Origin of the sequence: Nonomuraea sp. NPDC047529 (assembly GCF_040642995.1) — a bacterium.
In the GTDB taxonomy this organism is placed as follows: domain Bacteria; phylum Actinomycetota; class Actinomycetes; order Streptosporangiales; family Streptosporangiaceae; genus Nonomuraea.
This window is the reverse complement of the sequence record NZ_JBEYTJ010000023.1, coordinates 55,814-168,557: the sequence shown is the minus strand read 5'-3', so window position 1 is coordinate 168,557 and position 112,744 is coordinate 55,814. Positions and strand designations below refer to the sequence as shown.

Sequence of the window (112,744 nt, the reverse complement as noted above, 5' to 3'; positions counted from 1 at the left end):
CTCGTCTGTACGGATGGTTTGTACGGGCCTATGCCAGGCCCAGCCGCATGACCGGACGCGTCGGCGACCGGCGTCCGGTCTCCTTGAAGCCGGCGTCCTCGAAGAGCGAGAGCCAGCCGTGGTAGAGCTCACTGGCCTGGAGGCTCCTGCCGGAGTCCGTGGGGTATCCCTCGACCGCCCGCGCCCCCTGCTCGGCCGCGTACGAGACCGCGCCGGCCAGCAGGGCGGCGGTGACCCCCTGGCCGCGTCCGGCGCGGGTCACGTAGAAGCAGGTCACCGACCACACACCGGTCTCCTCCGGGTCGGCGGGCTTGGTGACGGGCGAGCGGACGAGCCGTACGTGCTCCTCACGCGGCCCCACGGCGCACCAGCCGACAGGTGTGCCCTCCAGGTAGGCCAGGACCCCCGGAGCCGCCCCAGGGCCCTCCACGAGCCCCTGGAGGCGGTCACGGCGCTCACCGGCCTCCATGGCCCGGAATTGCGCCCCGGCCACCCTGAACCACATGCACCAGCAGTCGGCGCAGGCACCACGCGGCCCGAAGACGGTGAGCACGTCCGCCCACGAGGTCGCCGGGCGGACATCGAGATCACGCATAGCTCACAACTCCCCAGAACTTGCATCAGCGTAGTCCGTTTGCCGGTGTCGAGGCGCTGACCTCTGGGTATTGTTGCCCCACGTGAGTACGCCGCGATTCCTCGACCTGCCGCCCGGTGTGACGCCGCAGAAGCTCGAAACGCCCCAGGGTGCGTTCGCGGCTCTGGAGGCGCTTCCGGTCAGCGGAGTGGTCGAGCGCTGGCCCGCCCTCCTGGTCCCCGGCCTGACCGGCAGCAAGGAGGACTTCATCGCGGTCCTGATGACCCTGGCGCAGTCCGGCCGCCGGGTGGTGGCCGTCGACCTGCGCGGCCAGTACGAGACCCCGGGCCCCGACGACCCCGCCGCCTACACCTGCGCCGCCCTGGGGGCCGACGTCGACCTGCTCGCCCAGGCCCTCGGCGGCGGCGACCCCGTCCACCTGGTGGGCCACTCCTTCGGCGGACTGGTCGCGCGCGAGGCCGTGATCGACGGGCGCACCCGGTTCGCCTCGTTCACGCTGATGAGCTCCGGCCCCGCGGCCATCGAGGGCAGGCGGGCGCGCAACGGCCGGGAGATCATGGAGGAGATCCCGTCCCAGGGGCTCGAACACCTCTGGCACCACCGGATGGAGCCCGAGGCGCTGGCCGCCGACGTCTCCGACGAGATCATGGCGTTCCTGCGCAAGCGGCTGCTGACCAACTCCCCCACGGGCCTGGCCCAGATGGCCGAGCAGGTCCTGCACATGCACGACCGCACCGACGAGCTGCGTCAGATCGAGATCCCCACCCTGGTCCTCTACGGCGAGCACGACGACGGCTGGTCGCCCGAGACCCAGTCGGAGACGGCCGCCCGGCTCGGCGCCGAGTGCGTGGTCGTACCCGGCGCGGTCCACTCCCCAGCCGTCGAGGCGCCGGAGACGACGGCCGCGGCGCTGGTCAGGTTCTGGAACGCGGCCGAGAAGCACTATTTGGACACAAGGTCCAATGTGATGTAATCATGCACCTGCTATGACGGACGAACTCGTCGTCCAGGCGCCTCGGAGCGCGACCTGGCAGGTGCATCTCGACCGCTCGATGTGGGTGGGCGGCGTACGCGGCCTCATGTTGCAGGCGTTGCATCCCCTGGCCATGCTCGGCGTCTGGCAGAACTCCAACTTCCAGGACGACCCGTTCGGCCGCCTGCGGCGCACCGCCGACTTCGTGGGCCGGGTGACGTTCGGCAGCCCGGCGGAGGCCGACGAGATCGGCCGGCGGGTGCGCGGCATCCACAGGGCGCTGCGCATCACCGATCCGCTTACCGGGCGCACGCACCGGGTCGACGATCCCGAGCTGCTGCTGTGGGTCCACTGCGCGGAGGTGTCGTCGTACCTGGAGGTGGCCAGGCGCGGCGGGCTCGGGCTGAACGAGCGGCAGGCCGACCGCTACCTGCGCGAGCAGCGCAGGAGCGCCTCCTACGTCGGGCTGCACCCGGAGGACGTCCCCGGCTCGTGCGCCGAGATGGACGCCTACTTCAAGCAGGTCCGGCCCGCCCTGCGGGTCACCGAGGAGGCGGCGGCGACCGTGCGGTTCCTGCTGTGGCCCCGGCTGCCGAAGGAGCTGCGCAGGTTGTCGCCGGGCAAACCGGCCTACTTCCCCTTCGGCGCGCTCTGCTACTACACGCTCCCCGAATGGGCCCGCCGCATGTACGGCGTCCTGCCCGAGGTGCCCCCGGCGGCGGTCAACGCGGCGCTGAGGGCCTTCCGGCTGGGCATGAACGCGCTGCCCGAGCCGGTGCACGACCGGGCGTTCATGCCGTCCACGCGGGCGATGCTGGCGGGCGCGCGGGCCCGGCTCGGCGCGGCCGGCTACGACGTGAGCAAGGGGCTCAAAGGCCTGACCGACCCCCGCCGCTGGCCGGCGACGGGGACGGACGTTCCCGGGGGTCAGTCGGCGAGGCCGTCCCAGGGATTGCGGTCGGATCCGGCGGTCTGACCCTCGGGGCAGTGGCGGCGGAAGTCGCACCACGAGCAGAGCGGGCCAGGGCTGGGCGCGAACACCGTGTCGAGGTCGGCGGGAACCCGGGCCGGGCCGACGACGGGACGCTCTCCCGCCCCCCGCCCGGCCGCCGAGGCGGGCCGCTTGGCCGAGGTGGGGGCGCCCATGACGGCGCGGTAGCGGTCGTCGGCGGTGGCGGCCTCGACCCCGATCTCCTCGGCGCGGCGCAGGTGCCGGCCCAGCGACTCGTCGGTGTGGCGCCACTCGACGACCTCGCCGGTGGGCAGGTGGTGCAGCTCGACCGCCCGGCACGGCGTGCGCATCATCGTGGAGGCCGCGATCGCGTACGTGGCCAGGGCGAGGGACGAGCGGGCGTCGTCCTGGGTCAGCGGACGGCGGCCGGTCTTGTAGTCGACCACGACCAGCTCGTCGCCGCGCCGGTCGAGCCGGTCGATGCGCCCGGACAGCGCGATCACCTTGGTACGGGTGGCGACCGTGCGCTCGACGCCGACCGGATCGTCGGCCGGATCTAAGGTCGTGACATATCCGGACACGAGGTCGCGGGCCCGGCTCAGCCACTCCCCCGACTGCTCGGCGTCCCTGAAGCCCTCGGTGATCCACCCGTTCGTGAGCAGGACGGCGGCCGTCAGCGGCGTGCGCCGCTCGTACGGCTCACGCCACCACGCCGCCAGCGCGTTGTGCACGCTGGCGCCGACGCTGTTGTGCGCCCAGGCGGGCCCCTTGGAGGGCTGCGGCCGGTCCAGGTAGGTGAACCGGTAGCGGCGGCGGCAGTCGAGCCAGGTGTTCAACCGCGACGGCGTGCACGCGTAGAGCCGCCGCGGCATCCCGTCCAGCGGAAGCTGGTCGTACACCTATTCGTCGCCGGGGCCGAGCTTGATGCCGGAGATCCTGGTGCCGTCGGTCAGCGGGCCCTCGTCTTCGCGGGGGGCGGCCGGGTCGCGGGTCAGCGAGCCCGACACCCAGTCGTCGAAGTGCGGCTCAAGGTCGCCGACGGTGACCTCGTCGCCGTGGTTGGCCAGCACCCGCGTGTCGGCCGGGAGCGTGAACAGCCGGCCGCCGATCGAGGTGAGCTGGTCGGCCAGCGCCGGGTATTCGCCGCCGAGCTTGCCCGGCCCGTCGGCCTGCAGGGCCTTGCCGGTGAAGACAGCCCCGAGCGCCTCGCAGTAGAGCGAGATGCCGCCGGGCGAGACCCCGGGCGTCTCCATGACGTCGAGCTGGACGTCGGCGACGCCGAAGACGCCGTCGTCCTCCATGTCGATGTCGGGCCAGGTCTCCCGCCAGGTCTCCCGCCACAGCGGCTTGTCCTTGGGGTGCAGGGCGACGACCGCCTCGTCTCTGCTGGCCACCTCGATGGCCGCGCCGACGTGGTCGGGCAGGCCCGCGGTGCAGATGACGGCCAGCACCTCACGCTCGCCCACCTGCTCGAGGATCTTCTCGGCGTCACGCGCCGCGTCGATGACGATGACTTCGTCGTCGTCACCGATGATCCAGGTGTTGTTCTCGACCTTGTGCTCGGTGCCGTCGATGTCGACGACGCCCTCGGTCACCACTCGCTCGATACGCGCTGTCACGCTTCCGAACTTTAGCCCGTCTGCATGAGAGCGCGAATCGCGTTGATGATGAGTTGCACCGCGAGCGCCGAGAGCAGCAGGCCGGCGATCCTGGTGACCAGCTCCACGCCGTTCTCCTTGATGACCCGGATGATGCTGACCGAGAAGCGCATGAACAGCCACAGCAGGATGTGCACGGCCGCGATGGCCAGCATCAGCGCGGCCAGCCCGTCGGCGCGTCCCTCGGCCTGCTGGGCGAAGACGATGGTCGCCACGATCGCGCCGGGCCCGGCCAGCAGCGGCGTGCCGAGCGGGACCAGGGCCACGTTCACGTTCGAGCGCACGGTGTCGGTACGCGGCTCGGCCGCGCCGCGCAGCAGTTCCAGGGCCACCAGCAGGAGCAGCAGCCCGCCCGCGATCTGCATGGCGGGCACCTCGACGTGCAGGTACGACAGGATGGCCCGTCCGAACACCGCGAACACCACCACCAGGCAGAACGCCGTCACCGCGGCCTGCCAGGCGATGCGCCTGCGCTCGGCGGGGGTGCGGCCGAAGGTGTAGGCGAGGAAGAGCGGGATGACGCCCGGCGGGTCCATGATCACGAACATCGTCACGAACGCCTCGACGAAGAACCTGACCCCGGACACCGCTCCCCCAACCGGCCGCCCGGGGGAGGCGATCCTTGTGCTCAGCCCTGCACTCAGCCCTGCGCTCGACTCTGTGCTCCAGACCGTGCTCAGCCCTGCACTGCGCCCGCTCAGTCTTCCAGCCGCGGCGAGAAGCCGCCGAACGGCACCTCGAAGTCGCGGTCGCGGGCGTCCTGGAGGGACAGCTCGGCCATCGCGATCATGCAGCCGGCCTCGGCGGGCCAGGCGATGGTCCACAACCAGTTGCCGAGTGCCTCACCGGCGTAGACGGCGCGGTCGTCGATGCCGCCCAGGCACCACATCGCCGTGGGATGCCCCATCACCTCGATCTTGGCGTTGGGCGGCCCGGAGTCGAACCCCTCACCGGGGTCGGGCCCGTCGAGCCCCGCGAACGTCGCGCCGAGCCCCACGCCCGGCTCCTCGGCGATGACCAGCAGGTCGGCCGGCCCCTCGATCGGCGAGGGCCCGCTGAGCGCGACGACGCTGGCCCGCGAGCCGGTACGTTCGTCGCCGGCCTCACCGAACCCGGTCACCGTCCAGCCGGGCGGCAATGGCCAGGGCAGCCACACGGGCACCACCGAGCGTTTCCGCATGGCCTCCAGCGATTCGCCCGTAGGCGCTCTCGGAGGCTGGTACGGCAGGACATCGCCGTGTGTGTCGCAATGGAACACACCGGACAGGCCGCTCGACCCGTGAAGCGGGCCGAAGCACCTTGGACAGGTAGGAGCCGCTCTCACAGCTACCCACGGTGCTTCCTCCGGCACGGCCGCGTCAAGACCGGCATCTGTTATCCCGTCGTAATCTTGGCCATGTGCGCGTAAATTGTGTCGGCGCGATCATTTTCGACGCCTCTGACCGGCTTCTTCTCGTCCGGCGCGGCCGTCCGCCGGGCAAGGGCCTGTGGTCGCTGCCCGGCGGGCGGCTGGAGCCCGGCGAGACCGACGCGGAGGGCGTGCGCCGCGAGGTCATGGAGGAGACCGGGCTGCGTGTCGCGGTGGGCCGCCTGGCGGGCGCGGTGGAGCGTCCCGGGCCGGGCGGCGTCACGTACGTGATCCGCGACTACCTGGCCACCTCGGACGGCGGCGTGCCCGTCGCCGGTGACGACGCCGCCGACGTGCGGTGGTGCGCCCCCGGTGAGCTGGCGCTGCTCCCGCTCACCGAAGGGCTGCTCGGCTGCCTGACCGACTGGGACGTGCTCACCGGTCCACGGTGAGGCTGGAGGTCCACAGGATCAGGTGGTCGGTGTCGTACGTCGTGGACCTGCCGAGCGCCACCACCTCCGTGCCGCTGACCGCCACCGCCGTCAGGGCCTGCATGCCGGGGCCGGCGAGCCGGTCCCTGGTCAGGGACATGCGGTTCCACGACAGGCCGTCCTGGGACACCCAGGCCGCGCTGTCGCCCTCACCAGGCGTGCCGTGCCAGCCGACCGCCACCAGGCCCTGGTCGGCCGCGGCCAGGTCGTGCACCGCCGCCGCCTGGTCGGCGGGCAGCCACGCCGTCGTCCAGCTCTCGCCGTCGTCGTCGGACACGGCGGAGAAGGCGCGGCGTGAGCCGTTCGTCACGGCCGTACCGATGGCGACGAGCTTGTCGTGGTACGTCGTGACCTGCCGCAGCCCGGCCGACGTGGCGTCCGGCGGGGTGAGGCGCTTGCGGGCGGTCCAGTTCACGCCGTCGTCGGAGAACCAGACCACGCTGCTCTCCCGGTCGCCGGATCCGGATCCGCCGACCGCGACGTACCCGCCCTGGGTCGCGATCACGTCGTGGACGCGTACGCCCGAGCCGCCCTGGGGCAGCTTCTTGGACCGGGTGAACTTGCGCAGGTCGGGCGTGAACCACATGGCGGCGGCCGCCGAGCCCGCCTGGTCGTGGGACTCGCCGGCCAGCACGTAGCCCTTCTTGCCCGCCGCGACGGCGTGGGTGTCCAGGTAGGGCTGGTCGCGGTCGCGGGCCAGGTCGCCGGAGACCGGCACGCGCCGCCAGGTCTCGCCGTCCTCGGAGGTGACGAGCAGGGGATCGGTGACGGCCAGGTTCGTCTGGGTGCTGCCGGCCGCCAGCCAGCCGCGCCCGCCGTGGGCGACGTCCTCCAGGATCTGCCTGCCGGGGCCGCCGAGGCTCATCGACTTCCAGCGCTGCCAGTTCCTGATCGTCCACAGGCCGGCGTCGCCCGAGGCGGAGCCGACCGCGACGTACCGGCCGCCGTCGGCGGCCAGCCTGGTGGTCTCGCGCGAGACCCTGGTCAGCCCCTCCACCTGGCCGAGCTGGACGCGGGAGGCGGCGCCGCGCGGCGGCGCGGTCATCAGCACGAGCTGGTTGTCGACGTCGGAGGCGGCCTGGTCGCCGCCGGCGAACAGGGTGCCGCCGTCGGAGATCGTGAACCCGCGCAGCGTGGCGCCCGACAGGTCGCCGAGGTCGGCCCGCTTGGCCCAGCCGCGCCCGTCGGCGCTGGTCAGGACCGAGTACTTGCCCAAGGTGGCCTGGTAGATCGCGGCCACGCCGGACCGGTAGGAGACCAGCGACTCCACCCCCGGGCTCTCACCGCTCAGGCCGCCGATGGAACCGCACTGCGACCACTGGGCGCCGGTGGGCGAGCAGTAGACGCGGACGTCGCCGTCGACCGTACGCTGCCTGGTCGGCACCAGGACGAACCGCTCGGGCAGCACGGCCACCGTGCCCGTACGCGGCTCGGCCTCGGGGAGCTGGAAGCCGGTCGCCTGCCACCGGCCGCCGCCGTCGGAGGAGCGCAGCACCCGCGAGCCGCCCCCGTCGGCCGGGCGGCCGACGGCCACGACCGTGTCGCCCTTGGCGACGACCGCCCTGAGCTCCTGGACGTCCAGCCCCCTGGTCTCCACACGCTCCCAGGACCGGCCGTCGGACGAGCGCCAGGCCGCCGGGCCGGGGCCGCCCTCGCCCGCCGTGGCGCCGACGGCGACGAAGCCCGAGGCCGTCCTGGCGATGTCGTGGACCTGGTCGCCGGGCCGGAACGCGGCCATGCCGGCCGGGTCGACGGTCGTCCAGCTGAAGCCGTCGGTGCTGGTCCACAGGCCGCGCTCGCCGGACGGGCCGTCGCCGCCGCTGGCCAGCCACCGTCCGTCGCCGCCGACCACGCGCTGGACGGTGGGCGTGGAGGCGCCGCTCACCTGGCCGAGCTGCCAGTGCCGGCCCGCGTCGGGCGAGAACAGGAAGAGCGGGCGCGGGGTCGGGCTGGTGGTGTCGCTGCCGACCGCGACCACCGCGCGGCCGACGGAGACCAGGTCGTTGAGCTTCTGGTCGGTGCCGACGCCGGCGGCGGGGACGGTGAAGAGGTCGTCCCCCGAACGGCCGGTGCCGGCCTCCAGGCGCAGCCCTGTGGGGTCGGTGTCGCTCCAGCGCCATACGAGCACCCCGGCGGCCACCAGGAGCGCCAGGGCCATGGTGAGGGCGATCGGGGCCGCTCTGCTGCCCCGGTGCACGGGGCTGGACCTGCGTACGGCGGCGGGGGCAGGGCCTCTGTGGTGCCTGCCGCCGGCCCCGCCGGGACGCGGCGGGCCGGTGGCGACCAGCAGGTCGGGTCTGGTGGGACGCCCGCCGGGAGGGCGGCCGACCCGCCTGACCTCGGGATCGTCCTGCCCGGCCACGTCGGATGCGGGCTCGGGGACCTCGGACTGCGGAGCTGGCTCTTCCGCAGGGGGTTCGGGGGCCTCGTCGGCGGGGAGCGGCAGGTGGTACGGCGGCTCGCGGTGGGGTCTGACGGGGGCGGCGCTCTCCCCCGGCTCCTCGGCGGCCGGCTCCTCGGCGGGCGGGGACGGCGGCTCGGCGGGCGGCTCGGCGGGCGGCTCCTGGCGCGGCGGGCCGCCGGCGACCAGCTTGTCCGGGCGGTTGACCACGCGCCTGGGACGGCGGCGCGGCTCGACCTCGGGCTCGGCCGTCGGCGAGCTGTAGGGCCTGCGCCCCTTGGGCGGCTCCTGCGGGGATTCCTCCGGGATCGGGGACGCGAACGGCGGCATGCCCCAAGGGGAGGTCAAGGGTAAGCCCCGGGCCCGATCGTCGGTGGGACCGGGCGGGGAGTGGCGGATCCTGGGCTCCTCGGCAGAGGGGGGCTCCGAGGCGTCCTCAGGACGCGGGTCGTCGTCGTCCGGCGGTCGCCGTGGCGGATCGCTGGGGCCGGAGGCCACGCGCCGCACCTCCTAGTCGAACTCGTCGTACAGGTGGAACCCGTCTAATCGGACCTGGTCAACCGGGTTGCGCGGGAGAAACGGTGAGTGGACGGGCCGTTTGTGGCGGACCGTTCCACAAATCCCGTCCCACCTTATGCGCCTATTTTCTACCCAGTCCCACCAAAACGATCACCTCCGTGACACCCTCGCCTGGCCCACAGGAACCAGACCAGCATGCTTGAGCCGGATTGGCGAGACCTCTCTAGCGAGATTTCCCGCACTTCTCGCCTGATTTATCCAGAAATAGCACTGACTGACCGCTTTTTGGATATATACAACACACCAATCGCATACACCCCGAGCTGCACCACCGTTCCCGACAACGCCTGCCACGGGATCGCCGTCTTGCCCTGGTCCAGCGCGTCCTGGAGGCTGCCAGAGGCCGCGCTGAGCCCGAAGGCCAACATGTTGTTGATCACGTGCAGGGCGATCGGCGCCTCCAGCCCCCCGGTCCGTACGGCCAGCCAGCCCATCACCGCCCCGAAGGCGAACACGTCGAGCAGCCCCACCCACGAATAGCCGTGCAAGGACGCGAACAACAACGACCCGAGAACGATCGCCCACACCGGATTCCGCACGTGCACCCCGACCGCCTGGACGAACCAGCCGCGGAAGATGTACTCCTCGGTCGCCGCCTGGAACGGCACCAGCAACACGATCACCACGAGGGCGGGCAGGAACCGCTCCCAGCCGACCCAGCCGAACAGGTCGGAGTACTCCTCGCCGGACAACGACAGGGCCGTGACCTGCGCGATCTGCCCCAGCACCAGGGCGAGCACGGCCAGGCCGAGACAGCGCAGCAGCCACGACCAGCGCAGCCGTCCCGCGACCGACGACAACGTGCCCGGCCGGCGGCGCTGGACGAGCGCGGCCGTACCGAAGACGAGGGGCAGCACGGCCGCGATCGACAGCAGCACCATGACCAGCCCGAACACCGGATCGCCGAAGATCTGCCCGGGGTCGGTCGGCACGGGCAGGCCGAGGATCCACTCGATCGCCTTGCCCACGAGCAGCACGCCGGTGCCGATGACGAAGAACCCGAGGCCGACGACGATCGTGCCGACGACGGCCCGCCACGGCTCGTTCGCCGGAGTGCGGGCGAGATGGTCGTAACGCGCACCCTGCGGCGTCGGCAGGAACCAGGACCGCTGGTGCGGCACGGGCGGCTGCGCATAAGGATAGACGGGCGGCCCAGGCGGCTGACTGCCATATGGCGAATTCGGTCCAGGGTTCTCCTGCATCCATACATTCTGTCTGCCGGGTGAGCATAAGTTCACAGACGGCTCACCCCTTTGGGCGGATGCTCGGATTCGTACGGCATTCCGACCCTGGGAGCAGTCCATGTCAAGGCTGGGACCTTTCATCACCCTGGCGGCGGGCGCAGTCCTCGCCGCGGGGCTGGGTGTCGCCAGCATCACCGCGACACCGGCGCCCGACACCGCAGCCGCCGCCGCGCCGACCCCGCCCCCGCCCCCGTCCCTCAGCTCGTCCCCGACTTCGTCGCCGTCGCCCTCGCGGACGGAGGCCGAGAAGATCCCCAAGGCCGACTACGGCGGGTACGTCAAAGGCAACGGCGGCCTGATAGCGATCTCCGTCCGCGACGGCACGGCCGTCGGCTACTTCTGCGACGGCAAGGCCGAAGCCTGGTTCAAGGGCGGCGAGGCCGGCGGCAGGGTCGTGCTGAAGGGTCCGGGCACGGCTCGCGTGACGGCCACGCTCGGCGGCGGACGGGCCAGGGGCAGCCTGACCGTCGGCGGCTCCAGGTGGAGCTTCAACGCGCCCGCGGTGGTCCGGCCGTCCGGGCTGTACCGGGCGACCGCGCAGGTCAGAGGTGCCAGGCTGCGGGCCGGCTGGATCCGCGTCCCGCGTCCGGGCGGCGGCTACGACCAGGTCGGCGCCGCCTTCGTGGGCCAGGACCAGGTGCGGATCCCCCCGCTGGACGCCGGGCGGCCGACCACCCCCGTGACCGTCGCCGGCGCCACGGTCCGTCCGCAGGACGTCGACGACTTCATCGAGGAGATGCAATGACCGCCATCCAGCAGCCGTCGCACCGGACGGCCACCGTGCTCCTGGTCCCGCTGCTGGCCGGCGGCCTGGTGGCGGTGGCGCTCGGCGTCTACGGCCGGGCGCACACGCCCACCGGGTTCGCGGTCGGCCCGGCCGGGTTCTCCGGCGCGCTGCCGATGAAGGCGTGGCTGACGACGGGGGCGTTCGCGCTGGCGGTCGTCCAGGTGGTCTCGGCGCTGTCGATGTGGGGCAGGCTCGGCGTCGAGATCCCGGCCGGCGTCCACCGCTGGTCGGGGCGGCTCGCGTTCCTCCTGACGATCCCCGTCGCCTTCCACTGCCTGTACGCCCTGGGCCTCCAGTACGACGTGCCGCGCGTGCTGGCCCACTCGCTGCTCGGCTGCTTCTTCTACGGCCTGTTCACGGCGAAGATGCTGGCGCTGCCCAGGCGCGGCGCACCGGGCTGGACGCTGCCCGTGCTCGGCGGCCTGGCGTTCACGGCGCTGACCGGGCTCTGGCTGACCTCGTCGTTCTGGTTCTTCACGGCGGTCGGCGTCAAGGTGTGAACGACTTCGTCCTGCTCAGACCGGCCGCACGGCCCTTGGCGGCCACGACGAGCGCCATCTTGCGGGACGCCTCGTCGATCATCTCGTCGCCCAGCATGACCGCGCCGCGCCGCTCCACGGTGGTGTAGTGCTCGTACGCCTCCAGGATCAGCTCGGCGTGGTCGTAGTCCTCCTGGCTGGGTGAGAACACCTCGTTGGCCGCCTCCACCTGCAAGGGGTGCAGCACCCACTTGCCGTCGAACCCGAGGGCGGCGGCCCGGCGGGCGACCCTCCGGTAGCCCTCGACGTCCTTGATCTGGAGGTAGGGGCCGTCGATCACCTGGAGGTCGTGCATCCTGGCGGCCATCAGCAGGCGCATGAGGATGTAGTGGTAGGCGTCGCCCTCGTCGTAGCCGGGCGGCTGCTCGCCGACCACGAGGGTGCGCATGTTGATCGAGGCCATGAAGTCGGCCGGCCCGAACACCAGGGCCTCCAGCCTTCTGGACGACCCGGCGATGGCGTCGACGTTGACCAGGCCCCGGGCGTTCTCGATCTGGGCCTCGATGCCGATGCGGCCGACCTCGTAGCCCATCGACCGCTCGATCTGGGTCAGCAGGGTGTCGAGCCAGACGACCTCGGTCGGGTCCTGGACCTTGGGCAGGATCAGGCAGTCGAGGAACTCCCCCGCGCCCTCCACGACCTCAATGACGTCCCGGTACGTCCACATCGTGGTGAGGTCGTTGACCCTGACCACGCGGGTCTTGCCGGTCCAGTCGCCCTCGCGCAGCGCGGTCACGACGTTCTTGCGGGCCTCGTCCTTGGCCAGGGGCGCGACGGAGTCCTCAAGGTCGAGGAAGACCTCGTCGGCGGGCAGGGTCTGGGCCTTCTCCAGGAAGCGGGGGTTGCTGCCCGGCACGGAGAGCACGGAACGACGTGAGCGCATGCGCCCACGCTAACGGCTGCGGGGACGCCTCCGGCAGGCGTCCCCCGTCTATGGGGACGATCAGCTGTTCCAGTAGCGCTGCTCGCGCCACGGGTCGCCGTAGTTGTGATAGCCGGCCCGTTCCCAGAAGCCGGGCCGGTCGCGGTCGAGCAGGCGCAGGCCCTTCACCCACTTGGCGGACTTCCAGAAGTACAGGTGCGGGACCAGCAGGCGGGCCGGGCCGCCGTGCTCGGCGGGCAGCGGGTCGCCGTCGAAGGTGTGGGCGATCCACGCCTTTCCGTCGCGCAGGTCCGCCAGCGGCAGGTTGGTGGTGTAGCCGCCGTGGCAGTACGCCTCCGCGAATTCCGCCCCGGTGTCCACGTCGTCGAGCAGGACGTCGAGCGACACGCCCTGCCAGTCGGTGTCGAACTTCGACCAGCCGGTGACGCAGTGGATGTCGGTGTGCGGGGCGCTCTGGGGCAGGTCCAGCAACTCGTCCCAGGTCCAGGTGCGTTCCCGGCCGGCCTCGGTGACCAGGGTGAACGTCCAGTCCGCGGTGTCGAGGCGGGGCGTCGGGCCCGCCGACAGGACGGGGAAGCCGGTCGTGAGGTACTGGCCGGGCGGCAGCCGGTCGTCGTGCCCGCCACGCCCCTTGAAGCCCTTGGAGACGACGGCCACGGTCACCGCCCTCCCTGCACGGACGTCTCCAGCATGCTCAGGCCCGGCATCGCGGCCATCATCCGGCCCGGCGCCTCCACCAGGGTCATGAGCACGTTGTCGCAGTTCGGGCAGCGCAGCACGGTGCCGGGGGCGGGGCCGTACACGGTGGCCTCCCCCAGCGGGCCGTTCATGCCGCACTGCGCGCAGACGCCCTGGGCCGCCGTCATGTCCCGGCCGAAGAACTGGGCCAGCAGGCCTGCCGCCGCGTTGCCGTCCACGGGTTGTTGCATGGTGTCTCTCCTAGCCGTACCGCTCGGTGCGGACGTCGGTGGGCGGGTAGCCCAGGGCGGTGAGGATCTCGGCGACGTGCTCGACGAACGCGGTCGGGCCGCAGACGTAGGCCAGCGGCTCGTGGGCGGGCGGCCAGGCCAGCCGGGCCAGTTGCGAGCGGTCCACGCGGCCCACGGGCTCGGGCCAGTCCGTCGGGGCCGAGCGGGTGTAGACGAAGCTCACCTCGCCGTCGGCGGACTCCAGCTCGTCGCGGTAGATCACCTGGCCGGGGTCGCGCACGGAGTAGATCAGCCGTACCGGGGTGCCGTCGCCCAGCCGGGCGCGGTGACGCAGCATCGAGCGCAGCGGCACCACGCCGGACCCGCCCGCGACCAGCAGCAGCGGCCGCCGGTCCGGCGCCGGCTCCCACACGAAGTAGCCGCCGATCGGGCCGCGCACCTCCACCTGGTCGCCGGCCTCGGCCACGTCCACCAGGTACGGCGACACCTCGCCGCCCGCCACCCTGGCCACGGTGAGCGCGGGCCGCTCGCCGGGCGCGCCGGCCAGCGAGTACGCCCGGGTCGCCTGGTAGCCGTCGTCGGCCGTCAGCCGCACGTCCACGTGCTGACCGGCGCGGTGTCCCGGCCAGCCGGGCACGTCGAGCAGCAGCGTACGCGTCTGGTCGGTCTCCGGGACGACCTCGGCGATCGTGGCCGGCTGCCAGGTCAGTCGTCGTAGTACCGCTGTTCCCGCCATGGGTCCCCGAAGTTGTGATAGCCGGACCGCTCCCAGAAGCCGGGGCGGTCCTCGTCCATGAGCCACAGCTCGTGGATCCACTTGGCGCTCTTCCACAGGTAGTGGGCGGGCACCAGCATCCGTACCGGGCCGCCGTGCTCGGGCGGGATCGGCGCGCCCTCGTAGGCGTAGACCAGCCACGCCTTGCCGTCCACGATCTCCTCGACCGGCAGGTTGGTCGCGTAGCCGCCGTAGCTGACGGCCAGCGCGTACCCCGCCGCCCGGTCGGCCCCGGTCAGCAGCCGGTCGAGGGACACGCCCGTCCAGGTGGTGTCGAGCTTGCTCCAGTGGGTGACGCAGTGGATGTCCACGGTGAACTGCTCGGCGGGCAGCGACAGCAGGTCCGTCCACGTCCAGGTGGGCTCGCCCGCGCCGCCCCTGACGGTGAACGACCACCGCTCGGTCCGGATGTGCTGCGTCGCCCCCGCCGTGAGCACCGGGAACCCCTCCGCCAGATACTGCCCCGGCGGCACCCGCCCGGCCAGCTCCGGCCGCGGCCGCCGGAAGTGTTTTCCGGCGAAGCCGCGCGAGACGATCCCCATGAATATGGTTCTTCCCGTCCCGGCGTCCACCGGAGACCATGAAAAGGCAGCGAGCATGCCAAGGGTCGACTACGGAAGGCGCCGATCGCACTGTCAGCACAGAAGGGCGGACTCGTGAAGAATGCCGCGTCCGCAACTCTGTTCAGGCTAAGGTTGCGCCATGGCCCTGCTGCGCATGGCGGTCGAGAACTATCGTTGCTTCAAGGAGCGGCAGGAAATCGACCTCGCTCCCATCACGGTGGTACTTGGCAAAAACAATTCCGGCAAAAGCGCGATAACACGTCTCCCACTCCTGCTTCAGACCGGAATTCACACCACCTCGTCTCTCCCTCTTGACCTTGACGCCCTCGGCGACGATCCGCCCGACTATCTGGACCTGGTCCATGGCCGTAATGTGCACCGCGCTCTACGTCTGGAGTTCGTGGCCGGTGGGGCGAAGAGGTCGGTCGAGGTGAAGGCGAAGATCCAGAACATAGCGGAGCGGCAGATCCAGTTCGTCAGCGAACTGGACGTCGTCGACGGACGCCATCACCTGCGGTTGGAGTGGCTCGCCAGCGACCCTGGCCAGTCCTACGTGATGACCCTGGACAACGAGCCGTCGGTGGAGGTGGCGGTGGAATGGCGTGGCCTCGTCCCGGTCCTGACAAGTGCCCCCGACCCGAACCGTCCCTCAGGACACTGGTTCAACGACCTCAGGTACGACGTTCCTCGGTGTTTCGACGGCATCCGGTATCTGAGCGCCTACAGGCAGCGTCCCTCCCGGTTGACGCGCCTGCCGTCACGACACGCCGACGATGTCGGCTCAGCGGGTGAGCACGCGGCCGGCATGCTGGTGAACGACCACGTTCGCGGCGACCGCGTACTCCTTGATCAGGTCAATCGTCTGATCGGGGACAACCTGGAGGGCTGGCGGCTGGAGATCGAGCCACAGGGGCGCCTCTACTCGATCAATCTCCGCTCCCTGGCCACTCCGGATCTCAGTGTCAATCTTCTCGACTCAGGCACCGGGGTCGCACAGGTCTTGCCGCTGCTCGTACAGCGGGCGTACGAGATGGTCCATAAGGAAGCAGGCCAGCGGCGGACTCTTCATGTGATCGAGGAGCCCGAACTCCACCTGCACCCAGCCTTCCACGCACTCCTGGCGGACCTTTTCATCGCGGGCGCCCGGCAGGGCACGGGCGGTCTTCTCATCGAGACCCACAGCGAGACCATGTTGCTCAGGCTGCGTCGCCGCATCGCGGAAGGACAGATATCGCCACGCGACGTGGCGGTGTACTTCGTGCACCACGGGGCGGGGTCCTCTAGGGTGCGGCGCATTGAGATCGATGACTTCGGCAATCTGGACTATTGGCCTGCGGGAGTCTTCTCCGAGGATTTCGAGGAGACGAAGAAGCTGGCCGAGGCGCAATTCACCCGCGGGAACAATGAAGATTGAGCTGACCAGCGAGGCGTTCACGGACGAGGCCTTCGAGCTGATCATCGAGCTGATGCGGTATTTCATCGAGAGCCGCCATGACTGGGTGGTCGCGCCGGAGCAGCTCGGCCACGTCAATGCCTATTTCCGGCAGTACGCGCCGAAGAAGGCCCAGGCATACGCGCTCATGGCAGAGAAGGGCATGGTCAGCCAGGCCTGGGCCGGCAGTACGGCCAGCCCCTCCCGAACCGTGCGCATCAGCGGTGAGAGTCTTTCCGATCACGTTTCGGACCTCGGTAGACCGGCACGGTTCGTCGTGGAGAACCAAGAGGGTGACAGGGCGTTCATTCTGGCCCTCGCCTACGTCTTCGGCACCGATGAGATCGTCAAGGCTTGGACGAAGAACTGGTTGGAGTTCGTCCAAGGGGGCGGCAGCGGCGAGGTGCCCAAGGTCGTCAAGACCGAAGGCGAAGCCTTTCGCCGCGTCAAGCGCGTGGCTTTCCTGCTGGACAGCGACCGGTTGACGCCCGAAGAGCCTTCCAGGCATCAGGGCGCGCTGGCGAGGCTGGCCGAGTTAGGGGTGACGGGGCACATTCTGCGCTTCCGCGAGGCCGAGAACTACCTGCCCAACGGAGTCTTAGCCGCTGTTCGCGCCTCCCAGCCGGAACTCACAGCCAAGATCGACTGCTTGAAGGCCCTGTCCGTCGAGCAGCGAGGATACTTCGACTTCAAGAACGGCTTCTGGGACCGAAGGCTGGAATGTGCGCGTGTGCCCGAGGTTCAGGCGGAACTCTTCCACTCACTGCCCGACCGCGTGCGGGTGGGCCTGCGACACGGCTTCGGCGAAGGACTTACGCTGATCCTCGAGCAGGAGGCCAAGGCGGGCAAGCTCAAGAGGTCTGATTTCGACGCCCTCGGCCCCGACGTGTGCGAGGAACTGCAATCGCTGCTCGCACTGGTACGGGACATCATCTAGGAACGAGACATGGTTGGCAGGCAAGACGAACACGGACTGGACGGCCCCCCGGAGTACCCGGCGGCCACCGACGAGATCGGCGTACGCCCCGACGTCAATCTGCTGGAGACCCTCCTCGACCACGTCCGCAAGGGCGAACTACGCATTCCCAAATTCCAGCGCCCCTTTGTCTGGCGGCCCGACCAGATGCTCGACCTGTTCGACAGCATCGAACGTGGCTATCCCATCGGCAGCATGTTGCTCTGGGAAACGTCGGCGGAACTGGAGAGCCTCAGCATAGTCGGCGACTTGATGATTCCTGATGTGTCACCGGGCAGGAGCGTCACGTACATCCTCGACGGCCACCAGCGCCTGTCCACGCTGTACGCGACTCTTTACAGGCATGACACGGCGTACTCGAGCGATTCGGGCGACTGGATCTGGCACGTCTATCGGGTGCTCGGTCAGGGCGACAGCCGGATCAACCGGTACGTGCATTGGAAGAAGCCGGGGCCGCCGCCGGCGAACTACCTCCCTGTTCGTTCGGTGCTCAGAACCCTTGACTTTCTCGCCTACGCTCGCGACCTGGCCAAGAGCATCGGCGACGGCGCCTATTTCGACGAGTTGATCGAGGAAGCCGAGCAGGTCGCCCAGCGCATCAAGTCGTACAAGGTGTCGGTGGTGACGCTTCTGGGTGGGAGCCTCGCTCAGGCAGTCGAGGTCTTCTCACGGGTCAACAGCAAGGGCCAGTCCATGAGCCCTGACCAAATGGTGTCGGCTCTGACCTACAAGGGGCAAGGTGAGGAGAGTCTGGCCAACAGCATCGCAGCCATCCTCGACGGCGTCGCGGCCGAAGGTTTCGGCGAGATCAACTCGACCATCGGCTTCCGTGCGCTGCTGGCCGTCGCCGGCGAGGAAGAGGTGACCGGCGCGCATTGGGATGTCCTGGCGAGGCGCATGGAAGGAAAGGTCTCGCAGGCGGTCCAGGACACCGACGTGGCGTTGTCCCGGGCGGTGGAATTTCTTCGCGGCGACATCGGGGTTCCGCTCGCTCGGCTGATTCCGTACAACAACCAGCTGATGTTGCTCACTCTCTTTTTCCATCTGCGCCCCGATCCGTCCGACGAACAGATCGAGGTGCTCATCAGGTGGTTCTGGATCACCTCGTGGGCGGGGCACTTCGCGAGCGTGAACTCGACGACCAGCAGACAGTCCATCCAGGACATGCGCGCGTTCGCCACCGGACGAAAAAGGCTCCGTGACTTCGAGGGCGGGCAGGGCATGTTCGACTTCGCCGATCAAAGGGCCCGGCCGTATCCGGAGAGATTCGACCTACGCAGTGCGCGAGTGCGCGCCTATCTCCTCTGGGAGCTGAAGGAGTTCCCTCTGCGGAAGTCCACGGACGGGCAGTCCTATCAAGTTGTGGACACGATCCGTCGCCTCGACACGGCGGCATTTCGCAGAGTCTCCGGCAAGACCGGATTGGCCAACGGCTCGAATCCGGCGAACCGTGTGATCCTCGAGGTCGACTCCGGTGTCACGGCACGGGCCTATCTTCTGAGCATGCTCGATGTGTCATCGTCCGAGCACGGCGACCTCGGCGTGTCGCAGGAGGCGTACGCACGGCTGTCGGCCGGCGAAGACGACGCCTTCATCGACCTTCGTGCGGCCGAGCTGGCCCGTCGCGAACGGTCGTTCATCGATTCCATCGGCGCCGTGCCACCGCCCGCGTTCGCGGCCGACGCCGAGATCGACACCGAATGACGGGCGTGTCGGCCCGACGGTTCCAGCCGTGAATGCCTGAACGTTTCGGGTCCGGCCCAGCAGGCTCGCGAAACTCCAAGGTCGCGGGCTGACGATGGGCCGGACCCGACCGTCAACGCATGCACTTCCGCCAGGTACGCCTGCGAGGGTTACAGTCTGAGCGTGAGCGACGACATCGCGGCCATTGAGGAGGGCGCCAAGAAGTCCGGCATCCTCTGGCTCACCCTCGACCGCCCGCGCCTGGCCTGGCACGCCTGGCACGACGGCGCCATCTACCTCGTGACCGGCGGCGGCGAGCAGGACCTGCCGGGGCTCGGCGCGCTGGACCGGGTGCGCGTGACGCTGCGCAGCAAGGACAACGGCGCGCGGCTGGTGGAGTTCGACGCGGCGGTCTCGGTGGTCGATCAGGCCGCGGCGGCCGACGCCGTGGCGGTGCTGGCCAAGGAGCGGCTCAACGCCCCCGACAGCGAGCACCTGCCCGAGCGCTGGGCCCGCGACTCCACCGTCCTGCGCCTCACCCCGGAACGCTGACCCGGGAACGCCGGGTTCAGACCTGGGCGGTGACCTCGACGGGCCGGTCCGGGGCGGGGTCGGGCTGGGCGCCCGCGGTGGCCGTCTGGGCCAGCAGCGCGCCGCCGAGCACGATCAGCCCGCCGACGATCTGGAACACCCCCAGCGTCTCGCCGACCAGCGCCCACGCGACCACCGCGCCGCCGATGACCTCCAGCGAGGCGACCGTCGCGCCCACCGCCGCCGACAGCCGCTTCACCATGTTCATGCTCAGGATGTACGCCAGCGCCGTCGCCACCAGCACCAGCCACAGGTACGCCCCCAGCACCGGCAGCGTCGTGCCGCCCTGCGGGGCGACGGAGAGGGTGAAGGCCTCCCAGGGGATGTTCCAGGGCTGCGCGAACGGGACCAGCACGACGGCCGAGCCGATCATGCCCCAGGTGACCAGGCCGAGCAGGTCGATGTCGGGGCCCATGCTGTCGCCCATCAGGAAGTACCCGGCGCAGCACGCCCCGGCCAGCAGCCCGAGGAGCAGGCCGAACGCGTCCAGCCGCATGCCCTGCCACGCCTCGACGACGATCGCCAGGCCGGCGAACGCGATCACCGCGCCCACGTACGCGGCCTTGGCCAGGCGGACCTTGCGGACGAGCCTGACCCAGGCCACCACCATCACCGGGGCCATGAACTCCAGCAGCAGCGCGATCCCCACCGGCAGCCGGGTGATCGCGACGAAGTAGAGCGACTGCACGCCCGCCACGGCCATCACGATGTACAGCCCGAGGAACGGCAGCCGGGCGCGCGGGATGCGCAGCGCCCGCGGCTTGACCACCACGAGCACCGCGACCAGCAGCAGCCCGGCGCCCGCCATCCGCGTCCAGACGGCCTCGACCGGCGCCAGCCCGGCGGTGATGAGGTACTTGGCCATCGGCCCGGAGAACGCGAAACAACACGACGACACGAATGCCAGTGCGAGCCCCGTCAGCCTCATGGTTCACCTCTACGTGCAGTAATCAGCGTTAAATGCGTTTGATACTGACATGCCAGGCAACCGGGGCGCAACGGCGTCTCACTGTTAGCCTGGCCCACGTGAAGATCTTCGTGGCCCGGCTGGCGGGGACCCCCGTCTTCGACCCCACGGGCGATCAGATCGGCCGGGTGCGCGACGTCGTGGTGGGCCTGCGCCTCACCGGGAATCCCCAGGTCCACGGGATGGTCGTCGAGGTGCAGCCGCGCCGCCGGGTGTTCCTGCCGATCACCCGCGTGCGCCGCATCGAGGCGGGCGCCGTCGTCTTCACCGGACGGCTGAACATGCGCAGGTTCGAGCAGCGCGCCACCGAGACCCTGGTCATCGGCGAGATGCTCGACCTGTCCGTGAGCGTCGGCGACGAGCCCATGACCGTCTACGACGTCGCCATGGAGGAGCCCCTGCCCTCCCGCTGGGAGATCACCAAGGTCGCGCTCTTCAAGGGCCGCCGGCGCGAGCCCAGGACGGTCGACTGGAACGAGGTGTCCGGCTTCGACACCCTGCAGAAGGACCAGGGCGCGGCCGGCCTGATCGCCGCGTTCGAGTCGCTGCGCGCCGCCGACATGGCCAGCGCCCTGCACGAGCTGCCCAGCAAGCGGCGCATCGAGATCGCCCGCGAGCTCGCCGACGACCGCCTGGCCGACGTGCTGGAGGAGCTGCCGCCCGACGACCAGATCGGCATCCTCGGCACCCTCGAACCCGAGCGGGCCGCCGACGTCCTGGAGGAGATGAGCCCCGACGACGCCGCCGACCTGCTGCACGACCTGCCCGAGGACCAGGCGGCCAGGCTGCTGGCGCTCATGGAGCCCGGCGAGGCGGCCCCGGTGCGGCGGCTGCTGACCTACGCCGACGACACCGCGGGCGGCGTGATGACCAGCGAACCGGTCATCCTGCCGCCCAACGCGACGGTGGCCGAGGCGCTGGCCCACATCCGCCAGCAGGACCTGCCGCCCGCCGTCGCCGCCCAGGTCTACGTGACCAGGCCGCCCACCGAGACGCCGACCGGCACGTACCTGGGGGTCTCGCACTTCCAGCGGCTGCTGCGCGAGCCGCCCTCGACGCTGCTCGGCCGCGTGCTCGACCCCTCGCTCGACCCGATCAGGCCCGACTTCACCCTGCGCCAGGTCCACGCCTTCCTCGCCCACTACAACCTGGTCGCCGCGCCGGTCGTGGACGAGCTGGGCAGGCTGGTCGGCGCGGTGACCGTCGACGACGTCCTCGACCACCTGCTTCCCGACGACTGGCGCGAGGGGGACCACCGTGACCATTGACCGGCTCGACCAGCCTCGGGCGCTGCGCCGATCGCTGCGCCCGCACTACGACCCCGAGGCGTTCGGCCGCCTGTCCGAGCGCATCGCCCGCTTCCTCGGCACGGCCCGGTTCATCGTCTACATGACGGTGTTCGTAGCGATCTGGGTGATCTGGAACGTCGCCGCCCCTCCGGCGCTCAAGTGGGACCCGTACCCGTTCATCTTCCTCACGCTGATGTTGTCGCTCCAGGCCAGCTACGCCGCGCCGCTCATCCTGCTCGCCCAGAACCGCCAGGACGACCGCGACCGCATCCAGTACGAGCAGGACCGCGAGTCCGCCGACCGCAACCAGGCCGAGATCGAGTACCTCACCCGCGAGATCGCCGGCCTGCGCCTGGCCCTGAACGAGGTCGCCACCCGCGACTACCTGCGCGCCGAGCTCGGCCGGCTGCTGGAGGAGCTCAACAAGCGTCAGTGACGTCGAGCCGGGCCAGCAGCGCCCGCACCTCGCCGACGTCGCCCCCGCCCAGCAGGTCGAGGAACTGGCTCTTGACCCCGCGCAGGTAGGTGGGCGTGGCCTCGGCCAGCCGCGCGGCCCCCGGCTCGGTCAGCACCGCGAACAGCCCGCGGGCGTCGTCGGAGCACGCCTCCCGGCCGACCAGCCCGTGCCGCTGCAACCGGTCGATCAGCCGGGTCAGCCCGCTGCGCGTGAGCAGGACGCGGTCGGCCAGGTCGTTCATCCGCAGCCGCCGCCCCGGCGCCTCGGCGAGCTGCGCCAGCACCTCGTACGACGCCAGAGGCAGCCCGTGGGCCACGAGCAGCTCGGCCTCCAGGCGGCGGGCGATGCGCACCTGGGCCCGCTGCAACATCCGCCAGACCGCCAGTTCCTCGGCGGTGAGCCCCTCGTCGCGCAGAAGAGTCACGCAGTAACCTTAGACGTTGTTGCACAGACATCTAACAGCCACCCAAACAGCGCGGATTAACTCAGCGGCTCCCCGGGTTCATACCATGGAGGGGCATTTTCCGCTGGCTCCCAGCGCCTGTCACACATAGACCGACTAAGGAGGGACGGCACTCCCTCGTGCCGAGACTTCGATGGCACCAACCCAGGAACAGGTGACGGCCGCCCTCGCCACCGTCATCGACCCCGAGATCCGTCGCCCGATCACGGACCTCGACATGGTCAAGAACATCGAGATCGCCCCCGACGGCGCGGTCCGGGTGGGCGTCTACCTCACCGTGTCAGGCTGTCCGATGAAGGACACCATCACCCGCGACGTGAAGACGGCGGTCGGCAAGGTCGGCGGCGTGACGGACGTCCAGATCGAGCTCGACGTCATGAGCACCGAGCAGCGCAAGACCCTCCAGACCAAGCTGAGGGGCGACCGGGGGCCGGAGAAGGAGATCCCCTTCAACCAGCCCGGCTCGCTGACCCGCGTCTTCGCCGTCGCGAGCGGCAAGGGCGGCGTGGGCAAGTCGTCGGTCACCGTCAACCTGGCCGCCGCGATGGCCTCCAGCGGCCTCAAGGTCGGCATCGTCGACGCCGACATCTACGGTCACAGCATCCCTCGCATGCTGGGCGCCGCCGAGCGGCCCACCAAGGTCGAGGACATGATCATGCCGCCGTCGGCGCATGACATCAAGGTCATCTCGGTCGGCATGTTCAAGCCCGAGGGCAACACGCCGGTCGTGTGGCGCGGGCCGATGCTCGACCGGGCGCTCCACCAGTTCCTGGCCGACGTCTACTGGGGCGACCTCGACGTCCTGCTGCTCGACCTGCCGCCGGGCACCGGCGACATCGCCATCTCGGTGGCGCAGCGGCTGCCGTCGGCGGAGATCCTGGTGGTGACCACGCCGCAGCAGGCCGCCGCCGAGGTGGCCGAGCGGGCCGGTTCCATCGCCGCCCAGACCCACCAGCAGATCGCCGGCGTCATCGAGAACATGTCGTGGCTGCCCTGCCCCCACTGCGACGAGCGGGTGGCCGTGTTCGGCGAGGGCGGCGGCCAGACCGTCGCCGACGCCCTGACCCGTACTCTGGGCGCCCGCGTCCCGCTGCTCGGCCAGGTGCCGATCGACCTGCGCCTGCGCGAGGGCGGCGACGAGGGCAAGCCGCTGGTGCTGACCGACCCCGACTCGCCCGCCGCCGCGGAGCTGCGGAAGATCGCCGCCGGTCTGAGCAAGCGCTCCTCCAGCATCAAGGGCATGCAGCTCGGCCTCTCGCCCAACCGCTCCTGACCCAGAACGCCGGCGGGCCCGCTCAGCTTTCGCTGAACGGGCCCGTCCCGCGTCTGCAGGGTGTGTCAGGTGGCCTCGGAGTCGTAGGGGGGCAACTCGCCAACGGCGAGCTCCGACGGCGGCTCAGGCGCGTCGTAGGCCCCCACACCGGCCGGCTCCAGGTCTTTGGACCGACCGTTCCAGTCGTCCTCAAGGTCGTCGAGAAGGTGCTTGCGGACGAAGTTCTTCGGGTTGAGGTCGGCGGGGTCGAAGTTCTGGAACTCCGGCCCGAGACCCGCCCTCAGGTCGTCGCGCGCGTTGTTGGCCATGCGCCGCAGGTTGCGCAGTGTCTTGCCCGCCTGCGAGGCGGCCTGCGGCAACTTGTCAGGACCGAAGACCAGGAGCGCGATGACGATCAGCGCTCCGACCTCCATCCACCCGAGTCCGAACACCGTACGCTCCTACCCGCAGTCCACAATCCTCTCCACAGACTAAGGGCTCCAGCCCGTGGCCGGACCGTCCCCCCTGGGTCATATCACTCAGGACGGGGTGGGGGCCGGCAGGTCGTCGGCGACGATGGTGAGGGTGGCGGTGCGCTCCTGGCCGGCACGCTGGTACTTGACGGTGAGCTTGGCGCCCGGCGCCTTGCTGCGGATCAGGGCGATCAGCTCGTTGCCGTCCTGCAACGCCAGCCCGTCGACCTCCAGGATGACGTCGCCCGCCTTCAGCCCGGCCTTGTCGGCGGGACCGTTGGCGTCGACCGGCTGGCGGCCCTCGGCGGGCTCGGAGGCGATGCGCACGCCCTGGCCCTTGTAGTCCTTGTCCAGCACGATCCCGATCTTCGGACGCTTGGCCTTGCCCGTGGTGATCAGTTCCTCGGCCACGCGCCGCGTCTGGTTCACCGGGATCGCGAAGCCCAGGCCGATGCTGCCGCTCTGGCTGTTCACCGAACGGCTGAGGGTGGCGATGGCCGAGTTCACCCCGACCACCTCGCCCCGGCCGTTCACCAGCGGGCCGCCGGAGTTGCCGGGGTTGATGGCGGCGTCGGTCTGGATGGCGCTGATGTAGGCGGGCTCCTCGGTGGCGGCGCCCGTCTCGTCGCCGGCGATGACCGGACGGTTGAGCGAGCTGACGATGCCCGTGGTGACCGTGCCGCTGAGGCCGAGCGGCGAGCCGATGGCGATCACCGGGTCGCCCACCACGACCTGGTCGGAGTTGCCGAGGGTGATCTCCGGCGTGCCGAAGGTCTCCTCGGGCTTGACCACGGCCAGGTCGGAGCCGGGGTCGCGGCCGACGATGCGGCCCGCGGTGGTCTTGCGGTTGTTGAACATGATCTTGATCTCGCCGCCCTTGGCGGCCATGGCGACCACGTGGTTGTTGGTCACCACGTAGCCGTTCTTGATCAGGAACCCGGAGCCGGAGGCGCCCTCGGTGTTGGCACCGTTGCCGACCTCCAGCGAGACGACGCTCGGCAGCACCCGCGCGGCCACGCCGGCCACCGAGTCGGGCGCCCTGTTGGTCGCGCCCGTCGGGGCGGGGCCGAGGCTGTAGGAGGGGTCGGTGCCGCTGCTGCCCGACCTGGTCAGCAGGTACGTTCCAAGGCTGCCGAGCACGGAGGCGACCAGGGCGATGGCCACGGCGATCGCGATCAGCGCGCCGGGGTTGAGCCCGCGCCTGGGCAGCGCGCCCGCGCCGGGCCCGGCCGGCGGCGGCGCCCATCCCGGGCCCATGCCCAGGGCCTGACGAGGCGGCGGCGGCTGGTGACCGCCGTACGCGCCCATGAAGGGTGGCGGTTGCATCGGCCGCGGCCCGGTTTCGGCCGGCCCGAAGGACGGGTTCTCGTAGACCCGCGTGCCACCGGGGCTCTCGAACCCGCGCGGCCCGCCAGGACTCTCGAAGGACGGCCCCTCGTAGGCCCGCGTGCCCCCCTCATAGGGCGGCACACCCTCGGAGCGGCCCGACGGCTCGTACGGCGGCACACTCTCGGTACGACTCGACGGCTCGTACGGCGGCACGCCCGCGCTCTCGGAACGGCCCGACGGGTCGCCCCAGGACGCGCCGAACGAGGCGGGCGGGTCCGACCGCGGCTCGGTCGGCTCGGCCTGCTCGGCCCGCTCGCCCGGCTCGTCGGCGGGCAGGAACTCCGGCCGCCCCTGTGGTTCGGGGAAGTCCGACGTCGTGCGTCCTTCGCCCGAACGCGTCTCGTCGGTCATCTACGTCTCACCACTCCTTGCTCGGCCGCCGCAATCTTCGCTCTTGCGGCATACGAGGGTCATAAAAGGCTTTGTTTGCGACAAATCCCGAACCCAGATCGTATGCCCCAAGCATCGTCGACTACGCCACCCGAGTATTCCAGGCGAGCCCCCGGTTCAGGGCGTGGCGGTGGGCGGCGCGCTGGTGGCCGGCGACTGCTGGACCCGCCAGAGCTCGACCGGCGGCGACGGGGTGTGGCTCCCCGTGCCCGAGACCGCGAAGAACGTGCCGAGCGCCACGGCGGCGGACACCACGCCCACCGCGACGTAGGCCCCGCGCCGCCTACCGCCCCGACCAGGGCCCGAGGCCCCACCGATGGCGTCCCTGCGCGGGCGGTTGTCCAGGGGCGCGATGCTGTGGGGCCCAGGAATGGGCACTCCCCCGAACGTACGGGTAGGGAAAGGGCGCTCCCTCGGCGGCAGCGGCCCACCGGGCTCCGCCATGCGCAGCAGCGACATGGTCAGATCGGCCGGCATCGCCGGGCCGTCGAGCGACCGCAGGCGCGACTTCAGCGCCCGCATCGACTCGACCTCGCGCCGGCAGTCAGCACAGAAGGTCAGGTGGGCGAGCGCGCGATCGCGCTCGGTGTGGTTCAGCTCTCCGTCCACGAGCGCGGAAACGCGCTCTCCAAGATGAGCCATATCAGACTTCCTCCCCATTGATCACGGTCGGGGGGAGTTGGGTAGTACGGGGGGCCCGATGGTCGAGCGCCTCCCGCAACTGCGCCCGGCCACGGTGAATACGGCTTCGGACCGTACCCAGCTTGACGCCGAGCGTGGCCGCGATCTCCTCGTAGGACAGACCCTCGATGTCACACAGCACGATCGCGGCCCGGAACTCGGGGGCGAGCGCGTCGAGGGCGGCTTGGATATCGGGCTCCAGGTGGGCGTCGTCGAACGCCTGCGCCGGCGACGGCTCACGGCCGCGCAGCCGCTCGGCGGCGTCGTCGGCCAGCCCCTCGAACCGGATGCGCTGCTTGCGCCGCGCCATGTCGAGGAACAGGTTCGTCGTGATCCGGTGCAGCCATCCCTCGAACGTGCCGGGGGTGTAGCTCGACAGCGACCTGAAGACCCTGACGAAGACCTCCTGCGTGAGGTCCTCGGCATCGTGGACATTGCCGGTAAGCCGGTACGCCAGCCGGTACACACGTGCGGAGTGAGTCCGCACCACTTCCTCCCATGTGGGAGGCGTCCAATCAGACGACACGGGAGTATCCGCCTGGTGGTCGCTTTCGTCCACCAGCACTCCTCTCTCTGGGACCACCGCTACCGTCATAGTGCCTGGTTTCGTCCCTTCGTGCGCACTGCCTGCCTTCCGGACCGGCAAAGCCCGTTTAAACCTGCAACGCCTTCGGACCGTCCTGAGTTCCCGTCCCGGCGTGACTCCCCTAGGCTGCGATCGGTGACCAATCGCACGAAAGCGGGGGGAGGAGGCCGATGACCAGTCCAGCGGAGGCCACTCTGGCCTATGCGGAGCAGTTCCATCACGAGGACGAGCTCCTGCACGCGGCGCGTCAGCGCGGGCTGGAGATGGGTGCGGTGCCCATCCTTCCCGGGGGCGGGGCCGCGCTCTGCTTCCTCGCCACCGTCGTCAACGCCAAGTCGGTCGTCGAGATCGGCACCGGCTGCGGCGTCTCGGGGCTGTGGCTGCTGCGCGGCATGCGTGGCGACGGCACGCTGACCAGCGTCGACGTCGAGCCCGAGCACCAGCGGCTGGCCCGGCAGGCGTTCGCGGAGGCGGGCTTCTCCGGCGGGCGGGTGCGGCTGATCTCGGGCCGGGCGCTCGACGTGCTGCCCCGGCTGTCCGACGGCGGCTACGACATGGTCTTCGCCGACGGCGCCAAGCAGGAGTACGTCGACTACCTCGCCGAGGCGGTCCGCCTGCTGCGCGTGGGCGGCGTGGTGGCCTTCGACAACGCGCTGTGGCACGACCGGGTGGCCGACCCCACGCGACGCGACCCCGACACGGTCTCGCTGCGCGAGCTCGGCAAGCTGGTGCAGGGCGACGACCGGCTGCGCTCGGTGCTGATGCCTCTGGGCGACGGCCTGCTGGCCGCCGTCAAGATCGCTCAGTAGCCCCGGGTCAGCCACTCCAGCAGCACGCGCACGCCGAACCCGGTCGCGCCCTTGGTCAGGACGCCCTCGTCGACCGTGCTGCGGCCGACCCCGGCGATGTCGAGGTGCGCCCACGGACGCTTGCCCGCGAACTCCCGCAGGAACAGCGCCGCCGTGATCGAACCCGCGCCGTAGCGGGACCCGCTCTCGACGTTGGCCAGGTCGGCGATCGACGAGTCGAGGGCCGGGGCGTAGTCGTCGATCAGCGGCATGCGCCAGAGCCGGTCGTCGCTGGCCTGCCCGGCCGCCACGAGCTGGGCGGCCAGGTCTTCGTCGGAGGCGTAGACGGCGCCGACGTTCCGGCCGAGGGCCACCGAGATGGCCCCGGTCAGGGTGGCGATGTCCACGACCGCGTCGGGGTCGAGCTCGGCGTCGGCGTAGGCCAGGGCGTCGGCCAGCACGAGCCGGCCCTCGGCGTCGGTGTTCAGCACCTCGACCGTGCGGCCGCCGTAGTGCCTGATGACGTCGCTGGGACGCTGGGCGGTGCCGGACGGCATGTTCTCGGCGGCGGCGATCAGGCCCGTCACGCGTACGGGGGCGCCCAGCCTGGCCAGCGCGGCGAGCACGGCGATCACCACCGCGCCGCCCGCCATGTCGGTCTTCTGGGTCTTCATGTTCTCGGTCGGCTTGAGCGACAGGCCGCCCGAGTCGAACGTGATGCCCTTGCCCACCAGCACGACGTGCCGCTCGGCCGGCTGCTCGGGGACGTAGGAGAGCTGGATGAGCCGGGGCGGCCGGACCGAGCCGCGCCCGACGGCCAGGATGCCGCCGAACCCCTCGGCCTGGAGCTGCTCCTCGTCCCACACCCGCACCGGCAGGCCCTGCTCGGCGGCGCGCTCGGCGAGCCAGGCGGGATGCTTGACCGAGGAGGGCATGTTGGCCAGGTCGCGGGCCAGCGCGACGGCCTCCGCCACGACCCCGGCCCGCCGGACCTGCTCCTCGTCGGCGCCGGCGAGCTCGATCGCCCGCACGCCCTTCCTGCCCTCTTTGCCGATCTTGAAGGTGTACCCGGCCAGCAGCGCGGCCTCGGCGAACGCGGCGACGTCGCCCTCGGGCGGCACCACGGTCAGTGTGTCGCGGCCCTTGACCTTGCGCGCCAGCGCGGCGCCCGCCCTGCGCAGCGCCCGCGGCGAGCCGTCGCCCACGCCGTAGAGCAGGACGCGCCCGACCCCGCCGGCCCGTGCCACCGGCACCTCGACGATCTCGCCCGCCTCTCCCTTGGCCTCGTAGTGGGCCAGCAGGCCGGCGACCGGCAGGTGCAGCTCGGCGTGCGGCTCGACCGCGGGGCGCAGGTCGGAGGCGTAGGGCACGGCCAGCAGCTCGGCACCCTCAGGGACCTCGGCGACCGCGGCGGCGGTGGTCTCGATGGGCACGGAACCCTCCAAACGTCGGCGACCCTGGCGCCGGACTTACGCCAGGGTCGGAGGATCAGGTTGTCTCGGGAGCTCTCAGCCGACGACGTTCTTCAACGCCTCGCCGAGCGCCTTTGCCTCGTCGGCGGAGATCTCCACGACGAGCCGGCCGCCACCTTCGAGAGGGACCCGCATGACTATGCCGCGCCCTTCCTTGGTGACCTCGAGCGGACCATCGCCGGTCCGCGGCTTCATCGCCGCCATGCGTGCATCCCTTCCTGCCTTGGGCTCCCGCGGCCCGCGATTTCCGACCGCCCGAGGGGGTGGTCGGCGCATTCACGTCTTCTGTGATGTCCTATTCTCCCGCATCGAGAGCCCTCATGGGTAACGATCTCCTCCCAGAATGCGTTGTCGAGGCTGGCGATGGCGTCCAAACTGGACTTCGTGCACGCTCGCGCCGCTCTCTTCGACCTGTACGGAGACCACCTGCGCTCGCGGGGCGGACAGGCGACCGTGGCCGCGCTCGTACGGCTCATGAAGCCCCTGGAAATAGCGGCTCCGGCCGTCCGGACGGCGGTCTCGCGGATGGTCCGGCAGGGCTGGCTGCGGCCGCTGCGGCTGCCTCAGGGACCCGGGTACGGCCTCACCCCGAAGTGTGTCAGGCGCCTGGACGAGGCAGCGCTGAGAATTTACCGATCAGGGACACTCGCCTGGCACGGCCGCTGGCACGTGATCGTCTTCGAGCCGGTCAGGGAGCGCCAGCGCCGCGAGCGGATCAGGGCCGACCTCACCTTCCTCGGCTACGCCTGCCTGTCGGAGACGACGTGGATCGGGCCGCGCTCCTCCATCGAGCTGGACAACCTGCTGGAGGGCGAGGGCGTGCGGGCCGACCGGTTCGACGCGGCGCTGGAGGGCGACCCGCGCGAGCTGGTGGCGCGGGCCTGGGATCTGCGGGCCATCGGCGAGGCGTACGAGCACTGGCACGCCGAAGCTGTCACGCTGATCAGCGCGCTGCCCGGGGACGCCCCTCCCGACCGGGTGTTCGCCACCAGGAGCAGACTCGTGCACGGTTGGCGTAACTTCCTGTTCCAGGACCCCGGGCTGCCGGCCGAGCTGTTGCCTCCGGGCTGGCCAGGCGAGAAGGCCCGCACGTTCTTCGAGCAGGAGGCCACCAGGCTGCTGCCCGCAGCCGCCGCGTTCGTCGACAGGGAGCTCATGTGATCCGTTACGACATGGCCGACGCCGTCGCCACCGTCACCCTCGACCGGCCGGAGTCGATGAACTCGCTCACGGCCGAGACCAAGGCCGCGCTGCTGGAGGCGGTGGGCAGGGCGGCGGCCGACCCCGAGGTCAGGGCGGTGCTGCTCACCGGCTCGGGCCGGGCCTTCTGCGCCGGCCAGGACCTGCGCGAGCACGCCGACAACCTGGCCGCCGGCCGCGGCCTGGCCGACACCGTGCGCGAGCACTACAACCCGATCGTCGAGCTGATCGCGACCATGCCCAAGCCGGTCGTGGCGGCGGTCAACGGCGTCGCGGCGGGCGCGGGCGCCGCCCTGGCCTTCGCCTGCGACCTGCGGATCGCCTCCGACAAGGCCAAGTTCGCGCTGGCGTTCGCGGGCATCGGGCTGGCCCCCGACTCCGGCGCGTCCTGGACGTTGCAGCGCCTGGTCGGCCGGGGCCGCGCGGCCGAGCTGCTGCTGCTCGGCGAGCCGATCGACGCGGCCACCGCGCTCGGCCTGGGCCTGGTCACCCGCGTGGTCCCCGCCGACGACCTGCCGAAGACCGCCCACGAGCTGGCCGTACGCCTGGCCGCCGGGCCGACCGCGGCCTACGCCGCCACCAAGCGCGCGCTGGCCCACTCCACCACGCACTCGCTGGCCGACTCCCTGGCGTTGGAGGCCGATCTCCAGGACGCGTGCGTGGCCACCCAGGACCACCAGGACGCCACCCGCGCCTTCCTGGCCAAGGAGCGGCCGGTGTTCAGGGGCCGCTGAGACTCCCCGAGAGGCACGCGGGCAGGCGGCCGGTCAGCCGGGGCGTCATGGGACGGTCTGGTGCTGCTCAGCGGGCCAGGCAGCCCTCGATGTGGTCGTTGACCAACCCGATCGCCTGCATCAGCGCGTACGCGGTGGTCGGCCCGACGAACTTGAACCCGTGCCTGCGCAGTTCCTTGGCCAGGGCCTTGGAGCCAGGGGTGATCGCGGGCACGTCGGCCATCGTCCGGGGCACCGGCGAGTCGGGGTCGGCGAAGCGCCACACCAGCTCCGAAAGGCCCTCGGGCAGGTCGAGCGCGGCCCTGGCGTTGCCGATCACGGCCTCGATCTTGGCCCGGTTGCGGACGATGCCGGGGTCGCCGAGCAGCCGTTCGACGTCGTGCTCGGTGTAGGCGGCCACCTTCACGGTGGAGAAGCCGTCGAAGGCGGCGCGGAAGTTCTCCCGTTTGCGCAGGATCGTCAGCCACGACAGGCCCGACTGGAACGCCTCCAGCGCCACACGCTCGAAGACCTCGTCGTCGCCCTTGACCGGGCGGCCCCACTCCTCGTCGTGGTAGGTGATGTACAGCGGGTCGGCCATGCCCGGCCAGGTGCAGCGGATGAGCTCGGTCACGGGCGCTCGTCCTTGTCCTCGTCCTTGCTCAGCGTGGCGGGCACGGACTTGTCGTCGTCCTGCTCGGGCTCGTCCTGCTCGGGCTCGTCCTGCTCGGGCTCGTCCTGCTCGGGCTCGTCCTGCTCGGGCTCGTCCTGCTCGGGCTCGTCCTTCTTCTCCGGGACGCGCCACTCCGGCTCCTCGGACGGGTCGCGCAGCTCCGGCTCGCCCTCCCACTCCACCGACGCGCCGCTCGACGTGACCGGGTCGCCGGACTCCGGCAGCTCCCTGGGCATGGTCGGCGCCTCCGGCTCGTGGTCGGTGCGCAGCCCGGCCCCCGGCGCGGCGTAGATCTCCTGGCGCGCGTGCAGCCGGCTGGACAGCAGCTCCGACACCCGCTGCTCCAGCACGGCGATCCTGGTGTCGCGGGCGCTGATGGCCTGGGCGGCCCGGCGCAGGGTCTCGTCGACGCTCTGCGTGTGGTAGCCGACCAGGTTGACCGGCAGTTGGAGCGCCATGAAGTCGACCGCCGTGAGCTGTCCGGCCTCGGGCAGGTCGAGCGGCGGGACGTCCGGCGGGAACTCGGTCAGCTCCCCGCCTCTGCCGAGGGAGACCAGGACCACGCAGGCCAGGATGGCGATCGCGGCGATGGCGAGTATGACCAGCACATTGGCATCGTACTCATATGGTGGAGCGCGTTCAGCGATCTACCACAAGTGTGGGTAATCGGGGCACGCTGGTCAGCCGGTGGCCTCCCCCAGCTCGGCGATGCTCGGACGGACCGGCTGGGGACGCGCTTCGAGGTGCGCGAACGCCTCCTCGACCGTGGTGGTCCAGGAGATCGCGTCGAAGACGTCGGCCCGGGTGAAGCCCTCGGCGTGCATGCCGGAGACGAGCTGCCGCAGCGGCTCGTACAGGCCCCAGGGGTCGAGGATGACCAGGGGACGGTCGTGGATGCCGAGCACCCGCGCCGTCCAGATCTCGAACAGCTCCTCCAGGGTGCCGATGCCGCCGGGCAGCACGAGGAAGGCGTCGGAGCGGGCGTCCATGACGCCCTTGCGCTCGCGCATCCCGGCGGTGACGATCAGCTCGTCGGAGTCGGTGTCGGCCACCTCGATGTCCACCAGCACCTGCGGGATCACGCCGACCGTGACCCCGCCGGCGGCACGGGCGGCGGAGGTGACCGCGCCCATGCACGAGACCGTGGCGCCGCCGCTCACCAGCGTGTGGCCACGCCTGGCGAGCTCGGCGCCCACCTCCGCGGCCAGGTCGACGTACTTCCTGTCGATGCGGAGGCTGGAGGCGCAGAAGACGCAGATGTTCACGGGCCGACAGCCTATTGCGGCTCCGCGGTCTGGGCGGCGGCGGCCTCCAGCTCCTCCTCCCGCTGGTGGGAGCGGGCCCGGTCGGAGTCGGCGATGATCCGCACGGCCTCGTCGGGGTCGTCGGTGACGGAGATCAGGTCGAGGTCCTGGGCGGCGATCTTGCCGGTGCCGAGCAGGGTGCTCTTGATCCAGTCGAGCAGGCCGCCCCAGAACTCCGAGCCCATCAGCACGACCGGGAACGAGGTGACCTTGTGGGTCTGGACCAGTGTCAGCGCCTCGAAGAGCTCGTCGAGCGTGCCGAAGCCGCCGGGCAGGGCGATGAAGCCGCGCGAGTACTTGACGAACATCGTCTTGCGCACGAAGAAGTAGCGGAACTCGATGCCGAGGTCGACGTAGTCGTTCATGCTCTGCTCGAACGGCAGCTCGATGCCGAGCCCGACCGACACCGCGCCCTCGACCTCGGAGGCGCCCCGGTTGGCCGCCTCCATGACGCCCGGCCCGCCGCCCGTGATCACCGCGTAGCCGGACTCGGCCAGCGCCCGGCCGAGCCGCCGGCCCATCTGGTATTCGGGGGTGCCCTCGGGGGTGCGGGCCGAGCCGAAGACCGTGATCGCCGCGGGCAGCTCGGCGAGCTGGCCGAACCCCTCCACGAACTCGGCCTGGATGCGCAGCACCCGCCACGGGTCCATGTGCACCCAGTCGGACGGGCCCTGCCGGTCGAGCAGCCGCTGGTCGTGGGTGGAGCTGGGGACGAGACTCCCGCGCACGACCGCCTGCCCCTGACGGCGTTCGGCTCGTTGCTTGTGTTCCATGCTGGTCACGCTAGTCCTCTCCGTACCGGCCCGCGGCGTCGTTCTCGCCTCCGGCCGCGCACCCCGAAGAGCGCACTTCGAGGATGAACGCCCAGGTCGAAGGCCAGATGAAGGCGCCGAAAAAACTTGGGAAAAGCAGGGAACCGAATTTCGACCCCCCTGCGTCTAACTGCCGAGGGTGCTGCTCGGGACTGAAAGTGGCTTTCCCCGCCAAATGGCCGGCGAGGAAAGCCACTTTCATTTGGTCAGCCAGTTCAGCAGGGCCCGCTCGCTCTCGACGATCTTCGGCAGCGACACGTACTCGCCCTGCTGGTGCGCCAGGTTGGGGTCGCCGGGACCGTAGTTCACGGCCGGGACGCCGAGCGCTGAGAAGCGGGAGACGTCCGTCCAGCCCAGTTTGGCGCGCGGCGTGCCGCCGACGGCGGCGGTGAAGGCGGCGGCCACGGGATGCGTCAGGCCCGGCCTGGCCCCGGGCGCCGCGTCGAGGAAGCTGACCCGGTAGCCCTCGAACACCTCGCGCACGTGCTGCTCGGCCTGCTCGATCGTCAGGTCGGGGGCGAAGCGGTAGTTGACCGTGACCACGCACTCGTCGGGGATGACGTTGCCCGCCACGCCGCCGCGCACCGCGACCGCGTTGAGCCCTTCGTGGTATTCCAGCCCGTCGACCATCGGCAGCCGCGCCTCGTAGGCGTTGAGCCTGGCCAGCACCGGCTCGATCCCGTGGACGGCGTTGACGCCGAACCACGACCGCGCGCTGTGGGCGCGCTTGCCGGTGACGGTGACGTCGGCGCGCAGGGTGCCCTGGCAGCCGCCCTCGATCACGCCGTCGGTCGGCTCCATCAGCACCGCGAAGTCGGCCGCCAGCCACTCGGGGTGGTCCCTGGCGACCCTGGTCAGGCCGTTGCGCTCGGCCTCGATCTCCTCGCAGTCGTAGAAGACGTACGTCACGTCGCGGTTGGGGGCCGGGACGGTGGCCGCCAGCCACAGCGCGACCGCCACGCCCGCCTTCATGTCGGAGGTGCCGCAGCCGTAGAGCAGGTCGCCCTCCACCCGGCTGGGCAGGTTGGCCGCGACCGGGACCGTGTCGAGGTGGCCCGCGATCAGCACCCGCTCGGCCCGGCCCAGGTTCGTGCGGGCGACGACGGTCTCGCCGGAGCGGTCGACCGTCAGGTGCGGCAGCGCGGTGAGCGCCTGCTCGACCGCGTCGGCCAGGGCCTTCTCGCCGCCGCTCACCGACTCGATGTCCACGATCGCGGCGGTCAGCGCGCGTACGTCCTGTGTCAGGTCCAGCATCAGGTGTTCACTCCATGTTCGCGCAGCACCTCGTTGAGTGCCGCCTTGTCGTGCCGCTGCTCGGGCTCCAGACGCTTGATCACCAGCACGCACGGCAGCCCGAACGTGCCGCCGGGGAACTCCTTCTGCCGGGTGCCGCCGACCGCCACGCACCAGTCGGGCACCCTGCCCCGGGCCAGCTCCTCGCCCGTCTGCACGTCGATCACGGGGATCGTGCCGGACAGGATCGTGCCCGCGCCGATCACCGCGCCGCGGCCCACCCGCGCGCCTTCGACGATCATCGAGCGGCTGCCGATGAACGCGTCGTCCTCCACGACGACCGGCACCGCGCCGGGCGGCTCCAGGACGCCGCCGATGCCCACTCCCCCCGACAGGTGCACGTTCTTGCCGATCTGGGCGCATGAGCCCACCGTGGCCCACGTGTCGACCATGGTCCCCGAGTCCACGTACGCGCCGATGTTCGTGAACGACGGCATCAGCACCACCCCCGGCGCCAGGTACGAGCCCCAGCGCGCGATGGCTCCCGGCACCACCCGCACCCCCTCGAAGGACGTCTTGAGCGGCACCCTGTCGTGGTGCTGGAAGTCGCCCACCTGGGAACGTGCCATGCCCAGCAGCCGGAAGCTGAGCAGGATGGCGCGCTTGGCCCGCTCGTCGACCACCACCTCGCCGCCCACCAGGCGCGCGACCCTCGCCTCGCCCTTGTCCAGCAGGTCGACGGCGCCGACCACCTCGATGCGCGCCTCCACGTCGGCCGGGGACAGCTCCGCGCGTCGTTCCCACAGCTCGTCCACCACCGGGGACATCACGTGACTCATGGCCACGGAGCTTATCCGGCCAGGTAGGTTCTTCAGGGTGCGCCTGCGCTTCTCCCGTGGAGTCCTGACCATAGCGATCATCGTCGTGATCCTCGCCGTCGGCGTCTCCGTGGGGCTCTACCTCCTGCTCAGGCGGGCCACGCCGCTGGTCCTCCCGGAGGCGTACTGCATGGTGCGCACCCCCGAGGGCGTTCTGTCCCTCGATCCGGAGCAGGCGCAGGTCTCGGCCACCATCGCCGCCGTCGCGGCCCGCCGCCGCCTGCCCGAGCGGGCCGTCGTGATCGCGTACGGCACCGCGCTGCAGGAGTCGAAGCTGCGCAACCTCAACTGGGGCGACCGCGACTCGGTGGGCGTGTTCCAGCAGCGCGAGTCGCAGGGCTGGGGGCGCAAGAAGCAGCTCATGGACCCCGTCTACGCCAGCAACAAGTTCTTCGCCGCGCTGGTCAAGGTCAAGAACTACCGCAAGCTGCCGCTGGCCGAGGCGGCCCAGGAGGTGCAGCGCTCGGCGGGCGGCTACGCGTACGCGCAGCACGAGCAGGACGCCAAGCTCCTGGCCGCCGCCTTCACCGGCCGGGTGCCCAAGGCCGTCCACTGCTGGTACCCGCCGGCCAAGAAGACGCCCGCGCCGCAGGCCAGGACGGCCGAGGCGCGCAAGCAGCTCGCCAGGGCGCTCGGCGACACGGCGATCACGACGAAGAAGCGGGGCTGGCTGGTGGCGTCCTGGTCGGTGGCGTACGCGGAGAAGTACCAGTTGCGGCGCGTCGGCTACAGCGGCGCGACCTGGGTCAACGACGTCGACGCGGACGGCTGGAAGCAGGGCGGCAAGGCCGGCGACGGGGAGGTCGAGCTGTCGTGACCTCCCGTCACTCGCGGGGACGTCAGGTGGCGCGGGTGACGATGGTGATCGAGCCCGGCGGCAGGGGCTGGGCGTAGCTGGCGCTCCAGGGGTGGCCCTGGATGCGCTCGAAGGAGAGCAGGCGGCCGTCGGAGGCGTGGTAGTCGGCGAAGTCGAGCAGGCCGCGTTCGGGGTTGCCGGTCTCGCCCTCGCCCCTGAAGGCCGCGGTGCCGCGCTGCACCGGGAAGAACTCGACGCCCTCCATGATCAGCATGCTCTTCGCCGGGACCATGCCCTGCGTGGGCACCTCGGTCCAGAGCAGCACCTCAAGATGGGACGCCTCGCCCGCGGTCTTGCCCTCGCGCACCTCGACCGAGAGCCACAGGCGGCGGCGGGCGACGTCGCGCAGCAGGTACTCGATCCACTGGTGGCCCTGCCAGGAGACGTACATCGCGCCGAGCACGCGGTAGGGGGTGCCGTGCACCTCGATCCGGTCGGCGACCTGAATGGTGCGAGGGTCGGCGTAGTCGGTGCCGGCATGCCCGGGGGCCTCGACCGGCGCCGGCAGCGGGGTCTCGACCGGGGCGACCTCGACCGGCGGCGGCGCGCTCGCCCGGCCCCTCCTGTCCTGCCGCATGGTGGCCAGGAACGCCCCCAGCAGCAACAGGACGGTGGCGATGCTCAGCCCGAGTACGACCATGGAGGTCATGCTCATCGAATAGCTCGCTCCACTCGCGGTCTGTCTCGGCAGACGCCTTTTTCAATTTGTCCGTGCGCTACGACGGGCGATCCTACTGGAGGCGGCGCACGGCCGCACTGATGCGTTCGTCGGTCGCGGTGACCGCGACGCGGATGTGCCGTTCACCAGCCGATCCGTAGAAGTCTCCCGGCGCGACCAAAATCCCGATTTCGGAAAGCTTACTCACTTGATCCCAGGCGTTCTGCCCATTCGACGCCCATAGGTACAGACCGGCGGTCGAATGGTCGATCGTCCACCCCGCCCGCTCCAGCGCGGGACGCAACGCGGCGCGCCGGGCCGCGTACAGCTCGCGCTGGCGTTCGGCGTGCGCGTCGTCGCCGAGCGCGACCGTCATCGCGTCCTGGACGGGCTTCGGCATGAGCATGCCGGCGTGCTTGCGGGTCTCCAGCAGCCGCTTGACCAGGACGGGGTCGCCCGTCACGAACCCCGCCCGGTAGCCGGCCAGGTTGGAGCGCTTGGAGAGCGAGTGGACGGCGAGCAGCCCCTCGTGGGAGCCCCCGCAGACGTCGGGATGGAGGATGGAGACCGGCCGCTCTTCCCAGCCGAGCTCGATGTAGCACTCGTCGGAGGCCACGACCGTGCCGCGCTCGCGCGCCCAGGAGACCACCTTGCGCAGGTGCTCGGCGGGCAGCACGCGCCCGGTCGGGTTGCCCGGGGAGTTGATCCACAGCAGGTCGACGTGTTCGGGGCCGACCGACAGGGTGCTGTCGGAGGCGGTGGCGGTCGCGCCGGCGAGCCGGGCGCCCACGTCGTAGGTGGGGTAGGCCAGCTCGGGGAAGACCACCCGCCGGGCGCCCAGGTAGGTGGGCAGCCAGGCGACGAACTCCTTGGAGCCGATCAGCGGGAGCACGTCCTGCTGGTCGACCGTGACGCCGTGGCGGCGACGCAGCCAGCCCGCGGCGGCCTCGCGCAGGGCCGGCGTGCCGTGGGTCAGCGGGTAGCCGGGGCTGTTCGCCGACTCGCGCAGAGCCTGCTGGACGGCCTCGGGCACCGGGTCGACGGGCGTGCCGACCGAGAGGTCGACGATGCCGTCGGAGTGCGCCAGGGCGCGTTCCTTGTACGGTTCGAGCCGGTCCCAGGGGAAGTCGGGCAGCTTGTTCACGGTTCTCCAGGGTCGCTCGTGGCCGTACACGCCTGTCGCGCACGCGGGCGCACGGGGCCCGCCCGATGTGGACGGCCCCGGCGCACGCGACTCGCTAGTGGTCCTCGCCCTGCGGCGGCAGCGCGGCCACCACCGGGTGGTCCTTCTCGATCTTGCCGACCTTCGAGGCGCCTCCGGGCGAGCCGAGGTCCTCGAAGAAGTCCACGTTCGCCTTGTAGAAGTCCTTCCACTGCTCGGGAAGGTCGTCCTCGTAGAAGATGGCCTCGACGGGGCACACAGGCTCGCACGCGCCGCAGTCCACGCACTCGTCGGGGTGGATGTAAAGCATGCGCTCGCCCTCGTAGATGCAATCGACGGGGCACTCCTCGATGCACGCCTTGTCCAGGACGTCCACGCAAGGCTGCGCGATGACGTAGGTCACCTCGAGCTCCTTTTTCTCCGCACCATGGCACCGACTCTGACCGCGGTTTGCTACGCCCTAGTATTGCCGTGCTTGCCAGCTGGCCGAAACGGAGGGTGGCAAACTCATGGCCGCACGCCTCGTCGTCGCGATCACAACTCAGGACATAGGCGCACGGATCACCACACGCAGACGGGTTCCCGGAGGCTTCCGGGACGCTGTGGGCGTACTCGAATCGTGGACCGGCGGCGTGTTGCGCGTTCGCAAGCGGGACGGCACTTTGGTGGACATCGACGAGGAATCGCTGGTCGCGGCCAAGGTCGTTCCGGTCGCGCCTCCTCGACCTCGGGCGAAGTAACGGTAAGTATTCATTGTGTGACCGTTCGTATCTGCGCCGCCGTAGCAGCCATTCTCGCCAGCGCCGGATGCGGCGCGTCAACGTCCCAGTCCACGTCCGCGGGGGCCAAGGACCTGCCGCCGCTCAACGTCCGGGCCGTCTCGCTGAAGCAGGGCTTCGGCACGATGGAACGCCTGGCCGAGGCCGCCAAGCACGAGGGCCAGCTCACCGTGATCGCCCTGCCGCACGACTGGGTGAACTACGGCGAGATCCTCGACACCTTCTCCGACAAGTACGGCATCAAGGTCAACGAGCTGGAACCGGGCGCGAGCAGCAAGCGTGAGCTCGACGCCGCCGCCCAGCTCAAGCCGGACGTGTTCGATCTCACCCTGGACATGGCCGTCTACGGGGCCGACCAGTTCGCGCCGTACAAGGTGACGGGCTGGCAGGACCTGCCCGACCACGTCAAGGACCCCAAGGGCGCCTGGTACGGCGCCTACGGCAGCTACATGTCCATCGGCTACGACCCGCGCGAGGTCAAGGCCCCGGCCTCCTTCGCCGACCTGCTCAAGCCCGGCTACCGCGTCGCGCTCGACGGCGACCCGCTGCGTTCGGCGGCGGCGTTCGGCGGCGTGATGGCCGCGTCCATGAAGGCCGGGTCCGCGCCGGACGCCCGGCAGGGGGTGGACCTGTTCGCCAAGCTCAAGCAGGCCGGGCAGCTCGTCGAACCGGCCAAGGCGAACGTGATCATCGACTGGGACCACCTCAACGCGACCCGCAGCGCCGACCACGCCGACTCCTGGGAGGTGACGATCCCGCGGGACGCGCCGTTCGGCGGGTACCACGTCCAGGCGATCAGCAAGACCGCTCCGCATCCGGCCGCCGCGCGGCTGTGGCAGGAGTTCCTGTTCTCCGACGAGGGCCAGAACCTGCTCCAGAAGGGCTACGCCCGTCCGGCGCGCGGCGAGGCCATGCTCATGAAGGGCAAGCTCGACGCCGAGCAGGCCGCCCGGCTGCCCAAGGCCGCCGGGCCTCCCGTGCTCATGACGATCCCGCAGACGGACGCGGCAAAGGCGTACCTCAAGCGGGAATGGAGCAAGAGCGTGGGATGAGTCCGTTGTGACTTGATATGTCGTAGAGGCGATCAGGCTCTAAAGTGAACGGACAGCACGGCCACGGGGGCCCGATGTCTGACGAATGTGAGCTGATCGTCTTGCGATACGACGCACCGAGCTTGGAGCGGTGGAACAGTCGCGCCTACGACAGCAGTTTCGGGTACGTCTCCACCCAGGGCGCGCCGCTGGTCGACCTGCTCGACCCGCAGCCCGGGGAGCGCGTGCTCGACCTCGGGTGCGGCACCGGGGTGCTGACCGCGCAGATCGCCTTCAGAGGTGCGGACGTCCTGGGCATCGACGGTTCCGCCGCGATGATCGAGAAGGCGCTGGCCCAGTACCCGGGGATCGACTTCATCATCGGCGACGGCCACGACTTCACCGTGGTCGACCCGTACGACGCCGTCTTCTCCAACGCGGCGCTCCACTGGATGAGCCGCGACCCCGCCACCGTGATCGCCAACGTCCGCGAGGCGCTGAAGCCGGGCGGCCGGTTCGTCGCGGAGATGGGCGGCGCGGGCAACTGCGCGGAGCTGACCGCCGCGATGCTGACCGCCTGGCGCGAGTACGGCCTACGCGAGCCCGATTTGCCCTGGTATTTCCCCACGCCCGCCGAGTACGCGCGACGGCTGGAGCAGGAGGGCTTCGTGGTCCGGCTGCTGGAGTACTTCGACCGGCCGACCCCGCTCGACGAGTGCCCCGGCGGGGCCGCCGACTGGGTGCGCATGTTCGCCTCGTCCGTGCTCGAAGGGCTGCCGCCGGAGATCGTGGAGCCCCTGCTGGGGCGGGTCAACGAGCTGGCCGCGCCCGCGCTGCGCAGGGAGACGGGCTGGATGGCCGACTACGTGCGTCTACGCTTTGCCGCTGTTCGGCGCTGATGCGTAGTGCATGATGCGTAGGGCTGTTTTGCCGGACTATGGTCTGTTCCGTGGGCGGCGAGATGTTGGCTGCGCCGCTCCGGCGGCGTGAGGGGCTGGTGAACGGAACGGGATGAACTTCTGCCTGAGCGACCTCGTTCCACCTTTGAGGTGGAGCGACGCGTCGACGATCACGCTACTGACCGGGCAACCGGATCTGCCGGACGCGTGGTGGCGAAGCCTGCCCATGCCGCTGGTGCTCACGGCCATCGGCCCGGAGTCGCTGGGCGAGCTGCTGACGGAGATCGCGCTGGAGCACTGGCCGGCCGCCGCCGTCGGTGACGTCCTGCCGGCTCTGCACGTCCTGGACCCGGACGAGGCCGACGAACCCGCCGTCGCCATCGCGCTCGACCGCGCCGGGTCGTGGACGGGGCTGCTCTCGCTGACCGGGCGGGAGCTGGTGGACCAGCCGTTCATCCAGGCTCGGCCGGTGCTCAACACGCTGTTCGGGGCGGTGCTCGTACGGCTCGCGCATCCGTACGCGGGTGGGCGGCAGGTGGAGGCGCACGTACCGGCGGGGCTGGTGGCTCCGGCCTCCGCGGAGGCGGACCTTCCCCGGACGCCCGCGCCGCACGGCGCCGAGCACCCCGCCCCGGAGCCTGCGGTCGCCGAGGCCGCGCTTCATGAGGGCTCGTTCGGCGAGGACGCGCCCGAGGAGGACGTGGCTGCCGAGGACCTGGCTGCGGAGAGGGCCGCTGACGAGGGGGCCGCTGACGAGGGTGCGGGGCGCGACGGCGAGCCGGTGCTCGACGCCGACTCCGAGCCGGTCGTCGAGGAGGGGCTTCGGCCCGAACCAGAGCCCGTGCTCGACGCCGCCGATGAGCCCGCGCCCGAGCCCGCCGCCGAGGAGGCGTCCGCGCTGGAGGCGGCGCTGGAGGCCGAGGGCGTCGGCGGCGAGCCGGCGTCCGAGCCCGAGCCGGTGGAGGCGACCGCGCCGGACGATCACGACGAACGGTCCGAGCCCGCCGACCACCCTGAGGTCCTTGAGGCTTCGGTGGAGGAGGAGCCCGCCGAGGCCGCGGAGCCCGAGGTCCCCGCCGACCACCCGGAGGTCCCTGAAGCCCTGGTGGAGGAGGAGCCGGCCCAGGCCGCGACGCCCGCCGACCACCTGGAGGTCCCTGAGTCCCTGGTGGAAGAGGAGCCCGTCGAGGTCGCGGAGCATGAGGCTCACGGCGAGGACGCCGTGGCGGACTCCCAGGGTGAGGCCGATGGGTCGGATGGGCAGGAGCTGCCCGAGCTGATCGAGGCCGCGTTCGCCGGGCTCGACGACAAGAGCTGGGCTGTGGCGCAGAACCGGGTCTTCACCGACGAGCCCTCGGCGGTCGACCAGCTCGCCAAGCTGTTCGCCGTCCCCCCGGCCGACATCTCCGCCACCGAGCAGGAGCTGCGCGTCCGCCTCGACCACTGGCTGGCCAGCGAGGAGGCCGCGCCGTACCGCGCGCACCTGGACGAGCTGCGCAGGACGCTGGGCCCGGCCGCCCCCAAGGAGCAGCTGATCGGCGCGGCCGACTGGCACGCCAGGGAGATCCGCGCGCTGGAGGTCCCGGCCTGGCAGTTCGTGCTGGCGACGCTGCCCGCGCAGCCCGCGCAGACCGCCCAGCCCCGCCCGCCGGCGGAGTTCCAGCAGCCGCACTCGGCGTTCGGCTCGATGCAGCCGCCGCCTCCGCTGCCGCCGCCCCCGCCTCCGCCCGGCCCGCCGCAGTTCCAGGCGTTCACGCCGGCCCCGCCGCCGCCCGTGGAGGCCAACGGCGGGGAGCAGAACAAGCCGTACCAGCCGCTCAAGGACGTCTCCCAGACCAGGCGCTGCTTCCGCCAGCCGGACGGACGCTGGTGGCTGCGGATCGACGTGACCGCCGAGCAGCTCGCCGGCGGCGAGTGTGCCCTCCCGACGGGCTTCGCGGCCTACCTGGGCCTGTCCCCCGGCGAGAGCAGGGCGGTCAGGAGCGCGGCAGGCGAGCTGACCATGACCTGGCACGGCAGGCCGGTGCTGGAGTCCATCGAGCGCCTGCTCGTGGACGTCGGCGCCAAGGAGGGCGGGCACCTGTTCCTCACGCTGTCGGACGAGGGCGTGCTGCGGGCCCGTCACCTGCCGGTCGCCGCCCAGAACGCCGAGAACATCACCAAGGCGCTGCGCCTGGTCGGCTACACGGCGCCGGGCGGCACCCGGGACCAGGCGGCCAGGGTGATCGCGACGAGGATCGGCCTGACCGGCCCCGTCGGGCTGCCGGACCTGCTCACCAGGCTCCGCGAACGCGGCGACCGCGACCTGCTCGCCCTCTTGGACTGACCGCCCGTGCCGCGGCTCGCGATCGGCCCTGACTTCCCAGGGGAGCTCGGCGCACTGGCTCAGCCGGTGCGCAGGGACGCCGTGGTCGCGCTGCGCCGTTTCCTGCTGAACGTGTCCGGAGCCCCGCACCCTGAGCGGGTGCGGGGCTGCCGGGACGCGAAGGTCGCGACGCTGCGCCTGGCCGACGGGCATCGCGGCGTGGTGGTCCGGCAGCGTGACGTCTACTGGCTGCTGTCCGTACGTCCCGACCCCGAGGCCTGGTCGTACGCCCAGCGGCACCGGTACGGCGTCAACCCGGTGATCGGCGTCGTCGAGGAGTGGGACGCCGAGACCCTGGAACGGGTCGAGCCCGCCTTACGCAGGTCGGCCCGCCCGTCGCGGCTGTTCGAGCAGATATGCGACGGCGACCTGCTCGCGCTCGGCATCGACGTGCACGCGCTGCCCCTGGTCAGGCTGATCTCCACCGAGGCCGACGTGGCCGCGCTCGAACCGCTGCTGCCGCCCACGCAGCACGCGCCGCTGGCCGTGCTGGCCCGGGGCGGCACGCTGTCGGAGGCGTGGCGGGAGCTGGACAACTGGCGCGCCCGGGACGAGGAGCCCGGCGCGATCGACCCCGACGACCTGCACGCGGCGCTGCTGCGCAGCCCGGACCGCGCGGTGTTCGCGGCCGACAAGGTGGAGCTCGACCGGGTGCTCGGGGCCCCGGACTGGTGCACGTTCCTGCATCCGACGCAGCACCGGCTGGCCAGGACCGGACGGTACGAGCAGCCGGTGCTGGTCGTGGGCGGCGCGGGCACCGGCAAGACGATCATCGCCCTGCACCGGGCGGCCTATCTGGCGGCGCGCGGCAGCGGGCCGGTGCTGCTGGTGACGTTCTCGCAGGGGCTGGCCGAGGAGCTGTCCGGCCGCCTGGACGTGCTGATCGACGACGAGAGCGTGCGCAAGCGCGTCGAGGTGGACAACGCCGAGCGCCTGGCCATGCGGATCGTCACCGACGCGGAGGGACGCCGTCCTCCCCTGGTCGGCCCGGGGGCCCGGTCGCTGGCCCAGCTCACCGACGAGGCGATCAGGCTGCTGTCGATCACGACCGGCGACCTGCTGGACGACGTGGAACCGGGGCGCAAGCCGTACCGGCACATCGTGGTGGACGAGGCGCAGGACATCAGCCCGGCGCAGTGGCGGCTGCTGCGGGCGGCGGCGCCGCACGCGCACGACGACCTGTTCGTGGTGGGCGACCCGCACCAGCGGGTGACCGACACGCGGGTGGCGCTCGGCGCGGTGGGCATCCCGGCCGTCCAGCACGACCTGCGCATCTCCTACCGGCTGCCGCAGGAGATCCTGTCCTACGTGGTCCGGCTGCGCGGCGGCGGCCCGGCGAACGGCCTGGTCAAGGGCGTGGCCGAGCTGTACGGCTACCGCGCCACGCACAACGGCCGGCGGCCGGTGATCCGGTCCTACGACACGCCCGAGTCCGAACTGGCCGGGCTGCGCACCACGGTCGGCGGCTGGCTGGCGGACGGCGTGCCGGAGGGCGAGATCGCCGTCGGCGCGCGCACCCCCACACTGGCCCGCGCCGCCCGCGAGGCCCTGGACGGGCTGGACGTGCGTGTGGCGACCTTCCAGCATCTCAAGGGGCTGGAGTTCGACCGGGTGGCACTCGTCGGCGTGGCGGAGGGCGTGGTGCCCGGGTCGCTGCCCGAGGAGCCCGCCGCGCGGGCCCGAGCGCTGCAACGCGAGCGGAGCATACTGTTCGTCGCCTGCACACGGGCCCGAACGATGCTCTATATCTCGCATTCCGGAAGGGGGAGCCCATTTCTGTCCCCCTGATCACATAGTCTGAACTGCGGATATCTTCCCTTTGCCGGTTGGACCTCAATGAACCTCAGCCTGAGCGACCTCGCGCCACCCCTGCGCTGGACCTCCCCTGGTCAGATCGCGCCGATCGTGGAGGAGCCCCAGCTGCCCGAGGCCTGGTGGCAGGCGATCCCCCTCGACCGCGCGTGCGCGATCGTCGGGACGCAGACCGTGGCGGGTCACCTGGCCGATCTGGCCGTGGCCTGCTGGGGGCACCTGCTGCTCGGCGACATCCTGCCGCTGCTGCGTTTCAGCGACCCCGCCGAGGCCGAGCGCACGCCGGAGTCGCTGGGCAAGGACGTGGTGCAGAAGCTGTTCAGCGGTGTGTTCGAGCGGCTGCTCGAACCCGCGCCCGCCGCCGTGCCCGCCCCGTCCAGGCCCGACAAGCCCCTGCCCGAGCTGATCGACGCGGTGTTCGCGGCCCTCGACGAGCGGCAGCGCGCCATCGCCCGCGACCGGCTCTACGCGGCGCAGCGCGCCACGCTCGACGAGCTGGCGCAGCGCTTCTCGGTCACGCGCGAGCGGATCAGGCAGATCGAGCGTGACCTGCGCGACCACGTGGAGGCGTGGCTGGGCTCGCCGGAGGCGGCGGCGCTGGTGGCGCACGTGGCGTGGCTGAGGGGCAGGCTGGGGTCCGCGGTCCCGGCCGACGACCTCGCGGCCGCCGTCCCGTGGCACCGCGGCGACCTGCGCACGCTGGGCATCCCCGCGTGGCGGTTCGTCCGTACGCTGCTGACCGGCTACGAGCAGGCCGACGGATGGCTGGTCTCCGGCGGGGCCGACGAACTGCGGGAGAAGACGCGGCAGCTCTTCGCCGACGGGCCGCGTCCGCTCGGCGAGGCGGTGTCCATGGTGGCCCAGCTCGGCGTCCGTGAAGACGTCGCCGAGCGGTGGATCCTGGCCGTGCCGCAGCTTCGCGTGCTGGGCCGGCACGTGGTGCCCTGGCCGCGCAGCATCAACGAGAAGGCCGAGGCGGTGCTGGCGGTGGCGGGCACGCCGCTGGCGCCCGAGGAGATCCAGGAACGCATCGGCGAGGACTACAGCCTGGTCGGCATCCGCAACCAGCTCACCGCCGACGAGCGCTTCCGCCGGGTGGACCGGAACAAGTACGGGCTGACCAGGTGGGGCGGCGACGAGTACCTGGGCATCAGGGAGATGATCGCCAGGGAGATCGAGCGGGCCGGCGGCGAGGCCTCGGTGAGCACGATCGTGACGAACCTGACCTCCCGCTACGACGTGAGCGAGAGCTCGGTGCGCGCCTACTCGGGCGGCCCGGGGTTCGAGCGCACGCAGCGGGGCTGGATCAGGGTGGCCGGCACGTCGCCCACCGGGGAGTCGGAGCCGTACCAGCCGCGCAAGGACGTCTCCGAGACGCGGCGCAGCTTCCGCTCCCGCGACGGCCGCTGGTGGCACCGCGTGGACGTCAACGCCGAGCACCTGCGCGGTTCGGGCTCGCCCCTGCCGACGGGGTTCGCCGCCTACCTGGGCATGGCTCCCGGCGGTTCGCTGACCGCCTCGACGCCGTCGGGCGACGTGGTGATCAGCTGGCACAACCAGCCGACCATGGGGTCGATCCGCAACGTGCTGGCCGACTTCAAGGCGAGCGAGGGCGACCACGTGTTCCTGACCGTCTCCGACGGCGGCGAGCTGCTGACCCGCTACCTGCCCGCGGCCGCCGTGGCGATGCCGCCGCTGAACCGGGCGCTCTACCTCATCGGCTACACCGCTCCGGTGCACTCGGAGATGGAGGGCCTGCGGCTGATCGGGGCCCGCATCGGCGTGCCCGACACGGCCACCCGCGAGGAGGTGCTGGCCAGGCTCCGCGAGCGCGGGGACAGGGACATCCTCGGCTTCCTCGGCGGGTGAGGGCTAGGCTCGGGTGATGTTGCGGATCCACGACACCCGGGCCAGGCAGGTCGAGGAGCTCGCGGGCGGGCGGGCGGTGCGCATGTACACGTGCGGGCCGGCGCCCGGCCGCCGCGCCCACCTGGGCGACCTGCGCACGTACGTGCTGTCCGACCTGGTCAGGAGGGTGCTGGAGCGGCGGCGTACGCGGGTCGTGGCGTGCCGCAACGTCACCGACCTCTGGCCGCTCGCCGGGGAAGGCCCTGGGCCCGACCTGGTCCGCCGGCACGAGGACGACTTCAGGAGCGACACGGCCGCGCTCAACCTCCGGCCGCCGGAGCACAGCCCGCGTTCCAGCGAGACCGTCGACGCGATGATCGAGCTGATCGTCAGGCTCGTCGAGCGGGGGCACGCGTACGCGGCGCCGGACGGCTCGGTGAACTTCGACGTACGGACGTTCCCGACGTACGGGGAGATCTCCGGCAAGCGTCTGGACGACGTCAAGCCCGGCGAGCCGTCCGGCTGGGCCCTGTGGCTACCCGCCGACGGCGACGAGGGGCGGGACGCGCCCTGGGGGCGTGGCCTCCCGGGCCCGCACGTGGAGTGCTCGGCCATGTCGCTGCGCCACCTCGGCGAACGGATCGACCTCCACCTCGGCGACGCCGGCCTGCTCTTCCCGCACCACGAGGACGTACGCGCCCAGTCGGACGCGGCGACCGGCCACGAGGTGGTGCGCCACTGGGTGCACGGCGGGAGCCTGCTGTTCGACGGGCGCGAGCCGGCCGGGTCCACGGGGAACGTGGTGCTGCTGCCGGACGTGGTGGCGGCCGGGCTCGACCCGCTGGCGGCGCGCCTGGCCTTCCTGGAGCACCACTACCGGCAGCGGCTCGACCTCACCTGGGACGTCCTGCGGGCCGCCGACCGCACGGTCCGGCGGTGGCGGGCGCGGGTGGCCGAGTGGTCGGAGTCGCCCAGCGCGCCCATGGCCTCCTCGTACGCCGAGCGCGTCGAGTCCGCCCTCGACGACGACCTGGACACCCCGGCGGCGCTGCGGATCCTGCGGGAGCTGGAGCGGGACGAGTCGGTGGCGCCCGGGTCGAAGTTCGAGACGTTCCTGCACCTGGACCAGGTGCTGGCGCTCGACCTGTCCACGGAGATCGGCAAGCCCCGGGGGCTGCCCGCCGGGGCCGGTGAGCTGCTGGAGCGGCGCGACCGCGCGCTGGAGGCGAACGACTGGGCGGCGGCCGACCTGCTGCGGGACGAGCTGGCCGAGCTGGGGGTCCGCGTCACCGACACGCCCGAGGGGCAGAGCTGGGCCCTCTGATCGGGAGCAACTCCGCCCAAGGCGCTCCGACCACCTGAAACGGCCGGAGCAGTGAGCCGGTACTGCCAGACTTGTTCCAGTTCGGCAAGATGGAGGTATCGGTGAGACCCTTTGCGTGGATGCCGTGGCCTTTGCGGTGGTTCGCCCGGGTGTTGACCGTGCTTCTCGCGCTGGCGATCGTGCTGGCCGGGGTCCTGGTGTACACCGTACGGAAATCGTTCCCCCAGCTGGACGGGACGCTGCGGTTGCCCGGTCTAACCGGCAAAGTAGAGATTTATCGCGATAAATCGGGGATTCCGCACATCTACGCCGACACTTCGGCTGACCTGTTCATGGCGCAGGGTTTCGTCCACGCCCAGGACCGGTTCTTCGAGATGGACTTCCGCCGCCACACCACCGCCGGACGCCTCTCCGAGCTGTTCGGCAAGGCCACGCTCGGCAACGACAAGGCGCTGCGGACCATGGGCTGGCGCAGGGTGGCCGAGCAGGAGCTGCCCGGCCTCGACCGGCAGACCCAGGACTTCCTGGCCGCGTACGCGAAGGGCGTGAACGCCTGGCTGGACGCCAACCCCAACGCCTCCGACCGCAGCCTCGAATACTCGGTGCTCAAGCTGCAGAACGGCGACTACCGGCCGGAGAAGTGGACCGCGGTCGACTCCGTCGCCTGGCTCAAGGCCATGGCCTGGGACCTGCGCTCCAACATGGAGGACGAGATCGACCGCGCCCTGGCGCTGACCAAGCTGCCCAAGGAGCGCGTCGACCAGCTCTACCCCGGCTACCCGTACGACCGGCACGCCCCGATCGTCGGCGAGGGCGCGCTCTCCCAGGGCCGCTACGACCAGCGGGCCGAGCCGCAGACCGGCGGCGTGCGCGCGCTCTCCCAGGCCGCCGCGACGCTGGACGCCGTGCCCAGCACGATGAGCAGCGAGGAGCGCGAGGGCATCGGGTCCAACTCCTGGGTGGTCTCCGGCCGGCACACCACCAGCGGCAAGCCGCTGCTGGCCAACGACCCGCACCTGTCGCCGCAGATGCCGTCCGTCTGGTACCAGGCCGGGCTGCACTGCAGGACGTTGTCCGCGCAGTGCCCGTACGACGTCACCGGGTTCACCTTCTCCGGCGTGCCCGGCGTGATCATCGGGCACAACGACAAGATCTCGTGGGGGTTCACGAACCTCGGTCCCGACGTGGCCGACCTCTTCCTGGAGAAGGTGGACGGCGACACGTACCTGTACAAGGGCGAGCAGGTGAAGCTGGAGACCAGACAGGAGCAGATCAAGGTGGCGGGCGGCGACCCCGTCACGATCACCGTGAAGAGCACCCGGCACGGTCCGCTGATCAACGAGGTGATGGAGGACGCCCGGCCCAGCGGCGAGGCGAACGCCGTGGCGCTCCAATGGACCGCGCTCACCCCTGGCAGGACCGTGGACGCGATCTTCGCGCTCAACAAGGCGGGCGACTGGCCCGAGTTCCGGTCGGCGGCGGCGCTGTTCGAGGTGCCGTCCCAGAACCTGATCTACGCCGACACCAGCGGCAAGATCGGCTACCAGGCGCCCGGGCGCATCCCCGTACGGGAGAAGGGCGACGGCACCTGGCCGGTGCCCGGCTGGACGGGCGAGTACGACTGGAAGGCCGAGCCCATCCCCTACGACCAGCTCCCCACGCTGGAGGACCCGGCCGACGGGTTCATCGTCACGGCCAACAACGCCGTCATCGACCCCCGCCGCTACAAGCCGCTGCTGACCAAGGACTGGTCCTACGGCTACCGCTCCCAGCGCATCCGCGAGCTCGTCGAGAACGCGATCGCGAAGGGCAAGATCGACGCCGGGACGATGTCGGACATCCAGCAGGACACCTCCAACGAGTTCGCCGAGACGCTGGTGCCCGCGCTGCTGCAGGTGGACCTGGCCGGGTCCGCCCGCCAGGCCCGCGAGCTGCTCAGGAACTGGGACCACTCCCAGGGGCTCGACTCCGCGCCCGCCGCCTACTACAACGCGGTGTGGCGGCACCTGCTCATGCTCACGTTCGACGACGACCTCCCCGAGCAGGTGTGGCCCGCCGGCGGCGACCGCTGGTACGACGTCGTCGCCAACCTCCTCACCGCCCCCGAGGACCCCTTCTGGGACGACGTGACCACCAAGAACCTCACCGAGACCCGCGACGACATGCTGCGGCAGGCGATGGCCTCGGCGTACCAGGAGCTGTCCGAGCTGTTCGGCACGGACGTCAAGTCCTGGAAGTGGGGCGATCTGCACCAGCTCGAACTGGTCAACGGCACGCTCGGCACCTCGGGCCTCGCGCCGGTGGAGGCGCTGTTCAACCGCGGCCCGTTCGCCGTCCCGGGCAACAAGGACGCGGTGAACGCGACCGGGTGGAACGTGCAGAAGGGGTACGGGGTCACCGCGGTGCCGTCGATGCGCATGGTCGTGGACCTGTCGGACCTGGACAAGTCCCGCTGGATCAACCTGACGGGCGCCTCGGGACACGCCTTCCACGACAACTACTGGGACCAGGCCGAATCCTGGGCCCGAGGCGACCTCCTCCCGATGTACTCCAAGCCCGAGTCCGTCAAGAACGCCGCCACCCACACCCTCACCCTCACCCCCTGACCCTCACCCCCTGACCCTCACCCCTGACCCACCGCGCCGGCCCCCGCCCCGGGGCCGGCGCCCATTTCCCGCCCGAGTTCCGCGAGCCGCGCCTCCCGACCGCGAGTTCCGGGCGGCGGGACCGAAACCCTGGGCCGCGCCTGAGTGTCGGCACCCCGCTCGTGCGTCCGGGGGCGCGCGTTCCGGTCGGCGCGTCCGATGTACGACCGTGGTTGTAGTCGAAGGCCAGACCGTGGTCCGACGCGCAGGCGAACCCGCCGCTGTCAGCATGGCCGCATGACTCGCCTCCGGTACTCCGATCGCCTCTGGTACTCCGTCGGGGTCTTCCTCCTGCTCGTGGGCCTGGCACACCTGGGCGTGCTCGTCGTGGCGGGCGGTCCGTGGGAGGGGGCCGTGTCGTGGCGCAAGCCGTTCACGTTCGGGGTGTCGTTCGGGTTGAGCGTGCTGACCCTGACCTGGGTGTCCCAGTGGTTACGGCTGCGCGCCCGTCCCCTCGTCCTCGGGGCGTTCGCGGTGGCCTCCACGGTCGAGGTGGCCCTGATCACCCTTCAGGCGTGGCGCGGGGTGCCGTCCCACTTCAACATGGAGACCCCCCTCGACACGGCCATCGCCCGCACGCTGGCCGCGTTCGGCGTCACGCTCATCGTCATCGCGATCACCATGACGATCGCCGCCTTCCGCCCGGCTCCGGAGGTCGCCCCGAGCACCCGGCTGGCCGTGCGGGCCGGTTTCGCCACGCTGCTGGCGTCCATGGTGTTCGGCGGTATCATGATCGCCCGTGGCGTGGTCGAGGTGGTGACGGGCAACCAGCAGCTCGCCTACACGGTGGCCACCGCGCTCAAGCCGGCCCACGCCGTGCTCATGCACGGGGTGCTCCTCCTGCCGGCCCTGTCCTGGCTGCTGTCCCGCACGCTCCCGGCCGAGGGCGCGCGGCTGAGGGCCGTACGCCTGGCCACCTGGGCGTACGTCGCGGTGGCCGCGCTGGTGTCCGGCCTGGCCGTGGCCGGGGTCGCGGTCGTGGGGCCGTCCACGGCGTCGGTGTCGTCCGCCGGCGCGATCTCGGGTCTCGCCATCGTCGCGATCGCCCTGGGCCGGCTCAGACCCGGCCTCACCCAGGAGAAACTTTGAGGACGCGGGAATGGGTCAGCCGTTATGCCGTCGCGCCCTCCGCCACCACACGGGGGCACGCGGGTATCCACCGTCGTCGAGGTCGGCCAGCCGCTCGAACACGTTGTACGACGCCTGATGCCCGCACACGACGACCGACATCAGCATGGCCAGCAGGTAGAGCGGGAGCATCGGCAGCCCGACGCAGCAGGCCCACTGGGTGGCGTGCCGTCCTTCGTGCCGGATGAGCCGGTCGTCCAGCCAGTTGTGCCTGGTCAGGACGACGTTCCCCACCGTGAACGCGCCCGCGACGGGGAAGCGGTAGCGGTAGCCGAAGGCGAGGATGAGCCCGTCGGGGCCGGGTTGGCGGGCCGCGCCGCCGACGATCGAGATCAGTAGGCCGAGCGGGGTGGCGAGGTTCAGATAGTTCACCACCCGCCGGAACCGATAGCGCCTGTTCATGCGTCTCAGTCTTGACCAATCTTGACAAGTCGGAATAATGATCTGCGTCCTGAAATCTCCCACAAGAGCAGGATTATGAGATTTTCCATCCTGGGCGCGCTGCTCGGCACCGTTGCACTGGCCGGAGCCGGCGGAGTCGCGATCACCCAGACGTCAGCCACCGATCCCCTACGATCCACCGATTCTCCCTCCGGCGCGCAGGTGGCGTTACCCGTCGCCGCGACCCCGACGGCAACACCGACGGCGACACCCACGGTCGGGGATTACACCGCCACGACGAAGGTGGTCAAGAAGAAGGGCGTCTCGTACTTGAATGTATCCGTCAAGTACGAGGGTGCGGCCCGCTTCACCGTGAAGCAGAAGGTGTGCAGGAGCAAGTCCTGCAAGAGCGCCACCGCCCAGGTCCCCGTCACCACCGGGGCCGGGGCGACCACGAAGAAGCTGGGCAAGGGCACGTACAAGGCGAGGGGCAAGCCGGCCGTCAAGGTCCAGCCGCTGCCCTGGCCGACCCGCACCGTGACGGTCTCACCGACCGCCACGGCCGCGCCGAGTGCGACGGCGACCGTGACGTCCACGGTGACCGAGCAGGCGACGGTGACCGCCACGGTCACCCAGCCCGGTCCCACCGTGACCGTGCCCGGCCCGACGGTGACCGTGCCGGGGCCGACCGAGACGGTGACGTTCACCTGTCAGCCCGCCCCGCCGACGGACACCCTCCCACCCCCCGAACCGCCGACCGCCACGCCGTCGACCTCGGTCTCGGAGACCCCGGAGATGCCGGAGGCGCAGGCCCAGGCCGCCCCACCGGCGACCGACACCCCGACCCCCACCCCGACGCCGACGCCGAGCGTCCCGACCGACAACCCGACAAACGTGCCGACCGACGTACCGACGGACGTCCCCACGGGCGCACCGACGGACATCCCGACGTGCGCGCCGCCGACGGACCTCCCCTCCGAGACCCCGACCGCGACCTCGTCGGACACCGGCTCCCCCACCGACACCCCCACGCCGCCGGAGACCCCCACCCAGTAACCGACCGACACCACGCTTCACCCCGGGCCAGGCACAAACGCCTGGCCCGGCCCCATGTCCGCCCCCGGACCGTGACCAGGAAGCCCGCCCGTGCGCCAGACCGTCGCCCTGGCAGGTCCCGCCCACGGTGGCGGACCGGTGATGACGTGCCGGGCACGGGCCACCGTCGGTGACGGCGACCTCGGTGTCAGGCGGGTACCGGTGGCGTCCGGGCCGGTGCGGTTACGGTGACGTCCGGGCCGACGACAGTGGCGGACGGTGACGGCTCCCTGGGGCGGCCCGCCTTGGCGGGGTGTGTCTCACAGATCAGGGCCGAGCGGCGCTCCGGCGGGGACGTCGCCCGCCCCTTCCTTGAGCTCGACGAAGATCGCGTGGGTCTCGGTGTCGCCGATGTTCCGCCCGGCGTGCTCCTGGGCGCCGAGCCACCGGGCCTGCCCCGCCTCCAGGGCCAGCTCGACCTGCTGCCCGCCCGAGGCCAGACGGCGGGTGAAGGACGACAACGTGATCATCACGCTGTCGGGATGGCCGTGCGGGCTGGTCGCGTCCCCAGGACGGTCCCGGTAGCGCAGGACCCGGACGCGCGCGTTCTCGAAGACCACCGTGTAGAGCTCGGGGTTCGTCGAAGTGGGATCGGCGCTCATGGACCACCTCACAGGGCGAGTCAGCTACATGGGACGACGGTACCATGATGGGCATGTCGGTACCATATGAGCAGACCGGCCGCCACCGGCAGAAGGCCCGCACCCGCGCAGCCCTGGTCGAGGCCGCCCGCCGCCTGCTGGCCGACGGCGCCGACCCCGCCGTCGAGGACGCCGCCGCCGCGGCCGGCATCTCCCGCACCACGGCCTACCGGTATTTCCCCAACCAGTACGCCCTGCTGGCCGCCGCCCACCCCCAGATCGAGCAGGCCTCCCTGCTCCCCGCGGACCCGCCCGCCGACCCCGTGGCCCGGCTGGACCTGGTGATGGCCGCCTTCACGCAGCTCACCCTCGACTGGGAACCGCAGTTGCGCACCTCGCTGCGGCTGTCCCTGCAACCTGGTGCCGCCCAGCCGCACCTGCGCGGCGGCCGCGCCATCGGCTGGATCGAGGACGCCCTGGTCCCGCTCCGCGACACCCACCCCGGCCTGGACGTCCACCGCCTGGCCGTGGCGATCCGCTCGGCCACCGGCATCGAGTCGCTGGTCTGGCTCACCGACATCGCCGGGCTCACCCACCGGCAGGCGGCCGACACCATGCGCCGGTCGGCGCGGGCCCTCCTGTCCGCCGCCCTCGACGAGCACACCCACCCTTGACGGGACAGACGCGTTGACCGCGACGCCCCGCCCCTGACCGAAGCGACCCGTCCTTGCCCGGCACGGGCCTCCGCACCACGCGGGCCGCCGCCCGTGGGATCAGGCGCCGCGGGATCACGCGGGGCCGTGGGGTCAGGCAGGTCGGGCGGGGCCGTGGGGTCAGAGGTTCTTGTAGCGGCCGTCGTGGTACAGCAGCGGAGGCCCGTCCGCCGGGGTGCCGAGAGCCGTCACCCGGCCGAGCACGATCGAGTGGTCCCCGCCGTCGTACACCGCCGTCGTGGCGACCTCCACCGTGGCCAGGGCGCCCGTGAACAGGGCCACCCCCGAGTCCCCGCGATGGTGCTCCCACCGGGACAGTTGCCCGTTCAGCGGACGGCCGCGATGGGCGAAGAAACGGGAGACGTCCTCCATGGAGGCGTGCAGCACCGACACCCCCCACACCCCGGCCTCGATCACCGCGTCGTGGAAACGGGCCACCTTCTCGGCGCAGAACAGCACGAGCAGGGGGTCGAGGGACACCGACGTGAAGGAGTTGACGGTCATCGCGTGGTCCACGCCGTCGAGCCGGGTCGTGACGATCGCGACTCCCGTGGCGAAGCGGCCGACGACCTTACGGTAGTTTCCCGGGTCCACATGCCGCTCTATGGAATGCACGACGTTACTTTATGCCTCTACGTCGGATTCTTTGGAGGTGGGTATCCCCGCAACAACCACGATCCCCCACCCGATGAGGGCGAGAACATGAACGCCACCACGAGAGCCAGCAATCCGCCATACAGGTAGACATACCCCGCGGCCCCCTGGGAGATCACCAGATCCCCGGCGCTGAGCTGGAGCGTGAACGGCATCGTGACCAGCAGCCAGCCTAGCCCGGTCGCGAACGCCGCCAGCTTCGTCCGCATGAGCCTGCCCGCCCCCAGCGGGATCAGGAACAGCGCCAGCACCCACCCGATCGCCGCCCACGGCACGGCGCCGTGCTGGTCCTGGGCGTGCGTGAACCCGCCCACGACCCCGAGCACGACACCCAGCACGAACAGCATGCCGTACGCCGCCCCGCCCAGCGCCGACTCCGTCTGGCTGCGATGCTCCATGGGCAACGAGGTTAGTGGATGCCCGCGAAGAGATCGTTCTCGCGGTTGTGCGGCTCGCCGAGCCCCCCGGCGTCGACGGGCGGTCCTGGCACCGGCCGGCCGGGCACGCCGATGGCCAGGACGAAGTGCTCCACGCCGAGCACCTCCTGCCCGATGTTGTTGGACAGGGCGTACCACGGGCCGTCCACGGTGATCTGGGTGGCGTGGGCGCGCATGGCCTCCCGCTTGTTGCCGACCCAGGGGCGGGCGTCGATCTCGGTGGTGATGTCCTCGTCGGGGCTGCCGAAGGGCACGTCGTCGACGTCCTCGACGAGGAAGCCGTTGCCCGAGTCGCGCATCGCCTCGGCCGTGCGCCGCATGACGGACCTGGGCACGGCCGTGTGGTAGAACTTCGCGATCTGCCACGGCTCGTCCTGGCGCGGGGCCGGACGGCCACCCGGGACGTAGTCGGGCTTGGCGGCCAGCTCGAAGGCGCGGCGGGCCACCCGGTGGGCCTGGATGTGGTCGGGATGGCCGTAGAAGCCGTTGGCGTCGTACGTCACCAGCACCTGCGGGCGCACCTCGCGGATGACCTTGACCAGCTCGCCGGCCGCGTCGTCGAGGTCGGCCTGCCAGAAGGCGTTCGGCCGGTCGTTGGAGGCGACGCCCATCATGCCGGAGTCGCGCCAGCGGCCCGGCGTGCCGAGGAAGCGGTGGTCCTCGACGCCGAGCGCCTGGCAGGCGGCCGCCAGCTCGCCGATCCGGTACGGCCCGAGCAGGTCGTCGCGGTCGGCCGCCAGGTGGGCGAGGTCGGCGGGAATGACCTCGCCCTCCTCTCCGAGCGTGCAGGTCACCAGCGTGACGTGGGCGCCTTCCGCGACGTATTTGGCCATGGTCGCGCCGGTGCCGATCGACTCGTCATCCGGATGGGCGTGCACGAGCAGCAGGCGTCGATCAGTCATAGTCATGAGCGTAACAATGGCTGGATACTGGCAGGATTGAGCCCATGAGTGAGAGCTTCCCGCGACTGTCGGCAAGGACCCGCCGGTTCACCCTGGGAGTGCCCAGGGGGTTCACGATCTCGCCCGACGGCGGACGAGTGGTCTTCCTGCGCACGAAATCCGGCACCGACCCGGTCACCTGCCTGTGGGAGCTCGACACCGAAACCCACGTCGAACGCCTGGTGGTCGACCCCCGTACCCTCCACGCCGACGACGAGGACCTGCCGCCGGAGGAGCGCGCGCGGCGCGAGCGCAGCCGTGAGGCCGCGGGCGGCGTGGTGGCCTACGGCCCCGACGCGGCGCTGACCAGGGCGGCCTTCGCCCTGTCCGGCGGGCTCTACGTCGTCGAGCTGGCGAGCGGCGAGAGCCGCAGGCTGGAGACGCCGGGCGCGGTCGTCGACCCCCGGCTGTCCCCCGACGGGCGGCAGGTCGCCTACGTCACCGGCGGCGCGCTGTACGTCCAGGACCTCGCCTCGGGGCGCGGCCAGGTGCTCGCCACGCCGGAGTCGCCGACCGTCACCTACGGCCTGGCCGAGTTCATCGCCGCCGAGGAGATGGACCGGATGCGCGGCTACTGGTGGTCCCCGTCGGGCGACGCGCTGCTGGTCGAGCGGGCCGACGAGGAGCCGGTCGACACCTGGTACATCGCCGACCCGGCCAACCCCTCCCGTCCGGCCGTCGCCCAGCGCTACCCGGCGGCGGGCACGCCCAACGCCCGCACCGAGCTGTTCGTGCTCGGGCTCGACGGGTCGCGGGTGGCGGTGCCGTACGAGGAGGAGTACCTGACGACGGCCGCCTGGGACGACCACGCGCTGTCGATCGTGACGATGACGCGCGACCAGAAGACGTTGCGGCTGTTCTCCGTCGACCCGGCGACCGGCCGGTCCACGCCGGTCCGCGAGGACACCGACCCGGCCTGGGTCGACATCGTGACCGGCGTGCCCGCCCACCTCGACGACGGCTCGCTGGTCTGGGTGGCCACGTCCGAGGGCGGGCACCGGCTGTTCGTCGGCGACCGCGCGGTCACGCCGCCCACCCTCCAGGTGCGGTCGGTGCTCGACGTCGACCACGACAGCGTGCTGTTCAGCGCGAGCGGCGGCGACCCGACCGACGTCCATCTGTGGACCTGGGACGGCCACTCGCTGCTGCCGGTCTCGACCCGTTCCGGGGTGTTCTCGGGGCGGATGTCCGGCGGCGTCGGTGTGCTGTCGGAGCAGAGCCTCGACGCCGAGGGCGTCTCGACCACGGTGGTGCGGCGCGACGGCATGGCGGTCCCGATCCCGTCGTACGCCGAGCGTCCCGGGCTCGACCTGCGGGTGTCGCTGGGGCGTTCGGGCCGCCGGGAGCTGGCCACGGCCGTGGTGCTGCCATCCTGGTACGAGCAGGGCTCGGGCAGGCTGCCGGTCCTGATGGACCCGTACGGCGGCCCGCACGCCCAGCGGGTGCTCAACCGGCGCGGCGCGTTCCTGGAGAGCCAGTGGTTCGCCGAGCAGGGCTTCGCCGTGATCGTGGCCGACGGCCGCGGCACGCCGGGCCGCGGTCCCGCGTTCGAGCGGGCGGTGCTGGGCGACCTGGCGACCCCGGCCCTTGAGGACCAGATCGACGCCCTGCAGGGCGTGGCCGAGCAGTACCCCGACGACCTCGACCTGTCGAGGGTGGCCATCCGCGGCTGGTCCTTCGGCGGCTTCCTGGCCGCGCTCGCCGTGCTGCGGCGTCCCGACGTGTTCCACGCGGCGGTGGCCGGCGCGCCGGTGACCGACTGGCGGCTCTACGACACCTGCTACACCGAGCGCTACCTGGGCCACCCCGACGAGCAGCCCGAGGTCTACGACAACTCCTCGCTGTTCGCCGACGCGCCCAAGCTCGAACGCCCGCTGCTGCTGGTCCACGGCCTGGCCGACGACAACGTGGTGGCCGCCCACACGCTGCGCCTGTCCTCGGCCCTGCTCGCGGCCGGTCGCCAGCACAGCGTGCTGCCGCTCTCGGGCGTGACGCACATGACGCCCCAGGAGGTCGTCGCCGAGAACCTGCTCCTGCTCCAGGTCGACTTCCTGAAGAAGGCGCTGGGCTAGGCGGCCCGGAGGGCGTCGAGCAGCCTCGACGCCCCCAGGCCGATCAGCACGACCATCCCCATGACCAGCATGAACACCCACACAGGGGCGCCGAGGTAGGCGAGCAGGCCCTGCGCGACGGCCAGGATCAGCACGCCGAGCACGGTGCCCGCGACGCCGGCGCGCTCGCCGTACGGGCTGGTGCCTCCGAGGAGGACGGCGGCGAGCGCGAACACGGTGCTGTAGAGCCCCTGGCTGCCGGGGGTCGCCGCGCCGAGGCGCAGCAGCAGCGCGATGCCGCCCGCGGCGGCGAGCATGCTCGACCCGGCGAGCCCGAGCACCGCGCCGGGCCAGCCGGCGCCCAGGTCCTTGCGCACCTCCTGCCGGGTCCACAGCAGGCCGCCGGCGATCGAGACGACCGCGAACACGGCGAACCCGAGCGGGCCGGGATAGAGCGCGGCGGTCTCCAGGGGGATCGTCCCGCCGCCGAGCAGCGCGACGACCAGGGCCTCGCACACGACGGCGGCCCCGAGCGTGACGGCCCAGGCCGGGGCGGACAACACCATCGTGAACACGCTCATGGCGACCCCCGCGAGCCCGGCGAGCACGAACGCGAGCAGCATCGCCAGCGGCAGCGGCACCCCCGCGGTCGCCGTGGACGCCACGAAGGCGCCGCTCGCGGCGGCGACCGCGCCCACGGCGAGGTTGGGCGTGCCGGTGCGCAGCGACAGGCCGAACCCCATGACGATCAGTCCGAGCTGCCCGGTCTGGGCGAGGATGTCGAGGACGAGCTCACTGCGCGTGGTGATCAGGACCAGCGCCAGGCCCAGGACGGCGAGGAGTCCGAGCACGCCTTCCCAGGCGCGCTGCCAGGTGCTCACTCCGACGATGCTGACAGCGCCGGACGATCACCGCAACCCCCCGGGCGTCGCCTGAGGGGCGGCGGGGGTGCCGTGCCAGCTCGCCCACAGGGCCGCGTACGAGCCGCCCTCGGCGACCAGCTCGTCGTGCGGGCCCAGCTCGATGATCCGGCCGTCTTCCACGACGGCCACCCGGTCGGCGTCGTGCGCGGTGTACAGCCGGTGGGCGATGGCGATCACCGTACGGCCCTCCAGGACGGCCGCCAGCGAGCGTTCCAGGTTCCGCGCGGCCCGCGGGTCGATCAGCGAGGTGGCCTCGTCGAGCACCAGCGTGTGCGGGTCGGCGAGGACCAGCCGCGCCAGGGCGAGCTGCTGGGCCTGGGCGGGCGGCACGGCCGTGCCGCCGGACCCGACCTCGGTCTCCAGCCCTTCGGGCAGGCCGTCCACCCAGTCGAGCGCGTCGACCGCGGCCAGCGCCGCGCGCACCGCCGCGTCGTCCGCGTCGGGGCGGGCGATCAGCAGGTTGTCGCGGACGGTGCCCTTGAAGACGTGGTGCTCCTGGGTGACCAGCGCGACGTGCCCGCGCAGGTCGTCGAGCGGCAGGTCGACCAGCGGCACGCCGCCCACGCTGACCTCGCCGGTACGCGGCCCGTGGATGCCGGCCAGCAGCCGTCCGAGGGTGGACTTGCCCGCCCCGGACGGGCCGACCATGGCCAGCCGCTCGCCCTGCTCGACGGTCAGCGACACGCCGTGCAGCACGTCGCGGCCCTCGCGGTAGGCGTACCGGACGTCGTCGGCCTTCAGCAGCTCGCCGGACGGGCGGGCGGCGGAGGGCTCGCGGTCGTCGGGCACGTTGGCCACGCCGAGCAGCCGGGCCATGGCCGCGCCGCCCACCTGGAGCTCGTCGATCCACATCAGGAACCGGTCGAGCGGGTCGATGAGCTGCTGGGCGTAGACGACGGCGGCGGTGACCTGCTGGAGCGTCACCCAGTCGTTGGTGTAGAACAGGCCGCCGACCAGCAGCGTCGAGACCACCGGGATCACGTAGCCCAGCTCGACGGCGGGGAACCAGATCGTCCGCAGGCCGAGGGTGTACCGCTCGGCGGCGTAGGAGCGGCCGATGTCGCCGTCGGTGCGCCGGCGACGGCGTTCCTGCAGGCCCAGCGCCTCCACGGCCCTGGCGCCCTCGACGGTCTCGGCCAGCCCTTCGGTCATGTCGGCGTACGCGGCGTTCTCGCGCAGGTAGCCGTCGCGCGCCCGCTTCAGGTACCAGCGGGTCGCGAACCAGATCAGCGGGCCGGCGACGAGCATCGGCAGCATGAGCAACGGGCTGACCAGCACCAGCGCGCCCACAGTGATCACGAAGGTGACCAGCGCGATGAGCGTCTCGGGCACGGCGTGCCGGACGGTCCTGGACAGGGAGTCGACGTCGCGGGACGTACGGGTGATCAGGTCGCCCGCGCCGGCCCGCTCGACCGTGGACAGCGGCAGGCCGAGCACCCGGTCGACGAACTCCTCGCGCAGCTCGGCCAGCACCTTCTCGCCCAGCCTGGCCGAGGCCAGCACGGCGAAGCGGATCAGCAGGCCCTGGAGGAAGAGGAACGCGCCGATGACGGCGGCCACGAGCAGCCCGTTGACCTCGCCGCCGTCCTGGACGGTCTGGACCAGGCTGCCGAGCTGCCACGGCACGACGAGCCCGGCGACGGCGGCCAGGCCGTGCAGGGCCAGCGCGACAGTGAGCTGCCGCGGGTACTTCAGCGTCAGCCTGCGCGCGTAGGCGCGTACCTGTTTCCGGTCGGCGACCGGCAGGATCTCGCGGGCCATGGTCAGCCCTCCCCTCGGGTCACGGTCGCGGCGTATTCGGGTGAGGCGTCCAGCAGGTGCCGGTGTGTGCCCTCGGCCAGCACCCGGCCGTCGGCCACGTAGATCACGTGGTCGGCCCGGTCGAGCACCAGCGGGCTGGTCGTGCAGATCATGGTGGTGCGGCCCGCGCGCGCCTTGGCCAGCCGCTCGGCGATGCGGGCCTCGCTGTGGGCGTCGACGGCGCTGGTGGGCTCGACCAGGATGAGCACCTCTGGGTCGGCGACCAGGGCCCGCGCCAGGCGCAGCCGCTGCTGCTGGCCGCCGGAGAACTCGCGGCCGGCCTCGGACACCAGGGCGTCGAGGCCGTCGGGCAGCGCCTCGACGATGTCCTCGGCGCAGGCGGCGTACAGGGCCTGGCGCACGTCGTCGTCGGAGGCGGCGTCGCGGACGTCGAGCTCGGCCCTGAGCCTGCCGGTGAACAGGCGGGCGTCGTTGCCGGCGACCAGGATGCGCGAGCGGATCTCGGCCATGGGCAGCGTGGCCAGCTCGACGGCGCCGAAGGTGACGTCGCCGGGCGCGTACCGGCCGAGCCGGTCGGCGATGGCGGCGGCCTCCTCGGGGGCGTCGGCCGCGACGGCGGTGAGCATGCCGGGCTGGAGGGTGACGCCGCTGTAGGAGTCGCGCAGCACGCCGCCGGCGCTGGTCTCGGTGCCGCCGGCGACCTCGGGCTCGATCGACAGGATGCGGATGACGCGGCGGGCCGCGACGTGGCCCTTGGTGAGCTTGTCAGCGGCCTCGGTCAAGGTGCGCAGGGGGCCGATCAGGAAGGCGGCGTAGCCGTAGAGCGCGACGAGGTCGCCGGTGCTGATCTCGCCGCCGACCGCGAACGTGGCGCCGATGCCGGTGACGACCGCGACGAGCAGGCCGGGCAGCAGGATCTGGGCGCCTTCGAGCAGCGACTCGACCCGGGCCACGCCGACCCCGGCGTGGCGCACGCGCTGGGACTCCTCGCCGTAGCGGCCGGCGAACACCTGCTCGCCGCCGATGCCGCGGAGCACCCGCAGGCCGGCCACGATGTCGGCGGCCCTGGTGGACAGGTCGCCGGTCAGCTCGCGCTGCCGCTTCTGCCGCCGGTGCAGCGGCTTGAGCAGCGGCGAGACGGCGACCGCCATGAGCGGCACGCCGAACAGCACGAGCAGCCCGAGCGGCACGGAGGTCGTGAGCAGGATCACGGTGACCGCGACGATGGCCACGACCGAGCCGGTGCCGCGCAGCAGGATGTCCATGGAGCTGCCGATGTGGGCGATGTCGGAGTTGCCGACACTGACGACCTCGCCGGTCGAGACCTTCTTGGGCAGCGTCGCCCCGAGCCTGGCGGCCTGCCGCGCGGTCACCTGGACGGTGCGGTAGGCCGCCGACAACCAGTTGAACACCGCCATCCGGTGCCGCATGATCCCGGTGAACGCCTGCAGCAGGCCCAGCCCGAGCAGGATCGACGCCCACGTCAGCAGCGCCCTCGTGTCCTTGGCCGTGACCGCGTCGATGCCCTTGCCGAGCACCGCGGGCACGAGCGCCTGCACCAGCCACCACAGGGTGGCGAAGCCGATGCCCGTCAGCAGGGCACGCGCCTGGCGCCGCGCGTTCCACCACAGGTAGCGGAGGGGGCTGCGGATGTCGGGCACGCCGGGATCGGCCTCAGGAAGGGAGCGCATAGCCTGACAAGGTTGACAAGCCATTGCCCGGCCCGGCAAACGGTTTTTCGCCAGGCTAACGCTCGGGCACGTGCCTGAAGGCGCGCACGGTGTAGAGCAGCGCGACCAGGGCGGTCAGCGCGAGCAGCAGGTAGCCGACCGTGTACGACCCGGACGCGCCGTAGACGGCCCCCATCACCAGCGGCGGGAAGTACCCGCCGAGCCCGCCGGCCGCGCCCACCAGGCCGGTCACCGTCCCCACCTTCGACGCCTCGACCAGCTTGGCCACGAGGGCGAAGACGCCGCCCGTGCCGAGGCCGAGGAAGCCGGCGATGAGCACGAAGCACGCCCCGGCGGGCACCTCGGCGGGCGGCCGGAACGACAGCGCGACCGCCATCACGACGGTCCCGGCCAGCGAGATGAGCAGCACCTTGACCGGCCCGATCCGGTCGGACAGGGTGCCGCCGGCGGGCCGGGCGGCGACGGCGGCGATCGAGAACCCGGCCGCGCGCAGCCCGGCGCCGGTCTGGGCGAAGTGGTAGACGTTCTGGAGCAGGGTGGGCAGGTAGGTCGAGAACGCCACGAAGCCGCCGAAGGTGACGGCGTACAGGAAGGCGCACTGCCAGGTGGCCCTGATCTTCGTGGCCTCGCGCATCCGGGGCAGGGCCGGGGCGGTGGCGGGCGACCAGGCGGGGGAGTCGCGGCTGCCGCCGATCATGATCACGCCCATCAGGGCGAGCACCGCGGCCATGAGCAGGTGCGTCGGGAACCGGCCGAAGTCCTCGACCAGGCGAGGGGTGAAGAACGACGACAGCGCGGTCCCGCCCATGCCGGCGCCGAACACGCCGGTGGCGAAGCCTCTGCGCGCGGGCTCGTACCAGGCGTTGACGAACGGGATGCCGATGGCGAACGACGTGCCGGGGATGCCCAGGAGGAACCCCCAGAACAGCAGCCACCCGTACGAACTGGACAGGCCCACGAGAAGGACGGGCACGATCGACACGAAGCAGATGATCGCGAACATCCGCCGCCCGCCGAGCCGGTCGGCCAGCACGCCCACGGGGATGCGGCCGAGCGAGCCGACCAGCACCGGGATCGCGACCAGCAGCGAGGTCTGTGTCGGGGAAAGGTGCAGTTGCCTGCTGTAACTGCCGGACAGGGGACCGATGAGGTTCCAGGCCCAGAACGTCACGGCGAAGGCCGCCGTGGCCAGCGCCAGGTTCCGCACCTGACCTTTACGAAGCACAGCCATATACCCTGTGTAACAGAGAGTCACTTTCTGTGATGAAGTGGGGGTATGAGTGCCGAGGATCTCCTGCTGAAGACCGGCCGGTTCCTCCGCAGATCGGCCACCAGCGGCGACCTGCGGACCCTCTACCTGAAGGGGGGCACGGAAGGCGACGCCTTCTACCGCGACCGGTGGAGCCACGACAAGGTGGTCCGCTCGACGCACGGCGTGAACTGCACGGGCTCGTGCTCGTGGAAGGTGTTCGTCAAGGACGGCATCATCACCTGGGAGACGCAGGAGACCGACTACCCCGGCGTGGGCCCCGACCGGCCCGACTACGAGCCGCGCGGCTGCCCTCGAGGGGCGGCCTTCTCCTGGTACACCTACTCGCCGACCCGGATCCGCTACCCGTACGCGCGGGGCGTGCTGGTCCAGCTCTACCTGGAGGCCAGGGAGCGGCTGGGCGACCCGGTCGCCGCCTGGGCCGAGGTCACCACCGACCCGGACAAGAGAGCGGCCTACCAGGGCGCCCGGGGCAAGGGCGGTCTCGTCCGCGTCACCTGGGACCTGGCCGTCGAGATGGTCGCGGCGGCGCACGTGCACACCATCCAGGCGTACGGGCCCGACCGGGTGGCGGGGTTCTCCCCCATCCCGGCGATGTCGATGGTCTCGCACGCCGTCGGGTCCCGGTTCGTGTCGCTGATCGGCGGCACGATGCTCTCCTTCTACGACTGGTACGCCGACCTGCCGGTGGCCTCCCCGCAGGTGTTCGGCGACCAGACCGACGTCCCGGAGTCGGCCGACTGGTGGGACGCCGCGTACCTGATGATGTGGGGCTCCAACGTCCCGGTCACCCGCACGCCGGACGCCCACTGGATGGCCGAGGCGCGCTACCGGGGCCAGAAGGTCGTGGTGGTCTCCCCCGACTACAGCGACGCGGCCAAGTTCGCCGACGAGTTCCTGAGCGTGCGTCCCGGCACGGACGGCGCCCTGGCCATGGCCATGGGGCACGTGCTGCTGAAGGAGTTCTTCGTCGACCGCCAGGTCCCCTACTTCACCGACTACGTCAAGCGCTTCACCGACCTGCCCTTCCTCGTCACGCTGCGCGAGCACGAGGACGCGTACGTGCCGGACAAGTTCCTCACGGCCAAGGACCTGGGCTCGGCGGAGGAGGCGGCCGAGTGGAAGACCGTGCTCATGGGCGGGTCCGGCGAGCCGGTGGTCCCCAACGGCTCGGTCGGCTTCCGCTGGACCGACTCCGGCGAGGGCCGCTGGAACCTCGACCTGGACACCGACCCGAAGCTCACCCTGTACGGCGGCGAGTCGGCCCAGCTCCTGCTGCCGCGCTTCGACGGCGAGGGCGCCCTGCGCAGGGGCGTACCCGTCGCCCGCGTCGCCGGACGGCTGGTGACGACGGTGTTCGACCTGCTCCTGGCCCAGTACGGCGTCCCCAGGCCCGGCCTGCCCGGCCTCTGGCCCGGCGGGTACGACGACGCGGAGCAGCCGTGCACGCCCGGCTGGCAGGAGCCGGTCACCGGCGTCCCGGCCGAGCGGGTGGTCAAGATCACCCGCGAGTTCGCCAGGACGGCCGAGACCACCCGCGGCCGATGCATGATCATCATGGGTGCGGGCGCCACGCAGTGGTTCCACGGCGACACGATCTACCGGGCGTTCCTGTCGCTGCTGCTGCTGACCGGCTGCCAGGGGCGCAACGGCGGCGGCTGGGCCCACTACGTCGGCCAGGAGAAGTGCCGCCCGCAGAGCGGCTGGGCGGTGCTGGCCGGCGCGCTCGACTGGTCGCGGCCGCCCCGGCAGGCGCCCGGCACGCCGTACTGGTACCTGCACACCGACCAGTGGCGTTACGACCGGTTCGACGCGGGCGCCCTGACCTCGCCGCTCGGGCCCGGCGCGTTCCGCGGCAGGCACACTGCCGACCTGGTGGCCGAGGCCGTGCGCAACGGCTGGATGCCCATGTCGCCCGCCTTCGACCGCAACCCGCTGGAGCTGGGCGAGCACGAGGACCCCGTGGCGTACACGCTGGAGGAGCTGCGGCAGGGCAGACTCAGGCACGCCGCCGACGACCCGGACGACCCGGCCAACTGGCCGCGGGTGCTGACCCTGTGGCGGTCGAACCTGCTCGGCTCGTCGGCCAAGGGCAACGAGTACTTCCTGCACCACCTGCTGGGCGCCACGTCCAACCTGGAGCACCCGGACGAGGAAGCGCCGAGGGGCAAGCTGGACCTGCTGCTCACGCTCGACTTCCGGATGACCTCCTCGACGATCTACTCCGACGTCGTGCTGCCCGCCGCCACCTGGTACGAGAAGTACGACCTGTCCTCCACGGACATGCACCCGTTCGTGCACGCCTTCAACCCGGCCATCTCGCCCCCCTGGGAGACCAGGACGGACTTCGCGGCCTTCCACGCCATCGCCAGGGCCTTCAGCGCGCTGGCCAAGGAGCGGCTGGGGGTGCGCAAGGACGTCGTGGTGGTCCCGTACCAGCACGACACGCCGGGCGAGACCGGGCAGCCCGGCGGGCGCGCGTCCGGCACGCCGGAGCCGACGCTGAAGGTGGTCGAGCGCGACTACGGCGCGGTCGCGGAGAAGCTGGCCGCGCTCGGCCCGCTCACCGAGGAGCTGGGCCTCCAGGTCAAGGGCGTCACGTTCACGCCGGACGAGGAGGTCGCCTGGCTCGGCCAGCGCTGCGGCCTGGTGCCGCGCGGCGTCGCCAAGGGCCGGCCGGAGCTGGACACCGACGCCAAGGCGTGCGAGACGATCCTCGCGCTGTCGGGCGTGAGCAACGGCAGGCTGGCCGCCCAGGGCTTCCGCCAGCTCGCGCGGCGCACCGGCGGCAACTTCGACGACCTCGTGGACGAGGGCCACCGCATCGTCTTCGCCGACACCCAGGCGCGGCCCACGCACGTCGCGGCCAGCCCGGAGTGGTCCGGCAAGGAGGCGCACGACCGCCGCTACTCGCCGTTCACGATCAACGTCGAGAACGGCAAGCCCTGGCACACGCTCACCGGCCGCATGCACTTCTTCCTCGACCACGACTGGATGCACGAGTACGGCGAGGCCCTGCCGATCTACCGCCCGCCGCTGGACATGGCCGAGCTCTTCGGCGAGAGCGCCACCCTGCGCTACCTGACCCCGCACTCCAAGTGGTCGATCCACTCCGAGTACCAGGACAACCTGCTCATGCTGTCGCTGTCGCGCGGCGGCCCGACCATCTGGATGTCCACCGAGGACGCGACCCGGCTCGGCATCGCCGACAACGACTGGATCGAGGCGGTCAACCGCAACGGCGTCGTCGTGGCCAGGGCCATCGTGTCCCACCGGATGCCGAAGGGCACGGTGTACATGTTCCACGCCCAGGACCGGCTGATCGACGTGCCGAAGTCGGAGGAGACCGGCCGCCGCGGCGGCATCCACAACGCGCTGACCAGGGTCCTGATCAAGCCCACGCACATGATCGGCGGCTACGCCCAGCTCTCGTACGCCTTCAACTACTTCGGCCCCACGGGCAACCAGCGGGACGAGGTCACCACCATTCGCCGCAGGTCGCAGGAGGTGCGCTACTGATGAAGATCATGGCTCAGATCGCCATGGTGATGAACCTGGACAAGTGCATCGGGTGTCACACCTGTTCCGTCACCTGCAAACAGACCTGGACCAACCGTCCCGGCGTCGAGTACGTCTGGTTCAACAACGTCGAGACCCGCCCCGGCCAGGGTTACCCCCGCCGGTACGAGGACCAGGAACGCTGGCGGGGCGGCTGGAAGCTCGACCGCAGGGGCCGGCTGACGCTCCGCGCCGGAGGACGGTTCCGCAAGCTGGCGAACATCTTCGCCAACCCGCTCATGCCCTCCATCCAGGACTACTACGAGCCCTGGACCTACGACTACGAGAACCTGACCCGCTCCCCGCTCTCCGACGACGTCCCGGTCGCGCCGCCGAGGTCGCTGATCAGCAACGAGCCCATGAAGATCCGCTGGAGCGCGAACTGGGACGACAACCTGGGCGGCGACCCGTCCCCCGACCCGGTGCTGGGGAAGCTGTCGGAGCAGGTCAGGCTGGAGTTCGAGCAGGCGTACATGTTCTACCTGCCGCGCATCTGCGAGCACTGCCTGAACCCGTCGTGCGTGGCCTCCTGCCCGTCGGGGGCCATGTACAAGCGGGCCGAGGACGGGATCGTCCTGGTGGACCAGGACAGCTGCCGGGGCTGGCGGATGTGCGTGACGGGGTGCCCGTACAAGAAGGTGTACTTCAACCACCGGACCGGCAAGGCCGAGAAGTGCACGTTCTGCTACCCGCGGGTCGAGGTGGGGCTGCCGACGGTGTGCTCGGAGACCTGCGTGGGCCGCCTGCGCTACCTCGGGGTCCTGCTGTACGACGCCGACCGGGTGAGCGAGGCCGCCTCGGTGCCGGACGAGCGCGACCTGTACGAGGCCCAGCTCGGCGTCTTCGTGGACCCCGACGACCCGGCCGTGGCCACGTCGGGGCTGCCCGCCGACTGGATCGAGGCGGCCCGCAGGTCCCCCGTGTACGACCTGATCATGAAATATCGCATAGCGCTCCCCCTGCACCCGGAGTACCGGACGCTGCCGATGGTCTGGTACGTCCCGCCGCTCTCCCCCGTCGTGGACGCCCTGGCGAACACCGGGCACGACGGCGAGGACGCCGACAACCTGTTCGCCGCCATCGAGTCGCTGCGCATCCCCGTGGAGTACCTGGCCGAGCTGTTCTCGGCGGGCGATCCCGTGCCGGTGACGGCCGCGCTGCGCCGCCTGGCCGCGATGCGCTCGTACATGCGGGGGGTCAACCTGGGCCAGGAGCCGGTCCTGCCGGACACCGGCCTGACCGAGGACGACATCAAGGCCATGTACCGCCTGCTGGCCCTGGCCAAGTACGACGAGCGGTACGTCATCCCGACCGCGTACGGCAACGTGCCCGGCGTGGTCGAGGAGGCCGGATGCAGCCTCGACTACTACGGCGGCCCCGGCATGCAGGCCCCCTTCGGGGAGGCGTCGGGCAAGCCGCTCCCGGTCTCCGTCGAGTCCTTCCACGGCCTCAAGGACCGCCAGACCAGCGACGAGATCACCCACGACCGGGTGAACCTCCTCAACTGGGACGGCCGGGGCAGGCCGGCAGGGCTCTTCCCGCCGAAAAAGGGAAAATCATGAACAAGGCCGTGATCTGGCAGGCCGCCGCCCACCTGCTCGCCTACCCCGACGAACGTTTCCACCGCCGCCTCCCGCTGATCAGGGAGGCCGCCGAACCGCACTTCGCGGCGTTCCTGGCGCGGATCGCGGACATGGAGGCGGGCGACCTGGCAGCCCACTACGTCGAGACGTTCGACCTGCACCGGCGCTGCTGCCTCTACCTGACCTACTACACCGACGGTGACACCCGCCGCCGCGGCGCGTCCCTGGCCGCGCTCAAGCAGCGTTACCGCGTGGCCGGGTGGGAGCTGATGGAGGACGAGCTGCCCGACTTCCTGCCGGTCGTGCTGGAGTTCGCGGCGCTCGACCCGTCCGGCGTGGCGGTGCTGAGGGAGCATCGCATCGGGCTTGAGCTGCTGCTGTCCGCCCTGACCGGGCTGGGCTCGCCGTACACGGAGGTGATCGGGGTGGTCTGCGCGGCGCTGCCGCCGCTCACGTCCGCCGAACGCGCCGCCGCGCAACGCCTGGCCGCAGGGGGGCCGCCGGCCGAGACCGTGGGAGGCTACCGGTGAGCTGGGGCGAGAGCATGCTCTGGACGGTCACGCCGTACGTCACCCTGGTGATCTTCATCGGCGGGCTGGTCTGGCGGTACAAGTACGACAAGTTCGGCTGGACCACCCGGTCGTCGCAGCTCTACGAGAGCCCGCTGCTCCGCGTGGCCAGCCCGGTGTTCCACTACGGCCTGATCTTCGTGATCATCGGGCACGTCACCGGCCTGCTCGTCCCGATCTCCTGGACGGACGCGGTCGGCGTGTCGAACGAGGCTTACCACGCCAACGCCCTGATCTGGGGCGGCCTGGCCGGGCTGGCCACGCTGGTGGCGCTGGTCCTGCTGGTCTACCGCCGCCGTACGAACGGGCCCGTCTTCCTGGCCACGACGAAGAACGACAAGACCATGTACGTGGTGCTCGCCGCGGCCATCATCGCGGGCGTGGTGACGACGGTGGCGGGGTTCGTGCCGAGCGAGGTGAGCTACCGGACGACGGTCGCCCCCTGGTTCCGCGGCATCTTCGCCCTCAACCCGGACACCGCGGCGATGGGGCAGGCGAGCATCCTTTACAAGGTGCACACCGTGATCGGGATGGCGTTGTTCGTGCTTTTCCCGTTCAGCCGCCTCGTGCACGCCCTTTCGGCGCCGATCACCTATTTGTTCCGCCCTTACATCGTGTATCGGGCCCGGTCCCGATAGCGCGCCGCACCGCCCGGAACGGGGGCGGGTGCGCCAGAATCGTTGGCTGTGGAGCACGGGTACACCAACAGCACGGTCGGCGACGGCGCTCTGGTCGTCAAGTGTTACCAGGGCCCGGAGGCCGCCTTCAGGCTGGGCACGGAGAGCAGGTACCTGCGCCGCCTGCGCGGCCGGCTGCCGGTCCCGCGGGTCCACCAGATCACCGCCACGAGCCTGACCACCCGCTTCGTGGCCGGCGTCCACGGCCAGGACCTCCTGGACGAGGGCCGCGCCGCCGAGGTGCTGGCCGAGTGCGGCCGGGTCCTCGCCCGCATCCACCGCCTCGGCATCGTGCACGGCGACTACGGGCCCCAGAACCTGCTGTTCGACCCCGCCACGTTCGAGACCACCGCGATCCTCGACTGGGAGTGGGCCCATCCGGGCCGGCCGGTGGAGGACCTCGCGTGGTGCGAGTGGATCGTCCGCAGCCACCACCCCGAGCACGTGTCCCTGCTGCCGCGCTTCTTCGACGCCTACGGCGGCCCGGTGCCGGCGTGGACCGAGCGGCAGGCGTCGATGGTGGCGCGCTGCCGCGACCTGCTGGAGTTCTGCGGGCGGTGGGAGCCGGGCGGGGGCGGCGAGAAGCTGTGGCGGGAACGCCTCGACCTCACGGCCGCCTGGAGCGCCTGACGCGCCCCCCGGTGCCCGAGCCCCGGGGGCCGAGGCTCGGACGTCCTGACGGATCAGCCGCAGTGGCTCCAGCCGCTGGTCCACACGTACGGCGACTCGTCCCAGGCGCCGCCCCACTTGACGCAGGTGTTGCCGGCGGACAGGATCACCGGTCCCGCGTACGACTTGAACTCACCGGCGTCGGACTTGGTCGCGCCGCCCTGCACGCTCAGCGTCGCCCGCATCCACCGCGTGTACGGCGTCTTGTTGACCGTCACGACGCAGTTCTTGCCGGTGCCGGAGTTGTAGGACAGGTAGATCGTGCCCAGCGCCGTGCTGCCGGACTTGAACGGGTGCGAGTCGATGACGCGGAACCCGGACCCGCACACGCCGGCCGGGTCCACGGCGGCGGTGGCGGCCTGGGCGGGCAGAACGCTCGCCAGCCCGCAGGCGAGCACACCCGCGGTGAGGAGCGTCTTGGTGATCGTGCGCATGTTCATCCTTACTGTCGCTCTTGATCGTCCGTCAGCTTCGCGCAGCAAGTGATCAACAAGGCGAACAGCAGGCGAACAACACACAAATGCGATTTCGGCTCCCCCGTAATCCACGGCCTTCCCGGCCCGGCCAGGGACGACCGCGCAGGTACGGCGGGGTCACCCCAGAGCGGCGGCGAGCCGCGTGATCTCGCCCACAGCCGCGCCGAGCCCGGCGATCTCCGCCGCGCTGAGCGTCGGGTTGGCCTCCCGCCTGGCCCTGGCCGCCGCCAGATGCTCCTCCCCCGGCAGGGCGTCGCCGAGCCCGGCCAGCAATCCGCCCAGGGCGGCGTGCGCCACGTCCGCGATCCCGGTCTCCGGCCGCACCGCGACCTCGGCCAGGATCACCGCGGACATCGCGCGGTCGAGCGCGGGCGGCCCCTCCTCGGCGTTGGCCCAGTCGATCACCATCGGCCCCCGGGGCGTCCGTTCCATCACCAGGTCGGCCGGCCCGTGACCGCCCGGGTACACCCGCGGGACGGGATAGCCGCGGGCCGCCACGTGGGCCATGACCTCCGCCTCCCGGCGGCTGTCCACCGGGAACCGGTTGCGCCGCAGCACCCGGCCGTCCCCGAGTGCGTACACGTCCGCGGTGCGGCCCGTTCCCAGCAGCTCGCCGATCTCCATCAGGGCCCTTCTTGTGATGTCGGAGAAGTGTCGCGCGACATGCGCCCCGCTTTGGGGCAGGATCCCACCATGGTGTCGGTATTGCAGAACGTCGCGATCGACTGCGCGGATCCGTACGAGCTGGCCAGGTTCTGGAGCGAGGTGACCGGCTGCCCCGTGCACCCGGAGGACCGTCCGGGGGACGAGGAGACCCGGGTGATGCTGCGGGAGGGCCCGATCCTGCACTTCAACAAGGTGCCGGAGCCGAAGGCGGTCAAGAATCGGCTGCACCTGTGCCTGCGTCCCGACTCCACGCGTGACGAGGAGGTGGCACGCCTGGTGCACCGGGGGGCCACCCTGATCGCCGACCTCCGCGAGCCGGACGGCACGGGCTGGGCGGTGCTCGCCGACCCCGAGGGCAACGAGTTCTGCGTCCTGCGCAGCGCCGCCGACCGCGCCGCCGCCGCCCACCCGTAGGCGGATCCCGCGCACGGGGGCAGGCGCCCATAAATGCCGCATTAGATAAAATGAGTGGGAATTCCTCCCTGGTCCAGCCAAACTGATCACCAACCAGCGAGGAGATCTGAATTCATGCCGAACCAGCCCGCACCGAATTTGCTGTCGTGGGCCAGCGAGATCGACGAAGGCGCGATCATGCAGGCCGCACGTACCGCCCGCCTGCCATTCGTCTCCGGCCACGTCGCTCTCATGCCTGACGCGCATGTCGGTATCGGCGCGACGGTCGGCTCGGTGATTCCCACGGAGAATGCCATCATTCCCGCCGCCGTCGGCGTGGACATCGGCTGCGGCATGGTGGCCACGGAAACGACGCTCACGGCCTCGGACCTTCCCGACACCCTGGCCGCCCTGATGCCGATGGTGGAGCGCCGCATCCCCGCCGGGGTCGGCAAGGGCCACGAGGACCCGTCGATCGACCGTACGCTGAGCGACCTCGGCGTCCCCTACACCGACCTCGACCCGAAGCAGACCAGGAAGGTGGCCGAGCAGTTCGGCACCCTCGGCTCCGGCAACCACTTCGTGGAGGTCTGCCTCGACGAGCGCGACCACGTCTGGACGGTCCTGCACTCGGGTTCGCGCGGCATCGGCAACCAGCTCGCCCAGATGCACATCACGGGCGCCAAGAAGCTGATGAGGAAGCAGGCCGTCGGCCTGGAGGACCCGGACCTCGCGTACCTCGTCCAGAGCACGCCGGAGTTCACCGCGTACATCGAGGACATGCTGTGGGCCCAGCACTACGCCATGGCCTCGCGTGCCCGCATGGACAAGGTGCTCATCGACGCCCTGTTCAGGGTCGTCGGGACGGGCCGGCGCGTCCGCACGATCAACTGCCACCACAACTTCACCCAGCAGGAGACCCACTACGGCAAGTCCCTGTGGATCACCCGCAAGGGGGCCATCAAGGCCGACACCGGCGACGAGGGCGTGATCCCTGGCTCGATGGGCACCCGCTCCTACATCGTGCGCGGCCGGGGGAACCCGGAGTCGTACAACTCCTGCTCCCACGGTGCGGGACGCCGCATGTCGCGCACGAAGGCGAAGCGGGAGTTGTCGGCCCGCTCGCTGACCGAGGCGATGAAGGGCCGCACCTGGAACGCGGACCGCGCCGCCGCCCTGGTGGACGAGCACCCTGAGGCGTACAAGCCGATCGACCAGGTGATGGCCGACCAGAAGGACCTGGTCGAGGTTCAGCACACCTTGCGCCAGATCTTCAACTACAAGGGCTGACCGGGGATGTCCCGCCCGCGGGACATCCCCTGCGTCATCGCTGTTCTCCCAGCTCCCGGAGCGACACTGACAGCATGCCGAATTGCACTCACGGTGAGTCGCCTGAAGTGCAACGTCGTCGCCCGAGGGAGGCGATGGTTGGGGTGGACCCCGACAGAGGAGCAGCGACATGGTCAGGCGAAGAGCGGACCGGGAGCCACCGACCGAACTGACCGCCGGCGCGGTCGGCATCATCGTGGTGGGCTTCGCCACCCAAACAGGCCCATTGCACGCCACCTGGGTCGCACAAGGAGCTGCCGGGACGATCTCCCTGATCCTCCTCCTTCTCACCGCCCTCGCCCTGCTGGGAACGCTGGCCGCCTGGACGACGGCTAAGTACAGTTCCGTTGCGAGGGCGATGTATCCGCGGCTCGCCATGACGGGAATCCTCCTGTTCGTGGCCTGGCTGTTCACGGCGACCGCGTTGCCGGGCTGATCCACGACCGCTAGGAATGGTGATGCAGCCACCTCCAGACGCAGGCGGCCCCTCCGCCTCCTCCTTCGCCTTCTGGGAATCCCTGCAGCCGGAGGATCGGGATCACCTTGAGTCCGTCGGCCACCTCCGGCGTTTCCAGGCGGGCAGCATCCTCATGCGCAGCGGCGATCCCGCCGAGGAGGTGCTGGTCGTGCGGAAGGGCGTCGTGCGGATCTACATCGCCGACGCCGAGGGGCACGAGGTGATGATCAACGTCCTGGGAGTCGGCGCGGTCGTCGGCTCGTTCGAGGCCGTGGAGCAGGACGGCCGGATCGCGACGGCACAGGCGATCAACGACGTCGTCGCGCTGTCGCTGACCATTGAGCAGTTCGTCGGTTTCCTGAACTCCCACACAGAGGGCTGGGCCCTCATGTGCAAGATCCTGGTCGGGCACATTCGACAGTCGAACCGCGCGCGACTGGCCTATCGCGTGCTCGACGCGCGCCAGCGACTGGCGCTTTCCATTCTCGACAACCTCGACGCCCTACAGAATTACTACGACGAGAGCCCCGAGGAGAAGAACACCCTCCCCTTCAGCCAGAACGAGTTGGCGGGCATCATCGGAGCAAGCCTTTCCACCGTCGCCCACATACTCGCCGGCTGGCGCAAGCGCGGGATAGTCAGGACTCGCAAGAACTCCTTGGTCGTCGACGACACGCTTGCCCTCCGCAAGATAGCCGGGAATCCCAAGTGGATGGGATGACCCGCGCGGCATTCGATCAGCGGGAGCGGACGTGAACCGATACGACTATCTGGCCCACATCCTCGACTCGGACCGAACAGATCCGGGAGCCGTCTTCTGGACCGCGCTCACCCCGGACGAGCAGCAAGCCCTCGCCGACCTCAGCCAGGAGCAGCTCTTCCACCGCGACGAGCCGCTCATGAGAATCGGGGAGCCCCCGATCTGCGTGATGGTCATCCAGTCCGGCTTCGCGAAGGTGCTGTATTCCGACGCCGAACGCACCGACTGCCTGGTCACCGTCATCGGACCGGGAAACCTGGTGGGAGAGTTCGAGGCCATCGACGGAGGGCGGCGCCGGGCCACCATCGTCGCGCTCGACGAGACCCGGGTCTACCGGCTGAGCACCAGGAAGTTCCTGGACTTCATCGAGGAGCACCGGCACGCCGACCTGATACTCAAGCAGTCGCTCATCTCCAGGTTCAGGGAGGTCAACCGGATGCCGCTGTCCATGGCGTCACGCAAGCCCTCCCAGCGGCTCGCGCTGCTCCTGCTCGACCTGCTCTCGCGCTACGGCACCGACGGCCCCGAAGGGCGCTGCGTGACGGTGCCGCTGACCCAGGAGGAGATCGCCAACTGGGTCGGGGTCAACCGCCAGATCGTCAACAAGCTCCTCGGCTCGTGGCGAAGCGAGGGCATCCTCCGTGTGGCCCTACGTCAGGTGACGGTGCTCGACGCCGATCGCCTGCTTCAGCAGGCGTACCGGCGGTCCATTGGCTAGGGTGACCGACATACGCCCTGTATGCGCGCACCCGGGAGATATACCGTTGAGTACGGCCCGACCCCTCCGACTGCTTGTGGCGGCGGCCTCGTGCGGCAGGCCGAAGGCGTGTCCATGAGCGGTCCCGTCGCCGAGAGAACGGGGCGCACATGATCGCCGTCGCCGACCAGCCGGACGAGCACCCGCTGGTCCACCAGGCGCTCGTCTACTCCAGCGACGCCGGTTTCCTGGCGGTGGCCGTCCCCTTCTGCCGCGACGGGCTGGCCGCGCGGGAGAAGGTGCTCGCGGTGACCACCGCCGCCAACATCGCCCTGCTCACGCGGGCCCTCGGCGACGACGCCGGCGGGGTCGAGTTCGTCGAGACCGGCGGCTGGTACGACGCCCCGGGCCGCACCCTGGCCGCCTACGGCCGCTACCTGGACGGCAACCCCCGGGTCAGGGTCATCGGCGAGCCCGTCTGGCACGGCCGCACGCCGCTGGAGGAGACCGAGTGGACCCGGTACGAGTCCGCGGTCAACGCCGCGTTCGCCGCCCGGTCCGCCTGGATGGTCTGCGCCTTCGACGAGCGCGCGGTGCCGGGCCGGGTCGTCGCCGGCGCCCGGCGTACCCACCCTGGGCTGCTGACCGGCGACGGCCCCCGTGCCAGCCCGGACTACGTCGAGCCCGGGTCCTTCACCTGCGCCGCCGATCACGACCCGCTCCCGCCGCCGCCTCCCGGGGCGGCCGCGCTGCGCTTCGACGGCGACCTGCACCGGGTGCGCCGGCACGTACGGGCGACCGCCGAACGGCTCGGCCTGTCCCGCGCCCTGACCGACCGCCTGCTGCTGACCGTCAACGAGGTCGCCGCCAACGCCGTCGAGCACGGCGGCGGACACGGCGACCTCGCGATCTGGACCGACGGGAACGCCGTCGTGTGCGACGTGACCGACCCGGGGAAGCTGACGGCCGTCCTGCCCGGCTACCTGCCGCCCGCCCCGACCGCCCTGCGCGGGCACGGCCTGTGGGTGGTCCGCCAGCTCTGCGACCTGCTGGAGGTGCGTTCCGGCCCCTCCGGGACCCGGTTCCGCCTGCACCTGAACCTGCTTCCCGGCTGAGCGGGCCCGTCTCAGCGCTTGGGGCCGGCGTCCGTCCAGCCGGACTCCAGGACGGCCTCGGAGCTCGACACCGTGCCCGGCTCCAGGACCGCCATCGCGCCGCGCGGCTCGACCACGATGCTCTCGGTGCCCAGTGCCCGCCCGGTGGCCTCGTCGAAGATCAGGCGGCTCTCCCGCACGCCGGTCCTCTTGTCGTTCGCCCGCAGGGCCGCGGCCGTGCCGGTACGTCCCTCGGCGTCGGTGACGTTCTCGATGACCTTCACCGAGTCCAGCCCGGCCAGCATGCGAAAGGCGGCGCCACGCACCTGCGGGGTCACCGGCATGTCGACGATCAGCCCGACGCTGACCGCGAACAGCCAGTCGTCGGAGGACATCTTCACGCTGGACGACTCGGTCGAGTGCCCGGTGTAGGAGTCGAGCAGCCACTTCTTCAGCTTCGCCGGCTCGTCCGGCAGGCCGCGCAGGTCCTTCATCGTGACGTTGCGGCCCAGCCAGAAGACCTTGTCGCCGTCCACCAGGGAGCTGTGCGAGGTCGCGGGCTTGCCGGAGGCGGTCGACAGGCGCATCGGGGCCACCTTCTTCACCGGCACGACCACGTCGATCTCGCTGGGTGACCCGGCCTGCTCCCAGGCCAGCCGGTCGGCCTCGCCGGCGGGCTCCGCGCCGAGCCGCTGCTGGCGGCTCCACTGGTCGCCGCCGGTCGCGCGCGGCGTCCACTCGTCGTTGCGCTGCCGGTCCACGACCAGGTATCCGCCCTTGACGGCGGGGTAGACGTACCTGCTCACCGACGAGGTGTACCACCAGTCGCCGGTGCCGTCGGGCTGCCGGTCGGCCTTCTCCGCGGCGGCCAGCAGCACCTCCCTGGCCGACAGCGTGACCTTGCGCGGCGTCGCGGACGCGCTCTCCCCTGCCTGCGGCACCTGGCCGTCGGCCTGCGGAGCCTGCCCGCCGGGCTGCGGCGCCGCGTTCCCCGCCACCACGACGGCCACCGCCGTCGCCCCCGCCGCGAGGGCCGCGAGCCCCCACACCGGACGCACGACCGCGCGCCGCCGCCGGGGCCGCCGGGCGCCCGACATGGCGCGCGCGAGCTCGGCGGCCCTGGTGCGCTCGTCCACCGGCCGGTCGCCGAGGTGCGCGGGCCGGGCGGCCCGGAGTTCGTCCATCGGGTTCATGACCACTCCTCGCTGAGGTTGCGCACGTAGGGACGGGACGGTTCGGACGACTCCATGGCCCGGGCGAGCCGCTTGCGGGCCCGGTGCAGCCGTACGCGGAAGGCCGCCGAGGAACAGCCGACGACCCGGGCGCCCTCCTTGGGCGTCAGCCCGTGCCAGGCGACCAGCATGAGCACCTCCCGGTCGTCCTCGTGCAGCTCGGCCAGCGCCCGCAGCACGCCCAGGCGCTCGGTCACCTGCTCGGCCACGTCCGGACGGCCGTCCTCGGTCCAGGTGCCCAGCTCGGCGGCCAGCGCGTCCCTGCGCGCCTGTGAGCGGGCGTCGTCGCGCAGGAGGTTGCGCGCCACGCCGAGCAGCCACGGCAGCGGCGGCTCGGGCACGTCGTCCAGCCGCCGCCAGGCGATGGCGAACGTCTCGCTCACCACCTCGTCGGCCACCTGCCGGCCCGCACGACTGACCGCGTAGGCCCACACCCGTTGTCGGCATTCGTCGTACATGCCGGTGAAACGGTGGGAATCATCCGTCACCGCGCAGCCCCTTCGTCCCTGGTGCGTTCTTCTGACACCGGGAAGTGGTGCGAGCACCCCTGTTGTTACAGCTCGCCTAGAAATCGCAGAAGCCCCGCCCCGGTGCGTACCGGGACGGGGCCTGCTCGACGACCTGGCCTACTTGGCGTTGGCCTTGAGGTAGTCGCTGTTCATCTGGGCGATCGTGTCCAGCGGGATGCCCTTGGGGCACACCGCCGTGCACTCGCCGGTGTTCGTGCAGCCGCCGAAGCCCTCGGCGTCCATCTGGTCCACCATGGCCTTGGCGCGGACCAGGCGCTCGGGCTGGCCCTGGGGCAGCAGGCTGAGGTGAGTGATCTTGGCGGCGGTGAACAGGGAGGCCGAGCCGTTCGGGCAGGCGGCCACGCAGGCGCCGCAGCCGATGCAGGTCGCGGCGTCGAACGCGGCGTCGGCGTCCTCCTTGCGCACCGGGACGCTGTGCGCGTCCGGGGCCGAGCCGGCCGGGACCGAGACGAAGCCGCCCGCCTGGATGATGCGGTCGAACGCGCTGCGGTCCACGACCAGGTCCTTCACCACCGGGAACGGCGCGGCGCGCCACGGCTCGATGGTGATCTCGGCGCCGTCCTCGAAGTGACGCATGTGGAGCTGGCACGTCGTCGTGGCGCGCTGCTCGCCGTGCGCCACGCCGTTGATGACCATGCCGCACATGCCGCAGATGCCCTCGCGGCAGTCGTGGTCGAAGGCGATCGGGTCGTCGCCCTCCACGATCAGCCGCTCGTTCAGCACGTCCAGCATCTCCAGGAAGGACATGTCCGGGGACACGTCCTCCACCCGGTACGTCACCATGCGTCCGGCGTCCGAGGCGCCGTTCTGACGCCAGACCTTGAGGGTCAGGTTCACTTGTAGCTCCGCTGGGTCATCTTGACGTACTCGTATTCGAGCGCTTCCTTGTGCAGCACCGTCTCGCCGGAGGGCGTGCGCTCCCAGGCCGAGACGTGCGCGAAGTGCTCGTCGTCGCGCAGGGCCTCGCCGTCGGGGTCCTGCGACTCGGCGCGGAAGTGGCCGCCGCAGGACTCGGTGCGGACGAGGGCGTCCAGGCACATCAGCTCGGCCAGGTCGAAGAAGTCGGCGACGCGGCCGGCCTTCTCCAGCACCTGGTTCAGCTCCTCGGCGGTGCCGGACACCTTGACGTTCTTCCAGAACTCCTCGCGCAGCTCGGGGATGCGCTCCAGGGCCTTGCGCAGCGACTCCTCGGTGCGCTCCATGCCGCAGTAGTCCCACATGAGCTTGCCCAGCTCGCGGTGGAAGGAGTCGGGGGTGCGGGTGCCGTTCACCGACATCAGGCGGTCGATCCTGGTCCGGACCTTGATCTCCGCCTCGGCCACGGCCTCCTCGTCCACCTCGCCGTACGGGCCGTTGGCCAGGTAGTCGCCGATCGTGGTCGGGAGCACGAAGTAGCCGTCGGCCAGGCCCTGCATCAGCGCCGAGGCGCCGAGCCGGTTGGCGCCGTGGTCGGAGAAGTTGGCCTCGCCGATCACGAACAGGCCGGGGATCGTGGACTGCAGGTCGTAGTCCACCCACAGGCCGCCCATCGTGTAGTGGACCGCGGGGTAGATGCGCATCGGCACGTCGTACGGGTTCTCGCCGGTGATGCGCTCGTACATCTCGAAGAGGTTGCCGTACTTCTTCTCCACCGCGTCGCGGCCGAGCCGGTTGATGGCGTCGCGGAAGTCGAGGTAGACGCCGAGCCCGCCGGGGCCGACGCCGCGGCCCTCGTCGCAGACGTTCTTGGCGGCGCGGGAGGCGATGTCACGCGGGACGAGGTTGCCGAAGGCGGGGTAGATGCGCTCCAGGTAGTAGTCGCGCTCCTCCTCCGGGATGTCGCCGGGGGCCCGGCCGTCGTCCTTGCGCAGCGGCACCCACACGCGGCCGTCGTTGCGCAGCGACTCCGACATCAGCGTCAGCTTCGACTGGTACTCGCCGGAGACCGGGATGCAGGTCGGGTGGATCTGCGTATAGCACGGGTTCGCGAAGTACGCGCCGCGCTCGTGCGCCCGCCAGATGGCCGTCGTGTTGCAGCCCTTGGCGTTCGTGGACAGGAAGAAGACGTTGCCGTAACCGCCGGTGGCCAGCACCACGGCGTCGGCGAGGTGCCGCTCGATCTCGCCGGTCACCATGTCGCGCACGATGACGCCGCGCGCCCGGCCATCGGAGACGATCAGGTCGAGCATCTCGTGGCGGGTGTGCATCTCCACGGTCCCGGCCGCGATCTGCCGCTCCAGCGCCTGGTACGCGCCCAGCAGGAGCTGCTGACCCGTCTGGCCGCGGGCGTAGAAGGTACGGGAGACCTGGGCGCCGCCGAAGGAGCGGGTGTCCAGCAGGCCGCCGTACTCGCGGGCGAACGGCACGCCCTGGGCCACGGCCTGGTCGATGATGTTCACCGAGACCTGGGCCAGGCGGTAGACGTTCGACTCGCGGGCGCGGAAGTCGCCGCCCTTGACCGTGTCGTAGAAGAGCCGGTAGATCGAGTCGCCGTCGCCGCGGTAGTTCTTGGCGGCGTTGATGCCGCCCTGGGCGGCGATGGAGTGGGCGCGCCGGGGCGTGTCCTGGTAGCAGAAGGACTTGACGTTGTAGCCCAGCTCGCCCAGGGTCGCCGCGGCCGAGCCGCCCGCCAGGCCGGTGCCGACGACGATCACGTTGAGCTTGCGCTTGTTGGCCGGGTTGACCAGCTTGGCGCTGAACTTCCGCTTCTCCCACCGCTCCTCGATGGGACCGGCGGGAGCCTTGGCGTCCCGGATCTCCGAGCCTTCGGTGTACTTCACTTCACAACTCCGAACGTGATGGCGAGGGGCGGGGCCAGGAAGCCGACCACCAGGACCGCCGAGACCAGGGCGGCCGTCAGGCGCAGGCCGCGGTAGCGGTTGCGGTTGGCCCAGCCCAGCGTCTGGAAGGCGCTCCAGATGCCGTGCCGCAGGTGCAGGCCGACCATGACGACGGCCACGAGGTAGATGAGGGTCACCCACCAGCGGGAGGCGTCGAAGCCGGCGATCATGCGGTCGGCGGGCGCGGAGTCGAAGCCCTTGGGGTTCACGACGCCGAAGGTGAGGTCGAGCAGGTGCCAGACCAGGAACAGCAGGATCGTCAGGCCGCCGAACCGCATGATGTGCGTGGCGTAGCCGTTGGCCTGCGACTTCTTGGCCACGTACTTGACCGGCCGGGCCTTGGCCGCCTTGCGCGACAGCGAGATCGCGGCCCACATGTGCAGCACGACCGAGACGACGAGCCCGATCTCCAGGATCGTCAGCACCGTCCGGTACGGCGCGATGGGCTCGAAGAGCGTGCGCAGCGCGTCGGCGTACTCGTTGAACGAGTCCTTGCCGAGGAAGATCTTGAGGTTGCCGAGCATGTGCAGGACGAGGAAGGACACCATCACGGCGCCCGTGACGGCCATGACGACTTTCTTGCCGTTCGACGAGCTCAGGAACCGGCTCGGCTTCTTGGACGTCGGTGCGGGTGAGGCACCCTTGGGGGCGTTAACAGGCGCGGTGGCGGCGCCGCGCTCTATCGTGGCAGTCACGTTTGAACGCTAGGTATCCAGCAATGATCCGTCCAAGTCATCGCGGATCTGGTTTCCATAGCTTCCGGCTATGATGCTTGGTTTATACGGTCGGCATAAGGAAAAATGCTCGGCCGGTGCGAGGAAAATCACATGCAGTTGCAGCAGCTCGCCTACTTCGTCGCGGTCGCGGAGACCAGGCACTTCACCCAGGCGGCCGAGCGCATGCGGGTCGCCCAGCCCTCGCTCAGCAAGCAGATCAAGGCCCTGGAGAGCGAGCTCGGCGCGCCGCTGTTCTCCCGCGCGCGCGGGAACGTCACGCTGACGGCCGCGGGCGAGGCGCTGCTGCCCCTGGCCCGCCGCATGCTGGCCGACGCCGACACCGCCCGGCAGGAGGTGGCCGAGCTGGCGGGGCTGCGCCGTGGCCGGGTACGGCTGGGGGCCACGCCGTCGTTGTGCGCGGGCCTGCTGGCCGACGCGCTGGCGCGTTTCCACCAGGCGTACCCGGGGGTGGAGCTGCTGGTGGAGGAGGGCGGGTCGCGTGACCTGGTCAGGGCGCTGGCCAGGGGGCAGCTCGACCTGTCGCTGATCATCATGCCGCTGCAGAGTGACGACCCCTCGCTGGTGACCGAGGAGATCCTGCGGGAGAACCTGGTCGTGGTCGCGCCCTCGCACGAGCGGGCCCGGGGGCCGTACCTGCGGATAGAGGACCTGCGCGGCCGGCAGATGGTGATGTTCAGGCGTGGCTACGACCTGCGCGAGGCCACCCTCGCCGCCTGCCGCCAGGCCGGGTTCGAGCCCAGGTTCTCGGTGCAGGGCGGCGAGATGGACGCGGTGCTGCGGTTCGTCGAGGCGGGGCTCGGCGTGGCCGTGGTGCCGTCGATGGTGCTCGACGGGCGTCCTGGGCTGTCCGGCACGCCGCTCGCGCCGCCCGGCCTGAGCCGGACGATCGCCCTGGCCCACCGCAAGGACGTCGAGCCGACCAGGGCCGCGCAGGCGTTCCGGGAGACCCTGCTCTCCTTCGTGGTCGAGGCCGGCCAGGAAGGCACGCTTCCGCAAGGGGTCGAACTCATCGCAGAATGAGCAGCAACAGCCCGACTCCCCCGGGAAAGGCGTGTGTGACGGCAAACCTCGACGAGCCGCTGACACTGCTCCTCATCGAAGACGACGACGGCGACGCCTTCCTTGTCGAAGAGCTGCTCAACCAGGCCGTGGCGCCACCGACGATCTTCTGGGCGCGCAGCCTCCAGGAGGCCAGGGCCAAGCTCGACCCGACGATCCAGTGCGTGCTCGTCGACCTCACGCTGCCCGACGCCAGCAGGCTCGAAGCGCTGGAGGAGGTGCTCGCGCTGGCCCCGCACGCGGCCGTGCTGGTCCTCACCGGCCTGCGGGACGTGCACGTCGGCGTGGCCGCCGTCCAGGCGGGCGCCCAGGACTACCTGGTCAAGCAGGACATCGACGCCCGCCTGCTGGCCAGGGCGATCAGGTACGCGATGGAGCGCAAGCGCGCCGACCTGACCCAGCTCCGGCTGTTCGAGGCCGAGCTGACCGCCAAGGAGAACGCCCGCCTGGAGAGCGGCCTGCTGCCCGTGCCCCTGCTGCGCACCGACGCCATCACCCACCAGATCCGCTACCTGCCGGGCGACCGGGGCACGCTGCTGGCCGGCGACTTCCTCGACATGGTCCAGACGCCCGACGGCGCGGTGCACGTCGTCGTGGGCGACGTCTGCGGACACGGGCCCGACGAGGCCGCGCTCGGCGTGGCGCTGCGCATCGCCTGGCGCACGCTGGTGCTGGCCGGGCAGACCGGCGACACGCTGCTGCGCACGATGGACGCCCTCCTGCGCGCCGAGCGCAAGGCGCCCGAGATCTTCACCACGCTGTGCATGGCGACGCTCACGCCCGACCTGCGCGACGCCCGGATGCGCGTGGTCGGGCACCCGCCGCCGGTGCTGGTCCGCGGGGGCGTGCCCGCGGCGGTGGACGGCACGCCCTCGGGTCCGCCGCTCGGCATCTTCCCCGACGCCGAGTGGGCGGTCATCGACGTGCCGCTGGGCGAGGAGTGGTCGATGCTGCTCTACACCGACGGCCTGATCGAGGCGGCCGTCGGCGAGCGCAAGGAGGCGCTCGGCGTCGAGGGCCTGGTCGGGCTGGTGCGCGAGCACGGCGCGATCGACCTCGACCGGCTGATCGCGCACGTCGGGAAGCCGAGCGACGACCTCGCGGTGGTCATGGTGTCGAGGAGACCGGGATGAGCATCCATCCGCTGCCGCCCCCGAAGCCGCCGACCGGGCTCGGCAGGCTGCCGGTGGCCCGCTGGTTCCTGGCCATCGGCGCGGTGGCCGGGTTCGCGTTCGCGGCCGGCGTGGTGGTCACCATGACGATGATCGCGCACGCGCGGGCCCTGAACCCGAGGCCCGAGGTGGCCGCCCAGCTCGACCGGCTCAACGTGGCGCTGATCGTGATGTTCGCGGTGCTGGCGGCGTGCGGGGCGGGCCTGGCGTTCGTCGTCCGGCACGCCGTGCTCAAGCCCGTCGCCCGGCTCACCGAGCAGGTCCGCACGGTCGCCGCCGGCGATTTCGACCACCGGCTCGGCGTCGACCGGCCGGCCGAGCTGAGCGAGCTGTCCAGCCACGTCGACTCCATGCGCCGCCGCATCGTCTCGGCCTGGCGCGAGGCCGCCGACCAGGCCGACGAGCTGCGCAGGTCCAACGGCGACCTGGAGCAGTTCGCCTACGTCGCCAGCCACGACCTCCAGGAGCCGCTGCGCAAGGTCGCCAGCTTCACCCAGATGCTGGAGCAGCGGTACGGCCCGCAACTGGACGACCGCGCCCGGCAGTACATCCACTACGCGGTCGACGGCGCCAAGCGCATGCAGCTCCTGATCAACGACCTGCTCGACTTCTCCCGGGTGGGCCGGGTGAACGGCGGGCGCGCGCCGACCGACTCGGGCCAGGCCCTGGGGCAGGCCCTGGAGAACCTGTCGGCCATGATCGAGGACACCGGCGCCACCGTCGTCCACGACGACCTGCCCATGGTCGAGGGCAACCGGCCGCAGCTCACCCAGCTCTTCCAGAACCTCGTCGAGAACGCGGTCAAGTTCCGCTCGCAGGAGCCGCCACGCGTGATCCTCACGGCCGAGCGGAAGGGCGACATGTGGGAGTTCAGCTGCTCCGACAACGGCATCGGCGTCGACCCCAAGTACGCCGACCGCATCTTCCTGATCTTCCAGCGGCTGCACCCTCGCGACGTGTACCCGGGGACCGGCATCGGCCTGGCGCTCTGCCGGAAGATCGTCGAGTACCACGGCGGGCAGCTCCGGCTCGACGACACACCGGCGGACCAGGGCGCGACGTTCCGCTGGACGCTTCCGGCGGCAGGAGACGACGCATGACCGACTGGCACCCGATCGACGTGCTCCTCGTGGAGGACGACCAGGGGGACATCCTGCTCACCAGGGAGGCGTTCGCCCTCAACAAGGTGCGCAACCGGCTCGACGTGGTCAACGACGGCGAGCAGGCGATGGCGTACCTGCGGCGGGAGGGCGCCTACGCCGGCGCGCCCCGGCCCGACCTGATCCTGCTCGACCTCAACCTGCCCCGGATGAACGGCCTGGAGGTGCTGCGCGAGATCAAGGCCGACGCCGCGCTGCGGACGATCCCGGTGGTGATCCTGACGACCTCGGAGGCGGAGGAGGACATCCTGCACAGCTACCGGTTGCACGCCAATGCTTATGTGTCGAAGCCGGTGGATTTCGAGCAATTTATCCGTGTTGTCCGGCAAATAGATGATTTTTTCGTGACCGTGGCGAAGCTCCCGACACCCGGCCAGCGGCCCTGACGCGCCTACGTGACAGGAATCACAGTGGGTCATCGAAAAAGTGAGTGACCCCGCTCACAAAATCCTATGCGGTCGTCGTAACGTATCCCCCACCAATACGCGCCCAGAGCGGTACCGCACCCGCCGTACGCGCGCCCAGTGAAACGACCCGGACCCCCTGTGTGCAGGGTCCGCGGGAGGTGGAGAGGTCCGCGATGACCCAGACGACGCCCGAAGCCCCGGTCAGAAGGCAACGCGCCCAGGTCAAGGTGCGCACGCTGCGCACCGACAGGTGGTGGCTGGTCCCGCTGCTGACTTTCCTCGGGCTCAGCTCGTTCCTTGTCTACGGCGTGTGGGCGATCATCGACGGCAGTTATTTCGTCGATCCGTACATCGCCCCGTTCGCCTCGCCCTGTCTGACCACGGCGTGCCCCGAGGGCGCGCGGCTGTTCGGGTGGGCGCCGATCGGCGACTGGTTCACCCTGCCGCCAGGGCTGCTCATCCTCGGCCTGCCGGGCGGGTTCCGGCTCACGTGCTACTACTACCGCAAGTCGTACTACCGGTCGTTCTGGCTGTCGCCGGCCGCGTGCGCCGTCCAGGAGCCGCACGGCAAGTACAGCGGTGAGACCCGGTTCCCGCTGATCCTGCAGAACATCCACCGGTACTTCTTCTACGCCGCCATCGTGATCGGCCTCGTCCTGGCCTACGACGCCGTCCTGGCGCTCGTGCACAAGCCGCAGGGGCTCGGCACCTGGATCCTGGTCGTCAACGCCGTGCTGATCAACACGTACACGCTGTCGTGCCACTCGTGCCGGCACATCACCGCGGGCAGGCTCAACCACTTCTCCCGTCACCCGCTGCGCTACCGGGCCTGGACGTTCGTCTCCAAGCTCAACGCCAAGCACCAGCAGCTCGCCTGGGCCTCGATGTTCTCGGTCATGATCGCCGACTTCTACGTCCGCATGGTCGCCAAGGGCGTCATCGCCTTCCCGTTCGCATAAAGGACTTCTTCCAGTGGAAATCGAGCGTCACGAATACGACGTCGTCGTCATCGGTGCGGGCGGCGCCGGGCTACGGGCCGCCATCGAGGCCCGCCAGCAGGGCAAGCGCACGGCCATCGTCTGCAAGTCGCTGTTCGGCAAGGCCCACACCGTCATGGCCGAGGGCGGCGCGGCCGCCGCCATGGGGAACGTCAACTCCGACGACAACTGGATGGTGCACTTCCGTGACACCATGCGGGGCGGCAAGTTCCTCAACAACTGGCGCATGGCCGAGCTGCACGCCAAGGAGGCCCCCGACCGCGTCTGGGAGCTGGAGGCGTGGGGCGCGCTGTTCGACCGCACCAAGGACGGCAAGATCAGCCAGCGGAACTTCGGCGGTCACGAGTACCCGCGGCTCGCACACGTGGGCGACCGTACCGGCCTGGAGCTGATCCGCACCCTCCAGCAGCGGGTCGTCGCGCTGCAGCAGGAGGACTTCGAGACGCACGGCGACCACGAGGCCTACATCAAGGTCTTCGCCGAGTGCACGGTCACCCGCCTGCTCAAGGACGGCGACCGCATCTCCGGCGCGTTCGGCTACTGGCGCGAGACCGGCAACTTCCTGCTCTTCGACGCCCCCGCCGTGGTCCTGGCCACCGGCGGCATCGGCAAGTCGTACGTCGTCACCTCCAACTCCTGGGAGTACACCGGCGACGGCCACGCCCTGGCCCTGCTCGCCGGCGCCAACCTGATCAACATGGAGTTCATCCAGTTCCACCCCACCGGGATGGTCTGGCCGCCGTCCGTGCGCGGCATCCTCGTCACCGAGTCCGTCCGGGGCGACGGCGGCGTGCTGCGCAACTCCGAGGGCAAGCGCTTCATGTTCGACTACATCCCCGAGGTGTTCAAGGACAAGTACGCCACCACCGAGGAGGAGGGCGACCGCTGGTACAACGACCAGGCCAACAACCGGCGCCCGCCGGAGCTGCTGCCGCGTGACGAGGTGGCCCGCGCGATCAACTCCGAGGTCAAGGCCGGTCGCGGATCGCCCCAGGGCGGCGTCTTCCTCGACGTCTCGACCCGACTGCCGGCCGAGGAGATCAAGAAGCGGCTGCCGTCGATGCACCACCAGTTCAAGGAGCTGGCCGACGTCGACATCACCGCCGAGCCCATGCAGGTGGGCCCGACCTGCCACTACATCATGGGCGGCGTCGAGGTGGACGCCGACACCGGCGCGGCGGCCGTACCCGGGCTGTTCGCGGCGGGCGAGGTGTCCGGCGGCATGCACGGCTCCAACCGGCTGGGCGGCAACTCGCTGTCCGACCTGCTGGTGTTCGGGCGGCGCGCGGGCGCGGGCGCGTCGGCGTACGTCGACGGGCTCAAGGCCCGCCCCAAGGTCGCCCAGGAGCTCGTGGACGCGGCCCGCGAGGAGGCCCTGGCGCCCCTCCAGCGCGACGGCGAGAACCCGTACGAGGTGCACCACGAGCTCCAGCGGACCATGAACGAGCTGGTCGGCATCATCCGCAAGGCCGAAGAGGTCTCCGAGGCCATGGAGGTCGTGGAGAAGCTCAAGGAGCGCGTGCGCCAGGTCGGCGCGGCCGGCTCGCGGATCTACAACCCCGGCTGGCACCTGGCGATCGACCTGCGCAACATGGTGCTGGTCTCCGAGTGCGTGGCCCGCGCCGCCCTGCTGCGCGAGGAGAGCCGCGGCGGCCACACGCGCGACGACTTCCCCGGGATGAATCCGGAATGGCGCCGCAAGCTGCTCGTCTGCTCCACGGCGGACGGCGGCGACGTCCAGGTCGTGGAGAAGACCCAGCCGTCCATGCGCGACGACCTGATCACCCTGTTCGACCGGGACGAGCTGAAGAAGTACCTCACCGACGAAGAGATGGCCGAGTTCGACGGGATTGCCAAATGAGTTACAAGGCGAAGTTCAAGGTCTGGCGTGGTGAGGGCGGCGAGGGCAAGCTTGAGGACTTCACCGTCGAGGTGAACGAGGGCGAGGTCGTCCTCGACATCATCCACAGGCTCCAGGCGACGCAGGCCCCCGACCTGGCCGTGCGCTGGAACTGCAAGGCCGGCAAGTGCGGCTCGTGCAGCATGGAGATCAACGGCAAGCCGCGCCTGGGCTGCATGACCCGGATGTCCACCTTCTCCGAGGACGAGACCATCACGGTCACCCCGATGCGGACCTTCCCCGTCATCAAGGACCTGGTCACCGACGTGTCCTTCAACTACCAGAAGGCCCGCGAGATCCCCTCGTTCACGCCGCCCGCGGGCGTGCGTCCGGGCGAGTACCGCATGCAGCAGGTCGACGTCGAGCGCTCGCAGGAGTTCCGCAAGTGCATCGAGTGCTTCATGTGCAACAACGTCTGCCACGTGATCCGCGACCACGAGGAGAACAAGCCGGCCTTCGCCGGTCCGCGCTTCCTCATGCGGATCGCCGAGCTGGACATGCACCCGTACGACGTGGCCGACCGGCAGGAGTCCGCCCAGGAGGAGCACGGGCTCGGCTACTGCAACATCACCAAGTGCTGCACCGAGGTCTGCCCCGAGCACATCAAGATCACTGACAACGCGCTGATCCCGATGAAGGAGCGCGTGGCCGACCGGAAGTACGACCCGCTGGTCTGGCTGGGCAACAAGATCTTCAAGCGCGCCAAGTAGGCGAGCAAGCGGAAGCGGGGGCCGGATCCGTCCGGCCCCCGCTTCCGTCGTTCTCCGCTACTTGCGGCCCCAGCGCTTCTTCTTGTGCTTCGGGTCCGGAATCTCCTTGGTGGCGTCCTCCGGCTGCTGCGGCGGCAACGGCTGGACGACCGTCGCGGCGTCCCCCTCCGGCGGCAGGTACGGCGGCGGCTGGTACCCCTCGGACGGCCCCGGCTGCCGGGGCTGCACGGGCTGCTTCGGCTCGAACAGCGACGGGCCCTGCTGCCAGGGCTCGGAGTCGCCGCTCTCGGCCGCCGCGGCCGGGGCCAGCGGGAACTCGCGCTCGTCCTCGTACGGCTTCCCGCCGCCCGGCGGGATGTCGGCCGGCGGCTGCTCGGCGGGGATCAGCGGCTCGAACGGGTCACGGTAGTCCTGGGTGGCCTGCGGCGGCTCGCTGTAGGAGTCGAACTCGTCCGGGTGCAGCACGACGGGCTCGGGGGCTGTCGCGGGCATGGTCGCTGGCATGGTCGCTGGCGCTGTCGGCTCCGGCTCGGGCGGGTAGCCGCCCTGGTGCCCGTACGGGTCGTGGTAGGCCGCCGGGTCGTGGTACGCCGGGCCGTAACCGGGCTGGCCGGTCGGGTAGGTCTGGATCGGGACGAAGCTGATGATCGGCGCGTACGCCGTGCCGCCCGGGTAGCCGGGGGCGGGGAAGGAGGCCGTGGCGTAACCGGGGCCCGCCGGGTAGCCGGGCGGCGGCGCGTCCGGACGGCCCATCGGGGAGCCCGCCGGAGGGCCCGCCTTGCGCACGGCCGCCGCGTGGGCCATGCGGCGCAGCCGTCCCTCGAAGATGAGCACCGCGAACAGCGCGAGCAGGACGAGCACCAGCGCCGGGATGCTGAGCTTCTGCGTCAGCGACTTCTGGTCGAACTCCGGCGCGGCCGCGCGCAACTCCAGCTGGCCCGAGTCCGTGGCCGGGGCGGTGTCGCTCGGCGGCGGCGGGACGGCCGCGGTGGGCGAGTCCGTCGGCGCGACGGACGGCATCTCGACGGTCGGCTCCGTCGACTGCTCCGTGGGCAGCGGCCCGGCCGTGGTCTGCGCGGTGGGCAGGGGCGCCAGCGGCTGCTGCGTCGTCTCCTGGACGGGCGGAGGTGTGGGCGCGGTGGTGGTCTTGGGCGGCTTCGGTGCCTTCGTGGTCTTCGTCGGGCCCGCGGTGACGGTGTGGGTGATCGTCGTCTCCGGAGCCTCCTCCGGCGTGGGCGTGCCCAACGTCGTCGTGACGGTGACCGTGGTCTGCGGATCGCAGGTCTCGCCCGCGTCGCACGGCTCCACCGCCGGGTCGAAGGCCGCGCGGCTGACGGAGGCGCTCGCGCTCTGACCGACGAACGGGGCCACACCGACACCCGTCAGCCCGAGCGCCAGGACGATCGCGGACACGGCCGTCGCTCGCGTGCGTGCCACCGGAGCCCTCCGCATAGTCCCGGAACCTTGGTCAAGGGAATACTAGTCGGGTCAAAGCAACAGTAAAGACGGAATTACCATACGTTTCGCGGCTTACGCCTGCGTTGGAGTCTCGGGACCAGCCACAGGGCTCCCAGCAGCACGCCGATCCCCCCGATGACCAGCGAGAAACCGCGAGGGCCGTCCAGAGGGCTGGCGTAGGCGACGGGACGAACAGGTTTCCGCGCCTCCACGACCTGCACCGGCCACGGCGCCCCGGCCGCCGACTCCGGCGCCAGGCTCACCACCCCCGGGCTCCCCCCACCGGCAACCGCCCCCGCCGACACGCCCCCCGGCAGCGCCCCACCGGGCAGGCCCCCTGACACTCCACCGGCCACACCCCCGGGCATCACGCCACCGGGCAGGCTCTGATGCAGCGCCCCCGGCACCCCACCCGGCGCCAACCCCGCCGCCCCGGACAACCCCCCGTGCGCAGCCCCTCCGGCCAGACTCCCCAACGCCCCGGGCACACTCCCCGCCACACCACCAGACAGGCTCCCCGCCGCACCACCTGGCAGGCTTCCCGCAACACCGCCAGGCGCGCTCCCCGCCGCGCCACCTGGCAGGCTGCGCGCCACACCGCCGGGCAGGTTGCGCGCCATCAGGCCACCGGGGAGGGCTTGTTGCCCCGCCGCGCCGCTGCGCGTCTGGCCGGCCGCGCCGGGCACCTGCCCCACACCCCCCGCCCGCGGGAACGCCCCCAACGTCCCGCCCGTACCTCCGACTCGGGGAACCTGCGCTCCGGGCAACGCCCCTCGGACCCCGCCCACGCCACCCGCGCGCGGGGCCTGCATCGCACCCCCGGCCCTCACCCTGGGGAGCGCCCCCTGAGCTCCGCCGACGGCTCCCAAGCCGGTGGCCCCTCCGGAAAGGCCGGGCCACCCCGCCGCCGCACCACCCGTGCCACCCGTGCCACCCGTGCCACCCGTGCCACCCGTACCGAGCGCACCACCGGCGCCACCCGCGCCGGCGCCACCCGCACCCAGGAGGCCGCCTCGCGTCTTCCCTCCGGAACCTGCAAGCAACCCCGCAGCGCCACCCTGCTGCCCCCGTACGCCCGCCCACGGCCCGCCCTGCGCGCCGCCCGGCCGCCGCCCGTTGTGGGGCGCCGGAACGGGCACCGCCTGGCCGCTGATCGTGGCGGCCTCGCGCGGCATCTCCTCCCCCACCTGCATGGACGCGCTCCTGCTCATGGTGGTCAGCCCACCGGAGGGCGTCCGCATCCTGGCCACCGCCGCGAGCACCACCTCCTTGGCCCCCGCAGGCGCCTGGAAGATCACATCCAGTGCCCGCTCCCCGGAGACCGCCCCGAGGGCGCAGACCCGGGCGCCGGGCAGTGCACCGCCATCGGCAGTCGAACCCTCCCCACCGGCCAGGGCCCGCGCGGCCAGCATCCCAGCCGCCTCCCGCCCGCCGACCTGGGCCCCGCCCCGACCACCTTCAGCCCGTGCCCCCTCCTGGCCACCTTCAGCCCGTGCCCCCTCCTGGCCACCTTCGGCCCGGGACGCGTCCTCAGGGCGCGGGACGCCCCGACCGTCCTCGGCGTGCGGCACCCCCTGCGCACCGCCGACCTGCGGCATCCCCTGCCCGGCCCCGACCGGCGGCGCGCCCTGAACCCCTGGCGCTCCCGGCCCCCACTGCGCCGCCTCCCGGTCGGCCCCCGTCTGCGGCGCGCTGTAACCGGCCTCCGCCCGCGTCAGGCGTCGGCCCGGCGCGGCCCGCCGCGCCTCCCGTCCGTCCGGGTACGCACCGGCCTCCGGGTCCGCCCCGTCTCCGGCGGCCCACGGCGCGGGCTCCCCGCCCGGAACCGGGAACGGCAGCGGATGAGCCCCCTCCCCACCGGACTCCTCGGCCCCGTCCACCCCACCGGCCGCCATCCGGGAAGCGCCGGAGGACGTCGGGCAGGACACCCCCGCCAGCGCCTCGACCGGGCTGGTGGCCACCGCGACCTTGGCCCCCTTGGCCATCCCGTTGAGCCGGACCCTGAAACGCTGGACGTCACCCGTCCTGATCCACTTCCCCATGCCCTCGGGGCCGCTCACGCGTTCGAGCACGAGCGTCACCCCCGCAGCCGCCACGGGCACGGAGGGCAGCGCCACCAGGATCAACGCTCCAGAAAGGATCCAGCCACGCCGCATCACTCCACTCCCCCACTGCGACAAATCACGTGTAGTAATCGTTATGTCACAGAGAGAGACGGTCTAATCCTGCCGCAGCAGACTCTCCACGGTCTTCATGATCGGCAGGTCGGCCCCCAGCCACTCCACGTCGTAGTACTCCCCCGGCCCCAGCCAGCGCAACGCCAGGTGCTCACGGGCCTCGGGCGTGCCGGAGGTGAGCGTGGCCAGCCAGACGCGCAGGACGTACCCCTCCGACAGCGCCCAGTCCTCGCCCACGCGCGCGCCCACCGTGATCTCCACGCCGAGCTCCTCCCGGCACTCCCGGACCAGCGCGTCGACCTCGCTCTCACCCGGGTCCACCTTGCCGCCGGGGAACTCCCAGCCCCCGGCCAGCGCGGCGGGCGCGGCCCGCTGCGCGGCCAGCACCTTGCCGCCCGGGGCGACGATCACCGCCGCCACCACGATCGTGCTCATGCGTTCGTCATCCTCACAGTGCGGGATTCTGCAGCTTCTTGAGCTGGTCGAGCACATCGGGGTTCTGCAGGGGACGGGTGAAGCCCATCTTGTTGTCGCGCGCCTGGTAGCTCGTCACCTTGATCGGCCCGCACAGCGTGCACCGGGCCTCCAGCATCTTGCCCTCGGACACGACCAGCCCCACGTGACCGGGGTTGTCGGCCGACGAGCCCGGACCGGCGTTGAAGAACACCAGGTCTCCGGGCTGCTCGTCCCCCGCCGGCACCTTCACCCCGAACGGCCACTGCGTGAACGTCGTGCGCGGGATGCTCAGCCCGGCGGCCCGGTAGGCCGCGTAGATGACGCCCGAGCAGTCGAACGCGTCCGGCCCGGTGCCGCCCCACAGGTACGGCTTGCCGCGCTGCGCCAGCGCGAACTGGAGGATCTTGGCCACGATGTCGCTGGGCGCGGCCGCCACCAGGGGGTCGTCGCACTCCTCGGAGGCCTGCGGCGGCACCTCCACCGCACCCGACTTGGCGTACTTCCTGGCGATCTCCTCGACCTGGTCGACGTACCACCAGGCGCGGTTGTAGGTGAACAGGGCCCGCCGGACGTTCTCGGGCGCGCCGTTGCGCTTGAGCATCTTGGCGGCCCCGAGGATGGCGTCGGCGGGGTTGTAGACGTCGCCCACGCCGTCGCCGTCGCCGTCGGAGGCGTAGCCGTTGAACGTCGAGGACATCGGCACCTGCGCCTTGCCGCCCCACGTCGAGATCAGGAACTGCATCGGGCCGGCCGCGCCCGCGTAGTTGGTGCCGCTCTTGACGCCGGGCAGGTCGCTGCGGCCGTGGTCGGTCTCGCGCTTGCCCACGGCGGCCAGGATCGTCCACTGGACGCCGATCTTCTTGCCCCACTTCTTGTACAGGTCGAGGTAGTCGCCCGGGATGTCGGCGGCGCCCGAGTCGGACACCTCCTGCACCTGGGTGCCGCCCTCGCAGTCGACCGAGCCCTCGCCACCGCCGTTCAGGAAGGACGGCATCGTGACCAGCAACATCGGCGAGATGATGATCGCAGCCAGGAGGAGGACCCCGGCGAGACCGAGCAGCAGCGCCAGGCGGGTGGGGGAGGACTTCACCGCTAGCTGTCCCCGTCCTGGCCTTCGGTGGCGGGCAGCACGTCGAAGATCCGCCAGTCGGCGCCGAGCTGGCTCACCGTGACCGCCAGGTCCTCGACGTCCTGCCTGCTGCCGCTCTTCGCGGTGACCTGCCTGGTCTCGGTCACGACGAAGACGATGGAGGTCTTCTCGATCTGCCTGATCTCCTTCAGTCGGGCCGTGGCCTGGGAGACGACCTGGTCGTCGCGGTTCTGCTGGACGGTGCCCGCCGAGGTGAGCGTCCGGGTGAGGATGTTGCCCAGCTCGGCGGTGGTGAACGTCTTGACCCTCGCCGCGTACGCGGCCGGCTCCTCGTCGTACCTGAAGGTGCCGTAGACAGCGGTGAAGCGCTCGGCGAGGTCCGCCGCCGCGGCGAGCTGCTCCTTCTTCATCGGCAGGTAGGAGTAGACGTCGAACGGCGCGTCGCTGGCCGTGGCCAGCGGCTTGCTGGGCGCCGAGGGCGCGGCCGCGGACGTCCTGCCCGTGGACGGGGCCTGCTCGGGCGGATCGTCCGAGCTCGGCCACATCGTGAGGTAGACGCCGACCGCGGCGATGACCACGACGATGGCGGCGAAGGCCAGCCCGCGCTTGTCACCGGACTGAGCCATGGTCAGTCCTTGCCGCTGTTGGGCTTGAGCCAGAACGGCACCGACGGATCGTCACCCGAGCCGCCGTTGCCGCCGCTGCGCAACCACAGCGGCGGCGCCTCGGACGAGCGGGACGACGACTCGTCCGACCCGAAGATCCTGGGCCCCGACGACGCGCCGGACGGCCGGGACGCCGACCCCCCGGACCTGGCCCCGCCACCGTTCCTGGACCCGCCACCGCCGAAGAACCCGCCCCCGGACCCACCGGAACCGGACCCCGAACCGCCACCGCCGCCGAACAGCCCGCCACCGGAGCCACGCGTACGCGACCCCGAGGACCGCGAGCCGCCACCCCCGCCGGACCCGCCGAACCGGGAGCCGCGCGAACCGCCCGAGGTGCCGTTGCGCGAACCACCGGACGCGCCGCCCCGCGAGGTCCATCCGCCACCCGACCGGCCGCCGAACCAGCCACCGCCACCAGCGCCACCGCCGCCACCGCCGGAACCTCCGGCGGAGCCGCCACCCGCGGCCATGCCCCCGGACGGCGTGCCACCCGCGGCCGCCGCACCGGAGCCCGCTCCGCGGGCGCCGCTCGGCGCCGGGCCGCGCGTCCTGCCGGCCTGGCCGCCGAGGTTGAGCGGGGGCGCGGTGCCCCTGCGGGGTTCGAGCGGAGGCCGGGCCCCCGCCTTGCCGCCCTGCTGGTCGGTGTCCAGCGGCGCGGCCGACACCGGCATCCGGGTGCCCGCCGAGACGCCCTCGCCCTCCTCGCCGCGCATGCGCGCCTGGGCGACCGCGGCGCCGGCCGCCGCGCCCGCGCCGCTGCCCGCGGCCGCCGCCCTGATGAGCGGCTCGGCCTTGCGCAGGCCCCAGCGTCCGAGCTTGCCGCCGGCGACCGGCGGCAGCACGTTCGCGGCCCGCTCCAGCACGGGCGAGCTCGCGGCGTCGCCGAGCATGCGGGTGGCGACCGTGTGGCCGCTCAGGGACGCGAACAGATGCTGGAACGGACGCCGGTAGAAGAACACCGCGATCGTCAGCAGCGCCATGAACAGCACCTGCAGCCCCCAGGGCATGGCCGTGGAGATGATCAGGGCGTACCCGTAGACCAGGACGCTGAGGACGAGCGTCAGCACCGCCTGCCTGAGCAGCGTGCCGACGAGCATCTCCACCCAGCGCATGGCGATGATGCGCCCGCTGCCCGGATGGACGCCGACCAGCAGGAACACCGGCCCGAGTATCAGCAGCAGCAGGAAGCCCACCTTGAGCACCAGCAGCGAGACCGCCACCAGGAAGATCAGCAGCCCGGCCACCACCGCCGCGATGAGCGCGCCGACGGACACGCCGAGCCTGCTCGACCAGTCGCGGCCGGAGAAGACCGTGTAGCGGGAGTCGTTCTTGAGCAGCTCGGCGACCTTGGCGTACTCGGCCTGGTGGGCGGCGATGTCGGGGGCGGGCTGGCCGGCCACGGCTGGGGCGATCGACTGGGTCTCCAGCATCTTGCGCCCGAAGTCGCGCACGATCGGCTGCTGCGGGTCGGCGGTGCCGAACATGCCCACCAGCCACGGCTTGCAGACCAGGGTGGACCACAGCGCGTCGGCGTTCTGATCGACGCCGGCGGTGCCGACCTGGCCGTAGCCGCCCGGTTTGATCTGCGGGTTCGTCTGGCCGGGTGGTGGCAGGCAGGACGCGCCGCCCGCGCCCGGCAGGCCGGAGAAGGCGGAGTTGACCACCTCGCCCGTCTTGTCCGTCACGACCTTGCCGAGCCCGGTGAAGTCGCCCGGCCGGCTGAAGAACCACACGGCCACGGTGACCGCGAGGACCATCCAGATCACGCCCTCGGCGGTGGTGGTGGCCCGCTTGCGGATCAGGCCGTACCAGGCGAGCCAGATCGCGCCGAGGATCACGATCGGCCGCAGGAACGGCCAGTACATGGCCTCGGACAGGTTCTGAACGATGTCGTCGACGACGTCCTTGATCGACTGGAGCGGCCCTTCCGTCGCGGCCGCCTGGTACGTCGTGATCGTCAGCCGGTCGATGGCCTTGGCCGCGGTGAAGACGCCGTTGGCCCACATGTTGCCCAGCACGGCGACGTAGTCGGAGCAGCCGAGCCCGTGGGTCTGCCAGAACTGGCCGGCCATGCCGAACTGGCCGTAGTTCGTCGTCGGGGCCTGGGCGCCGCCCGCGGGAGGCGGCGGCTGGATCATTCCGTCGGTGCCGCCGCCGATCATCTCGGGGTTGAGGGGCCCCGACAGGTCACAGGGCGCCGCCGCGACGGGCGTGGAGAAACCGCCCACCACCAGCGGAACCACGAGAACGGCACTGACCAGCGCGAGAACCAGCGCCAGTCGTCGGGATAGTCGGATCTTCATGACCGCACCTCCTGCGCCCTGCCCACGCCCCCTCGAAGATCATCATGCCCGCCACCGTCTGGTTTGTCGTGTGTCGGGTTCGTGTCGAGCCAGCGGAGCAGTTCTTCGGAGATCAGGTCTACTCCGATGCGCCCGGCTCTGCCATCCAGATCACGGAATACGCATTCGCCGTTGCCGAGCGAGCGGAGCACGGCCTTGTGCTCCTCCGACGGCTCCACGCCGAGCAGCGACATGACGTGGTCCACCTCCACCCTTTCGGTGGAACGGAACGCGAACACCGAGGACAGACAGTTGGTCACCTGCTCGTTCAGCAGGTCTCCGGCGTTCTGGGACACCAGGACGAGCGCCGTGTTCCGGGACCGTCCCATACGGCTGACCTCTGGCACGAGCTTGGCGCCCTCGGGCGTGGAGGTGATCGCCCACGCCTCGTCCAGGAAGATCGCCTTGGGGGCGCGGCGGTCGAGGCCGTTCATCAGCCTGCGGGCGAACTGCGAGACCAGGTAGAGCAGGGCCACCGAGAGCCGCTGCTCGTAGGAGTAGTCGTCCCTGGTCGTGGCCACGTCGGGGAGCGTCAGCCCGCCCAGGGTGAACACGGTGGTCCAGCCCTCGCTGTCGATCTGGTCGCCGCCCGAGGGGTCGAAGCAGAGCCGGGCCAGGTGCATCTCCGACATCGAACGCAGCACCGCGCCCAGGTTCTTGGACGCCGGGTCGTCGGCCTGCTCCAGGTAGTCGACCACCTTGCCCAGCGACGGGTCGGCCCCGTTGGAGACCGCGGCCACCGCCTGGATCATGGCCGACTCGCGCTCCTCCGACATGCGGGGCAGCAGCAGCCGCAGCGTCTCGGTCGCCATGGTCTTCTTCGCCGCGATGTCGTCGCCGAACGAGAACGGGTCGAGCAGCCCCGGCGCGGCCGAGCCCAGCGGGATCACCCTGGCCTTGCGCCCGCGCTTCTCCAGGAGCTGGACCAGCGACTCGGCGTCGCCCTTCGGGTCGATCACCGCGACCGTGACCCCGCGCAGCGCCATCTGGTAGATCATCAGCAGCGCGAGCGTGGTCTTGCCGCCGCCCGGCTCGCCGGTGATCGCGATGGCGGTCGGCCGGTTGCGGCTCGCGGCCAGCAGCGGGTCGAAGTGCACGATGCTGCGCGCCCGGCCGACCGTCTCCCCGATGTACGGCCCGAGCCAGCCCTCGCTGCCGTCGTCGAGCCGGTCGCCGAGGTCGACGGTGGCCGTGGCCATGCCGCCCGCGATCGTCCGCAGCGGCTGACGCTGGGCGTAGGCGTTGACGCGCACCTTCTCGCCCGGCAGCGTCTCGCAGAACAGCGAGAACTGGTCGCCGGTCGAGTTCACCACGTCGATGCCCATGTCGCGGTAGTGCTCGACGACCGCCTCGACCCGCTGCACGCAGATGTCCTCCGTGGGGGCCGAGACGATCAGGCGGTGCCAGCCGTACACGAAGGGCAGTCGTTCCTTGGTGATGCCGTGTTCGAGCATGCGGGCCGCGTCGATCTGCTCGGCCAGCGCGATCGGCGCCTCCGCGCCCGCCTCGCGGATGTGGTGGTCCATGTCGCGGGCGTGGGCCAGCTTGCGCGCGACGTCCTTGGACGCCTTGACCGGCGGGATCAGCCGCATCCTGGACGAGATCTCCACCGGGAAGGGCAGCTGGTCGGCGAAGTGCATCCACGGCTCGCCGTCGGGGAACGGCATGAGGTCGGGGAAGCGGGCGAAGGACAGATGGGCCACGTACGAGTCGCCCTGCGGCTGCACGATCCGCAGCAACGACCTGCCGTTGTGGATCTCGCCCTCGACCAGCGACTCGATCTCGCCCTTGCCCCAGCGCCGCTTCGGGCTGGCCGAGGGCGGCGGGTCGCCGAGCGCTCCGGCGGCGGCGTGCTGGAACAGCCAGGCCACCTCGACGGACGTGGCGTGCCTGGCGTACAGGGCGCTGGACGCCAGCGCCCTGCCCAGCCGTTCGGCCGACTCCGTCCAACGGCCGATCTCGCTGTCCGGGACGTGGTCGTCCTCCATGCCGAGCGCCTTCTCGGTCTTCTGGTAGAAGCCGAGGAGCTGGGACAGCACGCCGCTGCCGAGCTGCTTGCCGCGCGGCCCGAGGCGTACGCCCAGGAAGACCTCCTTCGACCAGAAGTCCTTCGCCCAGACGTGCCGGTACATCTCCTCCAGGTAGTCGCGCCAGCCGGGCCCCTCGTCGGACGTGGCATTGAGCGCCATCGCCCACTCGGCCGCCGGGTAGGTGCGGTGCGCGACCCGCAGGTGGACCTCGGCGTCGGGCATCCTGATCGCGGCCAGCGCGATCGTGACGTTGGTGGCCAGCGCCTCGCGTTCCTCCGGCGTGACGAACTCGTAGCTGACCGTCGGAAGCCGGAAGTACGCCCACGCGCAGGTGTCCGTGAGCAGGATGCGGTCGTCGAAGTACCGGACCGCGAGGCGCTGGTGCGCTCGGGACGCCCTGCTCATGCCGCCCCCTCGGCGCATGAACGGGCCAGACCTGCTCGCATGTTCACTTAACGCTCACCGATTCTCGTGCCCGGGGGGTCACTCGCCAACTCCTCTTCGCTCGGTCGGACGGCCTGTCCGTGTGCCTGTACCGCGAAGCCTGCGATCACGACGCCGGCGAGGGCGAGGTAGGCCCGCCGTCCGGCCGCGCGCAACTGACCGGGGTCGACGATCTCGGCGCCGCCGGGCGCCAGGCCGTCCTCCCACGGGACCCGGACGATGGCCCGGCACCTGCCTCTGGCCACCGCCTCCGCCTGCTCGACGTCGGCCATCGAACGCCTGCTGACGCCGTTGACGACCATCACCGCACGCCTGCGCAGCTCGCCGCACCCGTGCCCGTCCAGCCATTCGTACGTCATCGCCACCGCTTCCGCCGCCTCCTCGCTCGCCGGGACCACCAGCACGAGCTGGTCGGCGTACGGCAGGATGCGGGCCGCGAGCGCGGCGGCCGGGTCGATGACCGACAGCTTGTAGTGGCGGTCGAGCAACCGCATCGACTCGCCGAGACGGTGGTCGGAGAAGAAGCTGCGGTCGGCGAGCCGCTGCTCGGCGCCCGCGTCGGTGTCGGCCGAGATCACCTCCAGGCCGGAGGCGGTGCGGGTGGTGAAGCCGCGCATCTTCAGGTAGCCGCTGACCTGGTCGAGCCCGGACAGCAACGACGTCAGGGTCTCGGGCGTCTCCGGCTCGATCCTGCTGGTCAGGGTGGTGCCGCCGGTGTTGGCGTCGACGGCGACGATCCGGTCGTCGCGGTAGGTGGCGAAGGTGTGGCCGAGCATGAGCGCCGTCGTGGACTGGCCCGCACCGCCGGTGCAGCCGAGCACCACGATCCGCCGGCTCCCGCCGAACACGGCCCTGGCCCTGGCCTCGTCGATCTCGGACGCGTCGGTTCGTACGCCGCCTCCGCCCACCACGACCTGGGCGATCCTGCGCCATCCGCCGGAGTCCCGGCCGACGACGGACTCGACCCTGCGCACCCGTCCCTCGGCGGGCCTGCTCTCACCAGGCCTGGGAACCGGCACGGGCGCCACGAACTTTCCAGCCCTGTCCCCTGACCTCCCGCCGACGGGCCGCTGCCGCGCCGCCACCTCTCGCACAGGCTCGTCCCGAACGGGCTCGTCCTCGACCCGCTCGTCGCGGACCGGCTCGGCATGCACTCGCTCGACGGGCGCGGGCTCCTCGTCCAGGGCAGGCGCATCACCGACGTGGCCTACAGGGGCCTCCGCACCGACGGCATCGTCCTTCCGAGCGGGGGCGTCGTCCGGCGCAAAGGCGTCGACCGGGGCGAGGGCGTCCACGTGAGAGGGGGCGTCCATGTGGGAGGGGGCGTCCGCCCGGGCGGTGCCGGGCTCTCCGTGGGATGCGTCCGCTTCGGCGGCGGCCTGCCCGGCGGGGGCATCGCCACCGTCGCCGGCGGTACCGCCATCAGCGGGGGCGCCGCCTTCGGTGCCCGAGGGCCGTTCAGCGGGGGCGGCGTCGGACGCCGCGACGTCCGCGCCGGCGGCGGGACCGGTCTCCCCCGCGGGAGCGCCGTCGGAGGTGGCGGGGCGCTCGGCCTTGGGGATCTGGTCCTCAAGGCGGAGGGTCGGACCGGAGAGGGGCTTGGCGTCGGGGTCGATCGGCGGCCAGGAACGCTGCGCGCCCAGGATCACCGTGCCGGGCCCGCCTCGCGGCGGCTGCCCCTTCCTGTGCTGGTCGCGCGCGATCGCGTTCTCGTCCTCACGGCCCTCGCCCTCACGGTCCGCGCCTTCGGGACGTTCACCGGCACCCTGGCGGCGCTCGCCCGTGGCCGCACGGCGCTCGCCCACGTCAACGCGGTGCTCGCCCGTGGCCGCACGGCGCTCGCTCACGTCGTCACGGCGCTCGTCCGTGGCAGCACGACGATCGCTCACGTCGTCACGGCGCTCGGCAACGCCGCGTCCGGATGGCTCCGGAGGGGCGTCGGCGCTGGCGGCGAGCCGGCGCAGCCGCCGCAGTGCCTCGGTGTCGATCGGCTTGCCGGACACGGGCCTGCGCCCTTCCGCCGCCCGGATCGGCACGACCGCCCCGCGACCGCCCTGTGCCTCGGCCGACGCCCTGTCCGCCTCGGCGTCCGTACGCTCGCCCGCCTGCGCCGCTTCGAGCCGCTCCTCGCGGACGGCGGCCGGCCCGTCGCCATGCCCGTCGCCGCGCCCGTCACCGCGCCCGTCATCACGCCCTGCGGCGTCGCGCTCAGGGGCCTCGCGTCCGCCCGCGTCGCGTTCGGAGCGGGCGTGACGGGGGCGGACGGGGAGGGCGCCGCCGGTGAGCTCGCGGCTGGCCAGCTCTCCGGCGGCGACGTCGTGCTCGACCGGCGACGACGCCGGTCCGTTCTCATCCCCGGGCACCAGGACCAGCGGCACGTCCTGCCCGAAGGCGGGCGCGGCCCGGCGGGCCTGCGGCGCCAGCGCGGGAGCCGTGCCCCGCCTGGTACGCGACCCCCACCCGGTACGGGCCTCCGCCACCGGCGCCTGCTGGGCGGCCGCCGCCGCGGCGGCCACGGCGGGACGCACCTGCCGCGGCCCGGTGATCCGCTGCCCCTCGCGCTTGCGCTGCGGCTGGCGGGCCTTGCGCGCCGCCTTCGCCTTGACCCGCACCGGAGTGGTACGCCACACGCGCCCGGAGAACGTGACCCCCTCGGGCTCGGACGTGGGCGCGAGCCGGTACCAGGCCTTGGGCTGGCCCAGGTAGCGGAGCTGGGACTCGAGAAGCTCGGTGAGCCGCTTCCCCTCGATGACGGGACGCGTGGACAACCACGTCACGATCCCCGGCGGGACCAGGAACAACACGTGCCACGGCATGGCCACCGGCACGCCCACCAGGATCAGCAGGAGGGACCACGGCACGAACACCCCGACGAACACGCCGATCCAGACGATGGGGAGCGGCATCGGGAGGCGAAGGTCGTAGAGCTTGTAGAGCCGCTTCTCGATGCGCCAGATGTTCGTATACGTGGGCAGGTCCACGCAGTCCTCCTCTCCACCCGCTCGTACATGACCGCCCTGGAGCGGTCTCAACCCTTTACTTGATGCCCAGCGCGCCCGCGATCGCCTTCGCGGTCACCTCGATGATGTTCGGAACGTAGAAGATCACTCCGATGGCCACAGCCAGGATGAGGAACTGGACGAAACGCGTGATCTCACGGGTGAAGAGGAAGAAGAGCGCGACCACGGAGACGACGACCAGGAACAACGGGGCGAAGAAGGCCCGCAGGAAGTTGGCGAGCCCTCCGGTGTCAATGCCGGTCGGCGACGGCGACGGCGACATTTCGATCAAGGTGAGCACTACGGTCTTCAACGTCACTTCTTGTCCTCCCGGGGGGTACCGAACAACAGCGCGGTCGTGCGTCTATCCAACGGCCCGACCAGCGCCGCGGATGTCGGCGACGTACCACTTGTCGCCCTGCTTCTCCACGGTGAGGCGGTAGGCCTGCTCCAGCCGCCCGCCGACGGCGGCCGGGTCGGTGGCACTGGGTGTGGCCGGAGCGTCGCCGTTGGGCACGATCCACACCACGACCGCCTGGATCTCTCGGGTGGCACCCCCCACAGGCACCACGATGTCCTTCAACTCCGCGAAGGTGAACGCGCTGCCGAAGCTCGGCAGCGTCTTCCCGGCGGCCACGTAACGCTGCAGACCGGCGGTGTCGCCGGAGGCGTAGTCCTTGAAGAAGCCCTCCAGTTGCGGCTTGAGCTCGGCCGCCGCCGCGTCGTCGGCCTCCGGCTTCGCGACCTGCGGGAGGTCGGCGGGAGCCGGCGCGGGCAGGATCGCCGGGCGGCCCGAGATGACGAACCGCCTGCCGTTGTCGTCGCCGGAGTAGTAGATCGGGACCGACAGCATGAGCCGGCGCGGCCCGGACTGGAAGGCCACGCTCACCACGGCGTTCTGGGCGTCGGACGCCTCGATGTCGTACGGCTGGATCGCGACGGCGGCCATCTTGCCGAAGCCGTCCCACCACATCTGGGCGTCCATGCCCTCGGCCAGGAAGGCGGCCAGCTTCCTGGTCCTGCTGGCCGCGTCTTCCGGACTGAAATTCAGATAGACCCCCGCGAACTGGGCGGCGAAAGCCATGCCCTGGTCAGCGGGGAATCCCTTGTGCGCCACGACGGCGCCATTGGTCGTCGTGGGCCCTTGCTGGGTAAACCGCTCAAATGGGGCACGAATCCCATTCACCACGATAACCACAATAAGCGCCCAGAGAATGATGCGGCCGGCCCAAACCAGCCACCGTCCGCCGCCACCGGACCAGCCGCCCCGACGTGGCCTGCGCGAGGGCGGCGCGTCGAAGTCAGCCATGTCCGGGCGCGCGGAAAGCTCAGGCTCGCCAGCGATCCGAGGATCGTGCTGGACGGTAGACCTACGAGCCATCACGCCTCCGCTCGCGCCGATCCCCCCGGTTGGCGCGGTGTCGTCCGTTGCCGATCCCCATCATCCGCGGTGAAGTAGTCACCCTATCCGGTCCCGCCATTCTTCCAGGAAAGCCACGCCCATGCTGCAGGCATGACCGCCTTGACGGCAAACCGGATCCGTATGGCAGGACTCAGTGCCGCTTCCAGTCAGTTACCGGTGGAATCACCATTTGACCAGGCCAGACGCCTATTTCCGCCTAGCGCGGCGGACATGGATTGCTGTCCAAAACAGGCATAGATGCTCACGACCTGCGCATTTGGCATGAGAGGAGGACAGAGGGTGTTATGTGCCACTTCCGGGGGTACGACTCTCTCGGCTCAGGCGGGCTCGGGGTCCTGGCCGGCGCGTGCCCGGCGACGGCTGTGCAGGTCGACGACCGTGGGCGACACCGCGCGCTCCAGCGACCCCCGGAGGTCGGCCAGCATCGAGGCGGCGTCGCGCTCGCGCATGCGGCTGGCCAGCTCGTTGCGCTCGTCGACCTTCCTGCGCAGGTACGCCTCACGGTTGACGCGTAGCCCGTACATGAGCTCGACCCTGATCAGGGCCAGCTCCTCCTCCAGGCTGATGCCCGCGAGCGTGGGCGCCGGACGTCGCTTCCGGATGATGCGTCGGATCATGAGGGCCTCCCGAGTCAGCGTGAACGCCGTGACGATTCGACGCGTAGGGACCCAAAGTGGTTGACGCCTCAGTTGTCCCGGAATCACATAATCCCGGAAGGGCCTGCGAGTTCGTCATCCGGACGATGGGCTTTCGACGGCGATCCGCCGGTAACCTAGCGTAGCGAAAGTTAGCCCACCGTGATTGGACTGATGTGATGCGTCGCCTCGCCGCCGCCCTCCTGCCCGCCGCCGCACTCGCCGCGTTCGCCCTCACCGCCCCCTCCCCCGCCGCCGCCGCGCCCTCCTGGGTCACCGACAGCGAGTGCACGGGCGCGGGCGGCAAGGTCACCCCCGTCGGCCGCGGCAAGGCCGTGTGCCAGGGGGGCACGTACGCGAACGAGCTCATCCACTTCGACAACAAGAAGCCCGCCGGCAACAGCGGCGGCGGGGGCGGCCTCCCGCTCAGCGGCGGCCCCGCGGCCCTGCTCGGCGGGCTTCTCGGATAGCGCGGATCAGACGTTGAAGCGGAACTCCACCACGTCGCCGTCGCGCATGACGTAGTCCTTGCCCTCGATGCGGGCCTTGCCCGCGGACCGGGCGCTGGCGATGGAGCCCACCTCGACGAGGTCGTCGAAGGAGACCACCTCGGCCTTGATGAAGCCGCGCTGGAAGTCGGTGTGGATCACGCCGGCCGCCTCGGGCGCCGTGGCGCCCTTGCGGATCGTCCAGGCCCTGGTCTCCTTCGGGCCGGCGGTCAGGTAGGTCTGCAGGCCCAGCGTCTCGAAGCCGACCCGGGCGAGCTGGCGCAGGCCCGACTCCTGCTGGCCGACCGACTGGAGCAGCTCCAGGGCCTCCTCCTCGTCGAGCTCGACCAGCTCGGACTCGATCTTGGCGTCGAGGAAGACGGCCTCGGCGGGGGCGACGAGGGCCGACAGCTGCTCCTTGAGCGCGGTGTCGGTCAGCTCGTCGGCGTCGAGGTTGAAGACGTAGAGGAAGGGCTTGGCGGTGAGCAGGTGGAGCTCGCGCAGCTCCTCCCGGTCGAGGCCGCTCTCGAAGACGGTCTTGCCGGTCTCCAGGACGGCCAGCGCGGCCTCGGCGGCCTCCAGCGCGGCCTTCTTGTCCTTGTTGTTGCGCGCCTCCTTCTGCAGGCGCGGGACGGCCTTCTCGACCGTCTGCAGGTCGGCCATGATCAACTCGGTGTTGATGGTCTCGATGTCCCGCTTGGGGGAGATCTCACCGTCGACGTGCGTGACGTCGGGGTCGCCGAAGACGCGGATGACCTGGCAGATCGCGTCGGTGTCGCGGATGTTGGCAAGGAACTGGTTGCCCCGGCCCTGCCCCTCGGATGCGCCCTTGACCAGGCCGGCGATGTCGACGAACTCGACCTTGGCGGGCAGGATGCGGGCCGAGCCGAAGATCTCGGCCAGCTTGGGCAGGCGGTCGTCGGGCACGCCCACGATCCCGACGTTGGGCTCGATGGTGGCGAACGGGTAGTTCGCGGCGAGTGCGTTGCCGGTCTTGGTCAGCGCGTTGAAAAGCGTGGACTTACCGACGTTGGGCAGGCCGACGATGCCGATGGAGAGGCTCACGGACAGCGAGTTTACTTGCTGAGCAGGTGCAGGCAGGTCACCGGACGGTACGTGCCGGGCGCCGCGCGCAGGTAACGCTGGGCGTCGGCCGGGCAGGCCGAGGGCGTGGTCTCGAAGGAGACGACCCGGGCCCAGGCGGCGGACGAGCCGCAGGCGGCCCTGGTCACCGCCGACCTGGCGACCACGTCGGCGGCCGGTCTGGCCACGCACGCACCCTCGGCGAGCACCTGGCCACCGGGCCCCAGGCAGACGACGTCCGCTCCGCTTTCGAGCGTGTCGAGGGTGGTCGCGGGGCATTCGCGCGCGGACGAGGCGATCGCGACGGACCTGCCGTACCAGCCGGAGCCCGCGCACGGGCGCTCCCGGCCGTCGAGCGCCACGCAGTCGCCGGACCTGAGCACGCCGCCGCCACCGCCGGGTGCGCCGGCGTGCGGGGCCAGGAAGGACCGCACGCAGGCCGTGCGGCCCAGGCCGATGCGGAGCACGTCGTCGGTGTCGTCGGGGCAGTCGGCGGGCAGCGGCGGGTCGTGCGCGATGGCCAGCACCTCGAAGTCGCCGCCGTTGCAGGCGATGAGCGCGTACCGCTCGGTCACGCAGGCGCCGGGCGTCCAGCGCAGGGTCGGACGGGAGACCGCGGGCGCCTCGGGGCCCGGACCGGTGAACACGGCTCCGGCCAGGGCGATCAGGGCCACCGACACCGCGGACACGGCGACTGCGAGCCGCAGATCGGTAGCCATCTCAATACTGTGCGTGACGGATGAGTCGGCGCACAAGCGGATTCCGCAAGCGTGTCGGGAAGATCCAGACGCGATGTGCTGCAATCATCGTTGGAGTGGATGTCGTCTCGCTGCTCATCGGGCTCGCCCTCGGACTCCTCGTCGGCTTCCTGGTCGCCAGGACCCGCGCGGCGGTGCGGGTCGCCGAGGCCGACGCGCGGGCCAGGTCGGCCGCCGAGAAGCTGGTCTACGTCGAGGAACAGCTCGCCGAACGTTTCCAGGCCCTGTCCACGCGCGCCCTCGACGTCAACAACGTGCGCTTCCTCGAACTGGCCGAGACCCGGTTCTCGGCCAGCCGGGCCGAGGCCGCCGGTGACCTCGACCAGCGCAGGCAGGCCGTCGAGCACCTGGTCGAGCCGCTGAAGGACGCGCTCGCGCGGGTCGAGTCGCAGCTTCGCGACACCGAGGCCGGGCAGCGGGCGGCGCGGGCGGAGCTGGCCAAGCAGATGGAGTTCGTGCAGCAGAGCAACGAACAGCTGCGCTCGCAGACGACCGCGCTGGTCAGGGCCCTGCAGCGACCCGAGGCCCGCGGACGGTGGGGGGAGCTGCAACTGCGCCGGGTGGCCGAGATCGCCGGGATGCAGCGCCACTGCGACTTCGAGGAGCAGGTCACCGAGGGCGCGATGCGTCCCGACATGGTGGTCAGGCTGGCCGGCGGCAAGAACATCGTGGTCGACTCCAAGGTCTCGCTCGCGGCCTACCTGGAGGCGGCGGAGGCGGGCGACGAGTCGCTGGCCACCGTCCGGCTCGACGCGCACGCCAGGCATGTGCGCGAGCACGTCGACCGGCTGGCGGCCAAGGCGTACTGGCAGGGGTTCAACCCGTCGCCGGAGTTCGTCGTGCTGTTCATCCCGGGCGAGGCGTTCCTCGCGCCCGCCCTCGAACGCGACCCGGCCCTGCTGGAGTACGCCATGGCGCGGCGGGTGCACATCGCCACGCCGACCACGCTGATCACGATGCTGCGCACCGCTCACTACGCCTGGCAGCAGGCCGCGCTGAGCGAGAACGCGCGGGCGGTGTTCGAGCTGGGCAAGGAGCTGTACGAGCGGCTGGCGTCCCTCGGCAGGAACGTGGAGTCGCTGGGCAGGGCGTTGACGCGGGCGGTGGAGGCGTACAACAAGTCGGTCGGTTCGCTCGAAAGCCGCGTCCTGGTCACCGCGCGCAAACTCAACGATCTGGGCGTCGTGGACGGCGATCTGGAGGCCCCGGAGATGCTCGAAGGGCTGCCGAGACCTCTGGCCTCGCCCGAACTGCTCGAAACCACGTCTCTCATTTCGCACTCGAACGGTAAGTTGGCAGGCGGGTCGCCGTAAACGGGGGTGGGAGAGTGGCAGAGAAGGGCAGGCGTTCCGGCGTCAGGCTGACCGCTCGCGGCGCCATCGCGCTCACTCTGGTCGCCACCTTGGCGGGCTATGTCCTGACCGCGGTGCTCGGCCTGTCCTACCTGGTGGGCGCCGCGTTCGTGGTGTCGTGCCTGCTCAGCGCGCTTCTGGTCAACAAGCGCGAGCTGCTGTCGCTGGTGGTCACGCCGCCGCTGGTGTTCTTCTGCGCGACGCTCTTCGTCGAGCTCGGGCGCGCGTTCGGCTCGGTGTCGATCGTGCAGTCGCTGGCCCTCGGCCTGTACGGCTCGCTGACCCGCGGCGCGCCCTGGCTGTTCGCCGGCTCCGCGGTCGTGCTGGCCGTGGCCTGGCGGCGCGGCCTGCGCGACAACGTGCGGGAGCTGCGCGAGGAGCTGAAGGCGGGCGCGGAGGTGCCGCGCCCGCGCCAGCCGTTCGTGCCCGAGCCGGAGGGCTACTTCGAGCCCAAGGTCTACGGCACCCCGCGCGGCGACGACTAGGACACGCGAAGGTCCTTGCGCAGCTCGTGCGGGAGCGCGAAGCGCATGCTCTCCTGCACCGACTCGACCTCGCGCACGTCGCCGAAGCCGTGGCCGGCCAGCCGCTCGAGCACCTCGTCGACCAGCTCCTCCGGCACCGAGGCGCCGCTGGTCAGGCCGACCGTGGTGACGCCTTCGAGCCATTCGTCCTGGATGAAGCCGGCGTTGTCCACCAGGTACGCGGCATCGGCGCCGTAGTCCTTGGCCACCTCGACCAGGCGCTTGGAGTTGGAGGAGTTCTCCGACCCGACCACGATCACGAGCTGGGCCTCGGCGGCGATCTCCTTCACCGCGACCTGCCGGTTCTGGGTGGCGTAGCAGATGTCGTCGCTCGGCGGGTCGAGCAGGGTGGGGAAGCGCTCCTTGAGGCGGGCGACCGTCTCGGTGGTCTCGTCGACCGACAGGGTGGTCTGGGACAGCCACACGAGCTTGTCGGGGTCCTTCACCTGCACCTTGCCGACCGAGTCGAGGCCGTCGACGAGCTGGATGTGGTCGGGGGCCTCGCCCGCGGTGCCCTCGACCTCTTCGTGGCCTTCGTGCCCGATGAGCAGGATGTCGTAGTCCTGGGCGGCGAACCGCTTGGCCTCGTTGTGCACCTTCGTGACCAGCGGGCAGGTGGCGTCGATGGTGCGCAGACCGCGCTCCCGGGCCTCCTCGTGCACGGCCGGCGAGACGCCGTGGGCCGAGAACACCACGATCTCGCCCTCGGGCACCTCGTCGGTCTCCTCGACGAAGATGGCGCCCCTGGCCTCCAGCGTCTTGACGACGTGGGTGTTGTGCACGATCTGCTTGCGGACGTAGACCGGCGCGCCGTACTGCTCCAGGGCTTTCTCGACCGCTACCACGGCTCGATCGACTCCGGCACAGTAGCCGCGCGGCTTGGCTACGAGTACTCGGCGGGAAGTGGGGGTCTGGGGCTCCATACTTCTTATGCTACGTGGAGCGGCCATCAGGGCTGCGCGTGCGTGGTCGCCCGCCGTTTGCCAGACTGGCCGTCCAATACTGACCTCCCAGGGAGACGTCATGTCCCTTAGCGACGTGATACGCAACATCGCCAGAACCGTTACCAACAAGGACGAACTCAAGGAGAAGGCCAAGGACCTGCCGCTGCTCGTCGTCCAGACCACGCTCAGCGCCGCCGGACAGGCGCTGCTGGTGGTGGACCGGATGAAGAACTCCATCAAGGGGCTGGGCTCGAAGGAGGAGCGCGAGGAGGAGAAGGAGTCGCTTCCCTCCGCCGCCGAGCAGGTCGCCGCTCCCCCGGCCGAGGACGAGAAGCCGGCGCGCAAGGAGCCGGTGATCTTCGCGCCGCGTCCCGAGGCCGCGCCCAACGGGTCGTCCAAGAGCAAGCCGGACCCGGTCATCTTCGCCCCCGCGGGCAAGACCGCCACCAAGACGGAGACCGAGCCGGAGACCGCGCCCAAGACCGAGACCGAGTCCAACGCCGGGCCCAAGACCGAGTCCAAGACCGAGACCAAGCCGGAAGCCGTCGCCGAGACGGAAGCCGCGCCCAAGGCGGAAGCCCCGGCCGAGACCGTGGTCGAGCCCGCCGTCGAGGCCGCCACTGAACCCGCCGTCGAAGCCGAGCCCGCGGTGGAGTCCAAGCCCGCCGCCGTGGCCGCGGTCGCCGAGCACAAGGCCGCGGTCGAGGCCGAGGCCGCGCCTGAGGCCGCCGCCGCTGCCGAGGCCACCGAGGCCACCGAGGCCACCGAGGTCGCCGACAAGGGCGCCGCGAAGCCCG

General features: G+C 71.2%; 109 protein-coding genes (1 of these 109 only partly in view). 50 read left to right on the top strand and 59 right to left on the bottom strand.

Annotated elements, in window-relative coordinates; all coding sequences use genetic code 11:
• Positions 1-28: 28 nt before the first annotated feature.
• Positions 29-595, bottom strand: coding sequence for a GNAT family N-acetyltransferase (locus ABZ815_RS31555; RefSeq protein WP_357704324.1), 567 nt, complete (start codon positions 593-595; stop codon positions 29-31).
• Between the two features lie 82 nt (positions 596-677).
• Between ABZ815_RS31555 and ABZ815_RS31550 the strand changes: the two genes are divergently transcribed.
• Both ABZ815_RS31550 and ABZ815_RS31545 read left to right on the top strand, forming a co-directional pair.
• Positions 678-1,568, top strand: a complete 891-nt coding sequence (locus tag ABZ815_RS31550) for an alpha/beta hydrolase (RefSeq protein WP_357704322.1) — start codon at positions 678-680, stop codon at positions 1,566-1,568.
• Positions 1,569-1,581: 13 nt separating this feature from the next.
• Complete coding sequence (locus ABZ815_RS31545) at positions 1,582-2,544, top strand: oxygenase MpaB family protein (protein WP_357704321.1); 963 nt, start codon at positions 1,582-1,584, stop codon at positions 2,542-2,544.
• On the opposite strand, the gene ABZ815_RS31540 is transcribed toward ABZ815_RS31545, so the two are convergent.
• The 4 genes from ABZ815_RS31540 to ABZ815_RS31525 all read right to left on the bottom strand — a co-directional run bounded on the left by ABZ815_RS31540 (position 2,496) and on the right by ABZ815_RS31525 (position 5,502).
• Positions 2,496-3,419: a PD-(D/E)XK nuclease family protein gene (locus ABZ815_RS31540; RefSeq protein WP_357704319.1), complete on the bottom strand. Its 924-nt coding sequence runs from the start codon at positions 3,417-3,419 to the stop codon at positions 2,496-2,498. The two genes, ABZ815_RS31545 and ABZ815_RS31540, sit on opposite strands and share 49 nt — an antisense overlap.
• Entirely contained in the window at positions 3,420-4,139 is a 720-nt protein-coding gene (locus ABZ815_RS31535; protein WP_357704317.1) for an MBL fold metallo-hydrolase, read from the bottom strand.
• A gap of 11 nt (positions 4,140-4,150) precedes the next feature.
• A complete protein-coding gene (locus ABZ815_RS31530) occupies positions 4,151-4,765 on the bottom strand; it encodes a MarC family protein (RefSeq protein WP_357704315.1) in 615 nt (204 codons plus the stop codon).
• A 110-nt stretch (positions 4,766-4,875) separates the two neighbouring features.
• Positions 4,876-5,502, bottom strand: a complete 627-nt coding sequence (locus ABZ815_RS31525) for a DUF6758 family protein (protein WP_357704313.1) — start codon at positions 5,500-5,502, stop codon at positions 4,876-4,878.
• A gap of 74 nt (positions 5,503-5,576) precedes the next feature.
• On the opposite strand from ABZ815_RS31525, the gene ABZ815_RS31520 reads away from it, so the two are divergent.
• Positions 5,577-5,978, top strand: a complete 402-nt coding sequence (locus tag ABZ815_RS31520; protein WP_357704311.1) for an NUDIX hydrolase — start codon at positions 5,577-5,579, stop codon at positions 5,976-5,978.
• Here ABZ815_RS31520 and ABZ815_RS31515 read toward each other — a convergent pair.
• Positions 5,962-8,748, bottom strand: coding sequence for a hypothetical protein (locus tag ABZ815_RS31515; protein WP_357704309.1), 2,787 nt, complete (start codon positions 8,746-8,748; stop codon positions 5,962-5,964). The genes ABZ815_RS31520 and ABZ815_RS31515 overlap by 17 nt on opposite strands.
• Before the next feature lie 443 nt (positions 8,749-9,191).
• Complete coding sequence (locus ABZ815_RS31510) at positions 9,192-10,118, bottom strand: CPBP family intramembrane glutamic endopeptidase (protein WP_357704307.1); 927 nt, start codon at positions 10,116-10,118, stop codon at positions 9,192-9,194.
• A gap of 181 nt (positions 10,119-10,299) precedes the next feature.
• On the opposite strand from ABZ815_RS31510, the gene ABZ815_RS31505 reads away from it, so the two are divergent.
• Complete coding sequence (locus tag ABZ815_RS31505; protein WP_357704305.1) at positions 10,300-10,986, top strand: hypothetical protein; 687 nt, start codon at positions 10,300-10,302, stop codon at positions 10,984-10,986.
• Positions 10,983-11,528, top strand: a complete 546-nt coding sequence (locus ABZ815_RS31500; RefSeq protein WP_357704303.1) for a DUF6529 family protein — start codon at positions 10,983-10,985, stop codon at positions 11,526-11,528. Before ABZ815_RS31505 ends, ABZ815_RS31500 begins: the two co-directional genes overlap by 4 nt.
• Here the strand turns inward: ABZ815_RS31500 and ABZ815_RS31495 are convergent.
• The 5 genes from ABZ815_RS31495 to ABZ815_RS31475 are packed head-to-tail and all read right to left on the bottom strand — an operon-like array spanning position 11,518 to position 14,696.
• Positions 11,518-12,450, bottom strand: a complete 933-nt coding sequence (locus tag ABZ815_RS31495; protein WP_357704301.1) for a CoA ester lyase — start codon at positions 12,448-12,450, stop codon at positions 11,518-11,520. The two genes, ABZ815_RS31500 and ABZ815_RS31495, sit on opposite strands and share 11 nt — an antisense overlap.
• 60 nt (positions 12,451-12,510) lie before the next feature.
• Positions 12,511-13,107: a sulfite oxidase-like oxidoreductase gene (locus ABZ815_RS31490; protein WP_357704334.1), complete on the bottom strand. Its 597-nt coding sequence runs from the start codon at positions 13,105-13,107 to the stop codon at positions 12,511-12,513.
• A 2-nt stretch (positions 13,108-13,109) separates the two neighbouring features.
• The gene (locus ABZ815_RS31485) at positions 13,110-13,379 is read right to left on the bottom strand and encodes a DUF6510 family protein (protein WP_357704299.1); all 270 of its coding nucleotides are present in this window, start codon (positions 13,377-13,379) and stop codon (positions 13,110-13,112) included.
• A gap of 10 nt (positions 13,380-13,389) precedes the next feature.
• The gene (locus tag ABZ815_RS31480) at positions 13,390-14,115 is read right to left on the bottom strand and encodes a ferredoxin reductase (protein ID WP_357704297.1); all 726 of its coding nucleotides are present in this window, start codon (positions 14,113-14,115) and stop codon (positions 13,390-13,392) included.
• On the bottom strand, positions 14,085-14,696 hold the full coding sequence (locus tag ABZ815_RS31475; protein ID WP_357704296.1) for a molybdopterin-dependent oxidoreductase: 612 nt from the start codon (positions 14,694-14,696) through the stop codon (positions 14,085-14,087). The genes ABZ815_RS31480 and ABZ815_RS31475 overlap by 31 nt, the downstream gene beginning before the upstream one ends.
• 160 nt (positions 14,697-14,856) lie before the next feature.
• Here ABZ815_RS31475 and ABZ815_RS31470 point away from each other — a divergent pair, with 160 nt between their 5' ends.
• The 4 genes from ABZ815_RS31470 (at position 14,857) to ABZ815_RS31455 (ending at position 19,360) form a co-directional block, all read left to right on the top strand.
• Complete coding sequence (locus ABZ815_RS31470) at positions 14,857-16,131, top strand: DUF3696 domain-containing protein (RefSeq protein ID WP_357704294.1); 1,275 nt, start codon at positions 14,857-14,859, stop codon at positions 16,129-16,131.
• Positions 16,121-17,086: a hypothetical protein gene (locus tag ABZ815_RS31465; protein ID WP_357704292.1), complete on the top strand. Its 966-nt coding sequence runs from the start codon at positions 16,121-16,123 to the stop codon at positions 17,084-17,086. Before ABZ815_RS31470 ends, ABZ815_RS31465 begins: the two co-directional genes overlap by 11 nt.
• Before the next feature lie 9 nt (positions 17,087-17,095).
• On the top strand, positions 17,096-18,829 hold the full coding sequence (locus ABZ815_RS31460; RefSeq protein ID WP_357704290.1) for a DUF262 domain-containing protein: 1,734 nt from the start codon (positions 17,096-17,098) through the stop codon (positions 18,827-18,829).
• Between the two features lie 162 nt (positions 18,830-18,991).
• On the top strand, positions 18,992-19,360 hold the full coding sequence (locus tag ABZ815_RS31455; RefSeq protein ID WP_357704288.1) for a hypothetical protein: 369 nt from the start codon (positions 18,992-18,994) through the stop codon (positions 19,358-19,360).
• 16 nt (positions 19,361-19,376) lie between these two features.
• Here the strand turns inward: ABZ815_RS31455 and ABZ815_RS31450 are convergent, their stop codons facing one another.
• The gene (locus ABZ815_RS31450; RefSeq protein WP_357704286.1) at positions 19,377-20,327 is read right to left on the bottom strand and encodes an EamA family transporter; all 951 of its coding nucleotides are present in this window, start codon (positions 20,325-20,327) and stop codon (positions 19,377-19,379) included.
• Between the two features lie 104 nt (positions 20,328-20,431).
• On the opposite strand from ABZ815_RS31450, the gene ABZ815_RS31445 reads away from it, so the two are divergent.
• Complete coding sequence (locus tag ABZ815_RS31445; protein ID WP_357704332.1) at positions 20,432-21,634, top strand: CBS domain-containing protein; 1,203 nt, start codon at positions 20,432-20,434, stop codon at positions 21,632-21,634.
• Complete coding sequence (locus tag ABZ815_RS31440; protein ID WP_357704284.1) at positions 21,624-22,091, top strand: DUF1003 domain-containing protein; 468 nt, start codon at positions 21,624-21,626, stop codon at positions 22,089-22,091. The genes ABZ815_RS31445 and ABZ815_RS31440 overlap by 11 nt, the downstream gene beginning before the upstream one ends.
• Here ABZ815_RS31440 and ABZ815_RS31435 read toward each other — a convergent pair.
• Positions 22,075-22,536, bottom strand: a complete 462-nt coding sequence (locus ABZ815_RS31435; protein WP_357704282.1) for a MarR family transcriptional regulator — start codon at positions 22,534-22,536, stop codon at positions 22,075-22,077. The two genes, ABZ815_RS31440 and ABZ815_RS31435, sit on opposite strands and share 17 nt — an antisense overlap.
• A gap of 172 nt (positions 22,537-22,708) precedes the next feature.
• Here ABZ815_RS31435 and ABZ815_RS31430 point away from each other — a divergent pair, with 172 nt between their 5' ends.
• Complete coding sequence (locus ABZ815_RS31430) at positions 22,709-23,848, top strand: Mrp/NBP35 family ATP-binding protein (protein ID WP_357704280.1); 1,140 nt, start codon at positions 22,709-22,711, stop codon at positions 23,846-23,848.
• A gap of 65 nt (positions 23,849-23,913) precedes the next feature.
• On the opposite strand, the gene ABZ815_RS31425 is transcribed toward ABZ815_RS31430, so the two are convergent.
• The 4 genes from ABZ815_RS31425 to sigE all read right to left on the bottom strand — a co-directional run bounded on the left by ABZ815_RS31425 (position 23,914) and on the right by sigE (position 27,355).
• A complete protein-coding gene (locus tag ABZ815_RS31425) occupies positions 23,914-24,279 on the bottom strand; it encodes a sec-independent translocase (RefSeq protein WP_357704278.1) in 366 nt (121 codons plus the stop codon).
• Positions 24,280-24,366: 87 nt separating this feature from the next.
• Positions 24,367-26,040, bottom strand: a complete 1,674-nt coding sequence (locus ABZ815_RS31420) for a trypsin-like peptidase domain-containing protein (RefSeq protein WP_357704276.1) — start codon at positions 26,038-26,040, stop codon at positions 24,367-24,369.
• Positions 26,041-26,196: 156 nt separating this feature from the next.
• Positions 26,197-26,721, bottom strand: a complete 525-nt coding sequence (locus ABZ815_RS31415; protein ID WP_357704274.1) for an anti-sigma factor — start codon at positions 26,719-26,721, stop codon at positions 26,197-26,199.
• A gap of 1 nt (position 26,722) precedes the next feature.
• Positions 26,723-27,355, bottom strand: coding sequence for an RNA polymerase sigma factor SigE (gene sigE / locus ABZ815_RS31410; RefSeq protein ID WP_357704272.1), 633 nt, complete (start codon positions 27,353-27,355; stop codon positions 26,723-26,725).
• Between the two features lie 161 nt (positions 27,356-27,516).
• Here sigE and ABZ815_RS31405 point away from each other — a divergent pair, with 161 nt between their 5' ends.
• On the top strand, positions 27,517-28,155 hold the full coding sequence (locus ABZ815_RS31405) for an O-methyltransferase (RefSeq protein ID WP_357704270.1): 639 nt from the start codon (positions 27,517-27,519) through the stop codon (positions 28,153-28,155).
• Here the strand turns inward: ABZ815_RS31405 and ABZ815_RS31400 are convergent.
• The gene (locus tag ABZ815_RS31400) at positions 28,149-29,567 is read right to left on the bottom strand and encodes a leucyl aminopeptidase (protein ID WP_357704268.1); all 1,419 of its coding nucleotides are present in this window, start codon (positions 29,565-29,567) and stop codon (positions 28,149-28,151) included. The two genes, ABZ815_RS31405 and ABZ815_RS31400, sit on opposite strands and share 7 nt — an antisense overlap.
• A 75-nt stretch (positions 29,568-29,642) precedes the next feature.
• A complete protein-coding gene (locus tag ABZ815_RS31395) occupies positions 29,643-29,810 on the bottom strand; it encodes a DUF3117 domain-containing protein (protein WP_020545024.1) in 168 nt (55 codons plus the stop codon).
• A gap of 159 nt (positions 29,811-29,969) precedes the next feature.
• Here ABZ815_RS31395 and ABZ815_RS31390 point away from each other — a divergent pair, with 159 nt between their 5' ends.
• Positions 29,970-30,767 carry a PaaX family transcriptional regulator C-terminal domain-containing protein gene (locus ABZ815_RS31390; protein ID WP_357704266.1) on the top strand — a complete coding sequence of 266 codons (798 nt, stop codon included), beginning with the start codon at positions 29,970-29,972 and terminating at the stop codon, positions 30,765-30,767.
• An 11-nt stretch (positions 30,768-30,778) separates the two neighbouring features.
• The gene (locus tag ABZ815_RS31385) at positions 30,779-31,540 is read left to right on the top strand and encodes an enoyl-CoA hydratase-related protein (protein WP_357704330.1); all 762 of its coding nucleotides are present in this window, start codon (positions 30,779-30,781) and stop codon (positions 31,538-31,540) included.
• A gap of 67 nt (positions 31,541-31,607) precedes the next feature.
• Here the strand turns inward: ABZ815_RS31385 and ABZ815_RS31380 are convergent, their stop codons facing one another.
• The 6 genes from ABZ815_RS31380 to ABZ815_RS31355 all read right to left on the bottom strand — a co-directional run bounded on the left by ABZ815_RS31380 (position 31,608) and on the right by ABZ815_RS31355 (position 36,380).
• Positions 31,608-32,153: a DNA-3-methyladenine glycosylase I gene (locus ABZ815_RS31380; RefSeq protein WP_357704264.1), complete on the bottom strand. Its 546-nt coding sequence runs from the start codon at positions 32,151-32,153 to the stop codon at positions 31,608-31,610.
• The gene (locus ABZ815_RS31375) at positions 32,150-32,800 is read right to left on the bottom strand and encodes a hypothetical protein (RefSeq protein WP_357704262.1); all 651 of its coding nucleotides are present in this window, start codon (positions 32,798-32,800) and stop codon (positions 32,150-32,152) included. The genes ABZ815_RS31380 and ABZ815_RS31375 overlap by 4 nt, the downstream gene beginning before the upstream one ends.
• Positions 32,801-32,872: 72 nt before the next feature.
• Positions 32,873-33,457: a TIGR00730 family Rossman fold protein gene (locus ABZ815_RS31370; RefSeq protein ID WP_357704260.1), complete on the bottom strand. Its 585-nt coding sequence runs from the start codon at positions 33,455-33,457 to the stop codon at positions 32,873-32,875.
• A gap of 11 nt (positions 33,458-33,468) precedes the next feature.
• Entirely contained in the window at positions 33,469-34,269 is an 801-nt protein-coding gene (locus ABZ815_RS31365; protein WP_357704258.1) for a TIGR00730 family Rossman fold protein, read from the bottom strand.
• Between the two features lie 237 nt (positions 34,270-34,506).
• Positions 34,507-35,562: a succinyl-diaminopimelate desuccinylase gene (dapE, locus tag ABZ815_RS31360; protein WP_357704257.1), complete on the bottom strand. Its 1,056-nt coding sequence runs from the start codon at positions 35,560-35,562 to the stop codon at positions 34,507-34,509.
• Positions 35,562-36,380, bottom strand: a complete 819-nt coding sequence (locus ABZ815_RS31355) for a 2,3,4,5-tetrahydropyridine-2,6-dicarboxylate N-succinyltransferase (protein ID WP_357704255.1) — start codon at positions 36,378-36,380, stop codon at positions 35,562-35,564. Before ABZ815_RS31355 ends, dapE begins: the two co-directional genes overlap by 1 nt.
• On the opposite strand from ABZ815_RS31355, the gene ABZ815_RS31350 reads away from it, so the two are divergent.
• Positions 36,379-37,236 carry a hypothetical protein gene (locus ABZ815_RS31350; RefSeq protein ID WP_357704253.1) on the top strand — a complete coding sequence of 286 codons (858 nt, stop codon included), beginning with the start codon at positions 36,379-36,381 and terminating at the stop codon, positions 37,234-37,236. The genes ABZ815_RS31355 and ABZ815_RS31350 overlap by 2 nt on opposite strands.
• Positions 37,237-37,258: 22 nt before the next feature.
• Here the strand turns inward: ABZ815_RS31350 and ABZ815_RS31345 are convergent, their stop codons facing one another.
• The 3 genes from ABZ815_RS31345 to fdxA all read right to left on the bottom strand — a co-directional run bounded on the left by ABZ815_RS31345 (position 37,259) and on the right by fdxA (position 39,498).
• A complete protein-coding gene (locus ABZ815_RS31345; RefSeq protein WP_357704251.1) occupies positions 37,259-37,930 on the bottom strand; it encodes a DUF4178 domain-containing protein in 672 nt (223 codons plus the stop codon).
• Positions 37,931-38,006: 76 nt separating this feature from the next.
• Complete coding sequence (gene dapC, locus ABZ815_RS31340; RefSeq protein ID WP_357704249.1) at positions 38,007-39,077, bottom strand: succinyldiaminopimelate transaminase; 1,071 nt, start codon at positions 39,075-39,077, stop codon at positions 38,007-38,009.
• 94 nt (positions 39,078-39,171) lie between these two features.
• Entirely contained in the window at positions 39,172-39,498 is a 327-nt protein-coding gene (gene fdxA, locus ABZ815_RS31335; protein ID WP_106240826.1) for a ferredoxin, read from the bottom strand.
• 106 nt (positions 39,499-39,604) lie between these two features.
• Here fdxA and ABZ815_RS31330 point away from each other — a divergent pair, with 106 nt between their 5' ends.
• The 9 genes from ABZ815_RS31330 (at position 39,605) to ABZ815_RS31290 (ending at position 52,887) form a co-directional block, all read left to right on the top strand.
• Positions 39,605-39,835, top strand: a complete 231-nt coding sequence (locus ABZ815_RS31330; RefSeq protein WP_357704246.1) for a hypothetical protein — start codon at positions 39,605-39,607, stop codon at positions 39,833-39,835.
• A 17-nt stretch (positions 39,836-39,852) separates the two neighbouring features.
• Positions 39,853-40,926 carry an extracellular solute-binding protein gene (locus tag ABZ815_RS31325; RefSeq protein WP_357704245.1) on the top strand — a complete coding sequence of 358 codons (1,074 nt, stop codon included), beginning with the start codon at positions 39,853-39,855 and terminating at the stop codon, positions 40,924-40,926.
• A 101-nt stretch (positions 40,927-41,027) separates the two neighbouring features.
• Positions 41,028-41,804, top strand: coding sequence for a methyltransferase domain-containing protein (locus ABZ815_RS31320; RefSeq protein ID WP_357704243.1), 777 nt, complete (start codon positions 41,028-41,030; stop codon positions 41,802-41,804).
• Positions 41,805-42,030: 226 nt separating this feature from the next.
• On the top strand, positions 42,031-44,130 hold the full coding sequence (locus ABZ815_RS31315) for a hypothetical protein (RefSeq protein ID WP_357704241.1): 2,100 nt from the start codon (positions 42,031-42,033) through the stop codon (positions 44,128-44,130).
• A gap of 6 nt (positions 44,131-44,136) precedes the next feature.
• On the top strand, positions 44,137-45,957 hold the full coding sequence (locus ABZ815_RS31310; RefSeq protein ID WP_357704239.1) for a UvrD-helicase domain-containing protein: 1,821 nt from the start codon (positions 44,137-44,139) through the stop codon (positions 45,955-45,957).
• A 48-nt stretch (positions 45,958-46,005) separates the two neighbouring features.
• Positions 46,006-47,850 carry a sigma factor-like helix-turn-helix DNA-binding protein gene (locus tag ABZ815_RS31305; protein ID WP_357704237.1) on the top strand — a complete coding sequence of 615 codons (1,845 nt, stop codon included), beginning with the start codon at positions 46,006-46,008 and terminating at the stop codon, positions 47,848-47,850.
• Between the two features lie 16 nt (positions 47,851-47,866).
• Complete coding sequence (locus ABZ815_RS31300; RefSeq protein ID WP_357704235.1) at positions 47,867-49,153, top strand: cysteine--tRNA ligase; 1,287 nt, start codon at positions 47,867-47,869, stop codon at positions 49,151-49,153.
• A 119-nt stretch (positions 49,154-49,272) separates the two neighbouring features.
• Positions 49,273-51,759 carry a penicillin acylase family protein gene (locus tag ABZ815_RS31295; protein ID WP_357704233.1) on the top strand — a complete coding sequence of 829 codons (2,487 nt, stop codon included), beginning with the start codon at positions 49,273-49,275 and terminating at the stop codon, positions 51,757-51,759.
• A gap of 276 nt (positions 51,760-52,035) precedes the next feature.
• Positions 52,036-52,887, top strand: a complete 852-nt coding sequence (locus ABZ815_RS31290; protein ID WP_357704231.1) for a hypothetical protein — start codon at positions 52,036-52,038, stop codon at positions 52,885-52,887.
• Between the two features lie 15 nt (positions 52,888-52,902).
• On the opposite strand, the gene ABZ815_RS31285 is transcribed toward ABZ815_RS31290, so the two are convergent.
• Positions 52,903-53,328, bottom strand: coding sequence for a hypothetical protein (locus ABZ815_RS31285; protein ID WP_357704229.1), 426 nt, complete (start codon positions 53,326-53,328; stop codon positions 52,903-52,905).
• Positions 53,329-53,403: 75 nt separating this feature from the next.
• On the opposite strand from ABZ815_RS31285, the gene ABZ815_RS31280 reads away from it, so the two are divergent.
• Complete coding sequence (locus ABZ815_RS31280) at positions 53,404-54,363, top strand: hypothetical protein (RefSeq protein WP_357704227.1); 960 nt, start codon at positions 53,404-53,406, stop codon at positions 54,361-54,363.
• Positions 54,364-54,662: 299 nt separating this feature from the next.
• Here ABZ815_RS31280 and ABZ815_RS31275 read toward each other — a convergent pair whose 3' ends face one another.
• Positions 54,663-55,004, bottom strand: a complete 342-nt coding sequence (locus ABZ815_RS31275) for a hypothetical protein (protein ID WP_357704225.1) — start codon at positions 55,002-55,004, stop codon at positions 54,663-54,665.
• 53 nt (positions 55,005-55,057) lie between these two features.
• Between ABZ815_RS31275 and ABZ815_RS31270 the strand changes: the two genes are divergently transcribed.
• Positions 55,058-55,657, top strand: a complete 600-nt coding sequence (locus tag ABZ815_RS31270; protein ID WP_357704223.1) for a TetR family transcriptional regulator — start codon at positions 55,058-55,060, stop codon at positions 55,655-55,657.
• 159 nt (positions 55,658-55,816) lie between these two features.
• Here the strand turns inward: ABZ815_RS31270 and ABZ815_RS31265 are convergent, their stop codons facing one another.
• Genes ABZ815_RS31265 through mshB form a run of 3 tightly spaced genes read right to left on the bottom strand, consistent with a single transcriptional unit; the run spans position 55,817 to position 57,689 of the window.
• Positions 55,817-56,311: a flavin reductase family protein gene (locus tag ABZ815_RS31265; protein WP_357704221.1), complete on the bottom strand. Its 495-nt coding sequence runs from the start codon at positions 56,309-56,311 to the stop codon at positions 55,817-55,819.
• 17 nt (positions 56,312-56,328) lie between these two features.
• On the bottom strand, positions 56,329-56,748 hold the full coding sequence (locus ABZ815_RS31260; RefSeq protein ID WP_357704219.1) for a DUF6113 family protein: 420 nt from the start codon (positions 56,746-56,748) through the stop codon (positions 56,329-56,331).
• Positions 56,749-56,759: 11 nt separating this feature from the next.
• Positions 56,760-57,689, bottom strand: coding sequence for an N-acetyl-1-D-myo-inositol-2-amino-2-deoxy-alpha-D-glucopyranoside deacetylase (gene mshB / locus ABZ815_RS31255; protein ID WP_357704217.1), 930 nt, complete (start codon positions 57,687-57,689; stop codon positions 56,760-56,762).
• A gap of 44 nt (positions 57,690-57,733) precedes the next feature.
• Between mshB and ABZ815_RS31250 the strand changes: the two genes are divergently transcribed.
• The gene (locus ABZ815_RS31250) at positions 57,734-59,800 is read left to right on the top strand and encodes a DPP IV N-terminal domain-containing protein (RefSeq protein WP_357704215.1); all 2,067 of its coding nucleotides are present in this window, start codon (positions 57,734-57,736) and stop codon (positions 59,798-59,800) included.
• Here ABZ815_RS31250 and ABZ815_RS31245 read toward each other — a convergent pair.
• The 4 genes from ABZ815_RS31245 to ABZ815_RS31230 are packed head-to-tail and all read right to left on the bottom strand — an operon-like array spanning position 59,797 to position 65,385.
• On the bottom strand, positions 59,797-60,660 hold the full coding sequence (locus ABZ815_RS31245; protein WP_357704213.1) for a hypothetical protein: 864 nt from the start codon (positions 60,658-60,660) through the stop codon (positions 59,797-59,799). The two genes, ABZ815_RS31250 and ABZ815_RS31245, sit on opposite strands and share 4 nt — an antisense overlap.
• A 27-nt stretch (positions 60,661-60,687) precedes the next feature.
• Positions 60,688-62,463 (bottom strand): ABC transporter ATP-binding protein, encoded by a 1,776-nt coding sequence (locus ABZ815_RS31240; protein WP_357704211.1) that lies wholly within the window; start codon positions 62,461-62,463, stop codon positions 60,688-60,690.
• A gap of 2 nt (positions 62,464-62,465) precedes the next feature.
• Positions 62,466-64,154 (bottom strand): ABC transporter ATP-binding protein, encoded by a 1,689-nt coding sequence (locus ABZ815_RS31235; RefSeq protein ID WP_357704209.1) that lies wholly within the window; start codon positions 64,152-64,154, stop codon positions 62,466-62,468.
• A 55-nt stretch (positions 64,155-64,209) separates the two neighbouring features.
• Positions 64,210-65,385: an MFS transporter gene (locus ABZ815_RS31230; protein WP_357704207.1), complete on the bottom strand. Its 1,176-nt coding sequence runs from the start codon at positions 65,383-65,385 to the stop codon at positions 64,210-64,212.
• A gap of 45 nt (positions 65,386-65,430) precedes the next feature.
• On the opposite strand from ABZ815_RS31230, the gene ABZ815_RS31225 reads away from it, so the two are divergent.
• The 5 genes from ABZ815_RS31225 to ABZ815_RS31205 are packed head-to-tail and all read left to right on the top strand — an operon-like array spanning position 65,431 to position 72,441.
• Positions 65,431-68,943, top strand: a complete 3,513-nt coding sequence (locus ABZ815_RS31225) for a nitrate reductase subunit alpha (RefSeq protein ID WP_357704205.1) — start codon at positions 65,431-65,433, stop codon at positions 68,941-68,943.
• The gene (gene narH, locus ABZ815_RS31220; protein WP_357704203.1) at positions 68,943-70,544 is read left to right on the top strand and encodes a nitrate reductase subunit beta; all 1,602 of its coding nucleotides are present in this window, start codon (positions 68,943-68,945) and stop codon (positions 70,542-70,544) included. The genes ABZ815_RS31225 and narH overlap by 1 nt, the downstream gene beginning before the upstream one ends.
• A complete protein-coding gene (gene narJ, locus ABZ815_RS31215) occupies positions 70,541-71,095 on the top strand; it encodes a nitrate reductase molybdenum cofactor assembly chaperone (protein ID WP_357704201.1) in 555 nt (184 codons plus the stop codon). The genes narH and narJ overlap by 4 nt, the downstream gene beginning before the upstream one ends.
• Positions 71,092-71,772, top strand: coding sequence for a respiratory nitrate reductase subunit gamma (gene narI / locus ABZ815_RS31210; RefSeq protein ID WP_357704199.1), 681 nt, complete (start codon positions 71,092-71,094; stop codon positions 71,770-71,772). Before narJ ends, narI begins: the two co-directional genes overlap by 4 nt.
• A 48-nt stretch (positions 71,773-71,820) precedes the next feature.
• Complete coding sequence (locus ABZ815_RS31205) at positions 71,821-72,441, top strand: phosphotransferase (RefSeq protein WP_357704197.1); 621 nt, start codon at positions 71,821-71,823, stop codon at positions 72,439-72,441.
• Positions 72,442-72,494: 53 nt separating this feature from the next.
• Here the strand turns inward: ABZ815_RS31205 and ABZ815_RS31200 are convergent, their stop codons facing one another.
• The gene (locus ABZ815_RS31200) at positions 72,495-72,914 is read right to left on the bottom strand and encodes a spore-associated protein A (RefSeq protein ID WP_357704195.1); all 420 of its coding nucleotides are present in this window, start codon (positions 72,912-72,914) and stop codon (positions 72,495-72,497) included.
• 159 nt (positions 72,915-73,073) lie between these two features.
• A complete protein-coding gene (locus ABZ815_RS31195; RefSeq protein WP_357704193.1) occupies positions 73,074-73,580 on the bottom strand; it encodes a phosphotransferase in 507 nt (168 codons plus the stop codon).
• Positions 73,581-73,649: 69 nt separating this feature from the next.
• On the opposite strand from ABZ815_RS31195, the gene ABZ815_RS31190 reads away from it, so the two are divergent.
• The 6 genes from ABZ815_RS31190 (at position 73,650) to ABZ815_RS31165 (ending at position 78,373) form a co-directional block, all read left to right on the top strand.
• On the top strand, positions 73,650-74,036 hold the full coding sequence (locus ABZ815_RS31190; protein WP_357704192.1) for a VOC family protein: 387 nt from the start codon (positions 73,650-73,652) through the stop codon (positions 74,034-74,036).
• 114 nt (positions 74,037-74,150) lie between these two features.
• A complete protein-coding gene (locus ABZ815_RS31185) occupies positions 74,151-75,305 on the top strand; it encodes an RtcB family protein (RefSeq protein ID WP_357704190.1) in 1,155 nt (384 codons plus the stop codon).
• A 169-nt stretch (positions 75,306-75,474) separates the two neighbouring features.
• Entirely contained in the window at positions 75,475-75,780 is a 306-nt protein-coding gene (locus ABZ815_RS31180; RefSeq protein WP_357704188.1) for a hypothetical protein, read from the top strand.
• Positions 75,781-75,802: 22 nt separating this feature from the next.
• On the top strand, positions 75,803-76,522 hold the full coding sequence (locus tag ABZ815_RS31175; RefSeq protein WP_357704186.1) for a Crp/Fnr family transcriptional regulator: 720 nt from the start codon (positions 75,803-75,805) through the stop codon (positions 76,520-76,522).
• 31 nt (positions 76,523-76,553) lie between these two features.
• The gene (locus ABZ815_RS31170) at positions 76,554-77,279 is read left to right on the top strand and encodes a Crp/Fnr family transcriptional regulator (protein WP_357704184.1); all 726 of its coding nucleotides are present in this window, start codon (positions 76,554-76,556) and stop codon (positions 77,277-77,279) included.
• Between the two features lie 149 nt (positions 77,280-77,428).
• On the top strand, positions 77,429-78,373 hold the full coding sequence (locus ABZ815_RS31165; protein ID WP_357704182.1) for a sensor histidine kinase: 945 nt from the start codon (positions 77,429-77,431) through the stop codon (positions 78,371-78,373).
• An 11-nt stretch (positions 78,374-78,384) separates the two neighbouring features.
• On the opposite strand, the gene ABZ815_RS31160 is transcribed toward ABZ815_RS31165, so the two are convergent.
• From ABZ815_RS31160 to ABZ815_RS31140, 5 genes are all read right to left on the bottom strand, one after another.
• Positions 78,385-79,545, bottom strand: coding sequence for a CU044_5270 family protein (locus ABZ815_RS31160; protein ID WP_357704180.1), 1,161 nt, complete (start codon positions 79,543-79,545; stop codon positions 78,385-78,387).
• Complete coding sequence (locus ABZ815_RS31155; RefSeq protein WP_357704178.1) at positions 79,542-80,072, bottom strand: RNA polymerase sigma factor; 531 nt, start codon at positions 80,070-80,072, stop codon at positions 79,542-79,544. Before ABZ815_RS31155 ends, ABZ815_RS31160 begins: the two co-directional genes overlap by 4 nt.
• Before the next feature lie 138 nt (positions 80,073-80,210).
• Positions 80,211-80,951 carry a succinate dehydrogenase/fumarate reductase iron-sulfur subunit gene (locus ABZ815_RS31150; protein WP_357704176.1) on the bottom strand — a complete coding sequence of 247 codons (741 nt, stop codon included), beginning with the start codon at positions 80,949-80,951 and terminating at the stop codon, positions 80,211-80,213.
• The gene (locus ABZ815_RS31145; protein WP_357704175.1) at positions 80,948-82,873 is read right to left on the bottom strand and encodes a fumarate reductase/succinate dehydrogenase flavoprotein subunit; all 1,926 of its coding nucleotides are present in this window, start codon (positions 82,871-82,873) and stop codon (positions 80,948-80,950) included. Before ABZ815_RS31145 ends, ABZ815_RS31150 begins: the two co-directional genes overlap by 4 nt.
• Complete coding sequence (locus ABZ815_RS31140; protein WP_357704173.1) at positions 82,870-83,628, bottom strand: succinate dehydrogenase cytochrome b subunit; 759 nt, start codon at positions 83,626-83,628, stop codon at positions 82,870-82,872. Before ABZ815_RS31140 ends, ABZ815_RS31145 begins: the two co-directional genes overlap by 4 nt.
• 132 nt (positions 83,629-83,760) lie before the next feature.
• Between ABZ815_RS31140 and ABZ815_RS31135 the strand changes: the two genes are divergently transcribed.
• From ABZ815_RS31135 to ABZ815_RS31105, 7 genes are all read left to right on the top strand, one after another.
• Entirely contained in the window at positions 83,761-84,690 is a 930-nt protein-coding gene (locus ABZ815_RS31135) for a LysR family transcriptional regulator (RefSeq protein WP_357704171.1), read from the top strand.
• A 35-nt stretch (positions 84,691-84,725) separates the two neighbouring features.
• Positions 84,726-85,862, top strand: coding sequence for a fused response regulator/phosphatase (locus ABZ815_RS31130; RefSeq protein ID WP_357704169.1), 1,137 nt, complete (start codon positions 84,726-84,728; stop codon positions 85,860-85,862).
• Positions 85,859-87,001, top strand: coding sequence for an ATP-binding protein (locus tag ABZ815_RS31125; RefSeq protein ID WP_357704167.1), 1,143 nt, complete (start codon positions 85,859-85,861; stop codon positions 86,999-87,001). The genes ABZ815_RS31130 and ABZ815_RS31125 overlap by 4 nt, the downstream gene beginning before the upstream one ends.
• Positions 86,998-87,447, top strand: coding sequence for a response regulator (locus ABZ815_RS31120; RefSeq protein ID WP_357704165.1), 450 nt, complete (start codon positions 86,998-87,000; stop codon positions 87,445-87,447). The genes ABZ815_RS31125 and ABZ815_RS31120 overlap by 4 nt, the downstream gene beginning before the upstream one ends.
• 194 nt (positions 87,448-87,641) lie before the next feature.
• Positions 87,642-88,427, top strand: coding sequence for a hypothetical protein (locus tag ABZ815_RS31115; protein WP_357704163.1), 786 nt, complete (start codon positions 87,642-87,644; stop codon positions 88,425-88,427).
• Between the two features lie 13 nt (positions 88,428-88,440).
• Positions 88,441-90,327: a fumarate reductase/succinate dehydrogenase flavoprotein subunit gene (locus ABZ815_RS31110; RefSeq protein ID WP_357704161.1), complete on the top strand. Its 1,887-nt coding sequence runs from the start codon at positions 88,441-88,443 to the stop codon at positions 90,325-90,327.
• Positions 90,324-91,076 carry a succinate dehydrogenase/fumarate reductase iron-sulfur subunit gene (locus tag ABZ815_RS31105; RefSeq protein WP_352324162.1) on the top strand — a complete coding sequence of 251 codons (753 nt, stop codon included), beginning with the start codon at positions 90,324-90,326 and terminating at the stop codon, positions 91,074-91,076. Before ABZ815_RS31110 ends, ABZ815_RS31105 begins: the two co-directional genes overlap by 4 nt.
• Before the next feature lie 57 nt (positions 91,077-91,133).
• Here ABZ815_RS31105 and ABZ815_RS31100 read toward each other — a convergent pair whose 3' ends face one another.
• The 11 genes from ABZ815_RS31100 to ABZ815_RS31050 all read right to left on the bottom strand — a co-directional run bounded on the left by ABZ815_RS31100 (position 91,134) and on the right by ABZ815_RS31050 (position 106,780).
• Positions 91,134-92,513, bottom strand: coding sequence for a hypothetical protein (locus tag ABZ815_RS31100; RefSeq protein WP_357704159.1), 1,380 nt, complete (start codon positions 92,511-92,513; stop codon positions 91,134-91,136).
• Positions 92,514-92,587: 74 nt separating this feature from the next.
• The gene (locus ABZ815_RS31095; protein WP_357704157.1) at positions 92,588-94,690 is read right to left on the bottom strand and encodes a hypothetical protein; all 2,103 of its coding nucleotides are present in this window, start codon (positions 94,688-94,690) and stop codon (positions 92,588-92,590) included.
• Positions 94,691-94,753: 63 nt separating this feature from the next.
• A complete protein-coding gene (locus tag ABZ815_RS31090; RefSeq protein ID WP_357704155.1) occupies positions 94,754-95,146 on the bottom strand; it encodes a (deoxy)nucleoside triphosphate pyrophosphohydrolase in 393 nt (130 codons plus the stop codon).
• 13 nt (positions 95,147-95,159) lie between these two features.
• Entirely contained in the window at positions 95,160-96,257 is a 1,098-nt protein-coding gene (locus tag ABZ815_RS31085; protein WP_357704153.1) for a bifunctional lytic transglycosylase/C40 family peptidase, read from the bottom strand.
• A 2-nt stretch (positions 96,258-96,259) separates the two neighbouring features.
• Complete coding sequence (locus ABZ815_RS31080) at positions 96,260-96,883, bottom strand: hypothetical protein (protein ID WP_357704151.1); 624 nt, start codon at positions 96,881-96,883, stop codon at positions 96,260-96,262.
• 2 nt (positions 96,884-96,885) lie between these two features.
• A complete protein-coding gene (locus ABZ815_RS31075; RefSeq protein ID WP_357704149.1) occupies positions 96,886-99,228 on the bottom strand; it encodes a type IV secretion system protein in 2,343 nt (780 codons plus the stop codon).
• Complete coding sequence (locus tag ABZ815_RS31070) at positions 99,225-101,702, bottom strand: ATP-binding protein (protein WP_357704147.1); 2,478 nt, start codon at positions 101,700-101,702, stop codon at positions 99,225-99,227. Before ABZ815_RS31070 ends, ABZ815_RS31075 begins: the two co-directional genes overlap by 4 nt.
• 47 nt (positions 101,703-101,749) lie before the next feature.
• On the bottom strand, positions 101,750-104,722 hold the full coding sequence (locus ABZ815_RS31065) for a TcpE family conjugal transfer membrane protein (protein ID WP_357704145.1): 2,973 nt from the start codon (positions 104,720-104,722) through the stop codon (positions 101,750-101,752).
• A gap of 55 nt (positions 104,723-104,777) precedes the next feature.
• A complete protein-coding gene (locus ABZ815_RS31060; protein ID WP_352325464.1) occupies positions 104,778-105,023 on the bottom strand; it encodes a hypothetical protein in 246 nt (81 codons plus the stop codon).
• An 81-nt stretch (positions 105,024-105,104) separates the two neighbouring features.
• Complete coding sequence (locus ABZ815_RS31055) at positions 105,105-105,857, bottom strand: conjugal transfer protein (protein ID WP_357704143.1); 753 nt, start codon at positions 105,855-105,857, stop codon at positions 105,105-105,107.
• A gap of 623 nt (positions 105,858-106,480) precedes the next feature.
• Positions 106,481-106,780 (bottom strand): hypothetical protein, encoded by a 300-nt coding sequence (locus ABZ815_RS31050; protein WP_357704141.1) that lies wholly within the window; start codon positions 106,778-106,780, stop codon positions 106,481-106,483.
• A 197-nt stretch (positions 106,781-106,977) separates the two neighbouring features.
• Between ABZ815_RS31050 and ABZ815_RS31045 the strand changes: the two genes are divergently transcribed.
• Positions 106,978-107,268, top strand: a complete 291-nt coding sequence (locus ABZ815_RS31045) for a hypothetical protein (RefSeq protein ID WP_357704139.1) — start codon at positions 106,978-106,980, stop codon at positions 107,266-107,268.
• A 6-nt stretch (positions 107,269-107,274) separates the two neighbouring features.
• Here the strand turns inward: ABZ815_RS31045 and ychF are convergent, their stop codons facing one another.
• The gene (gene ychF, locus ABZ815_RS31040; protein WP_357704137.1) at positions 107,275-108,351 is read right to left on the bottom strand and encodes a redox-regulated ATPase YchF; all 1,077 of its coding nucleotides are present in this window, start codon (positions 108,349-108,351) and stop codon (positions 107,275-107,277) included.
• An 11-nt stretch (positions 108,352-108,362) separates the two neighbouring features.
• Positions 108,363-109,088, bottom strand: coding sequence for a hypothetical protein (locus ABZ815_RS31035; protein ID WP_357704135.1), 726 nt, complete (start codon positions 109,086-109,088; stop codon positions 108,363-108,365).
• An 86-nt stretch (positions 109,089-109,174) separates the two neighbouring features.
• On the opposite strand from ABZ815_RS31035, the gene ABZ815_RS31030 reads away from it, so the two are divergent.
• Positions 109,175-110,440, top strand: coding sequence for a DNA recombination protein RmuC (locus ABZ815_RS31030; protein ID WP_357704328.1), 1,266 nt, complete (start codon positions 109,175-109,177; stop codon positions 110,438-110,440).
• Positions 110,441-110,454: 14 nt separating this feature from the next.
• Positions 110,455-110,964: a DUF6542 domain-containing protein gene (locus ABZ815_RS31025; protein WP_357704133.1), complete on the top strand. Its 510-nt coding sequence runs from the start codon at positions 110,455-110,457 to the stop codon at positions 110,962-110,964.
• Here ABZ815_RS31025 and ABZ815_RS31020 read toward each other — a convergent pair.
• Positions 110,961-111,926: a 4-hydroxy-3-methylbut-2-enyl diphosphate reductase gene (locus ABZ815_RS31020; protein WP_357704131.1), complete on the bottom strand. Its 966-nt coding sequence runs from the start codon at positions 111,924-111,926 to the stop codon at positions 110,961-110,963. The two genes, ABZ815_RS31025 and ABZ815_RS31020, sit on opposite strands and share 4 nt — an antisense overlap.
• A gap of 100 nt (positions 111,927-112,026) precedes the next feature.
• Between ABZ815_RS31020 and ABZ815_RS31015 the strand changes: the two genes are divergently transcribed.
• A protein-coding gene (locus tag ABZ815_RS31015) for a hypothetical protein (RefSeq protein ID WP_357704129.1) crosses the window boundary here: on the top strand, positions 112,027-112,744 show its 5' portion. The gene runs 398 nt beyond the window's last position; 718 of the gene's 1,116 nt are visible here — the first part of the coding sequence; its start codon is at positions 112,027-112,029; the stop codon falls past the right edge of the window.

Coding starts and splice junctions, on each gene's coding strand:
- ABZ815_RS31555 (WP_357704324.1), bottom strand. CDS start 595: ATGCGTGATCTCGATGTCCGCCCGGCGACCTCGTGGGCGGACGTGCTC.
- ABZ815_RS31545 (WP_357704321.1), top strand. CDS start 1,582: ATGACGGACGAACTCGTCGTCCAGGCGCCTCGGAGCGCGACCTGGCAG.
- ABZ815_RS31515 (WP_357704309.1), bottom strand. CDS start 8,748: ATGCCGCCGTTCGCGTCCCCGATCCCGGAGGAATCCCCGCAGGAGCCG.
- ABZ815_RS31505 (WP_357704305.1), top strand. CDS start 10,300: ATGTCAAGGCTGGGACCTTTCATCACCCTGGCGGCGGGCGCAGTCCTC.
- ABZ815_RS31500 (WP_357704303.1), top strand. CDS start 10,983: ATGACCGCCATCCAGCAGCCGTCGCACCGGACGGCCACCGTGCTCCTG.
- ABZ815_RS31495 (WP_357704301.1), bottom strand. CDS start 12,450: ATGCGCTCACGTCGTTCCGTGCTCTCCGTGCCGGGCAGCAACCCCCGC.
- ABZ815_RS31485 (WP_357704299.1), bottom strand. CDS start 13,379: ATGCAACAACCCGTGGACGGCAACGCGGCGGCAGGCCTGCTGGCCCAG.
- ABZ815_RS31480 (WP_357704297.1), bottom strand. CDS start 14,115: ATGGCGGGAACAGCGGTACTACGACGACTGACCTGGCAGCCGGCCACG.
- ABZ815_RS31475 (WP_357704296.1), bottom strand. CDS start 14,696: ATGGGGATCGTCTCGCGCGGCTTCGCCGGAAAACACTTCCGGCGGCCG.
- ABZ815_RS31470 (WP_357704294.1), top strand. CDS start 14,857: ATGGCCCTGCTGCGCATGGCGGTCGAGAACTATCGTTGCTTCAAGGAG.
- ABZ815_RS31465 (WP_357704292.1), top strand. CDS start 16,121: ATGAAGATTGAGCTGACCAGCGAGGCGTTCACGGACGAGGCCTTCGAG.
- ABZ815_RS31460 (WP_357704290.1), top strand. CDS start 17,096: ATGGTTGGCAGGCAAGACGAACACGGACTGGACGGCCCCCCGGAGTAC.
- ABZ815_RS31450 (WP_357704286.1), bottom strand. CDS start 20,327: ATGAGGCTGACGGGGCTCGCACTGGCATTCGTGTCGTCGTGTTGTTTC.
- ABZ815_RS31430 (WP_357704280.1), top strand. CDS start 22,709: ATGGCACCAACCCAGGAACAGGTGACGGCCGCCCTCGCCACCGTCATC.
- ABZ815_RS31420 (WP_357704276.1), bottom strand. CDS start 26,040: ATGACCGACGAGACGCGTTCGGGCGAAGGACGCACGACGTCGGACTTC.
- ABZ815_RS31415 (WP_357704274.1), bottom strand. CDS start 26,721: ATGGCTCATCTTGGAGAGCGCGTTTCCGCGCTCGTGGACGGAGAGCTG.
- sigE (WP_357704272.1), bottom strand. CDS start 27,355: ATGACGGTAGCGGTGGTCCCAGAGAGAGGAGTGCTGGTGGACGAAAGC.
- ABZ815_RS31405 (WP_357704270.1), top strand. CDS start 27,517: ATGACCAGTCCAGCGGAGGCCACTCTGGCCTATGCGGAGCAGTTCCAT.
- ABZ815_RS31395 (WP_020545024.1), bottom strand. CDS start 29,810: ATGGCGGCGATGAAGCCGCGGACCGGCGATGGTCCGCTCGAGGTCACC.
- ABZ815_RS31390 (WP_357704266.1), top strand. CDS start 29,970: ATGGCGTCCAAACTGGACTTCGTGCACGCTCGCGCCGCTCTCTTCGAC.
- ABZ815_RS31385 (WP_357704330.1), top strand. CDS start 30,779: ATGGCCGACGCCGTCGCCACCGTCACCCTCGACCGGCCGGAGTCGATG.
- ABZ815_RS31365 (WP_357704258.1), bottom strand. CDS start 34,269: ATGGAACACAAGCAACGAGCCGAACGCCGTCAGGGGCAGGCGGTCGTG.
- dapE (WP_357704257.1), bottom strand. CDS start 35,562: ATGCTGGACCTGACACAGGACGTACGCGCGCTGACCGCCGCGATCGTG.
- ABZ815_RS31350 (WP_357704253.1), top strand. CDS start 36,379: ATGGCCACGGAGCTTATCCGGCCAGGTAGGTTCTTCAGGGTGCGCCTG.
- ABZ815_RS31355 (WP_357704255.1), bottom strand. CDS start 36,380: ATGAGTCACGTGATGTCCCCGGTGGTGGACGAGCTGTGGGAACGACGC.
- ABZ815_RS31345 (WP_357704251.1), bottom strand. CDS start 37,930: ATGAGCATGACCTCCATGGTCGTACTCGGGCTGAGCATCGCCACCGTC.
- ABZ815_RS31330 (WP_357704246.1), top strand. CDS start 39,605: ATGGCCGCACGCCTCGTCGTCGCGATCACAACTCAGGACATAGGCGCA.
- ABZ815_RS31315 (WP_357704241.1), top strand. CDS start 42,031: ATGCCGCTGGTGCTCACGGCCATCGGCCCGGAGTCGCTGGGCGAGCTG.
- ABZ815_RS31305 (WP_357704237.1), top strand. CDS start 46,006: ATGAACCTCAGCCTGAGCGACCTCGCGCCACCCCTGCGCTGGACCTCC.
- ABZ815_RS31300 (WP_357704235.1), top strand. CDS start 47,867: ATGTTGCGGATCCACGACACCCGGGCCAGGCAGGTCGAGGAGCTCGCG.
- ABZ815_RS31295 (WP_357704233.1), top strand. CDS start 49,273: ATGCCGTGGCCTTTGCGGTGGTTCGCCCGGGTGTTGACCGTGCTTCTC.
- ABZ815_RS31290 (WP_357704231.1), top strand. CDS start 52,036: ATGACTCGCCTCCGGTACTCCGATCGCCTCTGGTACTCCGTCGGGGTC.
- ABZ815_RS31285 (WP_357704229.1), bottom strand. CDS start 53,328: ATGAACAGGCGCTATCGGTTCCGGCGGGTGGTGAACTATCTGAACCTC.
- ABZ815_RS31280 (WP_357704227.1), top strand. CDS start 53,404: ATGAGATTTTCCATCCTGGGCGCGCTGCTCGGCACCGTTGCACTGGCC.
- ABZ815_RS31275 (WP_357704225.1), bottom strand. CDS start 55,004: ATGAGCGCCGATCCCACTTCGACGAACCCCGAGCTCTACACGGTGGTC.
- ABZ815_RS31270 (WP_357704223.1), top strand. CDS start 55,058: ATGTCGGTACCATATGAGCAGACCGGCCGCCACCGGCAGAAGGCCCGC.
- ABZ815_RS31260 (WP_357704219.1), bottom strand. CDS start 56,748: ATGGAGCATCGCAGCCAGACGGAGTCGGCGCTGGGCGGGGCGGCGTAC.
- mshB (WP_357704217.1), bottom strand. CDS start 57,689: ATGACTGATCGACGCCTGCTGCTCGTGCACGCCCATCCGGATGACGAG.
- ABZ815_RS31250 (WP_357704215.1), top strand. CDS start 57,734: ATGAGTGAGAGCTTCCCGCGACTGTCGGCAAGGACCCGCCGGTTCACC.
- ABZ815_RS31240 (WP_357704211.1), bottom strand. CDS start 62,463: ATGGCCCGCGAGATCCTGCCGGTCGCCGACCGGAAACAGGTACGCGCC.
- ABZ815_RS31235 (WP_357704209.1), bottom strand. CDS start 64,154: ATGCGCTCCCTTCCTGAGGCCGATCCCGGCGTGCCCGACATCCGCAGC.
- ABZ815_RS31230 (WP_357704207.1), bottom strand. CDS start 65,385: ATGGCTGTGCTTCGTAAAGGTCAGGTGCGGAACCTGGCGCTGGCCACG.
- ABZ815_RS31225 (WP_357704205.1), top strand. CDS start 65,431: ATGAGTGCCGAGGATCTCCTGCTGAAGACCGGCCGGTTCCTCCGCAGA.
- narH (WP_357704203.1), top strand. CDS start 68,943: ATGAAGATCATGGCTCAGATCGCCATGGTGATGAACCTGGACAAGTGC.
- narJ (WP_357704201.1), top strand. CDS start 70,541: ATGAACAAGGCCGTGATCTGGCAGGCCGCCGCCCACCTGCTCGCCTAC.
- ABZ815_RS31200 (WP_357704195.1), bottom strand. CDS start 72,914: ATGCGCACGATCACCAAGACGCTCCTCACCGCGGGTGTGCTCGCCTGC.
- ABZ815_RS31195 (WP_357704193.1), bottom strand. CDS start 73,580: ATGGAGATCGGCGAGCTGCTGGGAACGGGCCGCACCGCGGACGTGTAC.
- ABZ815_RS31190 (WP_357704192.1), top strand. CDS start 73,650: ATGGTGTCGGTATTGCAGAACGTCGCGATCGACTGCGCGGATCCGTAC.
- ABZ815_RS31185 (WP_357704190.1), top strand. CDS start 74,151: ATGCCGAACCAGCCCGCACCGAATTTGCTGTCGTGGGCCAGCGAGATC.
- ABZ815_RS31180 (WP_357704188.1), top strand. CDS start 75,475: ATGGTCAGGCGAAGAGCGGACCGGGAGCCACCGACCGAACTGACCGCC.
- ABZ815_RS31175 (WP_357704186.1), top strand. CDS start 75,803: ATGCAGCCACCTCCAGACGCAGGCGGCCCCTCCGCCTCCTCCTTCGCC.
- ABZ815_RS31165 (WP_357704182.1), top strand. CDS start 77,429: ATGATCGCCGTCGCCGACCAGCCGGACGAGCACCCGCTGGTCCACCAG.
- ABZ815_RS31160 (WP_357704180.1), bottom strand. CDS start 79,545: ATGAACCCGATGGACGAACTCCGGGCCGCCCGGCCCGCGCACCTCGGC.
- ABZ815_RS31135 (WP_357704171.1), top strand. CDS start 83,761: ATGCAGTTGCAGCAGCTCGCCTACTTCGTCGCGGTCGCGGAGACCAGG.
- ABZ815_RS31125 (WP_357704167.1), top strand. CDS start 85,859: ATGAGCATCCATCCGCTGCCGCCCCCGAAGCCGCCGACCGGGCTCGGC.
- ABZ815_RS31120 (WP_357704165.1), top strand. CDS start 86,998: ATGACCGACTGGCACCCGATCGACGTGCTCCTCGTGGAGGACGACCAG.
- ABZ815_RS31115 (WP_357704163.1), top strand. CDS start 87,642: ATGACCCAGACGACGCCCGAAGCCCCGGTCAGAAGGCAACGCGCCCAG.
- ABZ815_RS31105 (WP_352324162.1), top strand. CDS start 90,324: ATGAGTTACAAGGCGAAGTTCAAGGTCTGGCGTGGTGAGGGCGGCGAG.
- ABZ815_RS31095 (WP_357704157.1), bottom strand. CDS start 94,690: ATGCGGCGTGGCTGGATCCTTTCTGGAGCGTTGATCCTGGTGGCGCTG.
- ABZ815_RS31090 (WP_357704155.1), bottom strand. CDS start 95,146: ATGAGCACGATCGTGGTGGCGGCGGTGATCGTCGCCCCGGGCGGCAAG.
- ABZ815_RS31080 (WP_357704151.1), bottom strand. CDS start 96,883: ATGGCTCAGTCCGGTGACAAGCGCGGGCTGGCCTTCGCCGCCATCGTC.
- ABZ815_RS31075 (WP_357704149.1), bottom strand. CDS start 99,228: ATGAAGATCCGACTATCCCGACGACTGGCGCTGGTTCTCGCGCTGGTC.
- ABZ815_RS31070 (WP_357704147.1), bottom strand. CDS start 101,702: ATGAGCAGGGCGTCCCGAGCGCACCAGCGCCTCGCGGTCCGGTACTTC.
- ABZ815_RS31060 (WP_352325464.1), bottom strand. CDS start 105,023: ATGTCGCCGTCGCCGTCGCCGACCGGCATTGACACCGGAGGGCTCGCC.
- ABZ815_RS31050 (WP_357704141.1), bottom strand. CDS start 106,780: ATGATCCGACGCATCATCCGGAAGCGACGTCCGGCGCCCACGCTCGCG.
- ABZ815_RS31045 (WP_357704139.1), top strand. CDS start 106,978: ATGCGTCGCCTCGCCGCCGCCCTCCTGCCCGCCGCCGCACTCGCCGCG.
- ABZ815_RS31035 (WP_357704135.1), bottom strand. CDS start 109,088: ATGGCTACCGATCTGCGGCTCGCAGTCGCCGTGTCCGCGGTGTCGGTG.
- ABZ815_RS31020 (WP_357704131.1), bottom strand. CDS start 111,926: ATGGAGCCCCAGACCCCCACTTCCCGCCGAGTACTCGTAGCCAAGCCG.